This is a genomic window from Streptomyces sp. NA04227 (assembly GCF_013364195.1).
Lineage (GTDB): Bacteria > Actinomycetota > Actinomycetes > Streptomycetales > Streptomycetaceae > Streptomyces.
Window position 1 is genome coordinate 6,955,774 of sequence record NZ_CP054918.1, and the last position, 112,521, is coordinate 7,068,294.

General features: G+C 70.5%; 108 protein-coding genes, 3 pseudogenes and 1 CRISPR repeat array (2 of these 112 cut by a window edge). Of the genes and pseudogenes, 56 read left to right on the plus strand and 55 right to left on the minus strand.

Annotated features, from left to right (window positions below; translation table 11 throughout):
• From HUT18_RS29315 to HUT18_RS29325, 3 genes are all read right to left on the minus strand, one after another.
• Positions 1–271, minus strand: the 5' end (the start) of a protein-coding gene (locus HUT18_RS29315) for a TIGR04222 domain-containing membrane protein (RefSeq protein ID WP_176103547.1). The gene continues 716 nt to the left of window position 1, outside the view; only the first 271 of its 987 coding nucleotides appear in the window; it begins with the start codon at positions 269–271; its stop codon lies off the left edge, out of view.
• Positions 272–275: 4 nt separating this feature from the next.
• Positions 276–1,637, minus strand: a complete 1,362-nt coding sequence (locus HUT18_RS29320) for a DUF692 domain-containing protein (protein WP_176103548.1) — start codon at positions 1,635–1,637, stop codon at positions 276–278.
• Between the two features lie 185 nt (positions 1,638–1,822).
• Positions 1,823–2,194, minus strand: a complete 372-nt coding sequence (locus HUT18_RS29325) for a MerR family transcriptional regulator (protein WP_176103549.1) — start codon at positions 2,192–2,194, stop codon at positions 1,823–1,825.
• A gap of 145 nt (positions 2,195–2,339) precedes the next feature.
• On the opposite strand from HUT18_RS29325, the gene HUT18_RS29330 reads away from it, so the two are divergent.
• Positions 2,340–3,140 (plus strand): aminotransferase class IV family protein, encoded by an 801-nt coding sequence (locus tag HUT18_RS29330; RefSeq protein ID WP_176103550.1) that lies wholly within the window; start codon positions 2,340–2,342, stop codon positions 3,138–3,140.
• 34 nt (positions 3,141–3,174) lie between these two features.
• On the opposite strand, the gene HUT18_RS29335 is transcribed toward HUT18_RS29330, so the two are convergent.
• Positions 3,175–3,906, minus strand: coding sequence for an aminoacyl-tRNA hydrolase (locus HUT18_RS29335; protein ID WP_176103551.1), 732 nt, complete (start codon positions 3,904–3,906; stop codon positions 3,175–3,177).
• A gap of 87 nt (positions 3,907–3,993) precedes the next feature.
• Here HUT18_RS29335 and HUT18_RS29340 point away from each other — a divergent pair, with 87 nt between their 5' ends.
• Positions 3,994–5,106: an ATP-binding cassette domain-containing protein gene (locus HUT18_RS29340; RefSeq protein WP_254878864.1), complete on the plus strand. Its 1,113-nt coding sequence runs from the start codon at positions 3,994–3,996 to the stop codon at positions 5,104–5,106.
• 41 nt (positions 5,107–5,147) lie between these two features.
• Entirely contained in the window at positions 5,148–5,813 is a 666-nt protein-coding gene (locus HUT18_RS29345; RefSeq protein WP_176104875.1) for an ABC transporter, read from the plus strand.
• Between the two features lie 51 nt (positions 5,814–5,864).
• Here the strand turns inward: HUT18_RS29345 and zapE are convergent, their stop codons facing one another.
• Positions 5,865–6,962 carry a cell division protein ZapE gene (gene zapE, locus HUT18_RS29350; RefSeq protein ID WP_176103552.1) on the minus strand — a complete coding sequence of 366 codons (1,098 nt, stop codon included), beginning with the start codon at positions 6,960–6,962 and terminating at the stop codon, positions 5,865–5,867.
• Between the two features lie 37 nt (positions 6,963–6,999).
• Here zapE and HUT18_RS29355 point away from each other — a divergent pair, with 37 nt between their 5' ends.
• The 6 genes from HUT18_RS29355 to HUT18_RS29380 all read left to right on the plus strand — a co-directional run bounded on the left by HUT18_RS29355 (position 7,000) and on the right by HUT18_RS29380 (position 12,614).
• Positions 7,000–7,782, plus strand: coding sequence for a pyrimidine reductase family protein (locus HUT18_RS29355; RefSeq protein ID WP_176103553.1), 783 nt, complete (start codon positions 7,000–7,002; stop codon positions 7,780–7,782).
• 127 nt (positions 7,783–7,909) lie between these two features.
• Positions 7,910–8,383, plus strand: coding sequence for an indole-3-glycerol phosphate synthase (locus tag HUT18_RS29360; protein ID WP_176103554.1), 474 nt, complete (start codon positions 7,910–7,912; stop codon positions 8,381–8,383).
• Between the two features lie 345 nt (positions 8,384–8,728).
• On the plus strand, positions 8,729–10,120 hold the full coding sequence (murC, locus tag HUT18_RS29365) for a UDP-N-acetylmuramate--L-alanine ligase (RefSeq protein WP_176103555.1): 1,392 nt from the start codon (positions 8,729–8,731) through the stop codon (positions 10,118–10,120).
• 13 nt (positions 10,121–10,133) lie between these two features.
• Positions 10,134–10,541, plus strand: a complete 408-nt coding sequence (gene msrB / locus HUT18_RS29370) for a peptide-methionine (R)-S-oxide reductase MsrB (protein WP_176103556.1) — start codon at positions 10,134–10,136, stop codon at positions 10,539–10,541.
• A 184-nt stretch (positions 10,542–10,725) separates the two neighbouring features.
• Positions 10,726–11,679 (plus strand): DUF4232 domain-containing protein, encoded by a 954-nt coding sequence (locus tag HUT18_RS29375; RefSeq protein ID WP_176103557.1) that lies wholly within the window; start codon positions 10,726–10,728, stop codon positions 11,677–11,679.
• A 119-nt stretch (positions 11,680–11,798) separates the two neighbouring features.
• A complete protein-coding gene (locus HUT18_RS29380) occupies positions 11,799–12,614 on the plus strand; it encodes a MerR family transcriptional regulator (RefSeq protein WP_176103558.1) in 816 nt (271 codons plus the stop codon).
• Between the two features lie 81 nt (positions 12,615–12,695).
• On the opposite strand, the gene HUT18_RS29385 is transcribed toward HUT18_RS29380, so the two are convergent.
• The 3 genes from HUT18_RS29385 to HUT18_RS29395 form a co-directional block, all read right to left on the minus strand.
• Positions 12,696–13,652, minus strand: coding sequence for an acyltransferase domain-containing protein (locus tag HUT18_RS29385; protein WP_176103559.1), 957 nt, complete (start codon positions 13,650–13,652; stop codon positions 12,696–12,698).
• Positions 13,653–13,817: 165 nt separating this feature from the next.
• On the minus strand, positions 13,818–15,113 hold the full coding sequence (locus HUT18_RS29390) for a cytochrome P450 (protein ID WP_176103560.1): 1,296 nt from the start codon (positions 15,111–15,113) through the stop codon (positions 13,818–13,820).
• Entirely contained in the window at positions 15,110–16,000 is an 891-nt protein-coding gene (locus tag HUT18_RS29395; RefSeq protein WP_176103561.1) for an alpha/beta fold hydrolase, read from the minus strand. Before HUT18_RS29395 ends, HUT18_RS29390 begins: the two co-directional genes overlap by 4 nt.
• A 421-nt stretch (positions 16,001–16,421) precedes the next feature.
• Here HUT18_RS29395 and HUT18_RS29400 point away from each other — a divergent pair, with 421 nt between their 5' ends.
• The 5 genes from HUT18_RS29400 to HUT18_RS29420 all read left to right on the plus strand — a co-directional run bounded on the left by HUT18_RS29400 (position 16,422) and on the right by HUT18_RS29420 (position 22,668).
• The gene (locus tag HUT18_RS29400; protein ID WP_254878865.1) at positions 16,422–17,105 is read left to right on the plus strand and encodes a hypothetical protein; all 684 of its coding nucleotides are present in this window, start codon (positions 16,422–16,424) and stop codon (positions 17,103–17,105) included.
• A 164-nt stretch (positions 17,106–17,269) separates the two neighbouring features.
• Positions 17,270–19,510 (plus strand): terpene synthase family protein, encoded by a 2,241-nt coding sequence (locus HUT18_RS29405; protein ID WP_254878866.1) that lies wholly within the window; start codon positions 17,270–17,272, stop codon positions 19,508–19,510.
• 270 nt (positions 19,511–19,780) lie between these two features.
• Positions 19,781–20,434 (plus strand): PDZ domain-containing protein, encoded by a 654-nt coding sequence (locus HUT18_RS29410; protein ID WP_176103562.1) that lies wholly within the window; start codon positions 19,781–19,783, stop codon positions 20,432–20,434.
• A gap of 216 nt (positions 20,435–20,650) precedes the next feature.
• On the plus strand, positions 20,651–21,271 hold the full coding sequence (locus tag HUT18_RS29415; protein ID WP_176103563.1) for a LysE family translocator: 621 nt from the start codon (positions 20,651–20,653) through the stop codon (positions 21,269–21,271).
• Between the two features lie 257 nt (positions 21,272–21,528).
• Entirely contained in the window at positions 21,529–22,668 is a 1,140-nt protein-coding gene (locus tag HUT18_RS29420) for a hypothetical protein (RefSeq protein ID WP_176103564.1), read from the plus strand.
• 72 nt (positions 22,669–22,740) lie between these two features.
• On the opposite strand, the gene treZ is transcribed toward HUT18_RS29420, so the two are convergent.
• Positions 22,741–24,486: a malto-oligosyltrehalose trehalohydrolase gene (treZ, locus tag HUT18_RS29425; RefSeq protein WP_176103565.1), complete on the minus strand. Its 1,746-nt coding sequence runs from the start codon at positions 24,484–24,486 to the stop codon at positions 22,741–22,743.
• 270 nt (positions 24,487–24,756) lie between these two features.
• Between treZ and HUT18_RS29430 the strand changes: the two genes are divergently transcribed.
• On the plus strand, positions 24,757–25,320 hold the full coding sequence (locus tag HUT18_RS29430) for a DUF1707 and FHA domain-containing protein (RefSeq protein ID WP_176103566.1): 564 nt from the start codon (positions 24,757–24,759) through the stop codon (positions 25,318–25,320).
• A gap of 171 nt (positions 25,321–25,491) precedes the next feature.
• Here HUT18_RS29430 and HUT18_RS29435 read toward each other — a convergent pair whose 3' ends face one another.
• Together HUT18_RS29435 and HUT18_RS29440 are read right to left on the minus strand one after the other, a co-directional pair.
• Positions 25,492–26,739: a M14 family zinc carboxypeptidase gene (locus HUT18_RS29435; RefSeq protein ID WP_254878867.1), complete on the minus strand. Its 1,248-nt coding sequence runs from the start codon at positions 26,737–26,739 to the stop codon at positions 25,492–25,494.
• Between the two features lie 141 nt (positions 26,740–26,880).
• Positions 26,881–27,075 (minus strand): hypothetical protein, encoded by a 195-nt coding sequence (locus HUT18_RS29440; RefSeq protein WP_176103567.1) that lies wholly within the window; start codon positions 27,073–27,075, stop codon positions 26,881–26,883.
• Positions 27,076–27,180: 105 nt separating this feature from the next.
• On the opposite strand from HUT18_RS29440, the gene HUT18_RS29445 reads away from it, so the two are divergent.
• The gene (locus tag HUT18_RS29445; RefSeq protein ID WP_176103568.1) at positions 27,181–27,630 is read left to right on the plus strand and encodes a VOC family protein; all 450 of its coding nucleotides are present in this window, start codon (positions 27,181–27,183) and stop codon (positions 27,628–27,630) included.
• A 229-nt stretch (positions 27,631–27,859) separates the two neighbouring features.
• The gene (locus tag HUT18_RS29450) at positions 27,860–29,953 is read left to right on the plus strand and encodes a phosphocholine-specific phospholipase C (RefSeq protein ID WP_176103569.1); all 2,094 of its coding nucleotides are present in this window, start codon (positions 27,860–27,862) and stop codon (positions 29,951–29,953) included.
• Positions 29,954–30,096: 143 nt separating this feature from the next.
• Here HUT18_RS29450 and HUT18_RS29455 read toward each other — a convergent pair whose 3' ends face one another.
• The 3 genes from HUT18_RS29455 to glgX all read right to left on the minus strand — a co-directional run bounded on the left by HUT18_RS29455 (position 30,097) and on the right by glgX (position 35,885).
• Positions 30,097–31,044 carry a chitosanase gene (locus HUT18_RS29455; protein WP_303246562.1) on the minus strand — a complete coding sequence of 316 codons (948 nt, stop codon included), beginning with the start codon at positions 31,042–31,044 and terminating at the stop codon, positions 30,097–30,099.
• 184 nt (positions 31,045–31,228) lie between these two features.
• The gene (gene treY, locus HUT18_RS29460) at positions 31,229–33,673 is read right to left on the minus strand and encodes a malto-oligosyltrehalose synthase (protein ID WP_176103570.1); all 2,445 of its coding nucleotides are present in this window, start codon (positions 33,671–33,673) and stop codon (positions 31,229–31,231) included.
• Positions 33,674–33,773: 100 nt separating this feature from the next.
• Positions 33,774–35,885 (minus strand): glycogen debranching protein GlgX, encoded by a 2,112-nt coding sequence (glgX, locus tag HUT18_RS29465; RefSeq protein WP_176103571.1) that lies wholly within the window; start codon positions 35,883–35,885, stop codon positions 33,774–33,776.
• A gap of 378 nt (positions 35,886–36,263) precedes the next feature.
• Here glgX and HUT18_RS29470 point away from each other — a divergent pair, with 378 nt between their 5' ends.
• Positions 36,264–37,502, plus strand: a complete 1,239-nt coding sequence (locus tag HUT18_RS29470; protein ID WP_176103572.1) for an SAV2148 family HEPN domain-containing protein — start codon at positions 36,264–36,266, stop codon at positions 37,500–37,502.
• A 227-nt stretch (positions 37,503–37,729) separates the two neighbouring features.
• Positions 37,730–38,452 (plus strand): exonuclease domain-containing protein, encoded by a 723-nt coding sequence (locus HUT18_RS29475; RefSeq protein WP_176103573.1) that lies wholly within the window; start codon positions 37,730–37,732, stop codon positions 38,450–38,452.
• A 113-nt stretch (positions 38,453–38,565) separates the two neighbouring features.
• Here the strand turns inward: HUT18_RS29475 and HUT18_RS29480 are convergent, their stop codons facing one another.
• Together HUT18_RS29480 and HUT18_RS29485 are read right to left on the minus strand one after the other, a co-directional pair.
• Entirely contained in the window at positions 38,566–38,958 is a 393-nt protein-coding gene (locus HUT18_RS29480) for a signal peptidase I (RefSeq protein ID WP_176103574.1), read from the minus strand.
• A gap of 37 nt (positions 38,959–38,995) precedes the next feature.
• Positions 38,996–39,466: a GNAT family N-acetyltransferase gene (locus tag HUT18_RS29485; protein ID WP_176103575.1), complete on the minus strand. Its 471-nt coding sequence runs from the start codon at positions 39,464–39,466 to the stop codon at positions 38,996–38,998.
• 169 nt (positions 39,467–39,635) lie between these two features.
• Between HUT18_RS29485 and HUT18_RS29490 the strand changes: the two genes are divergently transcribed.
• Entirely contained in the window at positions 39,636–40,199 is a 564-nt protein-coding gene (locus HUT18_RS29490; protein ID WP_176103576.1) for a hypothetical protein, read from the plus strand.
• A 168-nt stretch (positions 40,200–40,367) separates the two neighbouring features.
• Here the strand turns inward: HUT18_RS29490 and HUT18_RS29495 are convergent, their stop codons facing one another.
• From HUT18_RS29495 to HUT18_RS29505, 3 genes are all read right to left on the minus strand, one after another.
• A complete protein-coding gene (locus tag HUT18_RS29495; protein ID WP_176103577.1) occupies positions 40,368–40,928 on the minus strand; it encodes a hypothetical protein in 561 nt (186 codons plus the stop codon).
• A 138-nt stretch (positions 40,929–41,066) separates the two neighbouring features.
• Positions 41,067–41,603 (minus strand): GNAT family N-acetyltransferase, encoded by a 537-nt coding sequence (locus HUT18_RS29500; protein WP_176103578.1) that lies wholly within the window; start codon positions 41,601–41,603, stop codon positions 41,067–41,069.
• Between the two features lie 124 nt (positions 41,604–41,727).
• Entirely contained in the window at positions 41,728–42,543 is an 816-nt protein-coding gene (locus HUT18_RS29505; RefSeq protein WP_176104879.1) for a phosphotransferase enzyme family protein, read from the minus strand.
• 441 nt (positions 42,544–42,984) lie between these two features.
• Here HUT18_RS29505 and HUT18_RS29510 point away from each other — a divergent pair, with 441 nt between their 5' ends.
• The 3 genes from HUT18_RS29510 to HUT18_RS29520 are packed head-to-tail and all read left to right on the plus strand — an operon-like array spanning position 42,985 to position 46,177.
• Positions 42,985–43,959, plus strand: coding sequence for a carbohydrate ABC transporter permease (locus HUT18_RS29510; RefSeq protein ID WP_254878868.1), 975 nt, complete (start codon positions 42,985–42,987; stop codon positions 43,957–43,959).
• Positions 43,956–44,870 carry a carbohydrate ABC transporter permease gene (locus HUT18_RS29515; protein ID WP_176103579.1) on the plus strand — a complete coding sequence of 305 codons (915 nt, stop codon included), beginning with the start codon at positions 43,956–43,958 and terminating at the stop codon, positions 44,868–44,870. Before HUT18_RS29510 ends, HUT18_RS29515 begins: the two co-directional genes overlap by 4 nt.
• Positions 44,870–46,177 (plus strand): ABC transporter substrate-binding protein, encoded by a 1,308-nt coding sequence (locus HUT18_RS29520; RefSeq protein WP_176103580.1) that lies wholly within the window; start codon positions 44,870–44,872, stop codon positions 46,175–46,177. The genes HUT18_RS29515 and HUT18_RS29520 overlap by 1 nt, the downstream gene beginning before the upstream one ends.
• 91 nt (positions 46,178–46,268) lie before the next feature.
• On the opposite strand, the gene HUT18_RS29525 is transcribed toward HUT18_RS29520, so the two are convergent.
• Positions 46,269–48,545: a choice-of-anchor P family protein gene (locus tag HUT18_RS29525; protein WP_176103581.1), complete on the minus strand. Its 2,277-nt coding sequence runs from the start codon at positions 48,543–48,545 to the stop codon at positions 46,269–46,271.
• Positions 48,546–48,911: 366 nt separating this feature from the next.
• Between HUT18_RS29525 and HUT18_RS29530 the strand changes: the two genes are divergently transcribed.
• The gene (locus tag HUT18_RS29530; RefSeq protein WP_176103582.1) at positions 48,912–50,627 is read left to right on the plus strand and encodes a hypothetical protein; all 1,716 of its coding nucleotides are present in this window, start codon (positions 48,912–48,914) and stop codon (positions 50,625–50,627) included.
• Between the two features lie 141 nt (positions 50,628–50,768).
• On the opposite strand, the gene HUT18_RS29535 is transcribed toward HUT18_RS29530, so the two are convergent.
• Positions 50,769–51,620: a YwqG family protein gene (locus tag HUT18_RS29535; RefSeq protein ID WP_176103583.1), complete on the minus strand. Its 852-nt coding sequence runs from the start codon at positions 51,618–51,620 to the stop codon at positions 50,769–50,771.
• 392 nt (positions 51,621–52,012) lie between these two features.
• Here HUT18_RS29535 and HUT18_RS29540 point away from each other — a divergent pair, with 392 nt between their 5' ends.
• Together HUT18_RS29540 and HUT18_RS29545 are read left to right on the plus strand one after the other, a co-directional pair.
• Positions 52,013–52,474 carry a VOC family protein gene (locus tag HUT18_RS29540; protein ID WP_176103584.1) on the plus strand — a complete coding sequence of 154 codons (462 nt, stop codon included), beginning with the start codon at positions 52,013–52,015 and terminating at the stop codon, positions 52,472–52,474.
• Between the two features lie 180 nt (positions 52,475–52,654).
• Positions 52,655–53,197, plus strand: a complete 543-nt coding sequence (locus tag HUT18_RS29545; RefSeq protein ID WP_176103585.1) for a hypothetical protein — start codon at positions 52,655–52,657, stop codon at positions 53,195–53,197.
• A gap of 16 nt (positions 53,198–53,213) precedes the next feature.
• Here HUT18_RS29545 and HUT18_RS29550 read toward each other — a convergent pair whose 3' ends face one another.
• From HUT18_RS29550 to HUT18_RS29570, 5 genes are all read right to left on the minus strand, one after another.
• Entirely contained in the window at positions 53,214–54,059 is an 846-nt protein-coding gene (locus HUT18_RS29550; RefSeq protein WP_176103586.1) for a GntR family transcriptional regulator, read from the minus strand.
• Between the two features lie 122 nt (positions 54,060–54,181).
• Positions 54,182–55,003: a carbohydrate ABC transporter permease gene (locus HUT18_RS29555; protein WP_176103587.1), complete on the minus strand. Its 822-nt coding sequence runs from the start codon at positions 55,001–55,003 to the stop codon at positions 54,182–54,184.
• A complete protein-coding gene (locus tag HUT18_RS29560; RefSeq protein ID WP_176103588.1) occupies positions 55,000–55,950 on the minus strand; it encodes a carbohydrate ABC transporter permease in 951 nt (316 codons plus the stop codon). Before HUT18_RS29560 ends, HUT18_RS29555 begins: the two co-directional genes overlap by 4 nt.
• 7 nt (positions 55,951–55,957) lie before the next feature.
• Positions 55,958–57,271 (minus strand): sugar ABC transporter substrate-binding protein, encoded by a 1,314-nt coding sequence (locus HUT18_RS29565; RefSeq protein WP_176103589.1) that lies wholly within the window; start codon positions 57,269–57,271, stop codon positions 55,958–55,960.
• 124 nt (positions 57,272–57,395) lie between these two features.
• Positions 57,396–58,868 carry a twin-arginine translocation signal domain-containing protein gene (locus HUT18_RS29570; RefSeq protein WP_176103590.1) on the minus strand — a complete coding sequence of 491 codons (1,473 nt, stop codon included), beginning with the start codon at positions 58,866–58,868 and terminating at the stop codon, positions 57,396–57,398.
• Positions 58,869–59,444: 576 nt separating this feature from the next.
• Between HUT18_RS29570 and HUT18_RS29575 the strand changes: the two genes are divergently transcribed.
• Both HUT18_RS29575 and HUT18_RS29580 read left to right on the plus strand, forming a co-directional pair.
• Positions 59,445–60,428, plus strand: coding sequence for a LuxR family transcriptional regulator (locus HUT18_RS29575; protein WP_176103591.1), 984 nt, complete (start codon positions 59,445–59,447; stop codon positions 60,426–60,428).
• Positions 60,429–60,527: 99 nt separating this feature from the next.
• Positions 60,528–60,830, plus strand: a complete 303-nt coding sequence (locus tag HUT18_RS29580; protein WP_176103592.1) for a zinc-ribbon domain-containing protein — start codon at positions 60,528–60,530, stop codon at positions 60,828–60,830.
• 45 nt (positions 60,831–60,875) lie between these two features.
• Here the strand turns inward: HUT18_RS29580 and HUT18_RS29585 are convergent, their stop codons facing one another.
• Positions 60,876–61,778: an aldo/keto reductase gene (locus HUT18_RS29585; RefSeq protein WP_176103593.1), complete on the minus strand. Its 903-nt coding sequence runs from the start codon at positions 61,776–61,778 to the stop codon at positions 60,876–60,878.
• 14 nt (positions 61,779–61,792) lie between these two features.
• Entirely contained in the window at positions 61,793–62,731 is a 939-nt protein-coding gene (locus HUT18_RS29590; RefSeq protein ID WP_176103594.1) for an NAD-dependent epimerase/dehydratase family protein, read from the minus strand.
• A 71-nt stretch (positions 62,732–62,802) separates the two neighbouring features.
• Here HUT18_RS29590 and HUT18_RS29595 point away from each other — a divergent pair, with 71 nt between their 5' ends.
• The 3 genes from HUT18_RS29595 to mgt all read left to right on the plus strand — a co-directional run bounded on the left by HUT18_RS29595 (position 62,803) and on the right by mgt (position 66,188).
• The gene (locus HUT18_RS29595; protein WP_176103595.1) at positions 62,803–63,723 is read left to right on the plus strand and encodes a LysR family transcriptional regulator; all 921 of its coding nucleotides are present in this window, start codon (positions 62,803–62,805) and stop codon (positions 63,721–63,723) included.
• Between the two features lie 134 nt (positions 63,724–63,857).
• Positions 63,858–64,859, plus strand: coding sequence for an L-glyceraldehyde 3-phosphate reductase (mgrA, locus tag HUT18_RS29600; protein WP_303246563.1), 1,002 nt, complete (start codon positions 63,858–63,860; stop codon positions 64,857–64,859).
• 51 nt (positions 64,860–64,910) lie between these two features.
• Entirely contained in the window at positions 64,911–66,188 is a 1,278-nt protein-coding gene (gene mgt / locus HUT18_RS29605) for a macrolide-inactivating glycosyltransferase (RefSeq protein WP_368661558.1), read from the plus strand.
• On the opposite strand, the pseudogene HUT18_RS29610 reads toward mgt, so the two are convergent.
• The 4 genes and pseudogenes from HUT18_RS29610 to HUT18_RS29625 all read right to left on the minus strand — a co-directional run.
• Positions 66,181–66,309: pseudogene (locus tag HUT18_RS29610) on the minus strand (RNA polymerase subunit sigma-24); the annotation flags it as partial. The gene mgt and the pseudogene HUT18_RS29610 overlap by 8 nt on opposite strands.
• 129 nt (positions 66,310–66,438) lie before the next feature.
• Positions 66,439–67,740: a hypothetical protein gene (locus HUT18_RS29615; RefSeq protein WP_176103598.1), complete on the minus strand. Its 1,302-nt coding sequence runs from the start codon at positions 67,738–67,740 to the stop codon at positions 66,439–66,441.
• Between the two features lie 399 nt (positions 67,741–68,139).
• The gene (locus HUT18_RS29620) at positions 68,140–68,955 is read right to left on the minus strand and encodes an alpha/beta fold hydrolase (protein ID WP_176103599.1); all 816 of its coding nucleotides are present in this window, start codon (positions 68,953–68,955) and stop codon (positions 68,140–68,142) included.
• Positions 68,956–69,415: 460 nt separating this feature from the next.
• Positions 69,416–69,838 (minus strand): ATP-binding protein, encoded by a 423-nt coding sequence (locus tag HUT18_RS29625; RefSeq protein WP_176103600.1) that lies wholly within the window; start codon positions 69,836–69,838, stop codon positions 69,416–69,418.
• Between the two features lie 229 nt (positions 69,839–70,067).
• On the opposite strand from HUT18_RS29625, the gene HUT18_RS29630 reads away from it, so the two are divergent.
• The 3 genes from HUT18_RS29630 (at position 70,068) to HUT18_RS29640 (ending at position 72,538) form a co-directional block, all read left to right on the plus strand.
• A complete protein-coding gene (locus HUT18_RS29630; RefSeq protein ID WP_176103601.1) occupies positions 70,068–70,904 on the plus strand; it encodes a helix-turn-helix transcriptional regulator in 837 nt (278 codons plus the stop codon).
• 11 nt (positions 70,905–70,915) lie between these two features.
• Positions 70,916–71,236, plus strand: coding sequence for a DUF397 domain-containing protein (locus HUT18_RS29635; protein ID WP_368661559.1), 321 nt, complete (start codon positions 70,916–70,918; stop codon positions 71,234–71,236).
• Positions 71,237–71,512: 276 nt separating this feature from the next.
• Positions 71,513–72,538, plus strand: coding sequence for a CDP-alcohol phosphatidyltransferase family protein (locus HUT18_RS29640; protein ID WP_176103603.1), 1,026 nt, complete (start codon positions 71,513–71,515; stop codon positions 72,536–72,538).
• A gap of 90 nt (positions 72,539–72,628) precedes the next feature.
• Here HUT18_RS29640 and HUT18_RS29645 read toward each other — a convergent pair whose 3' ends face one another.
• Positions 72,629–73,573, minus strand: coding sequence for an AraC family transcriptional regulator (locus HUT18_RS29645; protein WP_176104881.1), 945 nt, complete (start codon positions 73,571–73,573; stop codon positions 72,629–72,631).
• A gap of 104 nt (positions 73,574–73,677) precedes the next feature.
• On the opposite strand from HUT18_RS29645, the gene HUT18_RS29650 reads away from it, so the two are divergent.
• The gene (locus HUT18_RS29650) at positions 73,678–74,358 is read left to right on the plus strand and encodes an NAD(P)H oxidoreductase (RefSeq protein WP_176103604.1); all 681 of its coding nucleotides are present in this window, start codon (positions 73,678–73,680) and stop codon (positions 74,356–74,358) included.
• A 121-nt stretch (positions 74,359–74,479) separates the two neighbouring features.
• Here the strand turns inward: HUT18_RS29650 and HUT18_RS29655 are convergent, their stop codons facing one another.
• Positions 74,480–76,747 (minus strand): MMPL family transporter, encoded by a 2,268-nt coding sequence (locus HUT18_RS29655; protein WP_176103605.1) that lies wholly within the window; start codon positions 76,745–76,747, stop codon positions 74,480–74,482.
• Positions 76,748–77,177: 430 nt separating this feature from the next.
• Between HUT18_RS29655 and HUT18_RS29660 the strand changes: the two genes are divergently transcribed.
• From HUT18_RS29660 to HUT18_RS29670, 3 genes are all read left to right on the plus strand, one after another.
• Complete coding sequence (locus HUT18_RS29660; RefSeq protein ID WP_176103606.1) at positions 77,178–78,386, plus strand: S8 family peptidase; 1,209 nt, start codon at positions 77,178–77,180, stop codon at positions 78,384–78,386.
• Between the two features lie 226 nt (positions 78,387–78,612).
• Positions 78,613–79,158 (plus strand): DUF1697 domain-containing protein, encoded by a 546-nt coding sequence (locus tag HUT18_RS29665; protein ID WP_176103607.1) that lies wholly within the window; start codon positions 78,613–78,615, stop codon positions 79,156–79,158.
• Complete coding sequence (locus HUT18_RS29670) at positions 79,151–79,534, plus strand: DUF4440 domain-containing protein (protein WP_176103608.1); 384 nt, start codon at positions 79,151–79,153, stop codon at positions 79,532–79,534. The genes HUT18_RS29665 and HUT18_RS29670 overlap by 8 nt, the downstream gene beginning before the upstream one ends.
• 66 nt (positions 79,535–79,600) lie before the next feature.
• Here HUT18_RS29670 and HUT18_RS29675 read toward each other — a convergent pair whose 3' ends face one another.
• The 12 genes from HUT18_RS29675 to HUT18_RS29730 all read right to left on the minus strand — a co-directional run bounded on the left by HUT18_RS29675 (position 79,601) and on the right by HUT18_RS29730 (position 89,836).
• On the minus strand, positions 79,601–80,341 hold the full coding sequence (locus HUT18_RS29675) for a sirohydrochlorin chelatase (RefSeq protein ID WP_176103609.1): 741 nt from the start codon (positions 80,339–80,341) through the stop codon (positions 79,601–79,603).
• A 49-nt stretch (positions 80,342–80,390) separates the two neighbouring features.
• Positions 80,391–81,293 carry an ABC transporter permease gene (locus HUT18_RS29680; protein ID WP_176103610.1) on the minus strand — a complete coding sequence of 301 codons (903 nt, stop codon included), beginning with the start codon at positions 81,291–81,293 and terminating at the stop codon, positions 80,391–80,393.
• Positions 81,280–82,068, minus strand: a complete 789-nt coding sequence (locus HUT18_RS29685; RefSeq protein ID WP_176103611.1) for an ABC transporter ATP-binding protein — start codon at positions 82,066–82,068, stop codon at positions 81,280–81,282. Before HUT18_RS29685 ends, HUT18_RS29680 begins: the two co-directional genes overlap by 14 nt.
• A 75-nt stretch (positions 82,069–82,143) precedes the next feature.
• The gene (locus tag HUT18_RS29690) at positions 82,144–83,253 is read right to left on the minus strand and encodes an ABC transporter substrate-binding protein (RefSeq protein ID WP_176103612.1); all 1,110 of its coding nucleotides are present in this window, start codon (positions 83,251–83,253) and stop codon (positions 82,144–82,146) included.
• Positions 83,254–83,473: 220 nt separating this feature from the next.
• The gene (locus HUT18_RS29700) at positions 83,474–84,814 is read right to left on the minus strand and encodes a sulfate adenylyltransferase subunit 1 (RefSeq protein WP_176103614.1); all 1,341 of its coding nucleotides are present in this window, start codon (positions 84,812–84,814) and stop codon (positions 83,474–83,476) included.
• A gap of 2 nt (positions 84,815–84,816) precedes the next feature.
• On the minus strand, positions 84,817–85,758 hold the full coding sequence (gene cysD, locus HUT18_RS29705) for a sulfate adenylyltransferase subunit CysD (RefSeq protein ID WP_176103615.1): 942 nt from the start codon (positions 85,756–85,758) through the stop codon (positions 84,817–84,819).
• Positions 85,755–86,345 (minus strand): adenylyl-sulfate kinase, encoded by a 591-nt coding sequence (gene cysC, locus HUT18_RS29710; protein ID WP_176103616.1) that lies wholly within the window; start codon positions 86,343–86,345, stop codon positions 85,755–85,757. Before cysC ends, cysD begins: the two co-directional genes overlap by 4 nt.
• A complete protein-coding gene (locus HUT18_RS29715) occupies positions 86,327–87,028 on the minus strand; it encodes a phosphoadenylyl-sulfate reductase (RefSeq protein ID WP_176103617.1) in 702 nt (233 codons plus the stop codon). Before HUT18_RS29715 ends, cysC begins: the two co-directional genes overlap by 19 nt.
• Positions 87,025–87,228 carry a hypothetical protein gene (locus tag HUT18_RS29720; protein ID WP_176103618.1) on the minus strand — a complete coding sequence of 68 codons (204 nt, stop codon included), beginning with the start codon at positions 87,226–87,228 and terminating at the stop codon, positions 87,025–87,027. Before HUT18_RS29720 ends, HUT18_RS29715 begins: the two co-directional genes overlap by 4 nt.
• The gene (locus HUT18_RS29725) at positions 87,225–88,919 is read right to left on the minus strand and encodes a nitrite/sulfite reductase (RefSeq protein WP_176103619.1); all 1,695 of its coding nucleotides are present in this window, start codon (positions 88,917–88,919) and stop codon (positions 87,225–87,227) included. Before HUT18_RS29725 ends, HUT18_RS29720 begins: the two co-directional genes overlap by 4 nt.
• Before the next feature lie 126 nt (positions 88,920–89,045).
• The gene (locus tag HUT18_RS34380; RefSeq protein ID WP_315877410.1) at positions 89,046–89,129 is read right to left on the minus strand and encodes a putative leader peptide; all 84 of its coding nucleotides are present in this window, start codon (positions 89,127–89,129) and stop codon (positions 89,046–89,048) included.
• A gap of 128 nt (positions 89,130–89,257) precedes the next feature.
• Positions 89,258–89,836 carry a GNAT family N-acetyltransferase gene (locus HUT18_RS29730; RefSeq protein WP_176103620.1) on the minus strand — a complete coding sequence of 193 codons (579 nt, stop codon included), beginning with the start codon at positions 89,834–89,836 and terminating at the stop codon, positions 89,258–89,260.
• A gap of 310 nt (positions 89,837–90,146) precedes the next feature.
• On the opposite strand from HUT18_RS29730, the gene HUT18_RS29735 reads away from it, so the two are divergent.
• Positions 90,147–91,199: a M4 family metallopeptidase gene (locus HUT18_RS29735; RefSeq protein ID WP_176103621.1), complete on the plus strand. Its 1,053-nt coding sequence runs from the start codon at positions 90,147–90,149 to the stop codon at positions 91,197–91,199.
• A gap of 109 nt (positions 91,200–91,308) precedes the next feature.
• On the opposite strand, the gene HUT18_RS29740 is transcribed toward HUT18_RS29735, so the two are convergent.
• Complete coding sequence (locus HUT18_RS29740) at positions 91,309–92,943, minus strand: acyl-CoA dehydrogenase family protein (protein WP_176103622.1); 1,635 nt, start codon at positions 92,941–92,943, stop codon at positions 91,309–91,311.
• A 237-nt stretch (positions 92,944–93,180) separates the two neighbouring features.
• Between HUT18_RS29740 and HUT18_RS29745 the strand changes: the two genes are divergently transcribed.
• Positions 93,181–94,365, plus strand: a complete 1,185-nt coding sequence (locus HUT18_RS29745) for a YihY/virulence factor BrkB family protein (RefSeq protein WP_176103623.1) — start codon at positions 93,181–93,183, stop codon at positions 94,363–94,365.
• A gap of 63 nt (positions 94,366–94,428) precedes the next feature.
• On the opposite strand, the gene HUT18_RS29750 is transcribed toward HUT18_RS29745, so the two are convergent.
• Positions 94,429–95,349 (minus strand): SDR family oxidoreductase, encoded by a 921-nt coding sequence (locus tag HUT18_RS29750; RefSeq protein ID WP_176103624.1) that lies wholly within the window; start codon positions 95,347–95,349, stop codon positions 94,429–94,431.
• Between the two features lie 81 nt (positions 95,350–95,430).
• Between HUT18_RS29750 and HUT18_RS29755 the strand changes: the two are divergent.
• A pseudogene (locus tag HUT18_RS29755) lies at positions 95,431–96,354 on the plus strand (AraC family transcriptional regulator); the annotation flags it as partial.
• Between the two features lie 43 nt (positions 96,355–96,397).
• A CRISPR array of direct repeats spans positions 96,398–96,731; the repeat unit is 29 nt; unit sequence GGGACCAACCCCGCCTGCGCGGGGACCAC.
• A gap of 202 nt (positions 96,732–96,933) precedes the next feature.
• A complete protein-coding gene (locus tag HUT18_RS29760) occupies positions 96,934–97,641 on the plus strand; it encodes a helix-turn-helix domain-containing protein (RefSeq protein WP_176103625.1) in 708 nt (235 codons plus the stop codon).
• 57 nt (positions 97,642–97,698) lie between these two features.
• Here HUT18_RS29760 and HUT18_RS29765 read toward each other — a convergent pair whose 3' ends face one another.
• The 5 genes from HUT18_RS29765 to HUT18_RS29785 all read right to left on the minus strand — a co-directional run bounded on the left by HUT18_RS29765 (position 97,699) and on the right by HUT18_RS29785 (position 100,409).
• Positions 97,699–98,043 carry a VOC family protein gene (locus tag HUT18_RS29765; RefSeq protein ID WP_176103626.1) on the minus strand — a complete coding sequence of 115 codons (345 nt, stop codon included), beginning with the start codon at positions 98,041–98,043 and terminating at the stop codon, positions 97,699–97,701.
• 127 nt (positions 98,044–98,170) lie between these two features.
• Positions 98,171–98,581 carry a VOC family protein gene (locus HUT18_RS29770; RefSeq protein WP_176103627.1) on the minus strand — a complete coding sequence of 137 codons (411 nt, stop codon included), beginning with the start codon at positions 98,579–98,581 and terminating at the stop codon, positions 98,171–98,173.
• 159 nt (positions 98,582–98,740) lie between these two features.
• Positions 98,741–99,100, minus strand: coding sequence for a hypothetical protein (locus HUT18_RS29775; RefSeq protein ID WP_176103628.1), 360 nt, complete (start codon positions 99,098–99,100; stop codon positions 98,741–98,743).
• Positions 99,097–99,777, minus strand: coding sequence for a hypothetical protein (locus tag HUT18_RS29780; protein WP_176103629.1), 681 nt, complete (start codon positions 99,775–99,777; stop codon positions 99,097–99,099). The genes HUT18_RS29775 and HUT18_RS29780 overlap by 4 nt, the downstream gene beginning before the upstream one ends.
• Positions 99,768–100,409: an RNA polymerase sigma factor gene (locus HUT18_RS29785; RefSeq protein WP_176103630.1), complete on the minus strand. Its 642-nt coding sequence runs from the start codon at positions 100,407–100,409 to the stop codon at positions 99,768–99,770. Before HUT18_RS29785 ends, HUT18_RS29780 begins: the two co-directional genes overlap by 10 nt.
• A gap of 165 nt (positions 100,410–100,574) precedes the next feature.
• On the opposite strand from HUT18_RS29785, the gene HUT18_RS29790 reads away from it, so the two are divergent.
• The 11 genes from HUT18_RS29790 to HUT18_RS29840 all read left to right on the plus strand — a co-directional run bounded on the left by HUT18_RS29790 (position 100,575) and on the right by HUT18_RS29840 (position 106,854).
• Positions 100,575–101,057 carry an Asp23/Gls24 family envelope stress response protein gene (locus HUT18_RS29790; RefSeq protein ID WP_176103631.1) on the plus strand — a complete coding sequence of 161 codons (483 nt, stop codon included), beginning with the start codon at positions 100,575–100,577 and terminating at the stop codon, positions 101,055–101,057.
• 422 nt (positions 101,058–101,479) lie between these two features.
• A complete protein-coding gene (locus HUT18_RS29795) occupies positions 101,480–101,800 on the plus strand; it encodes a gas vesicle protein (protein ID WP_176103632.1) in 321 nt (106 codons plus the stop codon).
• Positions 101,801–101,871: 71 nt separating this feature from the next.
• A complete protein-coding gene (gene gvpJ, locus HUT18_RS29800) occupies positions 101,872–102,330 on the plus strand; it encodes a gas vesicle protein GvpJ (RefSeq protein ID WP_176104882.1) in 459 nt (152 codons plus the stop codon).
• A gap of 3 nt (positions 102,331–102,333) precedes the next feature.
• Positions 102,334–103,074 carry a GvpL/GvpF family gas vesicle protein gene (locus HUT18_RS29805; protein WP_176103633.1) on the plus strand — a complete coding sequence of 247 codons (741 nt, stop codon included), beginning with the start codon at positions 102,334–102,336 and terminating at the stop codon, positions 103,072–103,074.
• Position 103,075: 1 nt separating this feature from the next.
• Positions 103,076–103,384 (plus strand): gas vesicle protein GvpG, encoded by a 309-nt coding sequence (locus HUT18_RS29810; RefSeq protein WP_176103634.1) that lies wholly within the window; start codon positions 103,076–103,078, stop codon positions 103,382–103,384.
• Positions 103,377–104,204 (plus strand): histone protein, encoded by an 828-nt coding sequence (locus HUT18_RS29815; RefSeq protein ID WP_176103635.1) that lies wholly within the window; start codon positions 103,377–103,379, stop codon positions 104,202–104,204. The genes HUT18_RS29810 and HUT18_RS29815 overlap by 8 nt, the downstream gene beginning before the upstream one ends.
• 6 nt (positions 104,205–104,210) lie before the next feature.
• Positions 104,211–105,185, plus strand: coding sequence for an SRPBCC family protein (locus tag HUT18_RS29820; protein WP_176103636.1), 975 nt, complete (start codon positions 104,211–104,213; stop codon positions 105,183–105,185).
• A gap of 6 nt (positions 105,186–105,191) precedes the next feature.
• Complete coding sequence (gene gvpJ, locus HUT18_RS29825) at positions 105,192–105,527, plus strand: gas vesicle protein GvpJ (RefSeq protein ID WP_176103637.1); 336 nt, start codon at positions 105,192–105,194, stop codon at positions 105,525–105,527.
• A 13-nt stretch (positions 105,528–105,540) separates the two neighbouring features.
• Positions 105,541–106,365, plus strand: a complete 825-nt coding sequence (locus HUT18_RS29830) for a GvpL/GvpF family gas vesicle protein (protein WP_254878870.1) — start codon at positions 105,541–105,543, stop codon at positions 106,363–106,365.
• Positions 106,352–106,579: a gas vesicle protein gene (locus HUT18_RS29835; protein WP_176103638.1), complete on the plus strand. Its 228-nt coding sequence runs from the start codon at positions 106,352–106,354 to the stop codon at positions 106,577–106,579. Before HUT18_RS29830 ends, HUT18_RS29835 begins: the two co-directional genes overlap by 14 nt.
• A complete protein-coding gene (locus tag HUT18_RS29840; protein WP_176103639.1) occupies positions 106,576–106,854 on the plus strand; it encodes a gas vesicle protein K in 279 nt (92 codons plus the stop codon). Before HUT18_RS29835 ends, HUT18_RS29840 begins: the two co-directional genes overlap by 4 nt.
• 24 nt (positions 106,855–106,878) lie before the next feature.
• Here the strand turns inward: HUT18_RS29840 and HUT18_RS34025 are convergent.
• Positions 106,879–107,025 (minus strand): annotated as a pseudogene (locus HUT18_RS34025) (IS630 family transposase); the annotation flags it as partial.
• A 208-nt stretch (positions 107,026–107,233) separates the two neighbouring features.
• Between HUT18_RS34025 and HUT18_RS29845 the strand changes: the two are divergent.
• Both HUT18_RS29845 and HUT18_RS29850 read left to right on the plus strand, forming a co-directional pair.
• On the plus strand, positions 107,234–107,998 hold the full coding sequence (locus HUT18_RS29845; RefSeq protein WP_176103640.1) for an RNA polymerase sigma factor: 765 nt from the start codon (positions 107,234–107,236) through the stop codon (positions 107,996–107,998).
• Entirely contained in the window at positions 107,995–108,915 is a 921-nt protein-coding gene (locus HUT18_RS29850) for a CU044_5270 family protein (RefSeq protein WP_176103641.1), read from the plus strand. Before HUT18_RS29845 ends, HUT18_RS29850 begins: the two co-directional genes overlap by 4 nt.
• A 175-nt stretch (positions 108,916–109,090) precedes the next feature.
• On the opposite strand, the gene HUT18_RS29855 is transcribed toward HUT18_RS29850, so the two are convergent.
• Positions 109,091–112,039, minus strand: coding sequence for a glycoside hydrolase family 2 TIM barrel-domain containing protein (locus HUT18_RS29855; protein ID WP_176103642.1), 2,949 nt, complete (start codon positions 112,037–112,039; stop codon positions 109,091–109,093).
• Positions 112,040–112,343: 304 nt separating this feature from the next.
• Between HUT18_RS29855 and HUT18_RS29860 the strand changes: the two genes are divergently transcribed.
• On the plus strand, positions 112,344–112,521 hold the 5' end (the start) of the coding sequence (locus HUT18_RS29860) for a radical SAM protein (protein WP_254879114.1). It continues 1,193 nt past the right edge of the window; 178 of the gene's 1,371 nt are visible here — the first part of the coding sequence; its start codon is at positions 112,344–112,346; its stop codon lies beyond the right edge, outside the window.

Below are 112,521 nucleotides of genomic sequence, written 5' to 3' on the forward strand. Positions count from 1 at the left end.
GCACCGCCTGCTCCACCGGGTGCCAGGCCTGCGCCCGGTGCACCGCGACGATGCCCGGCTCGGCCACGGCCAGCCGTCCGTCGAGGCACATCGCCGTGAGCGCGGTGTCGGTGACCCTGCCGGGGCCACCGGCGAGAAAGGCGGCCTCCAGGACGTCCTGCGGCCGCGCGCCGGGTACGAAGGCCGTGGCGCGGGCCCGGTTCAGACTGACGGTGAGGCCGATCGCCGAGCCGAGGACGATCAGCCAGACGAGGAGTACGAGAACACCCATGGCTTCACCTCCGTGCCAGTACGCGGCGGGCGGTGTGACCGAGGTGCCGCAGCCGGGCCAGCGGACGGGCCGACCGGGGTGCGGGCCCAGAGCGCTCCAGCCACCAGGCACGCAGCCGGGCCCGGGCCGCCTCGTCCACGGGCCGCCCGGCGAGCAGCAGCCGCTCGGCGAAGTCGAGGGCGTCCCGCCGGTAGCCGCCGGTCATGGGCCGGCGCTGCGCATGGGCGAGGAACTCCTCCCGGTAGGCCCGCCCGCCCAGGATCTCCGGCAGTTCGGGCGCCACCTTGGCCACCACATCGGCCCGCTTGGCCGCGAGCGCCCGGCTCTGCACCGCGAGCCTGGCCCGGTCGAAGCCCTCGGGCACCGGCGTCCCGGCCACCAGGGCGGAGAGCAGCGCGGTCTGTGCGAGAGCCAGCCGCTGCCGGACCTCTTCGGGGACGGCGGTCGGCTCCTCGGGTGCCTCGCCCTCCGCGATGCCCTCTGCCTCGACGGCATTCAAGACCTGTACGGACTCCCGCTCCCGTACGACGTCCCCCGCCCCGGATGCCTTGTCCACCGTCTCCCGGATCGCCTCCAACTCCCCTTCCAGCTCGGCGGGTTCGGGGAAGTTCTCGTCGCGTTCGAGCAGCACGCCGGGCGGGGCAGTGCGCGCGGCGAGTTCGGCCAGGATGTCGAGTACGGGACGGGGGACCGGGTGGGCGTGCGAGTCGTGCCAGACGCCGTCGCGCTCGAAGCCGCCGGCCACGTGGACGTAGGCGAGCGCCTCCAGGGGGAGGGCGTCCAGGGCCTGTACGGGGTCCTCGCCCCGGTTCACGTGGTTGGTGTGCAGGTTCGCCACGTCGATGAGGAGCCGTACGCCGGTCCGCTCGACCAGTTCGTACAGGAACTGCCCCTCGGTCAGCTCCTCGCCGGGCCAGGAGATGAGCGCCGCGATGTTCTCGACGGCCAGCGGCACGGGGAGGTTCGCCTGGGCGATGCGGATGTTCTCGCAGAGCACGGCCAGCGATTCCCGGGTACGCGGAACCGGCAGCAGATGTCCGGCTTCCAGCGGAGTGGAGGCGGTGCGTGCGCCCCCGGCGCGTACGAAGGCGATGTGCTCCGTGACGAGGGGCGCGCCGAGGCACTGCGCGCGCTCGGCGAGTGCTTCGAGGCGCTCCTCGTCGGGGCGTTCGGCGCCGCCGAGCCCGAGCCCCACCCCGTGCGGGACGACGGTGACACCACGCGCGAGGAGCCGCTCCAACGAGTCGGGCAGATGGCCGGGGCAGAGATTCTCCGCCACCGTCTCCACCCAGTCGATCCCGGGCATGGCCTCCACGGCTTCGGCGATTTCCGGCCGCCAGCCGATGCCGGTCCCCAGTCGCTCCATGTCTTCTCCGTCCCCCTCGCATCCCGCGGCACCCCGGACAACAGGCGCCGTGAGCATGGACATCCGCACGGCGCCGTGCGGTCACGACCCTTTACTCGCCCCGGGGGCAGTGGCCGAATCCCTGGCTGGGGACGTTCAGAGCTACATTTGAGGTTCCCGTGGGCCGCCGCCGGGCGGCGCGCACCTCAACGGGCCGGTCCGGCGGGCGACTGCGCCAAGTAGTCGGCGAGCGTGCCGCGGGTGCGTCGGAGGTTGTCGATGTGCTCGTCCATGGCCGTCATCTCCCCCTGGAGGATGGCCCGCAGATCGGCGCACCAGTCGAACTCGGGCGCCTCCTGCGCCTCACCACGGACGCAGGGCAGCACCGAACGGATCACCTTCGTGGACAGGCCCGCGTCCAGCAGGGCGCGCACCCGCCGCACGGTGACGACCGCGTCCTCGTCGTAGTGCCGGTAGCCGTTGTGCTCGCGCCTGGACTCAAGGAGACCCTGCGCCTCGTAGTACCGCAGCAACCGTGCCGCGACCCCGGTACGCCGGGACAACTCTCCGATCAGCATCTGCCCCGCCCATCGTGTCTGACCTGCGCGTCTTGACGTTCGCACCGATGTTAAGCCTTAGCGTCGTGCCACCGGTCGGGCATTTCGCCCGGGGCTCTGGCGGGCCTACGGATCACTGACCGACGCCGAAGTGGAGTGACACAGGATGTCTTTCGTTGTGCAACGTAACGGCCGGGCGGCGACCGCCGAGGAGCTGACGCCGCTCGCCTTCGCGGGCTACGCCCACTTCACCGCCCTCCAGGTCCGGGACGGCCGGGTCCGGGGCCTCGACCTCCACCTGGAGCGGCTGCGCTCCGCCTCCCTGGAGATGTTCGGGCGGGCGCTGCCCGACGACCGGGTCCTTTCGTACCTGCGGACGGCTTCGCGGTCCGGTCCCGCCGACCTCTCGCTGCTCGCCACGGTGTACTCCCCGGCGGGTGAGTTCACCGTGGCCGGACCCGAGGTGGAGCCCGAACTCCTGGTCCGTACGGGACCGGCCGCGAACGGCCCCGAGGGCCCGCTGTCCCTGGCGGCCATCGAGCACGAACGGGACCTCCCGGCCGTGAAGCACGTCGGCGAGGTGGCCAAGACCCATCGCCTCCGCCAGGCCGTCGAGCGTGGATTCGACGACGCCGCCTTCGTCGACCGGCGGGGCCGGCTGAGCGAGGCCACCATCTGGAACCTGGCCTTCTGGGACGGCGACAGCGTGGTGTGGCCCGCCGCCGAGATGCTGACGGGTACCACCATGGGCATCGTCCGCCGCCAGTTGGAACGCCTCGGTGTGCCCCAGCGCACCCGGGAGATGACCCTCGACGACCTGCCCACCCTGGCCGGAGCGGTCGTCATGAACTCCTGGACCCCGGGCATCCCGGTACACCGCATCGGCCCGGTCCCGCTGCCGGACGCCCCGCTCTTCGTGAAGCAGCTGCACCAGGCGTACGAGGAGGAACCTGCCGTGGCGTTGTGAGGGGGCTGGGGCAGGCGCGACCTTGCGGACTTGCCTACGGCCGCCGTTCGCGTCGCAGAGGGCAGACGCGAAGTCCCCCTTCGGCTACGACGGTCGGCCCGGGCGCGATCTCGGTGAACCCCGCGTCGCGCACCAACGGCAGCCCGGAAGCGATGAGTTCGTGCCACTGCTCCGTCTCGGCCCGGCGTACCGACAGGGCGAATCCGCTGTCTCGCCAGGCGGCCCGTTCGTCCTCGTCCAGTTCCCACCAGGCGAGCTGTGCCGCGTGACCGGCCTGTGCCATCGTCTTGCCTGCGGACATGGTGAGCTCCGGGTTCAGCCACAGTACGGGCGCCTGGGGCGAGGGCGCGGCGGGCGGCTTGTCGTCGTCGAGTTCGGTGCCGGAGACCTGGAGTACGGAGAGCTCCTTCGGCCAGCCGTCCAGCGGTACCGGCGGAAAGACCCGCACCTCGGCGGATTCGCCGCGCACCGTGATGCCGGGCAGCGCTTCCGCCTTGCGCCACGGTCCGCCGCGCGCCCGGCGGACCACCTTGCGGATCCGGGCGTCCTGCCAGTCGTGCACCGCCCGGGCCCACTCGCCGTCTCCCCGCGAGCGTGCGTCATCCAGCAGCACGAGCACGGCGCGGGCCGCCGTTTCGAGGGCGTCGGTACGACCGGGCGGTTCCGCGCGTTCGATACGGACGACCAGGGGGAGCACGGACTCGGGGACGGCGAAGTTGTGGCTGTCCTGGCTGTCCTGGCTGTACTCGCTGTTCTCGCTGTTCACCGGTCCATTGTTCACCGGCCCGTTCCGGGGCCGCCAACCCTCCGGCCGGGCTTGGCCGTCGAGGCCCGGCGGGTGAGGATGAGGCGTATGAGGCAGCACAGGTACGGAACCGGCGAGGCGCTGCGCACTCTCACCGGGGTGGGGCGCCGTTACGGCCGACGCGGTGCGTGGGTGCTGCGCGAAGTGGACCTGACCGTGCGCCCGGGCGCTCTGATACGGATCGAAGGCGCCAACGGCACCGGAAAGTCCACTCTGTTGCGCCTGGTCGCGGGGCTGGACGCGCCTTCGGCGGGACGGATCACCGGCCGCCCGCGCACCGCGTACGTACCCGAACGCTTCCCCGCCCAGCTGCCGTTCACCGCCCGTGGCTACCTCCTCCACCTCGGCCGTGTGCACGGCCTGGGTTCCGAGGCGGCGGCACGGCGCTCGCAGCAGTGGATGGAACGCCTCGGCGCGGCACCGTACCTGGACACCCCGATGCCCGAACTGTCCAAGGGCAGCAGCCAGAAGGTGGCCCTCGCCCAGGCACTTCTCGGCGACCCCGAACTCCTGGTCCTGGACGAGGCGTGGACCGGCCTGGACACCGCGGCCCGCGCGGAACTCGATCTCGCCGTTCACGAACGGACGGCGAGCGGCGGGGCTGTCGTGTACGTCGACCACGATCCCCTTCGCCTCGCCGACCGTGTTGACCTGCGGTGCGCGGTGACGGTGACCGGAGGTCTCGACTGCCGTACGGGGCCGGGGAGTTCGGCCTCCTCCGGCGCCGCTTCCCCGCCCCCTGCCACGTCGGCCCTCGCCACGACTTCCGCTCCCGCCACGGTCACCGTCGAGGTCGCGGGCCCACCCGGCGCGGTCCCACCCACGCCGCAAGCCGTCGCCTCGGGCCCCGACCCCCGCACGCCGGACCACACGGCCCGTACCCCCGAAGGCACTTGGCTGCTCACCCTCACCGCCGACCGCTCCGACGCCCTGCTGCGCACACTCCTGACGGCCGAGCCGCCCTGGCACGTGGTCCGGGTCTCGCGCGTCGGTGAGGACGCATCGGTCGGTGAGGAGACCCCGGTCGATGAGGAAACCCCCGCCGGTGACGGCACACCGTCCGGCGAGGACGCATCCGCCGAACCCGCCGAACCCGCCGAACCCGCCGAACCCGCCGTCCCCGCCGAACCGACCGTCCCCGTCGGACGGACCGCCCGATGACACAGTCACCCGCCCGAACCCGGCCGACCACCATCACCGTCCTGCCGGCCCTGCTCCGCTACCACGGTGCCCTGCTCATCCGCTCCCAGCGGCTGATCGCGCCCGTCCTCTGCTACGCCGCCGTACTCGCCATCGGGGTGCGCTCCGGGGGACCGATACTCGACTCGCTGGGCTGGACGGCGGCGGCATTGCTGCCCGTCGCCGCCTGGACCGTACGGATCTGTGTCACCAACGAGCCCGCCGCGGCCCGCAGTTGTCTCGCCGCACCGGCCGGGCCCTGGCGGGCGCACCTCGGCGCGGTGCTCACCGCGGCCCTCGCCTCCTCGGCGCTCGGCACCGTGGCAGCCGTAGTGGTCTCGCTGCTCAGCAAGAGTGCGAGTACGAACGGGAAGATCCCGGTGGACCGGTGGCCCGCCACGGCGGCCGGGCTGCTCGCCGTGCTGCTGTGCGCGCTGCTCGGCACGGCCGTGGGCGCGCTCGGCACCTGGCCCCTGACGCGCTCCACCGGACGCTCGGTCACGGCGCTCACCGGCGGCGCGGTGCTGGCCCTGGTCACCTCCGGCTCCCCGGCGCGCACCGCCGTCACGGGGCTGGTCACGGGCTCACGAGATGCCGAGGTGATCGTGCCCGTACTGCCTTTCCTGCTCGCCGTGTTGGCGGCCGCGACGGCCACCACCCTTGCCTGCTGGGCGAGTTCACGCCGCTGACCGGACCGGGCCCCGCAGCCCGGGAACAACACTACTGCGGGGCACGGCGGTTCAGCTCTCGACGAGCGCCTTGCCGTCCCGCGCCAACGCCGTCAGTCGCGAGATGGCACGGAAGTACTTCTTGCGGTAGCCGCCGTTCAGCATCTCCTCGCTGAACAGGCGGTCGAACGGCAGCCCCGAGGCGAGTACCGGCACCTCACGGTCGTACAGCCGGTCCGCGAGCACCACCAGGCGCAGCGCGGTGGACTGGTCGGGCACCGGCCGCACCCCGGTCAGGCAGACCGCGCGCACGCCGTCCGTCAGGGCGCCGTAGCGGCTCGGGTGGACGCGCGAGAGGTGTTCGAGCAGGTGCGGGAAGTCGTCCAGGGAGGCGCCCTCGGTGGCGTACGCGACCTTGGACACCTGTTCGTCGGAGTACGGCTCGGGCGCCTCGGGCAGACCGCGGTGCCGGTAGTCCTCGCCGTCGATGCGCAGGGTGCGGAAGTGCGCGGACAGGCCCTGGATCTCGCGCAGGAAGTCGACCGCCGCGAACCGGCCCTCGCCGAGCTTGCCCGGCAGGGTGTTGGAGGTCGCGGCCAGGGCCACGCCCGCCTCGACGAGCTTGCCGAGCAGCGAGGAGACCAGGACCGTGTCGCCCGGGTCGTCGAGCTCGAACTCGTCGATGCACAGCAGCCGGTGCTCGCCCAGCGTCTTCACGGTCTGCTGGAAGCCGAGGGCGCCCACCAGGTTCGTGAGCTCCACGAAGGTGCCGAACGCCTTCTGCTCCGGGGCGGCGGGAGTGGCGTGCCAGAGGGAGGCGAGCAGGTGGGTCTTGCCGACGCCGTATCCGCCGTCGAGGTAGACGCCGCGCGGCCCGCTCGGGGCGGCGGCCTTGTCACGCCCGCCGAACCAGCGGCGGCGCTTGCCCGCACCGCTGGCATGGGCGCCGCCGAGCCCCGACGCGAAGGTCTCCAGGACGCCGACCGCCTCGGACTGGCTCGGCTGGTTCGGGTCCGGGATGTACGTCGCGAAGCGGACGCCGTCGAACCGGGGCGGCGGCACCATCTCGGCGACCAGGCGCTCGGCGGGAACGTGCGGCTCGCGGGCGCACAGGGAGAGCGGGGCGGCGTCCGCTATGGAACGCGCGCCGGGGGCGGTGATGGCAGACACGCCTACCGACTTTAGCCGTCATGGGACACTGGCCGACATGCGACGCCTGTTCCCTGTGACCGAAGAGACAGCAGACCACAAGGGGCGCGGGCCCCTCGTGGACCGCGAATGGGATCTGCTCGAACTGGCAGAGGCCTACGCCTATCCGGCGGACCGCACCCCCTGGCTGCGGGCGAACATGGTCTCCTCGCTCGACGGCGCCGCCCAGCACGAGGGTCGCTCCCAGCCCCTGTCCAGCGCGGCCGACATGCGGATCTTCGGCACTCTGCGTGGCCTCGCCGACGCGGTGGTGGTCGGTGCCGAGACGGTACGCAGCGAGGGGTACCGGCCGCCGCGTGAGCGGGCCGTCTTCGCGCCGCTGCGCGCGGCGGCGGGCCAGCACCCCGCCCCGGTGATGGCCGTCGTCAGCGCGAGCCTCGACCTGGACTTCTCGCTGCCTCTGTTCACCGAGACCGTGACCCCGACCCTGGTGCTCACCGGAGCCGAGGCCCCCGCGGACCGGGTCGCCGCCGCGCGGGCGGCCGGGGCACAGATCGTGATCGCCGGTTCGGCCAGGGGCGTGGAGCCCGCGCGGATGGTCGCCGCCCTCGCCGAACGCGGGCTGACCCGGCTGCTCACCGAGGGCGGACCGAGCCTGCTCGGCCAGCTGGTGGCCGCGAACGTACTGGACGAGCTGTGTCTGAGCGTGGCCCCCGTACTCACAGCGGGTCACGCGCAACGGATTGCCGGTGGCCCGACTGTGGAGGTGCCGGAACGATTCATCCTCAGTTCGTTGATCGAGGAGGCCGGTTTCCTGTTCACCCGATACTGTCGCAACTGATGTTGACCGGAATTCAAACATCCATTTTCGCCGTTTTGCACGACATAACTGGCAACCCGTGAGTGCTTACGGGGCAGGATGGTTTCCGCAAGGGCCCAGCAGGACCCCGGATAGAAGGGCGCCCGACGTGTTCACGAGCGTACTGATGATCGAGAAGGCCCTGACGTCCGCGGACGTGGAGTTCGTAACGACCCTGCACGGCGACGAGCCGGTGCGCTTCCACCTCCTCCTCCAGCCCCGCGGCGATCAGGCGGACCGTCTGCTGCGCGCCATCGACGACGTCGCCCTCGGCGAGATCGACCAGGTGGCCCGCGAGGCGGACACTCCGGAGGGCGAGGAGGCACTGGCCCTGGGCGAGCGCGCGCTGGAGGTCTCCCTGGCCGCACTGCACCACGCGGGCTGCGAGGCCCAGGGCAGACTCATCGAGGACCATCCGCTGGACGCGCTCCAGGTCCTCGTCGACGAGATCTCCGCGGACGAGGTCATCGTGCTGACCGACCCGCACTACGTGGAGGAGTTCTTCCACCGCGACTGGGCCTCCCGGGCCCGGCACCGGGTGGGCGTCCCCGTGCTCAAGCTCTTCTCCCACAGCAAGGCCTGACCCTTACCGTCACCGCGTCTTGCTACGCGCGGAGACTCGTGCTGTCCTGGCCGGATCCGCGGCGGGCCGGTGGACGCTCGGCGACGCCGATGGCGATAGCCACGGCGATGGCGATGGCGGTGGCCACGGCGATGATCCCGGCGGAGGGACGTCGGTGATCCGGTTCAGGTGAGAGGGCGACTGTTCCCCGTCCACGTCGGTACGCCGCGGCCACTCCGTCGTGCGGGGCCGCCGTGTGAGCCCGATGGCCTGCGGTGGGCATAGGCTTGGGCCCGCTCGGCCCTCGTCGGCATCTCGTCACCACCGGCACAGCACGGCACCACGTCACGACTGGGAGTACTCGCAATGGCATCCGGCCTTCCCACCGCCATGGACCGACCGCACTTCATCGGGATCGGCGGAGCCGGGATGTCGGGCATCGCCAAGATCCTCGCGCAGCGCGGCGCCAAGGTGGCGGGCAGCGACGCCAAGGACTCGGCGACCACCGAAGCCCTGCGCGCCCTCGGCGTGACCGTGCACCTCGGCCACGACGCCGCGCACCTCGCCGAGGACGCCTCCTGCGTCGTCGTCTCCTCCGCGATCCGCGCGGACAACCCCGAACTGGCCCGGGCCACCGAACTCGGCATCCCCGCGGTGCACCGCTCCGACGCCCTCGCCGCGCTGATGACCGGCCTGCGCCCGCTCGCCGTGGCGGGCACCCACGGCAAGACGACCACCACCTCGATGCTCGCGGTCGCCCTGAGCACGCTCGGGCTCGACCCCTCGTACGCCATCGGCGGCGACCTGGACATCCCCGGCTCCAACGCCCGGCACGGCGAGGGCGAGATCTTCGTCGCCGAGGCGGACGAGAGCGACCGCAGCTTCCACAAGTACGCGCCCGAGGTCGCCGTCGTCCTCAACGTCGAGCTCGACCACCACGCCAACTACGCGTCCATCGACGAGATCTACGAGTCCTTCGAGACCTTCGCGGACCGCATCCTGCCCGGCGGCACCCTGGTCATCTCCGCCGACCACCCGGGCGCCCGGGAACTCGCCGGACGGCTGCGCGACGTCCGCGTGGTCACCTACGGCGAGGCGCCCGACGCCGACGTACGCGTCCTGTCCATCACCGCCCAGGGCCTCAAGAGCGAGGTCACCGCGGTCCTCGACGGACAGGAACTGACCTTCACCGTCTCGGTGCCCGGCCGCCACTACGCCCTCAACGCGGTCGCCGCCCTCACCGCGGGCGCCGCGCTCGGTGTGCCCTCGCCCGAGCTGGCCGCCGCCCTCGCCTCGTACACGGGCGTCAACCGCCGACTCCAGCTCAAGGGCGAGGCGGCCGGGGTGCAGGTCATCGACTCCTACGCGCACCACCCGACCGAGATGACCGCCGACCTCGAAGCCATGCGGGCGGCGGTCGGCGAGGGCGAGGGGCGCATCCTGGTCGTCTTCCAGCCCCACCTCTTCTCGCGTACGCAGGAGCTCGGCACCGAGATGGGCCAGTCGCTGGCGCTCGCGGACGCCTCGGTACTGCTCGACATCTACCCGGCCCGCGAGGACCCGATCCCCGGCGTGACCAGCGCGCTGATCGGCGAGGCGGCGCGGGCCGCCGGCGCCGAGGTCACCGAGGCGCACGACAAGAACTCCGTCCCGGAGGTGCTCGCGGGAATGGTGCGCCCCGGCGATCTCGTTCTCACCATGGGCGCGGGTGACGTCACCGACCTCGGGCCCCGGATTCTTGACCGACTGGCGAAGTGAGGACGTGAGACCCATGGCGTACGAGGTCGAGAAGACCGACGAGCAGTGGCGTGCCGAGCTCAGCCCGGCCGAGTACCAGGTACTGCGGCAGGCCGGCACCGAGCCCGCGTTCACCGGCGAGTACACCGACACCAAGACCGAGGGCGTCTACTCCTGCCGCGCCTGCGGCGCCGAACTCTTCACCTCCGGGACCAAGTTCGCCTCGCACTGCGGCTGGCCGAGCTTCTTCGACCCGAAGGACACCGAGGCCGTCGAGCTGATCGAGGACCGCTCACACGGCATGGTCCGCACGGAGGTGCGGTGTGCGGCGTGCGGTTCCCACTTGGGGCACGTGTTCGAGGGCGAGGGGTATCCGACGCCTACCGATCAGCGGTACTGCATCAACAGCATTTCGTTGCGGCTGGAGCCAAAGGGCGACTGAGCGAGCCGCCGCCACCTTGCTTGCGACCGGACTGTGCCCACGACGCCAAGGGGAGCCGGGGGCATGCCCAACCGCCCCCGCTCATCCCGGACTTGTGCGTTCATCCCGGACTTGTGACACACGTATGACCGGAATCATGGCCTCCGTCACATGCGCAGGGTGCACAGTCTGCTCAGATGGCCGGATGCGCAGACCCGCCTCTCCTCGTCCGGCTCGTGCCCGCGGCGTCACCTCCCTGTCGGCTCTCGCTGCGGCCGTTCTGCTGCTCACGGCCTGCGGGGCGGAGCGTGCCGGTGCCGGGAGGCCCGGCGCGGACGGGTCCGAACCGCCGTCCCGTACGCAGATCGACGACCCGGGAAAGGACGGCGTACGGATCACCTCGCTGACCCTTCCGTCGGCCTCCCCCTCGCCCGCTCGCGGCTCCGTTTCCGCCGACGGACTCCCCGGAGACTCGGGAGTCACTGCCGCCTACGAGATCACCAACGAAGCGGCCGAGGCCCTGACCTACTCGGTCGTCGTCACCTTCGTCAGCGGTGACGGTGGGGCCGTCACCAACCGAACCGTGACCGTCCGCGACGTCGGCCCCGGGAAGACCGTACGGGGCACGGTCCGGGCCGGGGAACTGCCGCCCGCCGCGCCGCGCGTGGTGCGGGCCAAGGTGCTCACCGTGGCAAAGGTCCCCGCGGACGAGGCGGTGGCCGAACCGGGTACGTGCCCCGCCTCCGGTATCCGCGTCAGCGCCGACAAGGGCGACGCGGCCATGGGACTGCGCGTCGTGGGCCTGCATCTCGACAACTGCGGCACACGCGACTACACCGTCGAGGGCTATCCGCTCCTGGAGCTTCTGGACGACAAGCTGGAGCCGGTCGAGGGCGTCGAGATCCTCGACGGCAGCCGCGAGATCACCACCGGCGCCGGGGAGGACAAGGAGCCCGGCCGCGTCACGCTCAGGCCCGGCGAGTCGGCGACATCGAGCCTGGTCTGGCGCAACACCACCGAGTTCGGCACGCCCGTGAACGTGCCCCATGTGCGGGTCCGGGCGAAGACCGGGGCCGACCCGGTGACGTTGACTGTGCACCTCGACCTCGGAACCACCGGAAAGCTGGGGGTCAAAACGTGGGAGAAGGCGGAGCGTTGAACCCTGCCCAGTCTGCTTTCATGCGAGCTGTCGACCACCTTCCCGCACTGTCCCGGGTGCGCACGACAGCTTGCTCCCTTGACCCTGACACCGTGTGAGGCCTTGAACTCGTTCTCGTCATGTTCAGCATCGGAGATTTCGCCCGCCACGGGCGCGTGTCGGTTCGCATGCTGCGTCACTACGACGCGCTCGGACTGCTGCGCCCCGCCCATGTCGACCCCGTCAGCGGCTACCGCTTCTACGAGGCCGGTCAGTTGTCCCGGCTCAACCGGATCATCGCTCTGAAGGACCTCGGCTTCACGCTCGGTCAGGTGCAGACCATCCTGCACGGCCAACTGGGCGCCGAGGAACTGGAGTCGATGCTCCGGGTGCGCCGGGAGGAACTGGCCGCCGCGGTGGCCGAGGCGACGGCACGGCTGGGGCAGGTCGAGGCGAGGCTCCGGATCATCGCGAGTGAGGGTCTTATGAGCAGTACGGATGTAGTGGTCAAGGCGGTTCCGGCGGTACGGGTCGCCGAACTGAGCGCTGTCGCGGCCGGTTTCCGGCCCGAGGAGATCGGGCCGGTTGTCGGCCCGCTCTTCGAGCGGCTGGATGAACTGTTCGCCAAGGCCGGGGTGACTCCGGCGGGGCCCGGGATCGCGTACTACGAGGACTGTGCGGACGGCGAGGGGATCCGCTGCCACGCGGCGATGGCGGTCGGCCCGGGGGTCACGCAGATCGCGGGCCTGGAACTCGTGGACCTGCCCCCGCTCGCGCGGGCCGCGACCGCGGTGCACCACGGGCCGCCGTCCCGCATCGTGACCACGGCCCAGGTCCTCGCCCACTGGATCGCCGACAACGGCCACCGTTCGGGCGGATACGCACGCGAGGTCTACCTCGAGTGCCCGCCCGACCAGGAGAAGTGGGTCACCGAGATTCAGGAGCCGTTGGTCTGAGGCGGGGGAGGGGCCGGGCCTCGGTGGTCCGGCCCCTCCGCCGGGCCGGTCCCTCGGCTCGTCCGAGGTTTCCGTCCCGGCTCAAGGCAGTCGCAGCAGCCCGTGTGGCGCGTGCCAGTGGCGTCCGGCGCGGAGGTGGGTGACGGCCGCGCGTTCCAGGCTGGTGCGCTGGGGGAGTTGGTCCAGTGGCTGGCCGTTGCGCCGGAAGACGAACTCCAGGACGGATTCGTCGCCGTCCCGCGGTTCTTCGTCCACCCGCTCCCAACGCCGCATGAAACGTACGACGTTGGAGTCCTCGGGCAGATACTCCGCGAGCTGCGGATCGAGCAACCAGGAGTGGCACAAGGCGCGTTCGGCCCCGTGCTCCGGGAAGTGCGCGGCGAAGAACGGGCGGGCCCGGCGGAAGGAGTCGTCGCAGGCCTCGGGTGTCATCGGACCGCCCGTGGCCGGAATGTGCACGTTCAGTACCGGCTCGTCGCGCCAGCGCATCAGCTCGAACTGGAGCCTGCCCAGACGGTGGATGACGCCCCGCAGATGGAGGCTCAGCCAGGTCTGCGTGTTCATACCGCCCGCGCCGAACTTGCGCCGGTGGATGGCGACCATCTCCCCGAGCTGCGTCATCGTGTGCCGGGTGATCTCCTCCGGGATGCCGTGCGCGGCGTGGAAGCGGCGGGTGGCGGGGAGGGTCACGAGGAAGAGGTGGACGTAGAAGTAGCGTGCGGCGTCGCTGTGTTCGTAGGGGAGCGCGTGCAGGGCGGTCTGACCGCCCTGGTGGCCCATGGTGGTCAGCAGGGTCTGGTGGGCGCGCTCCAGGATCCAGCGCAGTACGGGATCCTCGGCCAGGACGGGGAGCGAGTCGACGATCGCGTCCCGGTCCCGTTCGGGCACCTCCAGGTCCTCGAGGAGTGCGTACGCCTCCTCGGCGGTGGGCAGCACCACGGGCTCTGCGGGCGGGCCGGTGTCTTCGAGGGCCATGAACCAGCCGAGGTGCTCCCGCATACCGAGCCGGGCGGCGACCGCGGTCGCGTCGAGTTGCATGGCGGCATTGTTCCAGGCCCGGTGTGCGCCGGGGCGGGGCTTGCCCGCACCGGACCTGTGCGGGGCGGCTCGTACGTGTATACGGGCGGGGCGTACGGGCACACGGGTATGGCTTGCGTTCGGGCCTACGGGCGGTGCGTACGGGAACTGCCCACGGGCCCGCGGTCAGCCCCGCCCGTCCACCTCCACCTCCACCTCCACCGGCAGCGACTTGAGCCCGTTGATGAAGTTGGAGACGAGCCTGCGTGGCGGTCCCGCCGGGCGGAGTTCGGGCAGTGCTTGCTGCAACTCCTCGTGGAGGACGGTCAGTTGGAGGCGCGCGAAGTGGGCGCCGAGGCAGACGTGCGGGCCGTCGCCGAAGGAGACATGGGGGTTGGGGCCGCGGTCGAGGTCCAGGTGGTGCGGGTCGGTGAAGACGCGCTCGTCGTGGTTGGCGGAGGCGTGGAAGACGACCACCTTCTCGCCGGTACGGATTCGGCGGCCGCCGAGTTCGGTGTCCGTGCGGGCGGTGCGCCGGAAGGAGAGCACCGGCGGGTGCATGCGCAGCAACTCCTCGACGGCCGAGGCTGTTGGGGACTGGCCCCTCCTGAGCCGGGCGTAGGCGTCCGGGTGCGAGGCGAGCAGGTTGATACCGCCCGGGGCCGCGGAGCGGACGGTGTCGTTTCCGGCCACGGTCAGGAGGAAGAAGAACATCTCCAGTTCGGGTCCGGTGAGTTCGGGGTCGGTGGCGAGGATCGTGAGGACGTCGTCGGCGGGGTGGCGCCGTTTGAACTCGGCCAGCGAGCGGGCGTAGGCGAACATGTCGCTCAGGGCGGAGGGCGAGCGCGGGTTGACGGGTTTGCCGTCGGGGCCGAGGTCCGGGGGACCGGCCTCGTCCGGGTCCTGGTAGCCGATCACGCGCTGGGTCCAGTGCAGCATCAGGCCCCGGTCGCCCGGCGGGACACCCAGGAGGTCGGTGAGATTGAGCAGGGCGTAGTCGTCGGTCACCGAGGTGACCAGGTCGACCGTGCCGTCCCCCTCACGGGCCGTGCGCAGGGCGTCCGCGAGGAGCGTGCGTGCCCGCTCGCGCGCCGTCGACGCGAACCGGTCCACGCGCCGGGGCGTGAACGCCCGGCTCACGAGTCGGCGCAGCCGCCCCTGCTCCGGCGGATCCTGGTTGAGCATCATGCGCCGGATGAACGGCAGATCCGCCGGGTCGGGGTCGCGGATCTGGGTCGCGCCCAGATGGGACGAGTACGTCGCATGGTCCTTCAGCACCCGCACCACGTCGCTGTGCCGGGTGACCGCCCAGAAACCGGGACCCGCGGGCCAGCCGAGCACTTCCGGCTCCGGCTGCCAGGCGACGGGATGGTGGTCCCGCAGCACACGGTAGTCCTCGTGCGGCAGCCCGGCCGCGTACCGGCGCGGGTCGAAGACGTCCGGCACCGGTGGCGGGGCCTGCGGAATCCCGGTCGGGGTCATGCGTCCGCGCCTGCTCCGGCGCCCGTGCCCGCGCCTGCTCCGGCGCGCGCGCCCGCTTCCGCGCCGTCACCCGCCGCGACCGTCACCGAGGCGCCCGCTCCGGCGCTCGGGCCCTCCGTCTCGTCGGCGCGCAGGAAGTCCTCCACGATCCGCAGCAGTCCGAGCGGGTCCTCGTCCATCGCGTAGTGGCCCGCCGAGGGGAGTTCGGCCAGTTCGGCGTTCACGTACCACCGCATCCAGGTCTGGCGCTGGACCTCGGCCGACAGGGCCGGGTCCAGGGCGCCGACGACGGCGAGGGCGGGCACCGCGGAGCCCGCCACCTCGGTGTGGAAGTCGTCCTTGGCCCAGGAGTCCAGCCAGGCGCGGAAGGCGCGGGCGTCGCTGCGCGCCAGCGAGCGGCGGACCATACGGTCCAGCCAGGCGTCGGGGCGCGTGCCGCCGGTGGTGTTGTCCATGATCGCGCGCCGGTTCTCGGGGTTCTCGGCCGCGCCCGCGAACAACTCCCAGGCCTCGGGCGGCAGCGGGAGCCCGGAGGCCGGTACCGGGGAGACGCCGACGATCCGCCGGACCTGCTCCGGGGCGGCCGCGGCGGCGCGCTGCACGATGCTGCCGCCCATCGAGTGCCCGATCAACGAGTAGCGCTTCCAGCCGAGTTGGGAGGCGAGTGCGCGTACGTCCTCGGCCGCTCGCTCGGTGGTGAACGGGCCCTCGTCGGTCACCGCCTTGCCGTAGCCGCGCAGGTCCACGAAGGCGTACTGGAAGGACCGCCCGTCGAGGTCGGGCAGGAGCGGATCGTAGGCGCTGCGGTCGGCGAGCCAGCCGTGCACGGCGATCACCTTGTGGGGACCCGAGCCGTGCAGGGCGTGAGGAAGGACAAACGAGGACATGCGACTCCGTTCACCTCGCGGCGTCACCGTCGACGGCCGCATCCGGCGCACAGACTCGCGCCCAACTCGGGCGCGCCGCAAGGGTGGAGAAGAGCCAGAAAGGGCGCGAAAGGGTGCGGGGGGGCTCGGGCGGGTACGTGTGGGTCGGCCTCCGGCGGCTGTCCGCCGAGGGCGGAGAGGCCGCCGCGATCGCAAGGGCGTTCGGGACCGGTAGAGTTGGTCTCTTCGGTCGGCGGAAGCCGTCCGGAGTCCGTGAAGGCTGTGCCCGGCAATGACGCATCCCGACGACGCCCCCGTGCGACATGACTCTCCCGCGCGACACGACACTCCCGCGCGACATGAGACCCCCGCGCGAAAGGACACCCCCGCGCGGCTCCGGCTCGACCGCGCCCTGGAGGCCCTGTCCGTCACCTTTCGCGGTATGACCGCCCGTGGCGACGAGAAGCAGTGCGTGTGCCACTGGGGCAGCGAGGAAGAGCTCGCACTGCTGAAGGTCCCGGATGTCGAGCTCGACCCCGACCTGTTGCGCCGCACCTGGGAGGCCACGGACTGGGACGACCACGGCGCGGTGCTGCGGCGCATCCTGCCGCAGTTCGCCGGAGCACTGGTCAACGGCCTTGTGGAGCCCATGTTCGGTATGGACGAGGTGGGGCGCGTGTTCGATCGCGGCGGCTGGCGGCAGTGGCCCGCGCATCAGAGCGCGGCGGTGGGGGAGTTCCTGCACGCCTGGTGGGCGCACAGCCTTCGCACTCCCGACCCGGCTGTTCCCGTCCATGAGCTCCTCGCCCTGTGCGTCGAGGCGTCCGGCACCCTGAGCCCCTGGCTCGCGCACTGGGAGGCGCTCGACGAGAGCACGGCCGACCGGCACCTGGCCGAGGCCGCTGCCCACTGGGAGTACGACCTGCTGGGCGACGAACTCCCCTGGGACGCCTGGGACAACGCGGAAGCCCTGCGTACCGAGCTGGCCGCCTGGCTGGTCCGTTGTGCCCCTGCGCGGCTTCGCCCCTTGGGCGGTCACGAGGAACTGCTGCACCGGGTACGGCTCGTGGGACTGACCGGACCGGACCGCTGGGAAGACCCGCATTGGCCCGGCCACCGCTACTGAGCGGTCCGAGCCGCCCGCCCGGCGGGCGCCGACCGGCTTTCGAGGGGCCTCATGATCGGCTCGCCCCACCCGATCCCGCAGCAGAAACGGCCAGGGTTCACGCGAAGGGGGGATCTCGAAGCGCCGCTCGGATGAGCCCGCGCGCCCCCGGGTAGAGCCGGGCCATGACGCAGCCGTTCGTTCTGCCGGACTTCTACATGCCGTATCCCGCGCGGCTCAGCCCTCATCTGGAGGAGGCCAGAACCCACAGTGCCGAGTGGGCGCGCGAGATGGGCATGCTGGAGGGCTCCGGCGTGTGGGACACATCCGACCTCGAAGCCCACGACTACGCACTCCTGTGCGCGTACACCCACCCCGACTGTGACGGGCCCGCGCTGTCCCTGATCACCGACTGGTACGTGTGGGTCTTCTTCTTCGACGACCACTTCCTGGAGGCGTTCAAGCGCGGCCAGGACCGGGCAGCGGGCAAGGTCCATCTGGAGCGCCTGGCCCGGTTCATGCCGATGGACCTCTCCGAGCCGATGCCCGAGCCCGAGAACCCCGTCGAGGCGGGCCTGGCGGACCTGTGGGTCCGTACCGTGCCCGCGATGTCCCTCGCCTGGCGCGAGCGCTTCGCCGAGGCGACCCGCAATCTGCTCAACGAGTCCGACTGGGAACTCGCCAATATCAACGAGGGCCGGATCTCCAACCCCGTCGAGTACATCGAGATGCGCCGCAAGGTCGGCGGCGCCCCCTGGTCGGCGGGGCTCATCGAGTACGCCACCGCCGAGGTCCCCGAACGCGTCGCGCTCTCGCGGCCGTTGCGTGTTCTGTGCGACGCCTTCTCGGATGGCGTGCATCTGCGCAACGACCTGTTCTCCTACCAGCGCGAGGTGGAGGACGAGGGCGAGCTGAGCAACGGCGTCCTGGTCCTGGAGACCTTCCTCGGCTGTACGACGCAGGACGCGGCCGAGGCCGTCAACGACCTGATCACCTCGCGGTTGCAGCAGTTCGAGGCGACCGCGCTGACCGAACTGCCCGCCGAATGCGCCGAGAAGGCGCTCACCCCCGACGAGTACGCGGCCGTGGCGGCGTATGTGAAGGGGCTCCAGGACTGGCAGTCCGGCGGGCACGAGTGGCACCTGCGCTCCAGCCGCTACATGAACGAGGGCGCGGTCACCGAGGAGCCGGTGCTCGGCGGCCCGACCGGGTTCGGCACCGCGGCCGCGGCCGTGCGGTCCCTTTTCTCACCCGCCAGTGTGCGGCGGCTGCGCAACTACTCGCATGTGCCGTTCCAGCGCGTAGGACCGTCCCAAGTGCCCGATATCGAGACCGGTTTCGAGCTACGGCTCAGCTCGCTGCTGCCGAAGGCACGCGAGAACCTGGTCGACTGGTCGTACGCGATGGGGATCATCTCCGAGGGCCTGTGGGACGAGGAGGACCTGGACCGCTACGACCTCGCCCTGTGCGCGGCCGGGATCTATCCGGACGCCAACCAGGTGGACCTGGACCTCGGTTCGGCCTGGCTGGCCTGGGGCACCTACGGGGACGACTGGTACCCGGCGCTCTACACCCGCACCGGCGACCTCGCCGCGGCCCGGCTGATGCACGAACGGCTCAAGTCCCTGATGATCGTGGAGAATCCGGAGCTGGCCCGGGCCGCCGGGCACCTCAACGCCTTGGAGCGCGGACTCGCGGACCTGTGGGCGCGTACCGCCGGTCCCATGAACATCGAGTCGCGCACGATGTTCCGCAACGGCGTGGTGGAGATGCTGGACGGCTGGCTGTGGGAGGTGTCCAACGAGATCCAGCACCGTATCCCCGACCCGGTCGACTACATCGAGATGCGCCGGGCCACCTTCGGCTCGGAAATGACCACGAGCCTGTCGCGCATCTCGCACGGCAAGCGCCTGCCGGACGCGTTCTACGCCAGCGGACCGATGAAGGCCCTGGTCAACTCCGCCATGGACTACGCCTGTCTGATGAACGACCTGTTCTCGTACCAGAAGGAGATCGAGTACGAGGGCGAGGTGCACAACAGCGTCCTGGTGGTGCAGAACTTCTTCGGCTGCGACTACCCGACGGGCGTCCGTCTGGTGCACGACCTGATGCAGGGCAGGCTGCGCCAGTTCCGGCATGTGGCGGAGAACGAACTCCCGGTCCTGTGCGAGGACTTCGGCCTGGACGCGAAGGGCCGTGAGGTGGTCGACGGCTATGTGCGGGAGCTGGAGAACTGGATCAGCGCGATCCTCAACTGGCACCGGGAGTGCCGCCGTTACCGGGAGGAGTTCCTCGCGCACCGGGTGGGCCCGAGGCCCGTGCCCAAGGGCGAGTATCCGGTGCTGCCGCCTACCGGCACCGTACTGCCCTTCGTGTGGAAGGCGCAGCCGGGCCCCCAGTCGCCGGGGGTCCCCGCGGCGGGCTGAGCGCGGGAGAGCGTGCGCTGAGCGCGCGTTGAGTACGACCGGGCCCCGGTTGGCCCGGTGAGGTGAGCGTGGCCCGGACGCCCGGCGGGAGGGCGTCCGGGCCACGCTGCTGTCCGGGCCATACCGCCGCCCAGGCCCCAAATGGTTTGCGGGCGAAAGAAGTTGGGAAATGGTGGCAACTTTCCGTGATGCCGGATTTCCTCGCGTTGTCACCCGTTCGTGAATCGTGACGAGGGGTGTCGGCGGGTAGATCAGAGGCGGAGGCGAGACATGGAACAGACAGCGTTGCGTCCCAAGCCGATGCCGGGCAGCGAGAAGGCCCGTGCACGCAAGTCCGGCGGACGTCCGGGCGGGGGCGGTGGGCACCGGCCGGGACCCGCGCGCAGGCGGCGACGGCGGCTGATCACCCTGCTGGTGGGGCTGACGGTGGCGGTGGGCCTGGTGCTCTCGGGTGTCGGGCTCGGCACCGTGAGCGCGACCGTGATCGGTATGAGCAAGCTCGCGGACATGCAGAAGTCCGGCGGCGCCCCACCGGGCGGCCCGGCGCAGGGGCAGGCGCCCGCGGACGGGCGGGGCAAGGAGGCGCCCGGGCAGGGCGCCGCCCCGGCCGCCCCCGCGAAGGCGGGCGACGAACCCCGGGCGGAGCGCGGCAAGGACAAGCAGGCCACGCTCGGCATCGAGGCCGTGGACGCCCCCGGCGGCGGCGCGCTCCTGGTGGGCGTGCACGTGCCCGGACCCGGCTACACGGCGGGCCTGGTCCGCGGCGACGTACTGGAGTTGTTCGGTGAACAGCGGATCGGCTCCGCCGCCGACCTGGCGCGGGCGGTCGCCGAGGCGAAGCCCGGCAGGCGGGTCACGCTCACCGTGCGGCACGAGAACGGCGTGCGCCAGCCGCTGTCCGCGATCCCGGGCGTCATGACATGAACCACAGCGGGGCACGGCCCGCTCGGCCCGGCGGGGGTCTTGCCGCCCCCGCCGGGCCGGGGCGGGCAGGGCGCGAAGGCTTCCGGGCCCCGGCGGAAGCCACGGAACGGGGCCGGCGCCGGAGGCTCGCCGCAGGAGTGCCCCCTCTCCCGCCCGCTGCCAGGGCCGCCGAAAAAGGCTGGCACCGCACGCGGCCGGGGGACGACCATGGCCCGTATGCTGCGCACCCTTCTCGCCTTCCTCGGCGCCTGCACCCTGATAGCCGCCTCGCCCGGCCCGAGCACCGTGCTGATCATCAAGCAGTCGCTGCGCAGCAGGCGTTCGGGCTTTCTGACGGTCCTGGGCAACGAGACGGGCGTCTTCCTCTGGGGAGTGATCGCGGCCTTCGGGCTGACCGCACTCCTCGCGGCCTCCGAGCTCGCGTACGACCTGATGCGGATCGTCGGCGCGGTGGTCCTGGTCGTCTTCGGTGTGCAGACGCTGTGGCAGGCGCGACGTACCCGCGCCTCGGAGGGCTTCGACGAACTGGCGGCGCCCCGCTCGGACTGGGCCTCCTACCGCGGCGGGCTGCTGCTGAACCTGGCCAACCCCAAGGCGGCGATCTTCGCCATGTCCTTCCTGCCGCAGTTCGTCCCCGAGGGCGCGCCCCAACTGCCGGTGATGCTCGGCCTCGCCGCGATCTGGGCGCTGTACGAGGTCGGTTACTACGGCGTGTACGTGTGGTGCGTCGGCCGGATGAAGGCAGTCCTGGGGCGGGCCGGTGTGCGGCGCCGTCTGGAGCAGATCTCCGGCGGCGTACTGCTGCTGCTCGGCGCGCGCCTGGCGATGGAGAGCTGAACCGCGCGGACGGTCCGGCTCCCGGAGGGGCGGGGTGCCTTGCCGCCGCTGCGAAGGTGGGTCCGCCCCAAGGCGTGAGTCCGCCGGATTCGGTGAGCTCAATCCTGCGCTCCGGTTGATCAACTCCCAGTTCCCGCAAGTGACTTGGGCCGATCGCCCGTGCAGGGCAACTGTGTGCCCGGGTGAGCGGTCAACTGTGTGGCGGGCGTGAACGGGGGCCCGCGTCCACTTTCCATGACGCCCTGTCAGGAGTACGCATGCGCTCGAATCACCGGACCCACAAAGGAAGCGGGCGGCGCCTCGCCCGTCTCGCCGCCGTCTGCGTCGTCGCCGCGATGACCGCCACGGCGGCCCCGGTGGCGTTCGCCGCCCCGGCCACCGGCAGCGACTGGACGCTCTCCTCGGCCACCACCCTGCACAGCGGCGCCAACCTCAACGCGGTCGCCTCGACCGACCCCTTCCACGCCTGGGCGGCCGGCTCACAGACCGTGCCCGGCAGCGGCGGCCGCTCCGAGGGCGTCCTGCTGCGTTGGAACGGCTTCGGCTGGCACCGGATCACCGACCGCGGTCTGCCGAAGGTCAAGTACTGGGTCTCGGTCGACGCTTCCTCGCCCTGGAGCGTCTACGCCTACGGCTGGGGCGACGAATCCGGCGAGGTCATGGCCCACTTCGACGGACTGCGCTGGAAGGAGTTCCCGCTCGCCGAGCTGCCCGACGGGGCGATCCACGGGTTCTCCGAGGTCGCGGCGACCCACGGGCGCACCTTCATGGCGGGCGAACGGTTCCTCAGCTCCCACGCCAAGGGCCGGTGGACGACGACCGAACTGACCCCCGGGCACGGGGTGAACGACGTCGACGCCCGGTCGGCCCGCGACGCCTGGGCCGTGGGCGGCTTCGCGCATGTCGGCCAGAAGCAGCGGCCGCTGGTCAAACACTGGGACGGCAAGACCTGGAAGGACGCCGGACCCGCCCTGAACAACGTCCAGTTGACGAACGTGTACGCCGAGTCCGCGCGCAGCGTGTGGGTCAGCGGATACGCCACCGGCACCGAGGGCCCCGTACCCAAGGTGCTGCGCTGGGACGGCCGGAAGTGGACGGATGTGACCGGGCCGGTCGCCGGGCTGTGGCCGCAGGCGCTCAGTGGTGACGGGCGCGGCTCGGTGGTGCTGTCCGGCGACCCGGAGGGCTGGGAGGGTCCGCAGGAGTTCTGGCGCTACCGCGACGGCTCCTGGCGCCGCGAGGTCGGCGCCCGGCCCGAGGGGAAGACCCAGGCGTTCACCGTCGCGGACCTCGCCCCCTCGCGCACCGGCCGCTTCTGGGCGGTCGGCAGTTACACGGTCGTCACCGGCGAGCACACCGCCGAGAGCTACGACGCGATCTGGCGCTCGGGACGCTGACCCCGCGGCCGTCCGCAACGGTGAGCGGCTGCCGGGGCGCACCCCGGGCGGCCGCTCACGTGGGCGTGCGGCTCAGGCCTGTGCCAGCACCACGCAGGACTGGCCCGGCACCGTCAACCTGCCCTGGGCATCAGGCGGTTGGACCTCGCCCCAGGCGGCGAGCACGCGGGCGCGGCCCCGGCCGAAGGGGATCGCGGCGGCCTCGTCGCCGAGGTTGACCGCCACGGTGAGGTCGCCGCGCCGGTAGGCGATCCATCCGGCCTCCTCGTCGCAGGCGAGCCGCAGGGCGGCCAGGTCCGGATCGGTGAGGTCGGGGTGATCGCGGCGCAGCGCGATCAGGGTGCGGTACCAGTCGAGGAGCCGTGCGTGCGGCTGCCGGGCGGGCTCCGTCCAGTCCAGACAGGACCGTTCCCGGGTGGCGGGATCCTGCGGGTCGGGGACGTCCGCCTCGGCCCAGCCGTGCGCCGCGAACTCCCGCCGCCTGCCCTGGCGTACGGCCTCCGCGAGCTCCGGATCGGTGTGGTCGGTGAAGTACTGCCACGGCGTGCTCGCACCCCACTCCTCGCCCATGAAGAGCATCGGGGTGAACGGCGCGGTCAGGGTGAGCGTGGCGGCGCAGGCGAGCAGCCCCGGGGTGAGCGAGGCGCTGAGCCGGTCGCCCTGTGCGCGGTTGCCGACCTGGTCGTGGGTCTGGGCGTAGCCGAGCAGCCGGTGCGCCGAGACACGGGCGCGGTCGAGCGGGCGGCCGTGGCGCCGCCCACGGAAGCCGGAGTACGTACCGTCGTGGAAGAAGCCACCGGTGAGCGTCTTGGCCAGCGCGGACAGCGGGGCCTCGGCGAAGTCCGCGTAGTAGCCCTGGGATTCACCGGTCAGGGCGGTGTGCAGGGCGTGGTGGAAGTCGTCGTTCCACTGGGCGTGCAGGCCCAGGCCCCCCTCGCTGCGGGACCGGATCAGGCGCGGGTCGTTGAGGTCGGACTCGGCGATCAGGAACAACGGCCTGCCGACTTCCAGGGCCAGTGTGTCCACTGCCTTCGACAGCGACTCCAGAAACCCGAAGGCCCGGGTGTCGTGCAGGGCGTGCACCGCGTCGAGCCGCAGCCCGTCGAGCCGGTAGTCGCGCAGCCAGGCCAGCGCGCTGCCGAGCAGGAAGTCGCGCACCTCGTCGGAGCCGGCGGCGTCCAGATTGACGGCGGCGCCCCACGGCGTGTGGTGGGTGTCGGTGAAGTACGGCCCGAAGGCGGGCAGTTGGTTCCCGTGCGGACCGAGGTGGTTGTGCACCACGTCCAGGACCACACCGAGCCCCGCGGCATGCGCGCTGTCGACAAAGCGCTTCAGCGCCTCAGGCCCGCCGTAGGGCTCGTGCACCGCCCAGAGCGCGACCCCGTCGTAACCCCACCCGTGTCTGCCGGGGAACGGACACAGCGGCATCAGCTCGACATGCGTGACCCCCAGCTCCGCCAGATGCCCGAGCCGCCCGGCCGCCGCGTCCAGGGTGCCCTCCGGCGTGAAGGTGCCCACGTGCAGTTCGTAGAGCACCGCGCCGGGCAGTCCACGTCCCGCCCAGGGGGCCGTCCAGGTGTGGCGGGCGTGGTCCACGACCGCGCTGAGGCCGCCTGGTCCGTCGGGCTGGCGCGGTGAGCGCGGATCCGGCAGTACGGGGCCGTCGTCGAGCGCGTAACCGTAGCGGGCGCCGTCCGCGGCAGGGGCCTCGCGGGTCCACCAGCCCGGCCGGAGCGGATCGGGGGCCAGGGCCAGTTCGGTCCCCTCCAGATGGAGCGTGACCCTTCCTGCCCGCGGTGCCCACACCTCGAACTGCACGGACGCATCCCCTCTGCCGGACACAGTGACGTCGCCCGTCCATCCTGCGACAGGCCCGCCGGTTCCGCCCCCGGGTCCACCCGACGTCCCGACGGCCACCACGCAATGGCCATCCGGACTTCGCCCTGCTCCACACAGCCGCATTTCCCGGCCGACCTGGGACTCTTCCGGCCACGATGTACGTACTTCCTGGTCACAGCCTTGTAAGAGCCATCCCGTAAATGACGGACCGGGTGGACACTTCGGGCGGCGCTGATCGACAATCTCCGGGTGACGTCGTCTTACGAGTTCCCAGCGGTCCCCGCGCGGCTCTCCGACGCCGAGCGCGACCAGGCGCTGCAGGTGCTCAGGGAGGGCGCCGCGGCAGGCAAGCTGTCCCACGACACCTTCCTGCGGCGGATGGAGCTGGCGCTCGCCGCCCGCCGCCCGGACCAACTCGCCGTGCTCACCGCGGACTTGGCCGAGGACCGGTCCCCGGAGGGCCCGGTGCAGCGCGCCGTGTTCGGTGGCGTGCGCGCCGTCTCCGGCTTCACCCAGCGGATGCGCAGGGTCTGGCAGACCGAACGTCTGCCGGTGCTCCGACTGCCCGCGGCCGCCGACGGCAAGCCGTTGCGGATAGGGCGGGAACCGGGCAACGGCCTGCGGCTCAGCCACGAGACCGTCTCCCGGGTGCACGCCGAACTCGTACGCCAGGGCGGCATGTGGGTACTGCGGGACCTCGGCTCCAGCAACGGCACCTGCGTGAACGGCCGCCGGGTCATCGGAGCCGCCGTCGTCCAGGACGGCGACCAGGTCAGCTTCGGCCAGATGTCCTTCCGGCTCTCCGGGAACTGATCGGGCCTAACACCTGGGGATCGGGCGCAACACCTGGGGAGGGAACGGACGCGGGCAGCGCGTTCTGAATTCCGCGCGCCGGGCGTGCCAGCAGGGCCCGCCGCTACCCGCATCTGTCACGCCGTTACGTATATCCGCTCTCCGCGCGGCCCCGCCCGAACGGACCCTGCCTCAATTGGCCCACGCCGCTTGCCGGGCCGCCGCGAGCACGGTACGGGACTGGTGCTCCACCTGGTGTTCCAGCGGTATCCACCGGGCCCGGAAGCCGTCGGCGAAGCTCTCGCACCAGGTGGTGACCAGAGCCTGGAGCCGGGGCGCGGCGGGGTCCTCGGCCGCCCGGAGCAGGCGCAGCAGCATGGCACCGGCGCGCAGCGGCAGCCGCCGCCCGAAGGCGTCGAGGCTGCCGACACAGGCCACGGTCGTCCCCGGGGCCGCGCCCCTGCCCCAGTCCTCGGCGAGCCCGGGGGCCAGGTCCAGCGCCCAGCGCGCGCCGCGCAGCAGCGGCCCGTCCGCGCCGGGCAGCCGGGGCAGCGCCTCGGCCAGGATCTCCTCCACCTGCCCGGCCTGGACCCGCAGCCGCCGCGCGATGTGCCGTACGGCCAGGTCGGGCGCCGGATGCGGAGCCGGGTCGTCGACCAGGTCGCTCGCCCACATCGGGACCTCGACGACCGCGGTCAGGCCCCCGTACCGGTGGGCGTGGTGCCAGGTGCTGCACCGGGGGTCCTCCGGAAGGCTGGGGAAGGCGGCCTCGCCGTCCCCGTCCGGCATCACATGGACGCCGGGACCGGCACAGCGCCAGCCGGTCGCGTCCGAGGCGCCGGTCTCCAAGGGGATGTGCAGCGCGGCCGCCGACTTGGCGAACGGCTCGGCGAGGCCGGGCACGTCCCGGGTCAACTGCACCCAGCTGCCGCCGAGTTCGGTGGCGTGCAGGGAGATCTGGAGGTACGGCCGGACATGGTCGATGACCCCGGTCAGGGCCCGTGTCTCGGGCGGCAGGCGGTCCGGCGGGAGGATGGAGGGCGACCATTCCGGCTGTTCGGGACCCGCGGGCCGGAAGAAGTGCCGGTGGTAGTCGAGCAGTGAACGCGGCGCGGGGCTGCGGTGCAGACCGGCGCCGTCCGGATCGGCGCAGAGCAGGAGGTGCCAGGAGCAGGCGGCCCGCAGCGCACTGTCGTCCAGGGCGCGGCGGGCCAGCTCCAGCACGGTGGACCCGCCGGTCGGTTCGTTGGCGTGGGCGCCCGCGACGACCAGCACCGAGCGCGTGGCGTGACCCACCGACAGCAGGTGCACCGGCTGCCCGGCACGGGAGGTACCCACCTGCGAGAGGCTGCACAGCGCGGGCTGTGCGGCGGCCAACTCCCGTGCCGAGCCGATGAGTTCGGGCACGCTGGGATAGCGCTGTCCGGTCAGGTGACTCACCCCCGTACGATCCCTCGACGCAAGGCAGTAGCCCACGCCGCAGATGACGAGTCAAGGCGGCTTTCCGGTGCCGGGCAAGGCCCCTGCGCCCCTCCCCACGAGATCTGCAGAAGCGTTTCTACCTGTGTTTCTTCGGATGCCTCAGGAGGCGGGTGGGGTGGGCGTCGTGGCGCAGGCGGCGGGAGCGTCTGCGTCCGGCAGCGGAGCGTCTGTCGTACGCGGGTCGTACGACTCGGGTTCGTAGGCGAGAGCGACCCGCACCTCGGGGGAGAGGTCGTCCGCGAGCGGGGCCCGTTGCGCGGGTTGGGCGGCGCAGCAGCATGGCACCGCCGGCACTCCATCGCACCCGCGCCCCTCACCTGCCCGTACACAAATATCGCGAATGACCACGGTGGCCCACCCTGGAAGGTGCGCCCGACAGACATCAGGAGGTGTCACTCCATGCCCGCAGACCTTCCGGCTCCGGAGTCAGGACTGCTGCTCACCCACTTCCTCACCGTCGCGGACGTCCCGCGCTCGCGTGCGTTCTATCGGGACGTGCTCGGTGGCGAAGTCGTCCTCGACGAGAATCCGTGCATCGTGAAGCTTGCGAACGGCTGGCTCATCATGAATCCGGGCGGTGGTCCGACGCCGGACAAGCCCGACGTCACCCTCCGTCCGCCGACCGATCCGGGAACGGCGACGAGCTTTCTGAACATTCGTGTGGCGGACATCGAGCAGTGCTACCGCGACTGGCGTGGCAAGGGTGCCGAGTTCCTCACCCCGCCGATCGACCGGAAGGCCGAGATCCGCTGCTATCTGCGCGACCCGGACGGCTATCTCATCGAGGTCGGTCAGGCCACGGGCATGCTGCGGGGCGTCTTCGCCGATCGGCCCGCCGAGTCCGGCTGAACGTCGCCTCGCGAGGAGCCGGGGCTGTGACACGGCCCGCGACGGAGGTGCCTGGTCGGGTGGCCGTGTCACTCCAGCGGCGTCGTGCTACCGGTGCGTACCGGAGGACATTTCACCATTGTGTTGTCGCCGGGTCTTCCCATCGACATCCGCTCCGCATACCGTCCAGCGCTGTAACCATCAATGGTTCGCAGCCGAACCATTGTCGTCGTCGGCGAAGAGAGCGCGCATGTCACCGGATATCTCACGCAGAAGGATGCTCGCACTCGGGGGAGGAGCCGTCGGTGGTGTGGCCGCCGGCTCGTTGTTGCCGCCGTCGCTCCAGGCCGCGCTCGCCGCCGAACCGCCGACGGGCGGTCTGCGGGCCGTGAAGCACGTGGTGATCCTGATGCAGGAGAACCGGTCCTTCGACCACTACTTCGGCGCCCTGCGCGGGGTGCGCGGCTTCGGGGACCGCAATGCCGTCGAACTGCCCTCGGGCAAGCCGGTCTTCGAGCAGCCGGGTCCGATGGGCACCGTCCTGCCGTTCCCCGTCCGCGACGCGGCCGAGGCCCAGAGCAAGGACCTTCAGTACATCGGTGACCTCGACCATTCCTGGTCCGGTGGGGCGAAGGCGTGGCGCGGTGGCTGGATGGACGGGTGGATCACCGCGAAGACCGCGGCCACGATGGCGTACTACGACCGCCGGGACCTGCCGTTGCACTACGAACTCGCGGACACGTTCACCATCTGCGACGCCTACCACTCCTCCACCCACACCTCGACGAGCCCCAACCGCAACCACTTGTGGAGCGGTTGGACCGGCTACGAGGCCGACGGCAGTCGCGCCGTGACGAACGCGGCGTACGCCGAGGGGACTCACCCCGGTTACCCGTGGCCCACGTACGCGGAGCGCCTGGAGAAGGCAGGCCGTACGTGGAAGACGTACACGGAGTGGGAGAACTTCACCGACAACAACATCGAGTTCTTCACCACCTCCAAGAAGATCGCGCGCAAGGCGCTGGCGAAGGCCGGTGACTTCACGTACATGGAGGCCTTCTACGCGAAGGTGCGCGAGACCGAGGACGCCGCCGAGCGCGACCGCCTGCTCGCCGCGCTCGACGAGGGCGTGAAGACGCTGAGCGTCGCCGAGCGCTCCCTGTTCGAGCGTGGGCTGCGCCGGGTCGAGACGGGCGGGCTCGCCGACGCCTTCCGCGCCGACGTCGCCGCGGGCACGCTGCCCGAGGTCTCCTACCTCGTACCGTCGGCCGTCGACAGCGAGCACCCCGGCTCCTCCTCGCCGATCGCCTCAGCCTCGCTCGTCTACAAGGTGCTCGACGCGCTCGCCTCGTACCCCGAGGAGTGGCGCCACACCGTGCTGCTGATCAACTACGACGAGAACGACGGCTTCTTCGACCATGTCCCGCCGCCCGTGCCCCCGGCCGACAACACCGAGGAGCGCTGGCAGCAACTGCCCACAGGTCTCGGCATCCGGGTGCCGATGCTCGTGGTCTCGCCCTGGTCCGTGGGTGGTTACGTCTGCTCCGAGGTCTTCGACCACACCTCGGTGATCCGGCTGCTCGAGAAGTGGACCGGGATCGAGGAACCGAACATCACGCGGTGGCGGCGCACGGTCACCGGCGATCTCACCTCCGCGTTCGACTTCGGGCGCGGCAAACCGCAGCCCGAGGTGGCACAGCCGGGGCCGATCCCGCCGTTCACCGGCCGCTGGCGCCCGGCGCCGCCCGCGGAGCAGCACATGCCGGTCCAGGAGTCGGGCACCCGCCCGGCGCGTCCGCTTCCCTACCGCCCCGACGCGCACGCGAAGTTGGACGGCGGGACGGTCACGGTGGCGTTGCGCAACAGCGGGCGCGCCAGCGCGCACTTCGCGCTCTACCCGTACGCGGGCGAGTTCGACGTTCCGCAGCACAAGGACGTGAAGGGCCGGGCGCAGTGGAGTGTGCCTGTCCACGGTGACAGCTACCGGTTCACCGTCACCGGCCCCAACGGCTTCCGGCGCGAGTTCGCGGGGCGGGCCGAGCAGGTCGCCCAGGTCGGCTCGCGCATCGACCACGACGACCGCGAGGTGCACCTCACCCTCCGCAACTCGGGCAGCGCGCCCGTCACCTTCACCGTCCGCCCGCTCGGCTACGTCGACGAGGCCGATCGGCGCAAGCGCACCCGCCGCATCACGGTCAAGGCAGGCGGCAGCCGTACGGTGGCGCACTCCGCGGCCAAGGCACACGGCTGGTACGACATCGAGGTGACCGCCGACGGTGACGAGGGCTTCCGCCGCCGACTCATGGGCCACATCGAGAACGGCCGGGCCAGCGTCTCCGGCTGAGCCCCACACGTGAACCGCCCGGCACGGGGCGCGGGAGTCCAAGCGCATGGTCGTACGGCTTCCGCGCACCCGTGCCGGGTGGCGTCATGAAAGGGGCCAGCAGCCCAAGGGGCGTCCGCGAAAGCGGTGGTGGCGGCGGGCCGTCAGTCGATGCGGTAACTGTCCCCGTACACCTGCCAGTTCAGCGGTGTGTCGAGGCCGAGGTTGCCCTCGTTCAGAAACTTGCGCTGTGCGGTGTCGACCCGGCTGGTATCCGAGTGCGCCTCCTCCCGTTTCATCACCCGGACCCGGGCGTCCAGGAAGGCGTGCAGCCAGGCGACTTCGGCCCCGCCGTCGGCCGGCGGCGCGGCCGAGGCGCGCGCGGCGGCACGGATGCCGCCGAAGCTCTCCTCGTCCTCGCCGGGTCCGTGCATCACCATCGCGTCGTAGTAGATGAACTGGCCGAGCACACCGATCCGGTCACGCTTGCCCTGACGCACCGCGGGGTCGAAGTAGACGCGGTCGCGTTCCCGGTCCTGGGCACGCCGAAAGGGCTGCCCCTCGGACGCCGTACGCCAGTCGCGTTCGAAGGCGGGGCCGAGCCCCTCGTGCGAGTCGGTTCCGTCGACCGCGCGCAGGGCGGGCAGGTACCTCGCGAGGATGCTGCCCGGCTCGTCCCGTACGTGGTTCTCGACGAGTTGGAGCATGTCGCCGGTGCCCGAGCAGAAGCCGACGATGCCCGCGGTATAGCCGCGCCCGTCACCGATGTCCTCGATGTACGGGTACTGCGCGCGCCAGTCCAGCGAGGAGTTCTCGGCGCTGGCGACCAGTTGCATCGCGATCTCCTTCTTCGCCGGGTCGTCCAGCCCGCGCGCGGCGGCACGAGGGCCCGGGGCGCCGGGCGCGGGGCCGTCCGCGTCGTAGGGCCGCCAGCCGAGTGCGGCGAGGGTGGCCGCGGCGGGCACCGCGACCATCGCGAGCCCGAACAGGATTCCGGCCGCGGAGTGCGACCGGGGACGGCGCGGGGGACGCTGTGGGTTCACCATGACCTCCGGGTGGGGGAGTTGGGGGCGGCGGCGCCCTGCCCCGTCGTCGGCGCCGTCGATGACCACCTGATAGTTGGGTTCCCGGTCCGGTTGGTCCAGGACCGGATACGAGTGCGGGGGCGGGGGCGCGTTGGAGGCCCAACGGCGCGTTCGGCAACGGAAGGTAGGCCCTTCGGCCCCGCGTTCGGCGAAGGCGGGCGGCCCTCGGACCTCCGCGTTCGGCAAAGGCAGGTGGCCCCTCGGACCTCCGTCACCGATTCCCCACCGCCCCGTCCTCCCCACCACCCGCCAACTCCCGCTCCAGCAAAGCGAACCCCCGCACCCCGAACACCTCCGCCACCGGCACCCGCCCCTCCCATTCCGACCCGTCGAGTACGTCACGCCACCGCCCCGCCGGGAGCGGCAGTTTCGTACCGTGCCAGCCGCCCTGCCCGTCGAGCCGCAGCGGGAGCCGGGTCACCGCGGTCAGTACGGCGCCGGAGCGCGTGAACGCAAGACAGTGTGCGGCGGCCTGGCCCTCGGCGTGGAGCGGTTCGTACGTGGCGGTGGCACCGAAGACCTCGGGCCGGTCACGGCGCAGCCGTAGGGCGGCGGAGGTCAACGCCCTTTTGTGGGCGGACAGTTCGTCGTCGGGCCTGCCTTCGTGCGCCGCCGGACCGGTGCTCCCGGCCGGGGCCAACGGCCGCCGGTTGTCCGGGTCCACGAGCGCCCGGTACTCCTCCTCGGTGCCCTGGTAGAGGTCGGGCACCCCGGGCATCGTCAGGTGCAGCAGCGCGGCGCCCAGGATGTGCGCGCCGACGTACGGCCGCAGCTCGGCGTCGAACGCGGCCAGGGCCTTCCACGCGGGGCCACCCGGCCCCTCGGCCACGAACCGCGCCACCGCCTGCTCGTACTCCTCGTCCTGCTCGGTCCAGGTGGTCCGCAGACCCGCCTCGCGCACGTGCTTGAGCACCGCGTCCCGCAGCCGGTCCACGTCCGGGACACCGAGGCCGAGTGCGGACTGCCATACGGCCCAGGCCAGTTGATGATCGGGGGCGGGCGCGGCGGCGCCGCCGGTGCGGGAGGTGCGCTCGGTCAGCTCGCCGAGCAACTCCGCCCAGCGGTCGGGGCACTGGGTGAGGACGGAGACCGCCGCCCGTACGTCCGCGCTGCGTTTGGTGTCGTGAGTGGTCAGGACGGTGCCGGAGAGCGGCCAGTCGGTCTGGAGCCGGGCGCAGAACGCGTGGAAGGCGGCGGGGGTCAGGGCCGGGACGCCGGGTTCGCCGCCGACCTCGTTCGCGCTGAGCAGTGGCACGTACCGGTAGAAGGCCGCGTCCTCCAGCGACTTGGCGCGCAGGGCGGAGGCGGTCTGCGCGAAGCGTGCCGCGAAGGCCCGTTGGCGCGGGCCGGGGCAGCGTCGGCCGAGCACCAGATCGCGGACCGCGTCCACGGCCGCCGCCTCCTGGGCCACCGCGAACGCTGCCCGGGCCTCGGCCGCCGCCTCCTCGGTGAGGACCTGGGCGGCGCCCTGCCCCGGGTACGGGCGATAGACCGGCAGCCGGACGAGCAGTTCCCGCAGCGCCGTGCGCAGCGCCCAGGGCGCGTGGTCGCGCAGCGCCGGTTCCTCGGCGCACAGCCGTACGCACTCCCGGGTCAGGCGCGCGGTCTCGGCGGCCAGGTCCCGGGTGACGACCTGCCGGGCGGTACGCGCGGCGGTGGCCGCGAAGTCGCCGCCGAGATCGTCGGGCGGGGCGGCGAAGTGGCGGAAGTGCACGCGCAGTTGGGCTGCGCCCTCCGGGTCGGTGAGCACACCGTCCAGGTGCCGCAGGGCGTCGTACCCGGTGGTGCCCGCGGCCCGCCAGTCGGAGGGCAGACCTTCGCCGTCCGCGAGGATCTTCTCGACCACCGTCCAGCAGCCGCCGCTCGCCTCGTGCAGCCGGGCCAGATAGGCGGCCGGGTCGGCGAGCCCGTCCGGGTGGTCGATGCGCAGGCCGTCGGCCACGCCGTCCGCGAGCAGCCCAAGGACCGTCCCATGAGTGGCCGCGAAGACCTCCGGGTCCTCGACGCGTACCCCGATCAGCTCGGAGACGGTGAAGAAGCGCCGGTAGTTGAGCTCGGTGCGGGCCAGCCGCCACCAGCCGAGCCGGTAGAACTGCGCCGCGAGCAGCTCGGGCAGCGGCAGGTGTGCGGTGCCCGCGCGCAGCGGGAAGACGTGCTCGTGGTAGCGCAGGACCTCGCCGTCCACGCGCAGCTGCGCCAACTCCTGCCCGAGCGGCGCCCCGAGCACCGGCAGCAGCACCCGGCCGTCCTGCGCCTCCCAGTCGATGTCGAACCAGCGCGCGTACGCGGAGCCGGGCCCCTCGCGCAGCACCTGCCAGAGCTGCCGGTTGTGGCGGGGTGCGGCGGCCATGTGATTGGGCACCAGGTCGAGTACGAGGCCGAGCCCGTGCGCGCGCGCCCGCGCGGACAGCCGCCGCAACCCCTGCTCGCCGCCGAGTTCCTGGCGTACCCGCGAGTGGTCCACGACGTCGTACCCGTGCGTCGAACCCGGTACCGCCTCCAGTACCGGCGACAGATGCAGATGCGAGACACCGAGCGCGGCGATCCGCGGCAGCACCGCCTCGGCCGCGGCGAAGCCGAAGGCGGGCTGGAGCTGGAGCCGGTAGGTGGCGGTGGGCGGCCGGGGCGCCGGGCGGCGGGGGAGTGCGGAGGTCATGCGGGACTACGTACCCGTCGGGTGCCCGGGCTTGTCGCGGGGGCGGGCGAGTGCCCCCGACTGCACGTACGGCGCCGCGCGCGTCCGCCCCGGGAGCCGGTCACGCCGACGGACGCCGCAACACCGTCAGACTCCGGTCGATCAGGGGCAACCGGTCACCGGCGTGCACGGCCGGGGCCGGGCCGGGCGGCACCGGGTCGCGGCGGGCGGTGTCCACCACGATCCGCCACTCCTTGCCGTGGCCGGTCGGGACCAGGAAGTCCAGGGGCTGCGGGGAGGCGTTGAACATCAGCAGGAAGGAGTCGTCGGTGACGCTTTCGCCGCGCGGGCCCGGTTCCGAGATGGCGGCGCCGTTGAGGAAGACGGTGAGGGCGCTCGCCTTCGCCTCGCTCCAGTCCCGCTGTGTCATCTCCTCGCCCTCGGGGGTGAACCAGACGATGTCGGACAGCTCGTCGTGGGTGCCCTCGACCGGTCGGCCGTGGAAGAAGCGGCGTCGGCGGAAGACCGGGTGGTCCCGGCGCAGCCACACCATCGCCCGCAGGAACCGCAGCCGTTCCTCGCGGTCCTCGGGCCAGTCCAGCCAGGCGAGTTCGTTGTCCTGGCAGTAGGCGTTGTTGTTGCCGCGCTGGGTGCGGGCGAACTCGTCGCCGTGGGAGATCATCGGCACCCCCTGGGAGAGCAGCAGGGTGGCGATGAAGTTGCGCATCTGCCGCTCGCGCAGGGCCAGGATCTCCTTGTCCTCGGTGGCCCCCTCCGCTCCGCAGTTCCAGGACCGGTTGTGGCTCTCGCCGTCCCGGTTGTCCTCGCCGTTGGCCTCGTTGTGCTTGTCGTTGTACGCGACCAGGTCGTGCAGCGTGAAGCCGTCGTGGCAGGTGACGAAGTTGATCGAGGCCAGCGGACGGCGGCCGTCGTCCTGGTACAGGTCGGAGGAGCCGGTGAGCCGGGACGCGAACTCGGCGAGCGTGCGGGGCTCGCCGCGCCACAGGTCGCGCACCGTGTCGCGGTACTTGCCGTTCCACTCGGTCCACAGCGGCGGGAAGTTGCCGACCTGGTAGCCGCCCTCGCCGACGTCCCAGGGTTCGGCGATCAGCTTCACCTGGGAGACCACGGGGTCCTGCTGCACCAGGTCGAAGAACGACGAGAGCCGGTCCACCTCGTGGAACTGCCGCGCCAGCGTGGCCGCCAGATCGAAGCGGAAGCCGTCGACGTGCATCTCGGTGACCCAGTACCGCAGCGAGTCCATGATCATCTGAAGGACGTGCGGCGAGCGCATCAGCAGGGAGTTGCCGGTGCCGGTGGTGTCCGTGTAGTAGCGCCGGTCCTCGGCGAGGCGGTAGTACGAGGCATTGTCGAGGCCCTTGAAAGACAGGGTCGGGCCGAGGTGGTTGCCCTCGGCGGTGTGGTTGTAGACCACGTCGAGGACGACCTCGATGCCCGCCTGGTGCAGGGCGCGGACCGCGGACTTGAACTCCACCACCTGCTGGCCCCGGTCGCCCCAGGACGCGTACGCGTTGTGCGGGGCGAAGAAGCCGATGGTGTTGTAGCCCCAGTAGTTGTTCAGGCCCTGCTCCACCAGACGGTGATCGTCGACGAACTGGTGGACCGGCATCAACTCGATGGCGGTGACGCCGAGTTCGGTGAGGTGCTCCAGGATCGCCGGGTGCGCGAGGGCGGCGTAGGTGCCGCGGATCTCCTTGGGCAGCGCCGGGTGCCGCATGGTCAGGCCCTTGACGTGGGCCTCGTACAGGACGGTGCGGTGGTAGTCGGTGCGCGGCGGGCGGTCGTCGCCCCAGTCGAAGGACGGATTGATCACGACCGAGGTCATCGTGTGCCGGGCCGAGTCGAGGTCGCTGGGCCGGTCCGGGGCGGCGAACCGGTAGCCGTAGACCTCCTCACCCCAGTCGATGCCGCCGCTGACCGCCCGGGCGTAGGGGTCGAGCAGCAGCTTGGAGGAGTTGCACAGATGTCCGCGCGCGGGCTCGTAGGGGCCGTGCACCCGGAATCCGTACCGCTGGCCCGGCATCACCCCGGGCAGGTAGGCATGCCGTACGAAGGCGTCCTTCTCCCGCAACTCCACGGCCGTCTCCGAGCCGTCGTCGTGCACCAGGCACAGTTCGACGCGGCGGGCGGGCTCGGAGAAGACCGCGAAGTTGGTACCGGCGCCGTCGTAGGTGGCACCGAGGGGATAAGCCTGACCAGGCCATACCTGCATGGATACGACTCTTCCGCTTCCGGCCCCCTGGCTCGGGGGTCACCTGTGGCCCCGGATCGGGGCACCTCAGTACGATTCGCCCAAGTCTTCCTGAAAGATGTCGATCGTTCTGGGACGTCGGGCGCCTGCCGGGTGTCGGTCGCGGGCCGGGCCCGTGGATGTCCGGGACCGATCGGTACCGCTTTCTGTCCGCGGCCGATGCCCCCGGGCTATGAATCCGCTCACTGGCAACAGGCCCGACTCGCGCGGAACTACCGTGTGAGCAAGGATGGTTGAGAAATCCCCCCACGCATCAGGCTGCGTCGGCGCCCTCTTGCGGAGTACTCTCCTTGATCGTTGAACGGGGGAGTGCACGGGGGTGGGGAAGGCGGTACGTACGTGAGCTCGGGAGGGCTGGAACTTCCACCTGGTGACAGCGACCAGGAGGGAGGGACGGCGGAGGTCCCACCCGGAGCGGTGTCCTTGGCGCGGCCCATGGAGATCGGTGCTGAACTGGACTGGGGGTCGGAGGACTGGGGCGAGGTACGTACCAGAGCCCAGCGCGCGGGGCGCGCGTACATCTGGCTGAACCTCGTCGAACAGCGGCTGCGCGCCGTGGTCTCGGCGGTGCTGCGCCCGGTGTACGAACCGGTGCACGGCGACGACTGGGTGGTGGCCGCGGCGGGTCCGGCGGGCCAGGAGTGGGTCCAGCGCGCGGTCGCGGTGCGCGAGGTCTCGCGGCGCAAGGGCTATCTGCTCGATCCGGCCGACGACAATGTGGTCAGCTTCCTGACGCTTCCGCAGCTGCGGGAGCTGATGGTGCAGCACTGGCCCTGCTTCGAGCCGTACTTCGAGGACCGCCGGGTGGTGGAACTCGCGCTCGACGAGCTGGAGGTCACCCGCAACGTCGTCTCCCGCAACCGGGCCCTGTCCGCCGCCGTGCTCGCCCAGGCCGAACGCGCCGCGTCCCGGCTCCTGGAGATACTCGGCACCGGCTCCGACGTGCCCTCGGCGCGCCGTCTGCCGGTCGACGCGGTGGAGGAACTGGTCGGCGACCGCTACGGCGACGTCGTCGGGGTGCACGCGGACCGGGTGCGGCTGTTGCGCAACTTCCCCGCCGAGGACATCTTCGGCGGCGCCCGGCGGCTGGACGCGATCGGTATCGGCCTGAACCTGCTGACGCAGAACTTCTCCGGGCGGCGCCTGGTGCGCCTCGCGGAGTCCGGCTGCCGGGTCAGGCTGATCTTCCTCAACCCGGCGAGCAGCTCCGTCAAACGCCGGGAGCGCGAACTGGGCATGAAGCGCGGCGAGTTGAGCCGAGCCGTGGAGGCCAACATCCTGCACATGCGCCGGGTGCGCTCACGTCTGCGCGACCCCGGGGCCTTCGAGATACACGTCTTCGACGAGACGCCGCGCTTCACCGCCTATCTGGTGGACGGGGACGGCGCGGACGGCATCGCGGTGGTCCAGTCGTATCTGCGGCGCACGCGCGGCATGGAGGCGCCGGTGCTCGTGCTGCGCGGCGGTGGACGTCTGGTGCGCCATGCCGAACCGGGCAAGGAGGACGAGGTCGGCCTCTTCGACACCTATCGCGAGGAGTTCGAACTGGCGTGGGGGGACTCGCGGCCGGTCTCCTGAGTTCCCCTCCCGTGGCCCGTGGCCCGTGGCCCGTGGCCCGTGGCCCGTGGACCGTGGGCCGTGACCCGTGGACCGTGGGCCGTGGGCCGACAGTCGAGATCTCCGTGCCTACGGGCCGTTCGTCGACCGGTGTGCGCACGTGAAGCGGAAGGCAGCGGTCCGCATTGTCAGTGGGGCATGGGATCGTGAGGTCACTGGGGGAAACGCACCATCGAGAAGGGGGTCCCATGGCCTGGCACCGCGAGCTCGTCTACGGCTTCGATCTGGAGACCACGGGCACCGATCCGCAGCAGGCACGCATCGTCACGGGAGCCGTGGTCGAGCTGAGGGCCGGACAGACGCTGGGCAGCCGTGAGTGGCTGGCCGACCCCGGCATACCGATACCCGCCGAGGCGGCTGCCGTGCACGGCATCACCGATGAACTCGCGGCCCAGGGAAGCCCGTCCGACCAAGTCGCCGACGCCATCGCGGAGGTCCTGACCGGTGCCTGGCGCGCGGGCATCCCGGTCGTCGCCTACAACGCCACCTTCGATCTCACCCTGCTCTCCGCCGAGTTGCGGCGCCACGCCCTGCCCTCGCTGAGCGAACGGCTCGGCCACGACCCGGCGCCGGTCGTGGACCCGTACACCATCGACCGTTTCGTGGACCGCTACCGCCGCGGCAAACGCAACCTCGAAGCCGTCTGCGCGGAGTACGGCATCGCCCTGAAGTCCGCCCACACCGCCGGTGCGGACGCGCTCGCCGCCGCCCGTCTCGCCTGCGCGGTCGCGGAACGGCACCCGAAGATCGCCGGTCTCACGCCCGCCGAGCTGCACCGGCAGCAGATCATCTGGCACGCCGAACTGGCCGAGAACTTCCAGAGATTCCTGCGGAGACAGGGGGAGACGGACGCGTTCGTGGATCCGGTGTGGCCCTTGCGGGAAGTGGCGGGCGAGACCGAAACGGTCTGAGTCGGGGCGGTCGGGCGCGAGCCGGGTCGGGTTGGGCGCGCGGCAGGGGTGGGGTCTGTCCGGCCCGACTCGTGTCGCGCGCCGCGCAGGCCTACGCGCGCGGCGCTTCGTGGTCAGTCCCGCCCGCGCGTTGGGGCCTGCTCTTCCGGTACGGCGTAACCGGGTACAGACGGCCAACGGACCGTCAGCACCACCGACTTCTCCTCCGCGAACCAGGAGTGGTCGACCCCGCGACCCCACACGACATAGTCGCCCTGTTCCTTCAACAGGACACTGCGACCGGGGAGTTCCACGCGGAAACGGCCGCTGATGAGCACCAGAAGCGCTGTGCGCTTCTCGCCTTCGACCCACTGCCGCCGCTCGTCGCCCGCGGGGTGGACGCCCCACTTGATCTCCACATCCTCGCTGTGCCGAGGATCGCCCACCTCCTTGAAGTGGCCGAGGAGCCATCCTCGGTCCAGGGCGGTGTCATCGCCCGCGTTGCCTACGTACATGTCGTCATTCACGTGGCCGACGCTAGTGCCTGTCCGGCGTGCAGGGCCCTCAGCGCTCCTGCTTCCCAGCGCGCCACACGTACCGGATATCCGGTTCCCGCTCTTCGTTACGGTGACCGTCGGTGCACTCACCGGCGACGAAGCCGTGCCGTTCGTAGAAGCGACGTGCCGACTTGTTGACCCGGAACGTCCACAGCGCCAGCCCGGCCGGACGCTGCTGCTTCGCCAGGTGCACGAGGCGGCCGCCGACGCCCCGGCCCTGCCAGGCAGGATCGAGGTAGAGCTGATCCAGGTCTTCGTCGTCCAGCACCATCATCCCGACGACCGAGCCGCCGACCGTCGCCACCCACGTCTCCTGGTGAGGCACCACCACCTCCCGGAACCAGGACCGGACCTGGTCGTCGGTATGGGCTCGGTGCACGCTCGGAAGCGCCGCCGTGTAGGAACGCAGCCACACCTCGGCCACCGCGGCGGCATCGGAGTCAACCGCACGGCGGACGACGAAGTTCTTGATCTCCACAGCGACGCATGCTCGCAGACATCCGACGTGGCCGCATGCGAGTTCTCACCACCCCAACGACCAGCCTGGCCGGCAGTCAAACATCGTTCCAGCACTGGCTAGCATGAGCGGCGATCTTGGCCCCCGGCGGCCGTATCCCACCGCGGTCAGCCCGACCCGTAGGAGAGACGTGGGCGTCACGGCGACACTGAGAAGCGTCACTGAGGAAGAACTGAAGCGCGCCAGGCGGGACCCCTCGTACGCGGCGCGTCTCATCGACGAGGGCCCGGAGGGCGACGAGACGCCGCTCGACTCGCATCTCAGCGTCCAGCGCCGCACCTTCTCCATAGAGCGGTTCTCGCTCAACCTGTGGGAGGCACTGGTCTGGGACGCACCCGTGAACGTCTTCATGGGCGGGGACCACGTCGGCCTGAACTGGGACTACGAAGACAAAGACGAAGACGATGACCGGGACGAGGACGCCAAGGGCACGAATCACGACGACGAGGAGGACGACGAGGACAGCACGGCCATGGAACTCGATCCCGCGGATATGACCGAACTGGCCGACTGGCTGCGGGACATACGGTTCGCCGACGCGTGCGAGGGAAGCGGCGAGGCGTTCACCGTCCACGACGACGGCTTTGCCTACGACGACTACGGCTTCGTCGACGAGGACGAATTCAACGATTTCCGCACCTTCGTCCTCGCGGTGGCCGAACGCGGCGAGGGCGTGCTGTTCCACTTCGCCTGAGGGCCGTCCCCCCGCCGCTCAGGCAGCAGCGCCGAGAATTGATCCCAGAGCGGTTCGGTCAGTCAGAACGGCAGCGCGGGCACAGGCCTCCTCGGTGATCACGGAGTGTCGTCCGTCCATGATCATCAAGATCTGCGCCCGCACACCGTGAACGTGCCTCAACTGCGCCTATCTGTGCGAGCTCTGAGCGTCGGTCCGGTCCAACCACCCGGTGGCGCCCGTCACTTCGCGCGCTATGTCGACGACGGAGCGCCCGTCGGTCGCCACTCGCACGGCGTCCACAGGCGTCTGTTGGTCCAGGAGTCGCGCCTTTCTCGCGCTGCTCCGCAGCTCGTGCTCCAGCTCCGAGCCGAGCTCCCGGCCCGCCAGCCGTTCGCCGACGGTGGCGTCGGAGGCGGTGAGCAGCACCCGTACGACCTCGACGTCCGCGCCCATGACCCGCCGGAACATGTCCTCGGCCTCGGCCAGCACGCTCACGGTGTGCGTGTAAATGAGGCGCCGATAGCCGAGATCGGCGTAGTTCGACCAGACTGCCGCCAGATTGCGCTCGGCCAGCTTCCTGCGGCGTGGGTCTCCCTCCGGGGCCGGATGCGCCTGTGCCATGAAGTCTCCTTCGATGACGCAGTGGGGCACCCTGGCCGCGTTGAGAAGCGCCGAAACCTCCCAGCCGACCGTCGTCTTGCCGACCCCGGCCCGCCCACCGATGAGCAATACCTCTGCGTGCTTCATGATCACAGCATGCCCGGCGGATCCGTGGTGTCGTCGAGCTGGGCCGGAACGGGAGCCATGCCGCGTACGTGACTTCGCCACCGTCCGCTCGCGGAACGCGGAACAAGGACACGCGAGGCCCTTGCCGCTCGACCTACCTCAAAGGCCTGCCCCCGGCGACTCGTCCCGTACGGACTTTTCGAGGAGCGTGAACGACTTGGGCGTACCGCCCGGCTGCGGCTTGCCTTCCTTGCGTCCCACAACTCGATAGCCGGCGTCGAGGTAGTACGCACTCAGGCGCGCGTTGGTGTCCAGGCAGTCCAGACGAACCAACGAGCGGCCCGCCTCGGCCACGCGTCGCTCCGCGACTCGCAGAAGTCGGCGCCCTGTCCCGAGCGGGACGTGTGCGCGGTCCACCATCAGCCGGTGCACATAGCCCGCCGTCGGCGGCTGCGGCCCCCAGGCGTCCTCGTCCTCCCACCAGAGCTCCCAGGCCCCGACCACATGATCGGCAGCCTCCGCGAGCCACACCTCTCCGCTCTTCATGATCCGACGGAAGTGGTCCTCGCCCAGCTCACCGGGCTGCCACTGACCAGTGACGCCGTGGGCGAGCATCCAGCGGGCCGCATCGTCGCGCAGACGCACGACGGCGGCAAGATCCGCGTCGTCGGCGAGACGGAAGCGTAGATCGTTCACGCCGCGATCTTCGCACAGGCGTCCGACCCTGCATCGGTCGGCCGCAAGGGCTTCCCTGGAAAGCCACTTCCTTGGAAGGAGGAGGCCCACAGGTTGTCCTGGGTGATGCTCGGTCAGGCCCGCTCTAGAACGGATACCACCGCACCCCCGCGTCCCCCTCCCGCAACGACGCCACCCGCCGCCGGAACTCCGTGAGCGCCTTCGGATTGGTGGGCGCGTGCTGGGCCACCCACGCGCAGCTCGCCGTTTCGCGGGCGCCGCGCAACACCGCGCAGCCCTCCCACTCGCGCACCTCCCAGCCGTAGGTCTCGGTGAAGGAGTCGTACTCCTCGGCGGGCAGTCCGTACCGGTCGCGGCTCAACGCCATGACGACCAGGTCGTGTTCGCGCAGATCGCTTGCGAAGGTCTCCAGGTCGACCAGTACCGGGCCCTCGGGTCCTACGTGGACGTTGCGCGGCAGCGCGTCGCCGTGCACCGGGCCCGGTGGCAGCCTCGGTACCAACTGGGCCGCCTCCGCGGCGAAGTCGTCCCGCCGTTTGCGCAGATAGTCCGCGTCCTCGGGGTCGACAGCGGTGCCCGCGAGCCGCAGCCAGCGCTCGACTCCGGAGAGGAGATCGCGCGGCGGCAGGCCGAACTCCGGCTCGGGCAGGGCGTGTACGCGCCGCAGCAGGGCCGCGAGGTCGCGTGGTTGCGCCGGGCGTACGGACGGCGGCAGCCGGTGCCAGACCGTCACCGGGTGACCGTCGACCAGCCGCGCCGCGGGCTCGGCCGCCCGGACCGCGGGCACCTCGTGCTCCGCCAGCCAGCGGGCGACCCGTACCTCCCGCTCGGCGCGCGCGAGCAGTTCGGGATCCCGGCCGACCTTCACCACCAGATCACCCACCGCGAAGACGGCGTTCTCGCCGAGCGCGAGCAACCGTGCCTCGGCCGCGGGGCCGATCGGCGTTCCGCTCTCCGTGCCGGACCACCCGGAGCCCTCCGTGCCGGACCACCCGGAGCCCTCCGTGCCGGACCACCCGCCGTCCTTCGCGCCGGACCGCCCGCCGTCCTTCGCACCCGAGAACACCCCGGCCGCCGCCACCACCTCACGCGCCCGCTTCTCGTCCACCACCCGTCCCTTCCGTAACCGTCACTCGTCCCCCAGCTCTCTCCGCCGCCACCAAGTCTGGCACCCCCCTCCGACATTCCCCCTGGTCGTCGACCGCTCGGCCAGGTGTGCACGCCGCCTTGACGGCGGCCCGGTGGCTCAGCACGATGACCTGGGCCGTCGGAAGTGCGCGTTCCGGGGCGGCCGATCCCACCGGGCCCAGGCCCCAACTCCCGCCCGACTTACGGGAGATGGCGCCAGGACCTCAGGCCGCCGCCCGAAGGAGCCGTATCCGTGATCCCAGCGACCGCCGCCGAGCGGTCAGTACCCGAGAAACGGCCACGCGCGAGAGGCGCCCGGGGGCGAGGCCCCCGAGGGCGAGGGGGCGGCGACTTCGGGGCCTGGTTCCTGGTCCTCCCCGCGCTGCTGCCGATCCTGGTGCTGAGCGTCGGCCCGATCGTCTACGGGATCAGCCTGGCCTTCACCGACGCACAGTCCGGACGGACCGAGGCCACCGAGTGGATCGGGCTGCTGAACTTCCAGGACCTGATGCGGGACACCCTGTTCTGGGAGTCGTTCCGGATCGGGCTGGTGTGGGCGGTGGCGGTGACGGTGCCGCAGTTCCTGCTCGCGCTGGGGCTCGCGCTGCTGCTCAACGAGGAACTGCGGTTGCGCTGGCTGGCCAGGGCGTTGGCCATCGTTCCGTGGGCGATGCCGGAGATCGTGGTCGGCATCATGTGGCGCCTGATCTACCAGCCGGACGCGGGCATCCTCAACGAGACCCTGCGCGACCTGCACCTCGGCAACGGCCACGACTGGCTGACCGGACTGGGCACCGCGCTGCCCGCCGTTGTCGTGGTGGGCATCTGGGCGGGCATGCCGCAGACCACGGTCGCCCTGCTCGCCGGACTCCAGAACACCCCGCGCGAACTCCACGAGGCGGCGGCCGTGGACGGGGCCGGGGCCTGGCGCCGCTTCCGCACCGTCACCTGGCCCGCGCTCAGACCCGTGGCCCTCGCGATCACCGCGCTCAACTTCATCTGGAACTTCAACTCCTTCGCCCTGGTCTACGTACTGACCAGCGGCGGCCCGGGCGGACGGACCCGGCTGCCCATGCTCTTCGCCTACGAAGAGGCCTTCCGCTACGGCCAGTACGGCTACGCGGCGGCGATGGGCTGTGCGATGGTCGCCGTGATATCGGTGCTCCTCGCCCTGCATCTGGTCGTACGGCTGCGAGGCGGCCAGGAGCGAGGAGGCGAGGCGCGATGAGCCCGCTGCTCACCGGCCGGAAGGCAGGCACCGGGCGGAAGGCAAGGACCGGCCGGGCCACCCACACCTCCCCGGCCACCCGTACTTCCCCGGCCACTCGGGCCGCCCAGTACGCCGCCCTGCTCGGCTACCTTGTCTTTCTGGCCGTGCCCTTCCTCTGGCTCCTCTCCACCGCCTTCAAACCCGCGCGCGAACTCGGCAGCCTGCACCCGACCTGGATCCCGAAGGATCCGACGCTGGAGAACTTCCGGCAGGCCTTCGACGAACAGCCGCTGCTCGACGCCGCGTGGAACTCCTTCGTCACCGCCGCCTCGGCCTCCGTCGTCGCGGTGCTGCTCGCCACGCCGCTGGCCTATACGATCGCCCGCCGCCGCACCCTGCTCAGCCGGCTCAGCACCGCCTGGGTGGTGATCAGCCAGGCGTTCCCGTTCGTGCTCCTGATCATCCCGCTGTTCCTGATCCTCAAGGAACTGCGACTGATCGACTCCAGGCCCGGCCTGATCATGGTCTACGTGGTCTGGGCGCTCCCGTTCGCACTGTGGATGCTGGTCGGATACGTGCGCGCCGTGCCGCCCGAGCTGGAGGAGGCGGCCGCCGTGGACGGTGCCGGACGGCTGCGGACCCTGGTCTTCGTCACGGCGCCGCTGCTCGCGCCCGGCATCGCGGCGACCGCGCTGTTCGCCTTCGTCAGCGCCTGGAACGAGTTCTTCTTCGCCCTCGTCCTGCTCAAGTCACCGGAGAAACAGACCCTGCCCGTGGTGCTTACCCACTTCCTCGGCGCCGAGGGCGCCGCCGACCTCGGCCCGCTCGCGGCCGCGGCCCTGCTCGCCACCCTGCCCTCGCTCGTCCTCTTCGCCTTCCTCCAGCGCCGCATCACCTCGGGCCTGCTCGCCGGGGCGGTGAAGAGCTGATGCCCCGCGACACCCGCGTACGGGGGAGGAGCCGCGCCCTCGCGGCCGTACTGCTGGCTCTCGCCCTCCTGTTGACGGCTTGCACCGCGGAGTCGGGCGACGGAAAGGGCCCCGTACGACTGCGCTTCCAGTCGCTGGCCTGGCAGCAGGAGTCGGTCGAGGTGAACCGGAAACTCGTCGACGAGTGGAACGCGGCCCACCCGGACGTACAGGTGGAGTACGTGCAGGGCAACTGGGACGGTGTCCACGACCAGTTGCTCACCTCGTTCGAGGGCGGCGAGGCGCCGGACATCATCCACGACGCCTCCGACGACCTCGCCGACTTCGCCTACGGCGGCTACCTCGCCGATCTGCGCGGCCTGCTGCCCGACCGGCTCAAGAAGGACATTCCGCGCCGCACTTGGGGCACGACCGAGTTCGGGGACGGCGTCTACGGTGTCCCCTTCCTCCAGGAACCCCGGGTCCTGATCGCCGACGCCGACCGGCTGCGTGAGTCCGGTGTACGGATCCCGACGCCCGAACGGCCTTGGAGCTGGCGGGAGTTCGGGCAGGTCACCGAGCGGCTCAGCGGCAAGGGCCGGTACGGTGTGGCCTGGCCGCTCAAGGACCCCGTCTCCGCCACCCTCAACCTCTCGATGTCCGCGGGCGGCAAGCTGTTCCACCGCGGCGCGGACGGCAAGGTGGACATCCGCTTCGGGGCCGGGGACGCGGTCATGCCGCGCACCGTCCGCGACCAGGTCAACAAGGACCGCAGCGCGGCCCGTACGACACTCGGTATGTCCGCGTCGGAGACACTGCCCGGGCTGTTCGGCGGCAAGTACGCCATGGTGCCGCTCGGGTTCTCCTTCCGGCAGCAGGTCGTCCAGCAGGCGCCGAAGGGATTCGACTGGCAGGTGCTGCCCGCACCGGCGGGCAGTGAGGGGCTCACCCAGGGCGTCAGCCCGCAGACGCTGTCGATCGCCGAGGACAGTCCGCACAAGAAGGAGGCGATGGCCTTCATCGACTTCCTGCTCCGGCCCGCCAACATGGTCCGACTTGCCCTCGGCGACTGGATGTTGCCGACCGGCACGCAGGCGCTCGCGGACCCCGCCCTGCACACCACCGAACACGACTGGGCCACCGGCACCGCACTGGCCCGGCACCTCAGCCCCGCCCCCGCGCAGACGGTGCGCGGCTATCCGGAGTGGAAGGACAAGATCGCCACCCCGGCCCTCCAGGAGTTCTACAGCGGCGCCATCGGCCTGCGCGAGTTGCGCGGGCGGCTGGAGGAGGACGGGAATCTGGTGCTCGCCCGGTACCAGCGCTGAGCGGGCGCCGGGACCGGGCAGCACAACCGGGCCTCGTAGCAGGGCAGTTGGCCTCGGTCCGCGCGGGTGACGTCGGACCGGGCCGACGAGCTCACTCCGCGCAGTTGTGGACGTCGCTGGTGGCCGAGGCGATCACCACGTCGACGGCGCCGTTCGCGGCGGTGAGGTGGACGGCGTTGACCGTACGGCCGTGCTCCGCGCCGGGCACCGGGCGTTGCTCGTTGACCACCAGCCGCGCCACACCGGGCAGGTCCACCTCGGCGTTCGGCTCACCGGTGAGCTCGACCAACTCGCCCCCGACACGCAGTCGTACGTCGGTCGTCCCACGCGCCGAACCGCCCGCCGCACAGGTGCTCGTGGAACGCGCGGTCGCTCCCGCCACCTCGATCAACGGCAGACCGGGCAGCCCGATCCGTACGTCCTGCACCGCTGCCGTGGCCCGGGACGTGCCGGGCGCCAGGCTCGTCACGACGGTCGGGCACAGTGTTCCGGTCCGCAGCAGCAGGGTGTTGACGCCCGCCGCGCACCCGGGAACGTGACGCGACGCGTGTGCCGTGCGCACGGGCCCGGTGTCCGGGCTGGGTTTCACCCCCAGGCCGAGGCCCGCCAAGGACACCTCGGCGGTGATGCCGTGGGAACGCCCCGTGTAGTGCTCGAGGAGCACCGTCGCCCGCTTCCGCGACGGCTCGTAGTACGTGTCCCCTTCGAATGCCGCCGTCACCGGCACGGTCGCGTCGGCGTTCAGCGGCTGGTCCACCGAGGCGATCGTGCAGCGCGCACGGCCGTCATCGGCGGTGGTGCCGGTGCAGGCCTGCCGGTCGTCACCGCGTCCCAAGGCCAGGGTGACCGAACGCCCGGCCACCGGACGCCCGCCCGCGGACTCCTCGGTCAGCACGCCCGCCAGCCGGGCCGGAGTGCCGTTGGCGACGCGCTTCGGCCCCTTGTACGTCAGCGCCGTCTCCTGCCGGGTGATGGTGAACGCCGTGGTGTCGCTGCTCGGCCCGAGGCCCGAGCCGCCCCCGAACCGTACGGTCAGCGAGGTCCGCCCGGGTGCCTGCGCCGGGGTCAACTCACAGGTGCCCACGCCGGAGGAGTCCGTCGTGGCCGTGCAGTTCTGTGCCGCGCGGCCCTTCCCGAGGGTGAAGCTCAGCTTGGCTTTCGAGACGGGTCCGGAGGCGCCGCTCAGCCGCGCCGAAGCGGTGAACGTGTCGTGGTAGTCGGCCTTCGTGGGGCCCGTGTAGGTCGTGGTGCTGCTGCCCTGCCCCGGTCCGTCGCCGTCATCGCCGTCCCCGGAGCCGAGCCGGGCGACATGGATCTTCTTGACCACGTTCTCCGGCGGATTGTCCTCCTCCAGGGCGTACACGGCCGAGCCTGACTCGAAGAGCAGATAGGTCCTGTCTCCGTGCGTCACGATCCCTTCGGACATGCTCGGCGCCCGGAAGCACTCCGTGGCCTGGTTGAAGGAGGGCGGCGGGAGCTGGTTGTCGATCGCGTTCGCCTTCATGTCCTCGGGGCCGACGCGATAGAGGAAGCTGCGACGGCCGTCCACTTCCGGCTTCGGGGTCCGCGACACGGAGAAGTAGAAGTCGCCGTCCACGACCGTCACGCCCTGGGTCCGCCGGGGCGCCACATACGTGGGACCGTCGTCCCGCGACAGCATTCCCTTCTCGTCCGGCCGGTACGAATCCATTTCCGTACGAGTGGTGGCGTCGTCGTCCACGTACCGGCCCGCGTACAAGGCCTCGCCGTCGGTTCCGAGGAAGGCGACACCGTTCGCGATGTCCGTCGGGTGCCCCTTCTCCCTGATGCGCGGGAGCTCCACGTCCCCGATGGGCGGCCGGTACTCCTCGAACTTCCTGCGCAGTTCCGGCAGGTAATAGCGGTTCACCGACTTCGAGCGGTAAGCGGAGACATAGGCATGCTTTCCGAGCACGACGATTCCGCCGACATGACTCTGGTCGTCCTCCTTCGTCTCCAGTTCCACCGACCCCACGTGCTCACCCGATGCCGGATCGATCCCGTGGACCCGCGCCTCCCCGCCCTCCGGGCCGTAAGCCGTCACCAGCAGAAGGTCGTTGCCCGCGCCGTCCCAGTTCGACCAGTGGGCCAGACCCTGCGGGGTCCACGCCTCCGCCTCGGAGGTGCCCAGGTCCGGGAGGGGATCGGTGCCCAGTGCGGAGAACGTCGTGTCGTACGTCTGCGACGCCGACTGCCCGCCGTAGAAGGGGGCATGGGTGCCCAGTTCGGTATCGCACTCCACCTGCCCCTGGTTGCCGATGGGCGGGCCCTTGTCACCGCCCTCGGCCGGGAGCGCGCTCGCTGCGGAGTCCGGCCCGGCGGCCGACCCGACACCCGTGCTCGCGTCCACGCCCAACAGCAGAGCGATTCCCAGTGCCGCGGATGTCGCGCGGCGCAACCGGCGTTTCATACGTCCCCCGTACCCGTTCCCGTACCCGAAAGCGAAGGCCCGGTGGACGGTGCGGCGCCCCCCGGGCCGGACTAGTGGCCCGGAACCCTGCCCTGTTTCGCGTTGCGCATGCGAAACAGGGCAGGGTGGCATATGCGTCCGCATCCCGGTGCGGGGCGAAGGGGGAGTTGTTCGCGGCACACCGGACGCGCCCCCCGGACCGCCGCCTAAATTCGCCACTGACACGGATTGGCCGCCAGGCGGTCGTGAATCCGGTAGAAACGCGGTCCCTTCCCGGAATTCACCGGATCGAAAGGACCGCATCAGATGCGCTTTCGTCATATCCGCCTGCGTGAAGTCGGCCTGCGCGCAGCCGCGTTGGGGGCCGTGGGCGCACTGGCCTTCGCGACACCCGGTCTCGCACACTCCGAGCCCTCGGAGAGACCCGCCGCCACGTCGTCGGCCGAGTGCACCCCGTTCCGTACGGCGACGGCCGACGGAACCGAAGAGTGGGGCAGCTGTCTGAAGGTGGCCCTGCGGCTGTCCGAGGCGCCCGCCGTCGGCAGGTCCGCGCGGCTGGACATCGAGATAACGGGCACGGCGGCCCGTTCCGACGTACGGCTCGACGTCGAACTGCCCGCCGGACTGGAGTGGCAGCGGGCTCCCCGTGGACTCACGTCGACCACGGCCGCGTCCGAAGTCCCGGCCCATCGTGGACAGTTGCACCGCGCCGAGGGCCGGGGCCATGCCGGGAAGGAAGCCCCCTGGCGGCTCAGCGGCACGGTGAAGGCGGTCGCGTCCGGCACCGCCGAGATCCGCGCGGTCGCGACCTCGGCCGACGGCCTCGACACCGACAGCGGCAGCGTGTTCCTCACCGTCGGCGCACAGCGCTCCGGCTTCGGAATCGCGGCCCGCGACGTGCACGCGACGGCGCCCGCGCCCGCCGGAGCCTCCCGCGCCCACACGAGCTCCGCGCACCGCCCGGCCGGGCCGAACTCGGGTGGTACATCGGCGAAGTCGGCCGCCTCGGAGGCGTGCGCCACCGGCGGCTGGGGCTACACCGACCACCTCGGGGCCGACCGGGTCTCCGCCAACACGCAGGTGCGGGTGTACGACGCCGACACCAAGGGCCCGCACGAGCTGCTCGCCTCCGGGCTCACCGGCGCCGACGGCCGCTTCCGGCTCTGCTTCGACAACACCGACGAGACGGGCGGCGGCCAGGAGGTCTACGTCCGGTTCGGCACCGAGAACCCGAACTGGATGGTGCGCCACACCCGTACGAAGCGGGCCTTCACCTTCGACACCCCGGTGGCCGGCGAGGTCGCAGGCGGTGGCACGGTCGACGTCGGCGCCGTCCGTCCCGCCGACGCCGCCCTGATGCGCGGCGTCGAGGCCTTCGACGCAGCGAACACCGGCTGGAACTGGAAGCCCGGCAACTGCTGGGACGCCAAGGACAGCACCTGCCGTCGCGCACTGATCAACTGGGCGCCCGACTCCACCGACGGTACGTACTACTCGCTGCAGAGCAACGACGTACATCTCGCCGCGGCCGACCCCGACGCCAACATCCTGGTCCTGCACGAACTCGGCCACGGGGTCATGGACGACGTCTACGAGGACGACTTCCCGAGCGCCCCGAACTGCAGCCCGCACTACATCCAGCGGCAGAGTTCCGAGGGCTGTGCCTGGACCGAGGGGATGGCGACCTGGTTCGGCGCTGCGGCGCTGAACGACCCCACCTTCGCGTGGCCCGACGGCCGCACCCTGGACCTGGAGGACCCGACCTGGGGTTCCACCGGGTGGGAGAACGGTGACACCGTGGAGGGGCGTGTCCTCGGCGCCATGATCGACCTCGGTGACAGCACCAACGAGCCCGGCGACACCTGCTCCGAGAACCCGGCCGGACCGATGTGGTCCACCTTCCTCGGCCATGTCTCCGACACGTTCCGCCAGTACTGGGCGCACCGCGCCCAGGACGGCCACGACGTCGGCCCGGCCGCACTCGACTGCCTGTACCGCAACACGGTCGACTACCGGTCCTAGCTCTGAGCAACCTCAATTCCCCCGGGGCAGGCGGTAGTTGACCTGCTCGCGGGAACGTCGGTACTCGCCGGGGCTGGTGTGGGGCCCGGCGAGTACCGACGGACGAGCACACCCCTCAACCGCACTGCTCAACCGCACTGTTCAACCGCACTGCCAGGTGAACCGGGCCCGGTCGAAGCGACGTTCGGCGAGGTCCTCGCGGCGTATCAGCCAGTACAGGGCGCCGCCGTCGCCCCACATCATGTCGGTGTCGTCGTCCGAGTCGAACTGGGCGAGCAGCACCCAGTTCAGGGCCTCCTCCTCGATACGAGGGTCGTCCCAGGGCGGGTTGCCCAGCACACCGTGCGCGACCTCCGGCTCCACGGGGCCCTGGACGGGATCGGCATGCCCGCCGATACGGTGCTCCGCGCCTTCGGCGAGATCCCACATCGCCTCCTCGAACTCCTCGTCCCGCAAGGGGTGAGTGTCCGGCAGCGGCCCGAACTCCCGCTGGACCAAGGGGTGTTCCAGGTCGGGTGCGGTGGCCTCAGGGGACGCGGTCAGCGGTATCTCGGCGTACGGCTGGAGCACTTCGGGCGCCTCCCGCAGCGTGACCGGAACGCCCGCCGGGGTGTACAGGACCTGCGCTCCCGCCCAGGTGTCCGGATCGGCCGGGTCGACCGGGTTCAGCCCCTCGTCCAACTGCCCGTCGAAGTAGAAGAACGAGAGCGTTCCGTCCGGGGGCAGGGGTATGTCCAGGGCGCCGGACGGCAGCGCGGCGCAGTCGACGGCCGCGACGAAGGAGAGCGGACCCTCGCTCTCCCACACCGGCCACTTCACACCCTCGGGCAGTTCCGGAAGACCGCCGAGCCGCCCGACCACCCTGCCCTCGTCGCCTTCGGCCTTGGCCAAGCGCAGACTCGTCCGGAACAGCCCTGTCCAGCGCTCGGCTATCTCCTCGGGGAGACTCTCGTGTGCCAGGGTGTGCAGGGCGTCGGCGTTGTGCTGTGTCATGGGTCCGATGATGCACGGTGGCACTGACAGCGGTGGCACTGACCACGGTGGTGCGGACGACGGTCGTACGGACAACGGGGAGCGTGGTCCGGTCCCGGCAGATCCCACCTCGCGGTTCGGGCGGCGGAATCGTACGTTGCCGCTCAACTCGGCTGCCACGTAAGCTCGGTCGCGTGACTGCCGGGTCGGCCATGGGCCACGCACGAGTGAGGCGCCCGGCCTCGGCGTGAAACCGGGGCGGGCCAGGGGTCCGCCGTTTCTCCGTGCCTTACGCGTCTTCAGCGCCTTCCGCGCCTTGTACTTCCACCTTCGCGCGCTCGCGTTGCGTCGCGGCGCGCTCCCAGCGAACCCGCTGATCCGAAGAGATCGAAGTAACCGGAGAAACTCGACAGATGTCGCAAGAACAGTCGCATGAACAGTCGCAAGGACAGCAGTCCCCGCACGCCCCCGAGCCGTCGGCCGCCACGACCACCGCGGTCCAGCTCAACCACACCGTCGTCTACGCCACCGACCGGCAGCGGTCCGCGCAGTTCCTCGCCGGAATCCTGGGCCTGACGGTCGGCGCCCCCTTCGGGCCGTTCCTGCCTCTCGACCTGGGCAACGGCGTGACCCTCGACTACTACGAGAAGCGCGACGAGCCGATCCAGTCCCAGCACTACGCGTTCCTGGTGCCGGAGGACCGATTCGCCGCCATGGTCGCCGAGTTGGAGGGGGCAGGTGTCACCTACTACGCCGACCCGAGTCACACCGAGCCGGGCCGTACCAACGATCTCTTCGGTGGTCGTGGCGCGTACTTCGACGACCCGGACGGGCACAACATGGAGATCATGACTCGGCCCTACGTCCGGCCGTAATCATCCGTGGTGGTTCGGATCACATGTGCGCAAGCGAAGGGGGCGGGAACTCCCCGCCCCCTTCGGGCGTTCCGGTGGACGACCAAATTGATCGATGTGCGAACAGATGCGGGTGTGACCGCATGCGGGTGTGAGCCCATCGATGTGTGAACACGGCGGCAGTGCCGTCGTACGGGAGAAGTGAGCGAACCCATGGCCATGGTGGGCCTGTTCTGGATCGCCGAGGGCGACGTCTACATAGGTGCGAAGCCCGCCGGGCTGGCCCCCGGAGTGCGGCTGACCTCCGAGGGGGTGGCGGCCCTCGGTGACGGGCAGGCCGCGCTCCATCTGTGGGAGGACGTGCGGTCCCTGACCGTGGCGGACGTGCCCGTGAAGAACCTGAAGCGGAGGGTCGCCGTGGCCAAGGGGCTTGCCCTGGACACCGTGTTCAATCTGGCGATCGGTCCGGGCCCGCTGGAGGAGGCTCCGCCGATGATGACGGTGGGCGTGGAGTCGCAGGGCGGCACCCACGAGCTGTCGGCCTATGTGGCCGCGGCCGTCGGCTATTCCGTGACCGAGGTCGATCTCTCCCGCACCCTGTTGTCCCGCCTGACCGACGGCGCCGCGACGATGTCCACGACCCTTGCGGCCATGTCGGAGTGGGGCCGCGGATGGGAGGGCGGCTCGCCCCGTGGCGCGGAGCGGGAGCGGTTGCTGCGGGAGTGGGTGGACCAGGCAGGGTGAGGGGCGCCGCCCCGGCTCACCGGTCGCGCGGGGCCTGCTCGCCCTCGGGTTCCGCCCGCGCCCGCTGCTCCGCCTCTTGTCCCGTCCCCTGCCCTGTCTCCTGTCCCGTCTCCTGTTCCGCCTCGTGTTCCGCTTGAGATGCGGTGTGGGCGCGGACCGCGGCCGCGGTGGCCTGGGGATCACCCTGGCGCAGGGCCTCCAGAACGGCTTGGTGCTCGTCCAGTACGGCCTGCCAGTTCATGTCCGCCACGGGTGAGGTGACCCGGTAGCGCCGGACGGTGAGCAGGAGTTGCTCGGTGAGCTCGGCAAGGATGCGGTAGCCGGTGGCGCGCGCCAGTGCGGTGTGGAAGGCGGCGTTGAGTTCGGCCAGGGCGACGGCGTCTCCGGTGTCCAGAGCGGCGTGCATCGCCTGGTGTGTGTCGTCGAGATCGGCCACCAGCGAGGCGTCGGCCCGTACCGCGGCGAGGCGGCCGACCAGGCCCTCGATGGCTTCGCGAGCGAGGAAGACGCCGCGGATCTCGTGGTGGTCCACCTCCGCGACGGTGATCCCCGAGCGAACGCCGGAGACCAACAGCCCCTCGAATTCGAGTCGGGAGACCGCTTCGCGTACGGGAATCCTGCTCACCCCGAGATCGCGGGCGAGTTCGTCCATGGCGAGGTGGTCGCCGGGCCGCAGTTCGCCGCGGGCCACGGCGTTCCGCAGGGTCTCGTAGACCAGGTCGGCCTTGCTGCGTACGACGGGCAGTTCCGCGGCCCAGGCCTTGCGGAGCGGGGGTTGCGGTGTGCTCGGCGGATCGGCGGCGGCGCGCCCCTCGCCCGGCCGGGGGCGGGGCGGCCGCGGGCCGGTTTCGGTGTCGGGCATACGGGCACCTGTTCTTTCCTCCACCGTGTGCCGGGTGGTTCTGCGGCCCGGCACCCAGGGGGCCGGGCCGCGACGACGGTCTGGACGGGACGGTGGTCCCGGACCGGTCTGATCGTTCCGGTCTACTCCTTGACCGCTCCGTTGGTCAGCCCGCGGACGAAGAACCGCTGGAGCAGGACGAAGCACAGGACGACCGGGATGGCCGCCATGACGGAACCCGCCATCAGCAGGTCCCAGCGGGGGTTGAACTGGTTCTGGAAACGGGCGAGGCCGACCGGGAGCGTCCGCAGCAGCTCGTCGTTGGTGACCAGGCTCGGCCAGGCGAACTCGCCCCAGGTCCACATGAACTTCAGTACCGCCACCGTGCCGAGCGCGGCCCAGGAGTTGGGCAGCAGCACGGTGAGCAGAGTGCGGATCCGTCCCGCGCCGTCGATGGCGGCGGCCTCGTCCAGCTGGATCGGCAGCGTGACGAAGTGCTGGCGCAGCAGGAAGATGCCGGTCGGGCTGGCGAGGAAGGGGATGATCAGGGCCCAGTAGGTGTCGATCCAGCCGAGGTCGCGCATCACCAGGTAGAGCGGCACGAGGATGACCTGGGTGGGGATCATCAACGTGGCCAGGATCAGGGTGAGGACGACCTGGCGGCCCCGGAACTTGATGCGGCTGAGCCCGTACGCGGCCAGGGTGTCGAAGACGAGATTGCCCGCCACCACCGCCCCGGCGACGAGCACCGAGTTGAAGAACCACTGCCAGAACGGGAAGCGGGAGAGCACTTCTTCGTAGGCGTTCAGGGAGACCGAGCTCGGGATCAGACTCGCGTCGGTGCCGAGGAGTTCCTCCATGGGCTGCAGTGAGGTCAGCACCATCCACAGGACGGGCAGGCCCGCGAAGACGCTGATCAGGACGAGCCAGAGAACCCGGGGGAGGGACCTTGCCGAGCGCTTCATGAGTCCCTCCGGGAGGTCAGGCGCAGCCGGATCATCGTGATGGTCAGGAGGATCACGAAGAGCACGACCGAGGCCGCGGACGCCACACCGACATCGGTGAGGAGCCGGGTGTAGATGAACGTGACGACGGTGAGGGTCGCCGTGCCGGGGCCGCCCTCGGTCATCACCCAGACCTGGTCGAACACCTTGAAGGAGTTGAACAGGAGCAGCAGGAAGACGGCGGCGCTGGCGGGACGCAGCATCGGCAGGGTGACGGAGCGGAACTGCTGCCAGGGCCCGGCCCGGTCGATGGTGGCCGCCTCGTACAGCTCGGCGGGGATGCGCTGGAGTCCGCCGAGCAGGATCAGCGCGTAGATGCCGAAGTCCTTCCAGATGCTGACCAGGGCGACGGCGGGCAGGGCGAGGTCGTTGTCGAAGAGCCAGCGTGCCCCGTCGACGCCGACAAGGCCGATGAGACTGTTCACCAGTCCGTGGTCCGGCTCGTAGAGCCACTTCCAGATCAAACCGGCGACCACCATGGGGATGACGGCGGGCAGCACGGTGAGGGTGCGCACGAGACGGGCCGAGGCCATCTCTCGGTTGGCCGCCATGGCGGTGGCCAGTGCCAGGGCGTAGGTCCCGGCGAGCGTGATGAGCGTGAACACCAGGGTGTTGAACAGGCTTTCGCGGAAGGTGCCGGCCGCGAGGATCGTCTCGTAGTTCTCCGTGCCGACGAACTCCTTGGGGCCCAGCATGTTCCAGCGGTCGGTGCTGAGCAGCATCGCCTGGACCATGGGGTAGAAGGTGAACCCCAGGATCACGAGCAGTGCGGGGGCGACGGACAGCCACCCGGCGAGTGCCCCGGTGGGGCGGCGGCGCCGTGGGCGCCCGGGGCCGCGCAGGCGGCGGAGAGAGCCGCCCGCGCGGGCCGAGGAGAGCTTCGCGGGAAGCTCGGTCGTGGTCTGCATCTGCGTGCTACTTCCCGGTGCTCAGGGCCTTGCCGACCTCGTCGTCGAGCGCGCCGAGGGCTTCGTCCACGGACATCTGGCCGTTGACCCCGGCCACGATCGAGGACTTCTGGGCCTCCCAGCGGGTCGCCCAGCCGTGCCGGTCCTGGAGGACGAGGTCGGGGGTGTTGCGGCCGAGCTGCTCCTGGATCGCGGTCCAGTTCGGGTCGGACTTGATCTTCTTGTCGTAGGTGGCCCGGGCCTCGGCCCCGACCTTCGACGGCTGGTACGGGAAGATCCCCTTGAAGTCCATGTACTGGGCGCTGCGCTCGGGCGAGGCCAGCCACTTCATGAAGGTTCCGGCCGCCTTGAGTTCCTTGCCACTGGAGCTCGCGACCAGGCTGTGCCCGCCGACCATGGAGCAGCCGCTCTTCGGGCCCTTGGGCATCGGGGCGACGGCCCACTTGCCCTCGGTCTTGGCGCCGCCCATCTCGACGTTGGCGATGACGGACTGGAAGAACGGGAACATCGCGACCTTGCTGTCGATGAAGCCGTTGAGCGCGCTGGTGCCGACCGGTGAGATCTTGTCGTCGTAGAACGACTTCATGTAGTTCATCGTGGTACGGCCCGCCGCGGACTTCTGTGTCGACTTCGAGTAGTCGGCCGAGGTCAGGCTGCCGCCGGCGCCGCAGAGGAAGGACTCCCAGGTCGAGTTGATCGCGTTGACGTGGTCGTCCATGCCCTTGAACTGCCAGCCGTGCACGTCGCCGCCGGACTTGTCGGTGATCGTGGCGGCGGAGGACTTCAGCTCGTCCCAGGTCGCGGGCGGCTTGTCGATGCCGTACTTCTTCAGTACGTCGGTGCGGTAGAGCATCACGCCGACGTCGAAGTAGAGGGGGGCGCCGTAGAGCTTCTTCTCGTACTCGTTGACCTGGGCCAGGTCCAGGAACTTGTCGGTGTCGGCCTTGGTGTAGCCGAGCTGGTCCAGGGAGGCGAGGGACCCGGCCTTGAGGTAGTCCAGCTCCAGGCCGTTGTTCATCAGCCAGACGTCGGGGCCCTTGCCGGCGGCGACCGCCTGCTTGATCTTGTCGCGGCCGTCCTTCCACTCCAGCTGCGTGAGGTTGACCTTCACGTCGTCCTGGGACTTGTTGAACTCGTCGACGAGCTCCTTGACCTTGTCGTCCTGGCCGATCCAGTACGGCATGGACCAGAACTCGACCGTGCCCTTGCCGTCACCGGCCGACCCGGTGCCGCTGCCGCCGCCGGAACAGGCCGAGGCGGTGAGGGCACAGACGGAGGCGAGGGACGCGGTGAGCAGTATGCGGCGTCTGGATCGTGACATGGCGGTTCTCCTTGAGCGGGTGGTGCGAGGGTGGGCGCCGCGGACGGCGACAGGGAGGGGACGGGGGGCGGCGGGGGTGGGACGGGCGGTCCGGCGCGGGGGGATCCGCCGGACCGCCCGTGTCTCAGGGGGTGCGGACCCAGAACTCGATGGAGTTGGGCGGAACGGTGAGCGTCAGCTTCGGACCGGACTTCGCCGTGAGCCGCTGGTCGTTGACCGTGGGTGAGTAGCGGTGGCCCTCGAAGGAAGCGGCGGTCTGGGTGTCGACGGTGTAGGTGAAGGACTCCGTCGCGGAGCGGTTGGTGATCGCGAAGACGGGCTTGCCCCCGGTGGTCTTCCAGGCCATGATCCGCTGGTCGCGCAGGACGGCCGACTCCTCCACGTGGTAGCGGACGGAGTCCCACGGCATGTACTTCACGAAGCCCGCGACCGAGTTCCAGTTCGCCGGGTTCCAGTCCCAGTGGCCCGCCTTGATGTGCCCGAACTTGGAGAAGTCGGTGTCGTGCGGCGGGCGCCACAGCCCCAGCGAGTAGCCGAGGGACTCGGAGTTGGTGGTGGGCTTGAGCGCGTGCAGCCAGTACCAGGTCGGGGAGTCCTGGAAGGTCATCCAGTTCATGATCGACTGGGCGGTGTTGACCGTACGCCACGGAGTGACCGCACCGCTGAGGTACTCGAACTCGTTGTTGAAGACCGGCTTGCCCTGCGCCTGGCGTCGGAAGTCGTTGTCGATCTGGTAATTGCTGTCGTAGCCGATGCGGTGGTAGGTCCAGGCGTCGACGTGGTCGAGGGCCAGCGGGTCGGCGAGGATGGCCTGGCCGATGTCGCCGCCCCACCCGTCCATGCTGTCCGCCGTGATCATGACGTTCGGGTACTTGGCACGGATCTTCGGCGCGACCGCCTTGAAGGCTGCCAGGTATTCCGTGGCGTTGTACTGGCAGGAGGAGTACGGGGCCGAGAAGACAGGCTCGTTCTGCAGGCCCCACTGGGAGATGCGGAGACCGCCGGCGGTGAGGTAGTCGAGGTCGGCGACCAGGGCGTCACTGAACTCGTCCAGGAACGCGGGTTCCGTGGACTTGATCCTGCCCCCGATGTAGGAGTTGTTCGACTTCCACGCCGGAGCCGGGGACCAGTACTCGACGGACAGGCCTTCCACACCCGCCTGGTCGCACATGTCGGCGAGCATGGCGGTCTGGCCGGGGTAGCGGCCGCGCATGTGCTTCCGCTCGGAGTCGAGTCCCCGGTAGTACAGGCCCATCGCCAGGCGGCAGTAGCGAAAGCCCCGGTCGGAGCGGCCCGCCTTGAGCATCTGCTGGACGAAGCGGGTGCGCTCGGAGTCCGTGAGGTCGTAGGGAACGCCGCTGACGAGGTCGGGGAGCCCGTTGTTGCCGGAGCCGATGGAGTCGGACTGGATCTCGAAGCCCAGGCCCTTGATGGTCTGGCGGCGACCGTTGTCGAAGCGGATGGTGTAGCTGCCCGAGGTGGCCGCCTGGGCAGGCGAGGCACCGAGCAGCGGGGTCAGCGCGGCCGCGGCGCCCGCCACGGCCGCGCCTCGCAGTACCGTTCTGCGGCTCGGCCCGTGCGAGTCGTGAGAAGACATGGCGTTCTCCTGGATCGTGATACGGGAGAGGGAGCTGCGTGCCGATGACGGCACGACGAGGGGTGTCGGGCGGTTCAGCCCGCGGTCGGTCCTGGACCGGTTTCCGGCGCGGTTGTCGCTGTCGGCGTATCGAGGTGGCCGGAAGCGTTCCCGACGGCCGGGTGGGTGGCTGACGCCCGGTGGTGCGTGTGTGCACGAGGTGCTGCAACGAAGCGGTGCACAGCTGTACTTGCCATGGGCAGTGCGGGACTCAAGGTGCATACACCCCCAAGCCGGGAGGAGAAGGGATATCGGTGAGCCCGACGAGAGGAAGGTATGCCGTATACGAAATAACTTCTAGTCTTCGGGGGGAAGATTTTTCGGCTGCCCTGCGATCCGGGGTGCCGGGGGGCGCGGAAGCGCGTCGGGGGAGGTCCGGCGGTTGTGCCTTCGGGGGCGGGAGAAAGCGGACGTGAAGCGTCCGTTTCGGCAGATTCTGCGACCTGGGGTGCGACGGTGTCCATAGCTGCCAGGGCGGCGCCCCGGGCCCTGTCCGCACTCTGTCCAGGCCCGTGCCGACCGTCGATAATGCCGCGCATGATCAACGCGAGGCTCGAGGAGGCCCTTCGGGTTCTGGGGGTCGGGCCCCAGGCGGGGCGGGTCTATCTGGCGCTGATGGAACTGGCCCCCGCGCCGCTCGACGCCATCGGCGCGGCCACCGGTCTGGAGGGTCCCGAACTCGCAGCCGCCTACGGTGAGTTGGTCGCTCTGGGGCTGGCAGGCGCCGCGATCGACGGGCAGGAGGTGGTGGCGCCGCTCCCGCCCGCCGCGGGGCTGGAGATCCTCGGCAGGCACCGGGCCGCCGACATCGACGAGTCGCGCATCACCGTCGGCACCGCCTTCGAGTCGTTCCGGCGGCAGCGGCTGGCCGCGTACAACGACAATCTCGTCGAGGTCGTCACGGGGGACGCCATCGGGCCCCGGATGAGCCGTGCCTGGGAGAGCGCCCGGGAGCGGATCCGCCAGCTCGACTCCCCGCCGTACTTCCCGATACCCGGCGCCACCGACCACGCGCTGGCCACCCTCGCCCGTGGCGTGAGGCACCACGTCGTCTACTCACGGGAGTCGATGGAGCAGCCCGGCTATCTGGAGCAGGTCGTCGAACCCTGCGTCGCGGCCGGCGAACAGGCCCGGTTCCTGGCCTCGGTGCCGGTCAAGCTGGTGATCATCGACGACGCGCTCGCGATGGTGTCGTTGTCGATCAAGGAGGCCGAGGTGCACACCACGATGCTGATCGTGCAGCCGTGCGGGCTCTTCTCCGCCCTGGTCGCGCTGTTCGAGCAGACCTGGCAGAACGCCCTGCCCTTCCACGGCGGCACCGCCCGGCCCGGCAATCTGCTGCCCGCCGAGCGGCGGCTGCTGAGTCTCCTCGCCGGTGGAGTGCGCGACGACGTGATCGCCCGGGAACTCGGCGTGAGCCGCCGCACGCTGTTCCGGCGGGTGGAGGTCCTGATGGCCCGGCTCGGCGCCACCAGCCGCTTCCAGATGGGGCTGCAGGCCCGGCATCGCGGATGGCTGTGAGCGAACGGTGACGGACGGACCGGGCGGCCCGCGCTCGCCGGTCGGTGCCCGGGTACTGTCTGCCCGTGGGCGACGAGGGAAACGGGGAAGGGAAAGAACATGATCATTTTCGGCACCAAGGGGTACCTGCACCAGCTCGCGATACTGACGCTGGTGTGCGGGTTCTGCCACACCCCCGCCGCGCACGTACTGAGGAAGCAGGTCACGAAGTTCACGCTGTTCTTCGTGCCGCTGTTCCCGGTCTCCACCAAGTACTCGACCCAGTGCACGTTCTGCGGCGCGGCCCAGAAGGTGACCGAGCCGCAGGCGCAGCAGCTCCAGGCCGCGGGCGCCGGTCCGCACCCGGGCCAGGCTCCCGCCTACGGCGCGCCGCAGTCCCCGCAGCAAAACCCGTACCAGTAACCGGCGGCGGGCGCGGGGGCCCAACCGCCGGTCAGAGGCGGCGGGTTACGCCCCGCAGCCCGTCTCGCCCGGCAGCGCGTCCTCGAGCAGTGTCAGCTCTCGCGCGCTCAGCTCGATGTCCGCGGCCCTCGCCGAGTCGGTGATGGACGCCGGGCGGCTGGCCCCGGGTACCGGGATCATCGCCGGGGAACGGGCGAGCAGCCAGGCCAGGGCCACCTGTTGGGGGCTTACACCACGGTCGGCGGCCACGCGGTGGAAGGCGGTGCCGACCGAGCTGGGGCCGGAAGGGCCGTCGAGGGAGCTGCGCGAGATGCCGCCCAGCGGGCTCCAGGGCAGAAAGGCCAGCCCCAGTTCCGTGCTCAGCCGCAGCTCCGCCTCGCTGTCGCGTACGGCGGGCGAGTACCGGTTCTGTACGGAGACGAGCCCGTCGCCGAGGATCGCGTGTGCTTCGCGGATCTGTGCGGTGGTGACGTTGGAGATCCCGGCGGCGCGGATCGTGCCCGCGTCGAGCAACTCCCGCAGGGCGCCGACGGATTCGGCCCAGGGCACGGCGGGGTCCGGCTTGTGCAGTTGGTAGAGGCCGAGTGCCTCGGCGCCCAGCCGCTTGGCCGAGGCCTCGGCGGCTCGCTTGAGATGGTCCGGGGTGGCCGTGACGGTCCAACTCCCGTCGCCGGGACGGCCCCGGCCGCCCTTGGTGGCTACCAGGACGTGTGAGGTGTCGCCGCCGTAGCGGGCAAGGGCGCGGGCGATGAGCAGTTCGTTGTGGCCGACCTCGTCGGCGTGCCAGTGGTAGCTGTCGGCGGTGTCGACGAGCGTGACGCCCGCGTCGAGGGCGGCGTGCACGGTGGCGAGGGCCCGCGCCTCGTCCGGCCGGTGCTCGATGGACAGCGGCATGGCGCCCAGGCCGATGGCGCCGACGGTGGTGCCTGCGATGCTGCGCGACTTCACAGGGACACTTCCCCTCAAGTGGTCGGTGACGGTGGGGTGTTGAGGGCTTCGGCGACGGCGCCGGGCAGCCAGTCGGTGGTACGGGAGAAGGCGAAGCCCAGTGCTCTGGCGCGGGCGTTGCTCATCGCGTAGTGGCGGTCGAAGGAGAACGGCGAGGCCGCCTCGCCCGCCGCGACGGTCCGCAGGGCGGGCTCCCGTCCGGCCTGCGCGGCGACGATCGCGGCGAGTTCGCGCACGTCGAGCGGCCCGTCCGAGCAGGCGTTGAGCGGACCCGTGAAGTCGCTGGTGGCCGCCCACCGCAGCAGGTCGGCCAGCTCTTCGTAGTGGATGAACACCGTGGGCAGCGCCTTCGCGTGCACGGTGATCTCCTCGCCCCGGGCGACACGCTCGGTGTAGTGCGCGAGCCGTCCGGTGAACTCCCTTGTGCCGCCGCCGAGTACGTGTGCGCTGCGCACCGAGGCGTATGCGAAGCCGCCCGTGCGGGTGAGGACGGCCTCGGCCTGACGCTTGCCCTCGGCGTAGTGGGCCTCCAGGTAGGCCGCGTCGCGCCAGGGAAGGTCCATGGCCACCTGCCAGCCGGCCGGGTCCACGGTCTCCTCCGGTACCGGCACGCCCGGCGGGACGTACGGCAGTGCGGCGGTCGCCGGGTCGTAGACCTCGATCGTGGACGTCATGACGTAGCGCCGGGTGCGCCCGGCGAAGACGCGGGCGGCGACGGCGGCCTGTACGGGCGTGTAGCAGACCTGATCCACCACCACGTCGAAGGCGCGCGAGCCGAGCGCGGCCGTCAGGGCGGCCTCGTCGTCGCGGTCGGCGACGAGGTGCTCCACACCCGAAGGCGGCCTGGTGGAGCCGCGGTTGAGCACCGTGACCCGGTGGCCCGCCGCGCTCAGCCTCCGCACCAGGAGCTTTCCGAAGTACCGGCTGCCGCCGATGACGCAGATCCGTTGCATGCCCCTCATCCTGGACAGGTACGGTCATCAGCAGAAGTGCCCACTTGCTGGATACGTAGTAAGGCAGACTGTTGATCGATGTGCAGCGACTCCGTGTGCTCCGGGCGGTGGCGGAGCACGGCAGCTTCAACCGGGCGGCCACCGCCCTGCGTCTGACGCCCTCGGCCGTCTCCCAGCACATGGCCGCCCTTGAACGAAGCCTCGGCGCGCAGGTCGTGGCCCGCAGTACCCGGGGCGTCACCCTCACCGAGGCCGGGCGGATCATGGTCGGCGCCGCCGAATCGGTCGCCGCTGAACTCGCCCACGCCAGACGGCAGGTGGACCAACTCGGCACCGGCCGCGTACAGCTCACCGTCGCCACCTTCACCAGCGGCGGCCGCCTCCTGCTGCCCGGCGCCCTCACCCGGCTCACGGCAGCCCATCCGCACACCGTGCTCCACGTCCGCGAGGGCGAGCCCGAGGACACCCTGCCGCTCGTCCGCCAGGGCGCCGTAGACCTCGCGCTCGCCTACCACTTCGACGGCCCCCTGCCGGTCGGGCCGGGCTCCGGTACGGGCTCCGGCTCCGGTACCGGCTTGGAGTGGACCCCGCTTCTGGAGGACCCGCTCCATGTCGTGCTGCCGGAAGGCCATCGGCTCGCGCGCGGCAAAGTGCTCGACCTCGCCCAACTGGCCGCCGAACCCTGGGTACTCGGCTGCCTCAAGACCGAGGCGTACCTGCGCCGTTATGCCGAGCACGCGGGCTTCGCGCCGGACGTACGCGGCACCACCACCGACTACTTCTTCGCCCGCTCGCTCGTCGCCGCGGGCATGGGAATCTCCCTGATCCCCTCCATCGCGCTCACCCCGGAGATCCCCGGCCTGCGCGCCGTCCCCCTCGCACCGCCAGGCCCGGTACGGCACATCGGCATCGCCGTGCTCGGCCGCGGCGACCGGCCGCACGTGACGACGCTCGTCCAGGCTCTGAGCGAGGAGGCGCGACAGCGGCATTGATGCGCGGCGTCAGGTGGTGTCCAGTGGGTCATGATGTCCCTGCATGTCCTGCATGCCCCCGCACCCGGGATGTTGGTACCGGTTCGCGTTACCCGGTCCTTCGCCCTCACCGCCTCACGAAGCCAGGAGTCACCTTGTCCACCGCGTACACCGCACACGCCGACCGCTATACGGACATGCCCTACCGGCGCGCCGGACGCAGCGGGCTCAAGCTCCCCGCGCTGTCCCTGGGCCTGTGGCACAACTTCGGTCCCGACCGGCCGATCGCGACCCAACAGGCCATCCTGCGCCGGGCGTTCGACCTGGGCGTCACGCACTTCGACCTCGCCAACAACTACGGTCCGCCGCCCGGCGCCGCCGAGTCGGTCCTTGGCGAACTCCTCAAGGCGGACTTCGGGCCGTACCGCGACGAGTTGGTGATCTCGACCAAGGCCGGATACCTCATGTGGCCCGGCCCGTACGGCGAATGGGGTTCGCGCAAGTCCGTGCTGTCCTCGCTCGACCAGAGCCTGAAGCGGATGGGTCTGGACTACGTCGACATCTTCTACTCGCACCGTCCCGATCCGGAGACTCCGCTGGAGGAGACGATGGGTGCGCTGGACTCGGCGGTGCGGCAGGGCAAGGCGCTGTACGTCGGCATCTCCAACTACTCGGCGGAGCAGTCCCGGGAGGCCGCGCGCATCCTCGGTGACCTCGGCACCCCGCTGCTGATCCACCAGCCGCGCTACTCGATGCTCGACCGTCGGCCCGAGCACGAGGGACTGCTCGACACCCTGGACGCACTCCAGGTCGGCTCGATCGCCTACTCCCCGCTGGAGCAGGGGCTGTTGACCGGCCGCTATCTCGACGGCATCCCCGAGGACTCCCGCGCGGCGAGCGACAGCCCGTTCCTGAACTCGGACACCGTGACCGAGGAACTGGTGGCCCGGCTGCGCACGCTGAACGAGATCGCCGGTTCACGGGGGCAGTCGCTGGCACAGATGGCCCTGGCCTGGGTGCTGCGCGGGGGCCGGGTGACCTCCGCGCTGGTCGGCGCGAGCAGCCCGGAGCAGCTGGAGAACAGTGTCGCGGCCGTGGGCCACCTGGACTTCGCTGCCGACGAGCTGGCCGGGATCGATGCCGTGCTCAAGGGATGAGGGGCAGGGGATAGGAGACAGGGCTGGTGGGGCGGGCGCATGGGCGCGTAAATGCGGTTGGACGAGACGTTGCGTCTCGCTTATGGTGAGCGCATGACCGCCTCACCTGCCAAGCCTGCCCACATCGCCATGTTCTCCATCGCCGCGCACGGGCACGTGAACCCGAGCCTGGAGGTGATCCGGGAACTGGTGGCCCGCGGCCACCGCGTCACCTACGCGATCCCGCCGTCCTTCGCGGACAAGGTCGCCGAGACCGGCGCCGAGCCCGTCCTGTGGAACTCGACCTTGCCGACCGACGACGACCCCGACGCCTGGGGCACCGAACTGATCGACAACATCGAGCCGTTCCTGTCCGACGCCCTCCAGGCGCTGCCGCAGATCGAGGCCGCGTACGGCGACGACCGGCCCGATCTCGTCCTCTACGACATCACCGCCTACCCGGCACGCGTCCTCGCCCACCGCTGGGGCGTCCCGATCGTGCAGCTCTCGCCGAACCTCGTCGCCTGGGACGGGTACGAGGAGGAGGTCGGCAGGCCCACCTTCGACCCGCTGAAGGAGACCGAGCGCGGCCGCGCCTTCTACTCCACCTTCCAGCAGTGGATCGACGACAACGGCATGAGCATCGACGTCGAGCGCTTCATGGGCCGCCCCGACCGCTGCCTCGCCCTGATTCCCAAGGCCCTCCAGCCCAACGCCGACCGGGTGGACGAGTCCGTCTACACCTTCGTCGGCTCCTGCCAGGGGCCGCGAGCCGAGGAGGAGTGGCAGCGCCCGGCCGGGGTCGAGAAGGTGCTGCTCGTCTCGCTCGGGTCCAGCTTCACCAAGCAGCCCGGCTTCTACCGCACCTGCATCGAGGCCTTCGGCTCACTGCCCGGCTGGCATGTGGTGCTCCAGATCGGCAAGTTCGTCGACCCGGACGAACTCGGCGAGATCCCCGACAGCGTCGAGGTCCACTCCTGGGTGCCTCAGCTCGCCGTACTGCGTGAGGCGGACGCCTTCATCACGCACGCGGGCGCGGGCGGCAGCCAGGAAGGACTCGCCACGGCGACGCCGATGGTCGCCGTCCCGCAGGCCGTCGACCAGTTCGGCAACGCCGACATGCTCCAGGCGCTCGGCGTCGCCCGGCACCTGCCGATGGAGGAGGTGACCGTCGAGTCCCTGCGCGAGGCGGTGCTCACCATGGAGAGCGACCCGGAGGTCGCCCGACGCCTCGTGGAGATCGGTGCGCAGACGGCGGCCGAGGGCGGCACGCCGCGCGCGGCGGATCTCATCGAGGCGGAGCTGGCGGCCTCGCGGGCGGAGGGTGAGCCGGAGGCTCCCGTCAGCTGATCCGCCGGGCCGGGCTCCGGACCTCCCGGTCGATCGCCCAGGCGTCGGCGACCGGGCCCAGGTGCCCGAGCTTGTCGGGGTTGATCACCATACGGATTGCCTGAATCCGGCCGTCGGGTACGGGACTCCTGGGGGAGTGGCCGCTCAACTCCGTTCCCCTTCATCGCTGTTGTCGCGGCGCCGGGAGGCCAGGTACCTGGCCTCAGTCATCCGGAGGACAGCCGCGCCGAGGGCGCCGGGCCGGTGTGGGTCACGCGGCGATCGCATCGCGAACCCCGTCGATGAAGTCGATGCGAGCGGACACCACCTTCTCCAGCGCCACCGAGACGGCTCCGTTCTCCGCGTCAACGACCGCGTCCAGAACCGGCATGAGCAGGTCGTAGAGCCGGGGGCCAACGGCGTTGAGGCCATCCATGGAGCCGACGCCGTTCACAGCGATCCGGGCCAAGTGGCCATCCCAGATACGGACCGCGTAGAACCACAGGAAGGGGTCCTCGGGCGGGTTGGCGACCAGTTCGGCGACGAGCTCGTCGCCTACGGCCAGATGCTGCTGGATGGCCGACATGAGCTGGATCGGCGCGGCGAACGCCTCGCCGATTCCTGCCAGGGATTCCAGCAGGCCCGTGAGCCCGAAGGGCAGGTCGCTCAGGTCCACATCCTCCGGCAACGGGGGGTTCTGATACACCTGCGAGACGCTGGCGAGCGTTCCCAGCAGGCTGGGCACGGCGCCGGAGACAGCCTCCATCACGTCGTCCGCACGCAGTTGCTCTCCCTCGGACCCTGCTCGGCCCATCGCCAGCAGGCGAGCGACTGGCAGCAGACCCAGCAGAGGTTCGACGTGCGGCCCCATGGACTCGTCTTCGGCTGCGATCCGGCGCAGTTCCTCCCCGGCCTCTGCCGCTGCCGCCGGGTCGTCGAGGCTCGCGCCGAACCGCGCCACGGTGGCAGCGACGGCACTGCTCAGGAGGCTCTCGCCTGCTCTGGAGCTGAACTCCGGCAGACCGAGAGGCGCGGCGAGGCGCGCGTAGGCGGTATCCAGGTCATCTGTCGCCGCCTGGATCCGTTGCGGCAAGTCGGTGCCGAGCCGGAAGCTCTGGCCGCACACCGAGCGGAAAACGCAGGACTCGTCGAGGCTGAGTATCGCGCCGGTCATCGCGACCGCCGCATCGTGCAGGTCCGTACCCGCCTGGCTCACCGACTCCGGGCCGTGCAGAGCAACAGCCGGGAGGGCGTTGTGCATCTCCCGCAAGGCCTGCTTCAGCGGCTCGTACAGGGCCGGGTCAAGGCGTGTGCGTGATTCGAGATCGCGGCGGCGGGTGTGCGCGTACTCGGGGCGGGCCACCGCTTCCCAGGCGGGTACGGCGGCTTCGATGAACTGGGTTGCCGCGTCGGTCAGCCGGGTGGATGCCGCCTGACGTTGGGTGCGCAGCCACTGGGCGTGCTGGTCATCGGCCTGTCTGCGTGCGACTGCCCGGCCGACCGGGTAGGCGATGGCGGCGGCCGTGACGGTGGCCGGGACACCGATGACCGCGGCGAGGATAGTGGGGTCCATGCTGCGTGATCATCGCTGAGGGACAGCGCCCTGTCACAGAGTTGAACAAGCCTGCGTTCGCGGCGGGCGGTGTGGCGGCCGGCGGCGGCATCGTGAGGTTCATCTCCGGCGCGCTGTCAGACTTGGAGATCGATTCCCGTCCCGTTGTTGATCATTTCCCGTGGTGTGCAGGACTCCCACCGGCTTGCGGCTCTCTCGGTGTCGGGTGGCGCCGTTTTGTCTTTCTTCAGACTTTGGCGTGTGCCTGTTCGGGGCACCGACGAAAGCCTCTGGTCAGGGCTCTCATGCCCACAGCGGAAGGTCATTTCCCACGCTGTAATCCCTGTCTTCCCGCAGACCTGGTCGGCGCACCACGGGCCCATGGTCTGTACGACGGACCGTGGGGGCGCTCGCGTCCGATCAGCGCGCGGTCTGCAGGGCGTCTGTGAAGTCGACGAGGAGGGTGTTGACGGCCTCGGGCTGGTCGTGATGGGCCCAGTGGCCTGCGCCGGGTACGACGGCAGAGCTCGCGAAAGGGCTGAGTGCGGCTGTGGCGGCGGCGTGCTCGCTGGGCCAGAGCTGGCTGTCCGCTCCGGCGATGATCAGGGCGGGTACGTGAAGCCGGGCAACGACGTCGCGCCAGTCCTGATGGGCCTGGTCGAGCCTCAGCGGGATGGTCTCCGGGGCGATGTCGGAGCTCAGCCCCCTGCCGCCCGCCTGCTTGATGAGTGCGTCGATGGCCGCCGGATCGGACCACGCACGGCCGTGCCCGGTCATCACCCTGCCGGGCTCGTTCAGAAGCGTGCCGACGTTGTCGTCGGTCATCCCGTACATGCCGAACTCCCAGTCGGGGCTGTTGGCCATTCGAGGCGTCTGGTCCACCGAGACGACGCCTGCCAGGCGCTCGGCACCGAACAGGCTCATGTACGCCCAGATGGTGCCGGCCCCCATCGACTGCCCGATCAATGTGGTGTCGGTGAGGTCCAGCGCTTGCAGCAGGTCGTGCAGGTCCATGCCGTGCCGGGACATCCGCTGACCGTAGGCCGGCCGCTCCGACTGGCCGTGCCAGCGCCGGTCCAGCGAGATCACCCGGTAGCCCGCTGCCCGCAGGGTGGCCCACTGCAATGCCCAGTCGTCGGCCGCGGCGCCGTAGCCGGGGACCAGGACGACGGGACGGCCCTGGCCCTCGTCGTAGTAGTGCAAGGCGACGTCATCATTGGTTCGAAAGCTGGGCATAACACCTCCAAGCGGTCGACAGCCTCAGCGGGTGGTGTACCGCACAGGGCGACCAGCCGGGCACTGCGCTGACCTGATCGATCACCAACGTAGCCCGGCCGGTCCCGGGCGGCCACCGCGTAGGCCTCAACGGAGACTTGCCACCGCTCCTGAACAACCCAAGATCCACAACCAATCGCGGACCGCCGGTGCCCCGCAGTTGTCGGCGTCGCGTTCTCATGTCTGCGAGCAAGCAGAAAGGCCGGTCCCGTGAGTACGAGACCGGCCGTTCCGTCGGTGCAATCGGACACCTTTCATCGGTGTGCCTGTTCCGGCTCGTGGGTTCGTGGAAGCTCGCGTTCGCGGCGTTTCGGGCTCATGGCGAGGATGAGCCAACTGGGCGCGACGATGCATCATGCCGGTAGCCCTTCAACTGGCTGTACTGATTAACCAGTTGTGCTGGCGCAGGCAGAAGCCCCCTTTAGGACGAGACAGCCACCTCCGCCGGTGACATCGCGTCGCACTCCGCCCATACGGTCTTGCCCGGCCCCGCCGGACGCGGACTCACGCCCCAGCGCGCGGCCAGCGCCGTCACCAGGAACAGGCCTCGTCCCGACTCCGCCAGCGCGTCCGGCGGTCCGGACTCCTCGGCCTCGTCCGGCATCCGCTCGCCACGGGTGTCGGCCACCTCGATACGTACGGCACCTCGCGCCTCCGTCAGCCGCAACTGAAAGTCACGGCCCGGCACATGACCGTGGCAGACGGCGTTGGCGACCAGCTCGGCGGCGATCGCGGTCACGGACTCGTTGAGCGCTGAGTCGTAGCCGTGGCCCCACTCGTCCATCCGCTGCGTGACCAGGCGCCGGGCCAGCCGCGCCCCGCGTGGGGTGGAGGTGAAACGCATCGTGAATTCCCTGTCCGGCGCGGGCGGTTGGGGCGCGGGACGGTTCGGGGGAGTTGTTCCGTTCATGGGTACAGCGTTGCGCTGAGTGCGTAGTGTTCACCAGGAGTGACGCCTCGACAGGTGACGGCTGTATGCGTCCAGGACGTGACTGTATGCGCGTAGGCCATTACCGGTACCCGGAACGGGAGTTGGGGCGGGGAGTGGGCGAGGTCGCGGAGGTGCGGTGGGCATGGATGAAGAGGCGGGCGAGCAGTCGCCGCTGGACGGTGTGGCCACGGGTGTGCTGCAGCGGTTCGGGAAGCAGTTGAAGGCCTGCCGGACTCTGCGTGGGATGAGCAGGGAAGAGCTGGGCCGGTTGACCGGCTATTCAGGGTCCACCATCGCCGCCTTCGAGCAAGGGAAGCGCATTCCGCCGCCGAAGTTCATCGACCGGGCCGATGAAGTCCTCGGCGTGTGTGGAGTGTTGAAGGCTTCGAAAGAGGACTTGGAACGGGCGCAGTATCCGGCGTTCTTTCAGGATGCGGCCGGGCTGGAGGCCAAGGCGATCGAGCTGCACGTGTATGCGACGCAGGGCATGCCTGGTCTCTTGCAGACTCCTGAGCACGCTAGGGAGGTATTCGCGAACTGGCGCCCCCTGCTGGATGAGGACACGGTGGCTCAGCGTGTCGCTGCTCGACTTGCTCGGCAGGAGATTTTCTTGCGTAAGCCCATGCCGACCATCAGCTTCGTCATCGAGGAAGCGGCAGTGCGTCGGCCGCTTGGCGGTTCGGAGGTCTGGCACGGGCAGTTGGAACAACTACTCCTGCGAGGGCAGCATCGGAACGTCGAGATTCAGATCATGCCCACCTCGCGCATGGTGCACGCTGGTCTGGCGGGACCATTCACCTTGATGGAGATGACGGATGGGCGCAGGATCGCCTACACGGAAGTGCAGGGCGACAGCCGTGTCCACACTGCACGTCAGAAGGTCAGAGGGCTGGAAGCTGCGTATGGGACTCTTCGCGCTCAAGCCTGCACACCGGCAGAATCGATGGCCTTGGTGGAACAAATCTTGGGAGAGAAATGAGCGGGGCAGCGGTGGCACAGCGCAGCGCGAGTCTGACCTGGTTCAAGAGCAGCTACAGCGCGGGCGACGGTGGTGAATGCCTCGAAGTGGCCTTGGATTGGCGCAAGTCCACGCACAGTGCTGGCGACGGCGGCCAGTGCCTAGAAGTAGCCGCCCCTTGGCGCAAGTCCAGCCACTCCAGCGGAGAGGGCGGGGCGTGCCTCGAAATATCCCCTTGCCCTGCCGCCATCCACATCCGCGACTCCAAAAACAAGTCCGGCCCCATGCTCTCGCTGCCCGCAGCCGCCTGGTCCGCCTTCGTCGGCTACGCGAGCCGGAGCGAGATCGCGTAGCAGCGGCCCGCGCGTTCGCCGCTGCTCAAGTCGACCCGCACGTACGCGAGTTGGCGGCGAACGCGCTGATGCGTAGCTTCTGTGCGGCTCCCGTCACGAATGGATCAAGAGGTAACGCTCGGGTAACGGCGACGGGTCGCCAATAACCCACCGATCACGTCACCCGGTCCGACTCGTTGCACAGGGAAAGGGTTGTACCGGGCGGGTCTTGTTCCTTGCCTGAACGGCTTCCTAGCTTGAGGTGAACAGCAGTCGAACACCGGGAAGCTGACCTTCATGCATCGAGACATACCGCCCCTCGCCGAGGTGCGCCGCATCACCCAGAAGAAGCGCGACGCCTGGTGGACGGTCATGCTCGTCGATCCGCTCGCCACGCCCCTCGTGCGGCAGGTCGCCATGCGGACCCGGATCACGCCGAACCAGATCACCTGGGGAGCCTTTGTGCTCGGTCTGGTCTCGGCGGGGTTCTTCGTACTCGGGGACTGGCAGTGGCTGGTGGCCGGGGCGGTCGTGTACCACCTGAGCTTCGTGCTCGACTGCATGGACGGGAAGGTCGCCCGGCTGACCGGCCAGGGTTCGGTGTTCGGTGCCTGGCTGGACTTCGTCTTCGACCGGATCCGGGTGATGGCCTGTGCGGTCGCGCTCGCGTACGGCCAGTACGAGCGTACGGGGGAGACGCGCTACATCTGGCTGGCCGCCGGTGTGGTCTTCCTGGACGGGCTGCGCTACATCAACTCGCTGGAGATCTTCAAGACCCGGCACACCATGCGCAAGCAGATCAAGGCCCGGATCAAGGCCGCCCGGCGGGCCGAGGACCAGGCCTCCCTCGCCTTCATGGAAGACCTGCTGCGCGACAACCCGGCCGCCGACATCGAGCAGGACCTCGACGCGGCGCGCGCGGCGAACCCCGTACCCGACGAGGCTGCGACTCCCGTGCCTGAGGCGGCCGGGCAGCAGGAGCCGGGGGCCGTCGAAGCGAGCGCTCCGGCCAAGCAGGCCCAAGTGGTCGATCTCCAGCAGGAGTTCAGGCGCAAGTTCCCGGTCTATCTGCGGCTGCGGTCGTTCCTGCTGCGGCACCGGATCCGGCCGCATCTGATCAGCGGTATCGAGTTCCAGATGGGCGTCTTCATCGTGGGCCCGCTCTTCGACGCCGTACTCCCGGTGGCGCTCGTCTCCGGGGCGCTGCTCCTCGTGTTCGAACTCGCCATCATCTACAAGCTGTTGCTCTCCACCCGCGACTTCGCCCGTACCCTCGACTCCTTCGACCGCCCCGAGCCGGCAGAGGTCACCGTCGCGGCCTGAGCGTCCTCGGCACGGCCGCGCCACCCCTCGTAGGGGCTCAGGCGAGCCGTGCCGAACCGGCGACCGCCGCACCGGGGGCCCAACGGCGGCTCAGGACACGGCTGTTGCGGCGCGGAAGGCGCTGGGGCTCAGGCCCCGATGGCGTTTGAAGGCGGCGCTGAAACCGAAGGCATCGGCGTAGCCGACGGACTTGGCGATCTGGGCGAGGGAGGAGTCGGTGTCGGACAGGAGCGCCTCGGCCTCGTTCATACGGCACTCGGTGAGGTACGTCAGCGGCGGACGGCCCATCACCTCGGTGAAGCGTTTGGCGAACAGCGCCCGGGAGACACCGGATTCGGCGGCGAGCGCCGCCACCGTCCACCTCCCGAACGGCCGGGCGTGGAAGGCTTGGAGGGCGGGGGCGAGAATCGGGTCGGCCAGGCCGCGGTACCAGTCCGGGGCCTCCGAGCCCGCCCGCTCGAACCAGGTGCGCAGCGTGCACACCAGGGCCCAGTCGAGGAGCCGGTCCATCAGGGCCTGGGACCCTGCCGTGCGCAGCGCGGCGTCGGCGGCGGCCGTCTCCAGCCAGGTGCAGACCTCGGTGTCCTCGTTGATCACGAGTACCGGCGGCAGGGCGCGGAGCAGTCGTTCGTGGCGGCGGCCCGAGGCGCGGTAGGCGCCCACGATCAGTGCGGTCGCTCCGTCCGGTTCGTTGCCCCAGCGGATGCCGCCGAGGTCCTGAGCAGTGCATTCGGCATCCGCCGCGAAGCACGCGATCTCGTACTCGACGTGCGGGCGGTCGAGGGTGGCCGACCGGTCCACCAGGTGAAAGGTGCCGGAGCTGCGCACGATGGCCGTGTCGCCGACGCCGACCTTGCGTTCGGAGCCGTCGGGCAGCAGCAGGATGCCGCCGCCCCGCAGCACGCTGACCATCGTGAGCGGGGCGCCGTCGGCGAAGCGGATGGTCCAGGGCGCTTCAAGGACGGCGTGGCTGACGACCGAGCCCTCGGCCCGGATGCCGCTGAGTAGCGAACTCAAAGGATCCATGGCCGCCAGCGTAGACGAACTCCTATGCGGCGGAGCGTTTCTCCCATGGATCATCCAAATGATCACGGGTGTACTGGACGTGTCGCACCGACCGAGACCAGCCAGGAGAAACCGTGTCGCACCCCAGCACCGCTGCCAGGACCGCACTTGTGGTCGTCGCACACCACCGGACCGACTCCCTCACCGCGCACACCGCCCGCCGTACCGCCGCGCGACTGGAGAGCGCCGGATACCGCGTCGACCTGCTCGACCTGCAGGCCGAGGGCTTCGACCCGCGGATGAACGCGGCGGACCAGCCGGACTGGGGCAACCGGGAGAAGCCGTACTCGGACGAGGTCCAGGCCCATATGCGGCGTGTTCTCGATGCCGACCTCGTCGTCGCCGTGTTCCCCGTGTACTGGCAGAGCGTGCCCGCCCTCCTCAAGGGCTGGATCGATCGCGTGTGGAACTACGGATTCGCCTACGGCCGCAGCAAGCCCCGCCTCGCGGGCAAGCGCATGCTGTGGCTGGGCCTGGCCGGTGCCACCTCCGACGATGCCATCATCGAGGGAATGCAGTCCGTTCTGGAGACCAACCTGAACGAGGGCATCGCCTACTACTGCGGATTCGCCCACTCCTCCGTCGCCCTGCTCCCCGACGCGGAGGAGCGCCCCCAGCGCATCGACGCCGAGGGCAATCTGCTGGTCGGCGACGCGGTCGCGGGAGCCGAACGGGACGTGCAGTACGCCGAGTTCGACCGCCGCGCGCACCAGGCCGTGGAAGAGTTCCTCGCGGCGGAACCGGTGGCGGTCTGAGAACGGACACGGACACGGGCGCACGCGCCGGACGCAAACGCAGTGGTGCGTGGCGGTCAACTCCCGCCACGCACCACTGCGTTGTCCGTTACGCGTTACCTGAATCCGCGCGTTCGGTTTCTCAGACCCCGACCCTGTCGTCGTACGCCGCCGGGTTGACCGGAGGCGCTACCGCCACCGGGGTCTCCGGCTCGTCGTGCGTCAGGTCCGGCAGGCGCTCCATCCACTTGGGGAAGTACCAGTTGCGCTCGCCGAGCATGGCCATCACGGCCGGGAGCAGGACACCCCGGATGACGGTGGCGTCGATGAGGACCGCCGCGGCCAGGCCCACACCCATCTGCTTCATGGACTGCATGGACAGCGTGCCGAAGATCGCGAACACCGCCACCATGATGACCGCCGCGCTGGTCACGACGCCCGCGGTGGTGACCACACCGTGGGTGATCGCGTCCTTGGTGTTGCGGCCGCGCATCTTCGCCTCGCGGATCCGGGAGACCACGAACACGTGGTAGTCCATCGAGAGTCCGAAGAGGATGACGAAGAGGAACAGCGGCAGCCAGGCCACGATCGCGCCGACGCCCTCGGCCCCGACCAGTCCGGCGCCCCAGCCGTGCTGGAAGACCGCCACCAGGATTCCGTACGCCGCGCCCACCGAGAGCAGGTTCAGCGCGATCGAGGTGAGGGCGATCGTCAGCGAGCGGAAGCAGAGCAGCATCAGGATGAAGGCGAAGACCACCACGAAGACGAAGACCGGGGCGACCGACTCACCGAGCTGGTCGTTGAAGTCCTTCGATCCCGCGACCTGTCCGGTGACCGGGGCTTCCAGGCCCTCCACCTTTTCGAGGGTCGCCGGGCGTACCTCGTCGCGGATGACCGTCAGGCTGTCCTCGGCCTTGTCCATGTCCGAGCCGCCGATCAGCGGCACGTAGAGGAAGGCGATGTTCTCCTTCTCGTGGACCTTGACGTCGACCGGGCCGTGCGAGGCGCCGGACTTGACGGCTTCCTTCTTGAAGTCGTCGATCGCGGCCTTGACGGCCGGTGCCTTGATGTCGTCGGCCTTGACGACCACCTCGGCGGGGTCCGAGCCGCCCGGGAAGGCGTCGTTGAGCCGGTTGTACGTGGCCACGATCGGCAGGTCGTCGCCGAACTCCTGGTCCAGGGTGAGCTGTTGGGTCTTCATCCCGAGGGCGGGCGCGGCGATCGCGAGCAGCGCGCCGGTGGCGACGACCAGCGAGATGGCGGGCTTGGCCAGAACGACCCGGAGCACCGCGCTCCACACCCGGCTCCCGTTGTTGCCGCTCTCGGCCTTCTTCTTGGCGCGGCGGCCGAGGAAGGGCAGGCGGCCCTTCTCGACGCGGTCGCCGAGCAGGGAGAGCATCGCCGGGAGCACCGTCACCGAACCGACCATGGCCACCGCGACCACCATCAGGGAGGCCAGGCCCATCGCCTCGAACTCGGCGATACCGGTGAAGAGCATGCCCGCCATGGCGACGCAGACCGTGACACCGGAGACGATCACGGCCCGGCCACTGGTGGCGGCGGCGATGCGCAGCGCCGTCTCGGGGTCGCGGCCGGCGGCGCGCTCCTCGCGCTCACGGCGCACGTAGAAGAGGCAGTAGTCGACGCCCACTGCCATACCGACGAGCAGCATCACGGAGTTGGCGGACTCGCTCATCGGCGAAACATGGCTGACCAGGCCCATCAGACCCATCGTCGCCATGATCGCGGTGACGGCGAGCGCGACGGGCAGCAGCGCCGCGACGAGCGCGCCGAAGGCGATGAGCAGGATGCCGAGCGCGACCGGCACGGCCGAGTACTCGGCCTGCTTGAAGTCGTCACCGAACGCGTCGTCGAAGGTCTTGGTCATGCTCGCGCCGCCGATCTCCTCGATCCGCAGCGTCTTGTGGTCGTCCTGGACCTTCGCGACCGCGTCGAGCACCGGCTCGACCCGGTCACCGGCGGTGTCGGGATCCCCGCGCATGTCGAACTGGACGAGCGCGCTGCGCTTGTCCTTGGAGACGGTGCCCGTCTCGTACGGGGAGGCGACGTCGGCGACCTTGCCGGTGGCGTCGACGGCCTTCATCACCGAGTCGACCGCCTTGCGGAACTCGGGGTCGTCGGCCTTCGGGCCGCCGTCCTTGGCCTGGATCAGAACCTTCTCGCTGGTCGGTTCGTCGATCCCCGCGTCCTCGGCGATCTGAGCGGCGCGACTCGTCTCACCGCTGATCTGGTCGCTGTCCTTGACCATTTCGGTGCCCGCGGCCCCGCCGAGTCCCATCGACAGCACGACGAAGAGGACCCAGATCCCCACCGCGGCCCAGCGGTGCCGCGCACTCCAGCCACCGGCGCGTGCCGCGACGCCGCGGACCCGCCCATCCTTGTTGCCCATTTCGGGCTCGCCCCCTAGTTCTGCGTGTACGGCACCGCGCCGCCACCTTCACGAAAAACTTATGGCCAGGAGGCTGCCCACTCGTCGTACCGGCAGGTGAACCCTGGTGGTCGTTCCTACTCCTGAGGGAGTGGCCAATTCCGTACGGGGTGGGATCACGGCCCCTTACACGTAAAGGGCGCGGGGGCGAGTGCGGCCCCGAACATCACAGTGACCCGACGACAGGCCGTCGATATGCGTGGTTCGCACCTTTTGTTATTACAGCTACTTGTTGAAGGTGTCACAGCTGCATGTAGGTCTTGATCTGTTCCCGACATTCGGTCAGGGTTTCGTCCCAACACCCGGAGTTACTCCGGGAGTACGAGGAATGCGGCAGCGCAGCTTCCGTACTCCTCGATCCCCCCACATCACCACGAGGAGACACCTCTTCATGGCTATTCAGAAGCGCTCCCTCAAGCTGACCGCCGCCATCGCCACCGCCGGCATGGCCGTCGGCGTCTCCGTCTTCGCCGGTTCGGTCGCCGGTGCGGCCACCCCGGCCGAGGGCAAGGTCTACGGCACGCAGGCCAAGGGCGCGATCAAGGGCAACTACATCGTCATGCTCAAGGGCGGCCAGAGCGTCAAGGCCGCCTCCGAGGGCAAGGACCTCGCCAAGGAGTACGGCGGCACCTTCAAGCGCGGCTTCGACTCCGCGGTCAACGGCTTCTCGGCCACCGGCCTGAGCCAGACCGAGGCCAAGCGTCTCGCGGCCGACCCGGCCGTCGAGAAGGTCGTCCAGAGCCACAAGTTCACCATCAGTGCCACGCAGGACAACCCGCCGTCCTGGGGCATCGACCGCATCGACCAGGCCGACGGCCCGGCCGACAGCAAGTACAACTACCCCGACGCCGCCGGTGAGGGCGTCACCGCGTACGTCATCGACACCGGTGTGCGGGTGACGCACAAGGACTTCGAGGACCGCGCCAAGTCCGGCTTCGACGCCATCGACAACGACGACGACGCCAACGACGAGCACGGTCACGGCACGCACGTGGCGGGCACCATCGCCGGTGCCGCGCACGGCGTTGCCAAGAAGGCCAACATCGTCGCGGTCCGCGTCCTCGACGCCAACGGCTCGGGCACCACCGAGCAGGTCGTCGCGGGCATCGACTGGGTCACCGAGAACCACGAGGGCCCCTCGGTCGCCAACATGAGCCTCGGCGGCGGCGCCGACGAGGCCCTGGACGCGGCCGTGAAGAAGTCGATCGAGTCCGGCGTGACCTACGCGGTCGCCGCCGGCAACGAGTCCTCCCCGACCGAGGGTTCGCCCGCCCGCGTCCAGGAGGCCCTGACCGTCGCCTCCAGCACCAAGGACGACGAGCAGTCGGACTTCTCCAACTACGGCGAGGTCGTGGACATCTACGCCCCGGGCACCGACATCACGTCCGCCTGGGCCGAGAGCGACGACGCCACCAACACCATCTCGGGTACCTCGATGGCCACCCCGCACGTCGCGGGTGCGGCCGCCCTGTACCTCGGTGCCAACGGTGAGGCCGCCCCGGCGGACGTCGCCAAGGCGCTCGTCGACGGTGCCACCCCGGACAAGATCACCAACCCGGGCGAGGGCACCCCGAACAAGCTCCTGAAGATCGTCGAGTAGTCATCCGGCTCACTCGGCAGGAGCGGATCGAGCACCAACCGATCCACTGCCAGAAGATCCGGCATCAACGGATCGAGCACAGCTGAAACCGGGCGGCCCGGGGAGTTGATCTCCGGGCCGCACCGGCCAGGACGGCGGCCGTCGCGCCCGCCCCCACGGGGCGCGACGGCCGCTTCTCGCGTTTCCGGCACGTTCCCGGCCGCCGGGCGGTCGCTATCGTGTGCGCATGACGCTCTACGCGGCGCTGTTGCGCGGTATCAACGTGGGCGGCAGCAAGAAGCTGCCGATGGCCGAACTCCGGGACCTGCTCGGCGAGTTGGGGCACGGCGACGTACGGACGCATCTGCAGAGCGGCAATGCCGTCTTCAGCAGCGACGACAGCGATCCGGACGCACTCGCCGCCGCACTGGAGAAGGCCATCGCCGCCCGGTTCGGCTTCGACGTCGGCTGTCTGGTCCGTGACCACGGCTACTTGCAGGGCATCGTGGACGCCTGCCCGTTCCCCGCCGACTCGCTGGAGGGCAAGCAACTGCACGTCACGTACTTCTCCGCGGACCCGGACCCGGAGCGCTTCGCCGGGATCGACACGGCCCGCTACCTGCCCGAGGAATTCCGTCTCGGCGACCGTGCCCTGTACCTCTACGCCCCCGAGGGCCTCGGCAAGTCCACGCTGGCGCCGGTGCTTTCACGCCCCGCCGTCACCAAGGGGCTGATCGCGACCAGCCGCAACTGGAACACGGTCAGCAAGCTCGCGGAACTCACGCATGGCTGAGGGGAGTTCGGCGGTCGACGCCGCGATCGAGAGGGAGATCCGCCTGCTCGATCCCGAGGTGCGCAGCTCGCCGCGGCTCGTCGGTGACCTGCTGCACGCGGAGTTCACCGAGTTCGGCGCCTCCGGGCGGGTCTGGGACCGGGAGGGGATCATCGCCCTGCTGGCCGCCGAGGCCGAGGCCGAGCCCGACGCCCGGCCGGTCACGATCACGTTCACCGCGATGAAGGGCGAACAGCTCGCCCCCGACCTGGTCCACCTCACCTTCGACACAGACGCCAACGGCCGCCGCGCGCACCGCAGTTCACTGTGGCGGCATACGTCCGAGGGATGGCTGCTGTACTTCCATCAGGCCACGTTGTTCGTACCGGGGGAGTAGCCGATACCGTCCCCTACCCCTACGGGAAGAGGCGCACTCGCTCAGGGGAGTCCGCGCGGCAGGCGCTCACGCCCCCAGCGCCACGACCTGAGGCCGCCGCGCCTCGTCGAAGCGGCGAAGGAGCAGACCCGCCACCTCCGGCGCGGGCCCGAGCACATCGGCCAGTACGTCGGCCTCGGCCGCTCCGGCGGCGATGCGGTCCGGCAGAAAACCGGGGGCGAGGACGTACGGGGCCACCGCGACCCGACGGGCGCCGCGCTCGCGCAGCAGCCGTACCGCGTCCTCGGTGCGCGGGAGTGCGGCCGAGGCGTGGGCCGGAACAACCGAGTGCCAGCCGCCGGTGCGCTGCCAGTCCCGGGCGATACGGGCGACGACCGCCTGGGCGCCCGGGTCCGAGGAGCCCGCCGTGGCGAGGACCACCCCGGTGGCGGAGCGCTCGGCGAGGGTCACGCCCGCCTCACAAAGTCGCCGTTCGAGCGCGTCGATCAGCAGGGGTGAGGGGCCCAGCACCTCGGCCTGGCGTACCCGTAGCGACGCGGGCGCGGACCGCAGCACCGCCGGGATGTCCGACTTGGCATGGAAGGCGCGGTTCAGGAGCAGCGGTTGGGCGACCACGTCCCGTACCCCGTCGGCCGCGAGACGGTTCAGGACCGCGGGCACCGACGGGAGGTTGAAGTCCAGGAACGCGGTCTCCACCCGCAGACCGGGACGCAGCGCGCGTACGGACTCCACCAGGGCGTGCACCGTCGCGGCATGTCGCGGATCGCGACTGCCGTGGGCGATGACGAGGAGGGCGGAGCCGTACACGCGAGGACCTCTCGGTTCTTGACGGTTCTTTCTTGCCAGTTCTGGCCTGTCAGTTCTTGACGAGGAGACCGCGGCTGCGCAGCACCCAGCGCTCCAGCGGGCTGAAGATGAGCAGATCGATGGCGACACCGACGAGCAGGATCAGGATGATCGCGAGGAACACCATCGACATGGAGCTCGCGGTACGGCCGAACTCCAGGAGCTGGCCCAGACCGAGGCCGAGTTCCGGCGAGGAGGCGATGATCTCCGCGGCCATCAGCGAACGCCAGGAGAAGGCCCAGCCCTGCTTGAGTCCGGCCACGTAACCGGGCATCGCCGCCGGGAGCACGATGTGCCAGGTGCCCTTCAGGCCCGTGGCACCGAGAGTGCGGCCCGCGCGCAGGAACAGCGGCGGCACCTGGTCCACGCCGGAGACCAGACCGTTGGCGATGGACGGGACCGCGCCGAGCAGGATCACCGCGTACATCATCGAGTCGTTGAGGCCCAGCCACAGCACCGCGGGCGGCACCCAGGCCACCGACGGCAGCGACTGCAGACCCGACAGGATCGGGCCGATGGCCGCGCGGACGAACTTCACCCGGGCCACGATCAGACCCAGCGGGGTGCCGATGACCAGCGCGAACAGGAAGCCCGTCATACCGCGCGAGACGCTGGTCCAGATGTAGTCGAGCAGGGTGCCCTGGAGCCAGGCGTCCTTGGCCTCCTGCCAGACGTCGGCCGGGGCGGGCAGCTTGGACGGGTCGGAGACCTCGGCCCAGACCAGGATCTGCCAGATGACCAGTACCAGGGCGACCGCGGTCAGCGGCGGCAGCACCTTCTGCGTGAGGGTCTGGCGCAGCGGCGTACGGGTCGACTGCCGGGTCTCCAGGGCGTCGAGACCGGCCTCCAGACCCGCGAGGTCCCCGGCGTCCTGCCCGGTCCCGGTCTTGGCGGTCGTCTCAGTCCTTGCCATGTCGGCGGATCTCCCCACGCAGTTCTTCGGTGATCTCGACGGACAGTTCGGCCACCGCGCTGTCCTCGATACGGCGCGGCTGCTCGATCTCCACCGTCCACTCGCGCGCCACCCGGCCGGGCCGCGAGGACAGCAGCACGACGCGCTCGGCGAGGCGTACCGCCTCGCGCACGTTGTGCGTCACGAACAGCACGGAGACGTTCGTCTCGCGCCAGATACGGGTCAGTTCGTCGTGCAGCACGTCACGGGTGATGGCGTCCAGCGCCGCGAACGGCTCGTCCATCAGGAGCAGCCTGCTGTCCTGGGCGAGGGCGCGGGCCAGGGCCACGCGCTGGCGCATACCGCCGGACAGCTCGTGCACGCGCTTGCCGTGCGAGCCCTTCAGCCGGACGAGTTCGAGCAGTTCCTCGGCGCGGGTGCGGCGCTCGGCCTTGGCGATCCCGCGCAGTTTGAGGGCGAGTTCGATGTTCCTGCCCGCGGTCAGCCACGGGAACAGCGCGTGCTCCTGGAACATCAGCGCCGGACGCCCGTCCGTGCTGATCTCGCCCGCGCTCGGCCGGTCCAGGCCCGCCACCAGGTTCAGCAGCGTGGACTTGCCGCAGCCCGAGGCGCCGAGCAGCGTGACGAACTCGCCGGGCGCCACGTCGAGGTTGATGTCGTCGAGGACGAGCTGCTGCCCGCCCGGGGTGGCGAAGGACTTGGAGACGTGCGCGATCCGGGCGGCGGGCGCCGCCGTCGTGGTGCCGTCGGCGGCCTTGGCAAGGGTCGTGGCCATGGTCGTCACCTCCTGGGTCGGTGTCTCCCGCCCCGGTCCCCGCGAGCGCGGGGACCGGGGCGGGCTTGCGGGCTGCTACTTGACGCCGAGACCGGCGTCGTCGACGGCGGGCTTGCCCTCGGCCTTGAGTACGGCGTTGAGCGGCTTCAGGTCGTAGATGCCGTTGAGGTCGGGCTCTTCGAGCAGACCGGCCTTGACCGCGTGCTCGGCTTCCAGGTCGAGCGTCGAGGCCAGCGGGTCGTCGATGAACTGGATCGACTTCCAGGCCGGGTCGACCACCTCGGGCGGCAGCGCCTTGCCGGTCAGCGTCTTGAGCTTGGCGTTGGCCGCCGCCTTGGCCTTGTCCGGGTTGGCGTTGATCCACGCGTTGGTCTTCACCGCGCCGCGCAGCACGGCCTCGACGACCTTCGGGTGCTCCTTCAAGAACTCCTGGCGGACGACGATGTTGGTGATCACGAACTTCTTGTCCGGCCAGAGCGTCGCCTCGTCGAGGAGCACCTTGGCGCCCTCGGCGACCAGCTTGGAGGCGGTGGGCTCGGGCACCCAGGCGCCGTCCAGGGAACCGGACTTGTAGGCGTCCGGGGTGATCTTGTTGTCGGTGCGGACCACCGACACATCGCCCTTGCCGCTCTTCGGGTCGACCTTCCAGCCGCGTTCCTTGATCCAGTTGAGGAAGGCGACGTCCTGGGTGTTGCCGTGCTGCGGGGTGGCGATCTTCTTGCCCTTGAGATCGTCGAGCGTCTTGATCTTCTCCGGGTTGACCACGAGCTTCACACCGCCGGAGGCCGAGCCGCCGATGATGCGCAGGCCCTTGCCGTCGGTCGCGGTGTAGCCGTTGATCGCGGGGGAGGGGCCGATCCAGGTGATGTCGAGCGAGTCCGAGTTGAGCGCCTCGATCGCCGACGGTCCGGCGTTGAACTGGGAGTACGAGGCCTGGGTGCCCGCGAGCTCCTTCTGCAGGATGCCCTGCTGGTCACCCACGAGCGCGGTGCCGTGGGTGAGGTTGGGGAAGTAGCCGATACGGACCTTGTCCAGTCCTTCGATCGGCTTGCCCTTCGCGGCCGGGGCGGCGTCCTTGCCCTCGTCGGACTCGGAACCGTAGCCGCAGGCGGTGGCCGCGAGCGCGAGCAGAGGCAGGGCGGCCAGCGCGGCTATGCCGCGGCGCAGGGACTTGTCGGCAGACACGGGAGGTGTTCCTCTCGGTGGCCCGGCCCGCGCGCTAGGCGTGGCCGGGAGTTCGGCAGGGTCTTCGGAGACGGAGGGTGCGGGGGGTGAGGGCGCGCGAGCGGTGCGCGTACGTCATCCCGCACATCGCGCCACTCCGCCCTGTCCGCTGCCGAGGGCGCCGCTGCCGACGCGGCCGCCCTCCTTGGCGAACGTCGCGAAGAATCCCGGTAGTCGCATGTCAGAAGTCCCACCCGGCGTCGTCGGCCTGCGCGGCGGGCGCGGCCTCGGCGGCGAAGGAGTCACCGGCCATACCGGCGGCCAGGGTGGTGCCGTCGGCCGGGTCGATCAGCAGGAAGGAGCCGGTGCGCCGGGAGTCGGCGTACGAGTCGAGCGCCAGCGGCTCGGCGGTGCGCACCTTGACGCGGCCGATGTCGTTGGCGACGAGCTGCCCGGGCTCCGGGTGCTGCGAGAGGTCGTCCAGGGTCAGCCGCGAGGGGATCTCCTTGACGATGGCCTTGACGGTACGGGTGGTGTGCTTGAGCAGGACCCGGTGGCCGACGGTCAGCGGGGTGTCGGCGACATGGCAGACGGTCGCCTCGACGTCCTGCGAGGTGGCCGGGGCGTCGTGGCTCGGCACGATCAGGTCGCCGCGCGAGATGTCGATGTCGTCCTCCAGGAGGAGGGTCACCGACTGCGGGGTCCAGGCCACGTCGACCTTCTCGCCGAGCAGATCGATCCCGGCGACCTTCGACGTACGGCCCGAGGGCAGCACCGTGACCTCTTCGCCGACCCGGAAGGCGCCCGCCGCGATCTGTCCCGCGTAACCCCGGTAGTCCGGGTGCTCGGCGGTCTGCGGCCGGATCACCACCTGCACGGGCAGCCGTGCGTGGCAGGTGGAGAGGTCGTGGCTGACCGGGACCGTCTCCAGGTGTTCCAGGACGGTCGGGCCGCCGTACCAGTCCATGTTCGCGGAGGGCTCCACGACGTTGTCACCGGCCAGCGCCGAGATCGGGACGGCGGTGATCTCCGGTACGCCAAGATCGCTCGCGTAGGCCGTGAACTCCTCGGCGATGGCGGCGAAGACGGACTCGCGGTAGTCGACCAAGTCCATCTTGTTGACCGCCAGCATCACGTGCGGCACCCGCAGCAGCGCGGCGATCGCGGCGTGCCGACGGGTCTGCTCGACCACGCCGTTGCGCGCGTCGACCAGGATCACGGTCAGCTCGGCGGTGGAGGCGCCGGTGACCATGTTCCGGGTGTACTGCACATGGCCCGGGGTGTCGGCCAGGATGAACCGGCGCCGCGGGGTGGCGAAGTAGCGGTAGGCCACGTCGATGGTGATGCCCTGCTCGCGCTCGGCACGCAGCCCGTCGGTGAGCAGCGCCAGGTCGGGGGCCTCCTGGCCGCGGCTGCGCGAGGCGTGCGCGACGGCCTCCAGCTGGTCGGTGAGGACCGACTTGGAGTCGTGCAGGAGCCGTCCGACCAGGGTCGACTTGCCGTCGTCGACGCTTCCGGCGGTCGCGAAGCGCAGCAGGGTGGTCGCCGAAAGCCCGGCGAGCTGCTCGGTGGTGCTCGTCATTGCTAGAAGTACCCTTCGCGCTTGCGGTCTTCCATCGCGGCCTCGGACATCTTGTCGTCGGCGCGGGTGGCGCCCCGCTCGGTCAGACGGGAGGCGGCGATCTCGGCGATGACCGCCTCCAGCGAGTCGGCGTCCGAGTCGACCGCGCCGGTGCAGGACATGTCGCCGACGGTGCGGTAGCGCACCTGCCGGGTCTCGACCTGCTCCTCCTCGCGCGGGCCGCCCCAGTCACCGGCGGTCAGCCACATGCCCTGGCGCTTGAACACCTCGCGCTGGTGCGCGAAGTAGATCTGCGGCAGCGCGATGTTCTCGCGGGCGATGTACTGCCAGACGTCCAGCTCGGTCCAGTTGGACAGCGGGAAGACGCGGACGTGCTCGCCCGGGGCGTGCCGCCCGTTGTAGAGCTGCCACAGCTCGGGCCGCTGACGGCGCGGGTCCCACTGGGAGAACTCGTCGCGCAGCGAGAACACCCGCTCCTTGGCGCGGGCCTTCTCCTCGTCGCGCCGCCCGCCGCCGAACACCGCGTCGAAACGCAGCTCGCGGATGGCGTCGGTGAGCGGCACCGTCTGCAGCGGGTTGCGGGTCCCGTCGGGGCGCTCGCGCAGCTTGCCCGCGTCGATGTACTCCTGCACCGAGGCGACGTGCAGCCGCAGCCCGTGCTCGGCGACCGTACGGTCCCGGTACTCCAGGACCTCGGGGAAGTTGTGCCCGGTGTCCACGTGCAGCAGCGAGAACGGCACCGCCGCCGGGGCGAACGCCTTCAGCGCCAGGTGCAGCATGACGATGGAGTCCTTGCCGCCGGAGAACAGGATCACCGGCCGCTCGAACTCGCCCGCCACCTCGCGGAAGATGTGCACCGCCTCGGACTCCAGCGCGTCCAGGTGGGACAGCGCGTACGGAGCGTCGGTGTCGGCGGCGTCGATTCCGGTCACCGTGGTCGTCATGCCAGGCCCCTCTCGGTCAGCAGCGCGTGCAGCGCGGACGCGGACTCCCGCACGGTCTGGGTGTGCGACTCGATCCGCAGGTCCGGCGAGACGGGCGCCTCGTAGGGGTCGTCGACCCCCGTGAGCCCCGATATCTCACCGGCGGCCTGCTTGGCGTAGAGCCCCTTCACATCGCGCTCGGAGCAGACCTCCACCGGGGTGGCCACGTGCACCTCCAGGTAGCCGGTGCCCTGCGCGGCGTGCCGCTTGCGGACGGCCTCACGGCTGTCCGCGTACGGCGCGATCACCGGTACGAGCACCAACACGCCGTTACGGGCGAGGAGTTCGGCCACGAAGCCGATGCGCTGCACATTGATGTGCCGGTCCTCGCGGCTGAAGCCGAGGCCCGCCGAGAGGAACTCGCGGATCTCGTCGCCGTCGAGCACCTCCACCCGGTGGCCCCCGGTGCGCAGCCTGCCCGCCAGTTCGTTCGCGATGGTCGTCTTGCCCGCGCTCGGAAGCCCGGTCAGCCAGACGGTGGCGCCAGTCACCTGCTTGCTCTCGTTCGTCGTCGTTCCGTGGGTTCGCGTCATCCGTGCAGCCCGCATTCCGTCTTGCCGGTCCCGGCCCAGCGGCCGGCGCGGGCGTCCTCGCCCTCCAGCACCCGCCGGGTGCAGGGCGCGCAGCCCACGGAGGCGTAGCCGTCCATGAGCAACGGGTTGGTCAGTACGCCGTGTTCGGCGACGTAGGCTTCCACGTCGTCCTGGGTCCAGCGGGCGATCGGGGAGACCTTGACCTTCTGCCGCTTCTCGTCCCAGCCGACCACCGGGGTGTTCGCCCGGGTCGGGGACTCGTCGCGGCGCAGGCCCGTCGCCCACGCCCGGTAGCCGGTCAGGCCCTCCTGGAGCGGCGCGACCTTGCGCAGTGCGCAGCACAGGTCCGGGTCGCGGTCGTGCAGCTTCGGCCCGTACTCGGCGTCCTGTTCGGCGACCGACTGACGCGGGGTGAGCGTGAGGACGTTGACGTCCATCACGGCCTCCACCGCGTCGCGGGTGCCGATGGTCTCGGGGAAGTGGTAGCCGGTGTCGAGGAAGACCACGTCGACGCCGGGCGCCACGCGCGAGGCCAGGTGCGCGACCACCGCGTCCTCCATGGACGAGGTGACGCAGAACTGCTTGCCGAAGGTCTCGACCGCCCAGCGCAGGATGTCCAGGGCCGGGGCCTGTTCGAGGTCCCGGCCGGCCTGCTCCGCAAGGGACTTGAGGTCGGTGTCCGCCTGAATCGTCGTCATGCCGCATTCCCTCCGTGCTCCTGGGGCGTGTGCTCCTGAGACGCACCGCCCCGAAGACCCCGGGCGAGCAGCCCGAGGAACTTCAACTGGAAGGCCCGGTTGCAGGCGCCGCATTCCCACGCGCCGGGGCCGCTCTCGCCCGGACGCAGGTCCTCGTCGCCGCAGTAGGGGCAGTGGAACGGTGCCGCCCGCTCGCTCATGACAGCTCCGCCTCACTGGCCCGCGCCGCCCAGGTGGCGAAGCGCTCGCCCTCCTCGCGGGCGGCCAGGTAGCGGCGCAGTACGCGCTCGATGTAGTCGGCCAGTTCGTCGGAGGTCACCTTCAGGCCGCGGACCTTGCGGCCGAACCCGGCCTCCAGGCCGAGCGCGCCGCCCAGGTGCACCTGGTATCCCTCGACCTGGTTGCCGTCCTGGTCCAGGACCAACTGCCCCTTGAGACCGATGTCCGCCACCTGGATACGGGCGCAGGCGTTCGGGCAGCCGTTGAGGTTGATGGTGATCGGCTCGTCGAACTCCGGGATGCGGCGCTCCAGTTCGTCGATCAGCGAGGCGCCGCGCGCCTTGGTCTCGACGATGGCCAGCTTGCAGAACTCGATGCCGGTGCAGGCCATGGTGCCGCGCCGGAAGGGAGAGGGAGTGACGTCGAGGTCGAGCGCGCGCAGTTCGTCGACGAGCGAGTCCACCCGGGACTCCTCCACGTCCAGGACGATCATCTTCTGCTCGGCGGTGGTGCGCACCCGGCCCGAGCCGTGCGCCTCGGCCAGTTCGGCGATCTTGGTGAGCACCGAGCCGTCGACCCGTCCGACGCGCGGCGCGAAGCCCACGTAGAAACGGCCGTCCTTCTGCCGGTGCACACCGACGTGGTCGCGCCAGCGCTCCACGGGCTGGGCGGGGGCGGGTCCGTCGGCGAGCTTGCGCTTGAGGTACTCGTCCTCCAGGACCTGGCGGAACTTCTCGGTGCCCCAGTCGGCGAGCAGGAACTTCAGGCGGGCGCGGGTGCGCAGCCTGCGGTAGCCGTAGTCGCGGAAGATCGAGATGACGCCCTCGAAGACGTCGGCCACGTCGTCCAGCGGGACCCAGGCGCCCAGGCGCTGGCCGATCTTGGGGTTGGTGGACAGACCGCCGCCGACCCATACGTCGAAGCCGGGGCCGTGCTCGGGGTGGACGACACCCACGAACGCCACGTCGTTGATCTCGTGCGCCACGTCGAGCAGCGGCGATCCGGAGATGGCCGACTTGAACTTGCGGGGCAGGTTGGAGAAGGCCGGGTTGCCGACGATGCGGCGGTTGGCCTCGTCGACGGCCGGGGTGCCGTCGATGATCTCGTCCTCGGCGATCCCGGCGACCGGTGAGCCGAGGATCACACGCGGGGTGTCGCCGCACGCCTCGGTGGTGGACAGGCCGACGGCCTCCAGGCGCTGCCAGATCTCCGGCATGTCCTCGATACGGATCCAGTGGTACTGGATGTTCTGCCGGTCGGTGATGTCCGCGGTGCCGCGGGCGAACTCCTCGGAGATCTCACCGATGACGCGCAGCTGCCGCGTGGTGAGACGGCCGCCGTCGATACGGACGCGGAGCATGAAGTACTCGTCGTCCAGCTCCTCCGGCTCCAGGACCGCGGTCTTGCCGCCGTCGATCCCGGGCTTGCGCTGGGTGTAGAGGCCCCACCAGCGCATCCGGCCGCGCAGGTCGTTGGGGTCGATGGAGTCGAAGCCGCGGCGGGAGTAGATCGTCTCAATGCGTGTCCGCACATTGAGACCGTCGTCGTCCTTCTTGAACTGTTCGTTCCCGTTCAGCGGCGTGCGGTGTCCGAGGGCCCACTGTCCCTCGCCACGGTGACGGCTCGCCTTGCGGCGGGGCGTGGCGGAGTCGGACTGCTGCGGGGTAGCCATGACGGTACGTCCTTCGGGACAGGCTGAGGGCGGCTCTGAAGTGCGCGTTTGGGCACGCGCGGATCTGCACGCGCGGCTCTGCGCGGTAACGGAAAGGGGGGGGTGTTTCTCGGGTGGTGCTGGAGCTCAGCGCGCCGGACACATGGCGCTGGACATGCGGCCGAGGTCGACGTGCCGCCGACTCACCAAGGCAATTCCAGCTCGAGACATGACGGAAGCGTGTCATGGCGCTGAGGGCTCAGTCCATCGACATCCATTATGTGGACGCGTTTGTCTCGCTTCGTGGGATGAGCGTGGCGGCCGTCACACCTGCCGCGCACGGGCTTGACTCGCCCGCGTCAGAGAGCTCCGTCCGGGAAGGCGCCCGGCCACGGACCGGGGGTCGCCACGTCCGGCTCCTGCTCCATGACGGTGTCGAAGAGCGTGAAGCCGCGCCGCAGGTAGTTGCGCATGGCGTGCTCGCCGTCCTTGCTGCACGTGTGCAGCCAGACCCGCTCGGTCGGGGCGAGCGAGGGCCAGCGCTCGGCCAGGTCCCAGGCCCGCTCCGCCCCCACGGACAGCAGATGACCGCCGATGCCGTGCCCCCGGAAGGCGGGAATCAGGCCGAAGTAGACGATCTCCACCACGCCCTCCTCGCGCGGCGCCAGCTCGACGTACCCCGCGGGCGTCCCGCGCTCGTAGGCGACCCAGGTCTCCACCCCGGGTACCTCCAGCTGCCGCTGCCACTCCTCGTAACCGAGCACGAGCCGGTCGGTCCAGCGGATGTCACCGCCGACCGCCGTGTAGAGGAACCGGCTGAACTCCGCCGAGGGCACCTCGGCCCGCTCGATCCGTACGTGCTCACCGGGCTCGCTCGCGCGCAGCAGCTCGCCGGGCGCGTTCTGCTCCAGGGACCAGGTGGTGACGGTGAGACTCATAGGAAAAGAGAACCATGGGCCCGGCCTCTCGCCCAAAAAGTTGGGCATTCCGACGGGCCCGGGCGACTGCCCCGCCCTTTGTCCAGCACGTGAACTCCCGTACGGACTCTGGTCAAACGGGCACCCGATGCGATTGGATCCCGCTTCGTCCGGCCCCGTCGCCTCAGCGCCCCCGTCCCCACCTGTTCCTCCTTCTCCTCCCCGTTCCTCTCCCCGTTCATCTCCCTCTTCGTGTTCCTGCTCCTGTTCGCGTCCCGTTCCCGAGCCCGCCGTCCGTACCGGCGCGGGCCCCAGTCGCCCGGAGACCCTCATGGCCCGTCCGCACCGCGCCCTGCTCGCCGCCGCGATACCGCTCGCGCTCACCGCGCTCGCCGCACCCGCGCTCGCCGCACCCGCGCTCGCGGCGCCCGCCCCGGCGGCCTCCGCCGACCCGGCCGCACGCGTCTTCAAGGTCAACCCGGTCCAGGCCACCGGGGACCAGGGCCTCACCGATGCCAAGGACGCCGCCGACGCCGTACCCGAGAGCGCCTACGCCACGGTGGCCCTGCGCAACCTGACCGGCAGCGGCGCCCTCACCGGCAAGTGGGCCCAGGTCGTCTCCGAGACCGGCGCACCCGCCCGGGTCTCCGAAGTCGCCGGACTCGACCGCACGGACGACCGCTTCGAGCAGGTCATGGCGTACTTCTGGGTCAACGAGGCCCAGGAGTACCTCCAGGGCCTCGGCTTCGGCACCGAACTGCCCGGCGCAAACGCCCGTTCGCAGCCGGTCCGTCTCAACCAGTGGGGCGCCGACAACTCCTATTTCACCGACAAGAAGGCCGAGATCCGCTTCGGCAAGGGCGGCGTCGACGACGCCGAGGACGCCGAGGTGATCCTGCACGAGTACGGCCACGCCGTGCACCACGCCCAGGTCCCCGGCTTCGGCACCTCCGTGGAGGCGGGCTCGATCGGCGAGGCGTTCGGCGACTACCTCGCGCTGTCCGTCGCCGACCACGCCGAGGCCCGCTACGGCTGGACCCGTCGCACCGACCTCGCCTGTGTCGCCGACTGGGACTCGGCGCCGTACTCCGAGGCCCCGCACTGCCTGCGCCGCACGGACGGCGACAAGACGTACGCGGACCGCACCGGCGAGGTGCACGCCGACGGCGAGATCTGGTCCCGGGCCCTCTTCGACATCCGCGGCGCGCTCGGCGCCCGCACCGCGGACCGGATCATCGTCAACGCCCAGTTCGGCTTCGACCCGGCCACCGACTTCAGCGCCGCCGCCCGTACGACGATCGCCACGGCGGAGCGTATGTACGGCAAGGGCGCCGCCGAGTCGGTACGCGAGGCCTTCCGGGCGCGGGAGATCCCCGGCGTCTGAGCGGGAGATTCCCGGCGTCTGAGCGGGAGATCCTCGGCGTCTGAGCACGAGCGGGTGAGCGCGGCTCGTGTCCCGGTACGGCTCTTCGGCCGGGGCGCGGGCCGCCGTCTCAGACCTCCGGCCGCGCCCGCTCCACCACCGAGCCAAGATCCAGCGTGTGCGGGAGGGTGCCGAAGGCGGAGCCCCAGTCGCCGCCGAGCCGTGAGGCGCAGAAGGCGTCCGCGACCTCGGACGGCGCGTACCGCACGAGCAGCGAGCCCTGAAGGACCAGCGCCATCCGCTCGGTCAGGCGCCGGGCCCGTGCCTCGATGCCCTCCAGGTCGGCGAGTTCGGTCAGCATCTCCTTGATCGCGGCGTCCAGGCGGTGATCGGCGCCGCGGGCCGCGCCCACCTCCTCCAGGAAGGCGTTCAGTGCCTGCGGCTCACGCTGGAGCGCGCGCAGCACGTCCAGGGACTGGACATTGCCCGAGCCCTCCCAGAGGGAGTTCACCGGCGACTCGCGCAGCAGGCGCGGCATGCCGGACTCCTCCGCGTAGCCGTTGCCGCCCAGGCACTCCAGCGCCTCCGCGGTCACCGGCGTGCACCGCTTGGTCACCCAGTACTTCGCCGCCGGGACCGCGATCCGCAGGAACGCCCGCTCGCGCTCCGAGCCGTCGTCCCAGGCGGCGGCCAGCCGCAGTCCGAGCGTGGTCGCGGCCTCCGATTCGAGAGCCAGGTCGGCGAGCACATTGCGCATCAGCGGCTTGTCGATCAGCCGCCCGCCGAAGGCCTCCCGGTACGCGCAGTGGTGCGTGGCCTGGGCCACCGCCTGCCGCATCAGCGCCGCCGAACCGAGCACACAGTCGAGCCGGGTCGCCGCGACCATCTCGATGATGGTCCGCACCCCGCGCCCCTCCTCGCCCACCCGCCGCGCCCAGGTCCCGTCGAACTCGATCTCACTGGAGGCGTTCGACCGGTTGCCGAGCTTGTCCTTCAGCCGCTGGATCGCGAAGACGTTGCGTGTGCCGTCCTCCAGAACGCGTGGCACCAGGAAACAGGTGAGCCCGCCCGGCGCCTGCGCGAGGACCAGGAACCCGTCCGACATCGGCGCCGAACAGAACCACTTGTGACCGGTGAGCAGATACTCGCCCTCGGCCGAGAGCGGCGCCGCGGACGTGGTGTTGGCGCGTACGTCGCTGCCGCCCTGCTTCTCGGTCATGCCCATCCCGAACAGGACACCGGCCTTCTGCGGTGCGGGCCGCAGCCCGGACTCGTAGATGCGGGAGGTCAGCAGGGGCTCCCACGAGGCGGCGAGCGCCGGGTCCGTGCGCAGGGCCGGAACGGCGGCGTGCGTCATGGACACCGGGCAGCCGTGCCCGGCCTCGACCTGCGACCAGACCAGGAACCCGGCGGCCCGGCGCAGATGCCCGCCCGGCCGCACCCAGGCGGCGGTGAGCCCCGCGCCCACGGCCTTGCCGAGCAGCCGGTGCCAGGACGGATGGAAGTCGACCTCGTCGACACGGTTGCCGTACCGGTCGTGCGTCCGCAGCTTCGGTACGTACTCGTTGGCGAGCGCGCCCCACTCCTGGACCTGCGCCGAACCGGCCGCCCGCCCGAGTTCCGCGAGCTCGTCGTGGATCTCCGCGACCAACTCCGGCGCCGCGTGCCGGTCCACGGCCTCCACCAGCGCCCGGTCCGCGGTGAAGACGTCGTACCCGACGAGAGGCGGTGCCTGATTGGTCACTGTGTGCGTGCTGGAGGCCATGCGGTCACCGTAATCCGCTCGCCGGGGTCAGGGCACCCGCAGCTCCGGGGAACAGGGCGCCCGATTCCAGGTGCGTCGACCGTCCGTCCAAGCACCCACCCCCGTAAGGGACTTGAAATCCCCACCGCCATCCGTGACCGGCAGGGCACGGCGTGTGCGCGTTCGGTCCCGTGGCCCGCGACGCCCTGCTCCGCCCCAGGTCAGACATCCGGGGCATCGTGCCGCTACGGTTAGGAGGTGCACCAGGCGAATGAATCCCCGGCCGTTCCCTCCGGCCGACTCCACCGGGCCCGCGCCCTCTACCGGAACGTTTCCAAGCGCCGGATCGCCTGGCTGTTGCTCAAGGACACCGTCAACTCCTGCATCGAGTACCGCGTTCTCGGCCTCGCCGCCGAGGCGGCGTTCTTCACCCTGCTGTCCGTACCGCCGCTGCTCCTGAGCATCGTCGGTCTCCTCGGCTACGTGGACGCCTGGACCGGCACCGACACCATCGCGAGCCTGCAGACGACCATCCTTGAGGCGTCCCGCACGGTCCTGTCCGACCGGGGCGTCAAGGAGATCGCCGAACCGATACTCCAGGACGTCATGAAGGGCGGGCGCCCCGACGTCATCTCCATCGGCTTCGTCCTCGCCCTGTGGTCCGGCTCCCGGGCGGTGAACGTCTTCATCGACACCATCACCGTGATGTACGGACTCGACGGTGAACGCGGCATCGTCAAGACTCGCATCCTGGCCTTCCTGCTCTTCCTGGTGGCCCTGGTGATCGGCTCGGTCGCGCTGCCGCTGATGGTGGCGGGCCCGGACGCGGTGGTGCAGATCGTGCCGTGGTCCGAGACGGCCGTACAGATCCTGTACTGGCCCGTCGTGCTCATCCTGTCGGTGGTCTTCCTCACCACCCTCTACCACGTGTCGGTGCCCGTGAAGTCGCCCTGGGTGGAGGACATTCCGGGCGCCCTGGTCGCGCTCGGTATGTGGGTGCTGTGCAGCGTGATCCTGCGCGTCTACCTGATCAACACGGTCGAGGGCCCGTCGATCTACGGATCCCTCGCCGCCCCCGTCGCCGTCATGCTCTGGATCGGCGTCTCCGCCTTCGCCGTCCTGGTGGGCGCCGCGGTCAACGCCGCCCTGGACCGCGTCTGGCCGTCCCTCGCCACCGCCGCCGCCCGCGAGGCCCACGCCGCCCGTGGGGCCCAGGGCGAGCAGGGCGCCGCCCGCCGGATGCCCCGCCGCCCGGGCGGCGCGTACGCGAGCACGACCTCCGCCGAGGGCGAGAGCGAGGCCGAGACCGAGGGCGATGGCGGCCCCGACATGCCGTCCGAATTCCCCGAGCGGTGGTCGAAGTTCCTGCCCCCGGACGACGTGACGGGACGTATTCGCACGCATGCGAAGCCGGGGAGTGAGGGGCCGGGGCAGCGGGAGTGAGGCGCGGCGTGGGGGGTTGGGCTGCCCTCCCTCCCTGGCTCTGTGGCACGCGCGCCGCAGCACTCAGTGGCGCCAGACCCCCTCCGCCGCGTGTTCCTTGGCGAAGGCGGCGAAGTCGCGGCCCTCGTGGCCGAGGACCTGCCGCAGTCCGTCCGACAGATGCGCGTTGCGCCCGTCGAGCAGATCCCCGAACAGCTCGATCAGGAAGCCCACTTCCTCCTCGGGCACCCCGAACCCCCGCAACTGCTCCCCGTACTCATGGGGCGGCACCGGCACGTAACTCACCGGGTTCCCGCTCGCCGCCGCGATCTCGGCGACCGCGTCCCGGAAGCTGAGCAGCCGTGGCCCGCCGATCTCGACGACGCGGCCCACGAGCCCCGGATCCCGGAAGGCCGCGACGACCACCTCGGCCAGATCACGGGTGTCGAGGAACGGCTCACGCACCTCACCCGCCGGAAAGACCAGTTCGCCCGCGCGCACCGCGTCGAGCAACGGCCCTTCGCTGAAGTTCTGCGCGAACCAACTGGCCCGTACCACCGTCCAGTCGGCGCCCGAGGAGGTCAGCGCCTCCTCGGCGGGCAGGGCTTGCTGCTCGCCGCGCGCGGAGAGCAGGACCAGGCGCCGGACGCCGAGGGTCACGGCCTGCCGGGCGAGGGCGCCGATCGCCCCTGCGGCGGCGGGGTGGCCGATGTCCGGGGGGAAGCAGAGGTAGGCGGCCTCGGCGCCTTCGAGGGCCCCGGGCCAGGTCGCGGGGTCGTGCCAGTCGAAGACGACCGGACCCTTGCGTGAGGCGGCCCGGACGGTGAACCCGGCCGTGGTCGCGGCCTCGACGACCCGTCGGCCGGTCTTGCCAGTGGCGCTTGTGACGAGCACTGTGGCGCCCGGTGCGAGGGCTGCCGCCGGAACCCCGTCCGCCTGCCGGGCTGCGTCTTTCGTGCCCTCGTTGCGCTGTACCGCGGCTGTGTTGTCGCTGTGCTGTGTCATACCGAGCAGTCAACTCGGCGTCCGGGGCCCGGAACATCGCTGAGGCGCTCAGGCGCCTACGCGCGCGTCTACGCTTCGGCCATGGACGCACTGGGGGGTTTGCTCGAAGGACCGCGCGCACGTGGCGCGTTCATGATCCGGGCGTGCTTCGATCCGCCCTGGTCGGTACGGATCGAGGACGAGGCCCCGCTCTCGGTGATGCTGATAGTGCGCGGCGACGCGTGGATCACGCCGCAGCACGGTGACCCGGTGCGCATCCGCCCCGGCGAACTCGCCGTCGCCCGTGGCCCCGAGCCGTACACCTGCGCCGACGACCCCGCGACCGAGCCCCGCGCGGTGATCCTGCCCGGCGAGGTGTGCCGCACCCCCGAGGGCCGCGCGCTCGACGGGGCGATGGATCTGGGGGTACGCACCTGGGGCGACCGCCCGGACGGCGCCACCATCATGCTGATCGGCACCTACCGGATGTACGGCGAACTGAGCAAGCGCCTCCTGGACGCGCTGCCACCCCTGCTCACCCTCGATCGCGAGGACTGGGACTGCCCGCTGACTCCCTTGATCGAAGCCGAAGTCGTACGGGACGAACCGGGCCAGGAAGTCGTCCTCGACCGCCTGCTCGACCTGCTCCTGATCGCGGCTCTGCGTGCGTGGTTCGCCCGCCCCGAGGCGCGTGCGCCTGCTTGGTACCGGGCGCTTGGCGACCCGGCGGTCGGTCCCGCGCTGCGGTTGCTTCAGGGGGAGCCCGCACATCCATGGACCGTGGAGTCCCTTGCCGCGCGCACCGGTGTGTCCCGGGCGGGTCTGGCGCGCCGCTTCCGCGAATTGGTCGGTGAGCCGCCCATGGCTTACCTCACGGGTTGGCGGCTCGCCCTTGCTGCGGATCTGCTGCGGGACACCGACCGGACGGTGGCGTCCATCGCTCGGCAGGTGGGGTATGGCAGCCCCTTTGCGCTGTCGACTGCTTTCAAGCGGGCGTATGGGGTGGGGCCGCAGGAGTATCGGGTGGGTGGGGAGAGGGTGGAGCGTGGGAGTGGGGTGGGGCTGAGAGTGGGGTAGCCCCGCTTGCGCGGGGACTACGTCCAGTGATGCTCAGGGCACCCGTCGCCCCAGGGGGCAACCCCGCGTGTGCGGGGACTACGGCGGACGGCCCGGGGTTCGCAGCTCTGGGCCGGGGCCAACCCCGCTTGCGCGGGGACCACAACACCTCGGGCGGGACCACGGTCATCGCCGTGGGACCAACCCCGCCTGCGCGGGGACCACGACACCGACGTCGGATGGATCGTGCGCGGCCTGGGACCAACCCCGCCTGCGCGGGGACCACCCGGCATACCCCACCGGCGAGGAGACACAGTGGGGACCAACCCCGCCTGCGCGGGGACCACCCTCCCTGACCTTCGTTTTTCTCCGCCAGAGGCAGTTCTGGAGCACTTTCACTGAATCCGGCAACTCTCCCAAATGCTGTAGAGGGCGTGTGCCTTTGTGTCACGGGTTGAGCTCCGCACGGCCCGTCTCTGGCCCCATTCTGTACTGAGGCGCAAGCAACCGACCCTGCGCCCCTCCCACCCCCGGGCGTAGCCTGGTCCTGTGTACGAGGAGCGTCCGTCCCGCCTCGGCGGTGCCGTGCTGTGGACGCGTAGGGTCGGCCCCGCCGAGAACGCGCCAGTGCTGCCCGACGGCTGTATGGATCTGCTCTGGCTCGGTGATCGGCTGGTCGTGGCAGGCCCCGACACCCGTGCGTACCGTCCCGTGATCAGCTCGGACCGGGACGCCCCTCAAGACCAACTCCTCGTCGCAGGCGTACGGTTCGCCCCCGGTGCCGCGCCCGCCCTGCTCGGCGTACCCGCGCACGCACTGCGTGACCAGCGGGTGGACCTCGCCGAACTGTGGTCCGCTTCGCGGGTGCGCGAGCTGGAGGACCGTGTCCGGCAGGCGCGCGACCGGGCCGCCGCCCTGGAATCGCTCGCCGTGGAATGCGCAGCGGCCACCGAGAGCGCCGACCCGGCACTTCGCGGGATCGTCGCATCGCTGGACGCGGGCGGCAGTGTGGCGGCCACGGCGGACGCGGTCGGTCTTGGCACCCGGGCCCTGCACCGCCGCTCCCTCGCCGCCTTCGGCTACGGACCCAAGAAACTCGCCCGAATCCTCCGGCTCCAGCGGGCCCTCGCCCGCGCCCGCGCGGGTCACGGTTTCGCCGTCGCAGCGGCCGAGAGCGGCTACGCAGATCAGGCTCATCTCGCCCGGGACGTAAGGGAGTTGACGGGGATGCCGCTGGGGGAACTGCTCAAGTCCTGACCTGACCGACCAAGAACCGACGAACTCAAGGCTGAGGCGCCTCAAGGACCGACGGACTCAAGGACTGACGAAGCAGAACTCGTTGCCCTCGATGTCCCGCACCACCTGGAACGAACCGTTCTCGTCGGTGACCACTCCACCCACCTTCTCGGCCCCCAGGTGGAGGGCCTCCTCGGTGGCGGCGGGGATGTCGTCCACCTCGAAGTCGAGATGGAGGCGGTTCTTGATGGTCTTGCTCTCCGGCACCTTCTGGAAGGCGAGCCGGACCAGCTCCGGTGCGTCCAGGTAGGACCAGTGCGACGAGCGGTGCACCGCGGTTCCGCCGAGGAGGCTCGCCCAGAACTGGGCCAGGCTGCGGGGCTCTTCGCAGTCGAAGACGATTTCGTCGAGTCGGACACGCATGGCACCCGAGGGTACGTCGTCGCCGCCCGTCGTGCGGGCAACCGCCGGGCCGCGTACGGCGCGTGGGCAGGTAGCGCACGCGACCGTACGTCAGTGGCGGCCCGAAGTGGTTCAGGAACCGGGTGGCTCAGGAATCGGAACCGGAACCGGGCAGCGGCGCGTACAGGTCCACCCCGTTGCCGTCCGGGTCGAGCACCGAGGCGTAGCGCTGGCCCCAGAAGGCGTCCCAGGGGTCCTTCTCGCCGGTGGCTCCGGTGGCCACCAGGTCCGCGTAGACCTTGTCGACCTCCTCGGGGCTGTCACAGCGGAAGGCGAGCCCCACCCGGCCGTTGCCGGAGGGTGCGGTCCAGCCGGGGTTGAAGGAGCGGACCGTCTCCTCGGTGTCGAAGAGCAGGCGCATGCCGCCGGGAAGGGCGACCTCGACGTGCGGCTCGGACTCTGCGCCCTCGGGAATGTCCAGTCCGAGCTGCCGGTAGAAGGCGAGGGTGGCGGCCAGATCGGAGGCGACCAGGCCGACCACATCGAATCGTGGAGTCATGTGCAGCAGCGTAGGTTCGAGCGCTGCCACGGGTCTTGAACGAATCGGACAGTGGAGCGCCCTCCCCTCGCCGACAGCCGCGTGCGCCGCGAGTCAAGATCATCCCGCGATTGAGATCCACTGCCGATACACGCCCTGGCAGGGCCCATCAGCCTCGTGCTACCCGGTGTGGGTGACCGTGACAAGGACCGTGACGGGTGCGGGTGGGCCGTGCTGGGCCAGGTGGGCAATGACGGTGGCCCGGACCCGTGCGCGCACCTGCTGGGCGACATCCAGGACGCGGTGCTCTTCGTCGACCACGCAGCGGACTTCTACGCGCCAGCCGCCGTCGGGTGTGTGCTCGGCTCGGATGCCGGGTTCGACGGAAGGCAGGGTGGTGGCTCCCGCGGCCCGCTGTGCGCGGGCGGCCGCGGTGGCCAGCCGGTCGGCGAGGCCGGGCTGGAGTGCGGCGACGCCGGGGACGGCCAGGGCCGCCCGGGCGGCGGAGGCCTCGACGTCCCGGTGCCGGGCGGAGGTCATCGCCGGCCGCCTTGTTCGGACGGCTCGCCACCGGACGCGTCGAGAGGGTCCAGCACGTCGTCGATCCTCAGATCGACGACGGTGACGGTCAGGCCCAGCCTGTGGTTCGCCGCGTGGAGGACGGCTCGGCGTACCCGGGCCGCACGCTCGGGAAGTGGTTGGTCGAGGGCGACTGCCAGGGTCATGGTGATGTGCACGGCGGTGCCCTCGCCGGTGGCGGTGAGACGGCAGCTCGCGGCGCGGGCGCCGGGCACGGTGTCGGCGGCCTTGCGCAGAACTCTCGCGGCGGCACTCTCGGCGATCCGCAGGTCGTGAGAGGGGTCGTCCAGCGGCAGCATCGCGCCGAGGCGTACCTCGGCCCGGACCGCTTGGACCACCCGGTCGGTGAGGGCGTGCGCGCTGAGGCGTTTTGTGGCGCCCAGGGCTCGGGTGGCGTTGTCCAGCGCGGTCAGCCCGTCGACGGCCTCCTGGCAGTAGGAGCAGTGCGCGGCGTGCGGGTCTGTGAGGGTGCCCAGGTCGCGGGCCTGCTCCCAGGCGTGGCTCAGCGGGCGTCCGCAGGGCAGCAGTTCGTCACCGACGAGCGGTTCAGGTTCCGGGAACCGTGAAGTGGCGGCCGTCTGGGCGCCTTGCTCCGGCATCTCGCCATCGGCAAGGTGTCGCGGGTCGTCTAGCGCCATGGACGCATCGCCTCCTGCAAAGCGTGTCGTGCGCGAAAGAGCCTGCCGCGCACCGTCTGCTCGCTGGTCCCGGTCGCGTGTGCGATCTCCTCGTAGTGCAGTCCGTGCAGTTCCCGCAGGACCCAGCAGGCCCGCTGATCGGGGTTGAGCTCTCGAAGTGCCGCCACCAGGGCGGCCATGGCCGCGTGCGTCTCGGCGGCACGCGGTGGTGAGCTGCCGGGATCACCGGCCGTGGGTTCGGCGACCGCGTCCAGCGGGAGAGCGCGAGGGCCACGGCGCAAGGTGTTGAGGCAGCGGTTGGTGACGATGCGGTACATCCAGGTGCCGAACGAGGCACTGTGGTGGAACTCCGGCAGTCGTCGCCAGGCGCTGAGGAACGCGTCCTGGACTGCGTCCTCGGCGTCCGCCCGGTTGCCGAGGAGATGGAGAGCGAGCCCGAGCAGCACGCTGCTGTGCCGGCGGACCAGAACGGCGAACGCCTCGTCATCCCCTTCGGCGGCCCGTACGGTCAGGAATCTGTCCGCCGGACCGCCGAGGTTCCGGCCTTCGGGAGAGGCGGCGATGACAGGCGGCGCAGGCTCGTGCGGGCGGTCCACGTCGAGTGAGGGAGAAGGCTCGGCCTGGTTGCCCATCAACCGCTCACCTCCTGCCCGGACCGTCGTCCCGGCGTCGGCATGCTCCTCACATTTTATGTGAGCCCCGTCACGTGTGGCCGTGTGAGGGATACGGCTGAGGCGTGTCTAAACCTTTGACGGGCACCGCACCGGCGCCCGCACGGACACCCTCGGGAGGTCCTCATGTCGGACACCATCAGTCGCCCCGCCACAACCGAGAGCAAGCCGAGCGATGCGAGCAAGAAGCTGCAGGGCCGCGGCGGCTCCGGTGACGGGCCCGACGCGCACGGACGAACCACCATCGCCGACAGCGTGGTGGAGAAGATCACGGGAATGGCCGCCCGTGAGGTGCCGGGGATCCACAGCCTCGGCTCCGGAATGGCCCGGACCTTCGGTGCCGCTCGCGACAGGATGCCGGGCGGGCGCCCCAGCGTGACCCGGGGAGTATCGGTCGAGGTGGGCGAACGCCAGGCGGCCGTGGACCTCGATGTGGTCGTCGAGTACGGCGTGACCATCGCGGACGTCGCCCTCGATGTCCGCACCAACGTGATCTCCGCCGTGGAACGTATGACAGGCCTGGAGGTCGTCGAGGTCAACATCGCCGTCGACGATGTCCACCTGCCCGACGAGGAGGAAGAGCAGGAGACCGAGAGCCGCGTGAAGTGACCCACCGGCATCTCGTGCCCGGCTCGGCGGCGAGTTCGGGAGGCGCCGCGCTCGACCGCCAGTAGTCGCGGCCGGATGCTGGGCGCCGGTCCACCGGGCGGGGCGGCCGGTGGACCGGCGCCCATCTGCGGTGCCGGGGCCGGAACCGTTGCCGGACATGCGCGTCACCGAGTCATGCCGCCCACCAAGCCATCCACGTCGGCGGCACTGTCAGACAATCGCCGCTCAACGCCGGGGCGTGGAGCGCGCGTTCCGCCCGCTTGCGCTTGTTGCGCCGGGTGCGGATTCACTGATGTGCCCGCAACGCCCGTCCCTGGGACCAACCCGTCCCTGGGACCAAACGGATGTCCTTGGACGCGGGGTGATCCCGATCGGCCGATCACGGCGCGCAGTCGCGCAAAGGCTGTGAGCAACTGAGGAACATGGCAGAGCAACGTGCAAGGCGGACGCGGCCGACCGCCAAACCGTCGAAGTCCCGCAGCAGGTCGGTGTCGGGTCCACAGGCAGCGGCCGAGCGTGCTTGTCAGAGCCTTGGCGAATTGCTCGCCCATCCCGCCGAAGGCGTCTCGGCCATCTGCCGGGCCGAGGAGGGCTGGCGGGTCAGTGTGGACGTGCTGGAGGTGCCACGTATCCCTGACACGACCAGCCTGCTCGCCACGTACGAGGTGGACATCGACGGGGCGGGCGAACTTCTCCAGTACCGCAGAGTCCGCCGCTACCGACGCGGTTCCGCCGACGAATGACATCCGGCGGCGCGTCCGGCGTGGTCACGCGTCGTCCGTCCGCCGCTCGAGAGGACGACTCTTCCATGGCCATGGCTTACAACGACGAGGTCGTGTGTGTCCCGCGTGCGGGCACCCTCTACGACGTACTCGAGCTGATCCTCGATCGCGGAATGGTGATCGATGTCTTCGTCCGGGTGTCACTCGTAGGCATCGAGATTCTCAAGATCGACGCGCGCATCGTCGTGGCCAGCGTCGACACCTACCTGCGTTTCGCCGAGGCATGCAACCGGCTCGACCTGGAGACGGACACCCGCAGCAAGACCGTGCCCGAACTGTTCGGTGGGGGCATGGCCAAGCGCGTGGGCAAGAAGGGCGCCAAGAAGGCGGCCCGTTCGGTCGGGGACAAGGTCAAGCACGCCATCGGGCCCGGCGACGACGAGGACGACGAAGAGGAAGAGGAGTCGCGGCCCAGCCGGCGCAGCTCCGCACGCGGGCACAGCACGAGCGGGAGCCGTAGCCGCAGCACCACCCGGACCAAGGAGCGGTGAGCGATGACTGCCCACGATGTGTACGTGTACGGCGTTGTGCGCAGCGGCCACACGTTGCTGCCCGGCCACCGAGGGGTCGGACTCCCTCCGTCCCGGCTGCGTCTGCTGCGCGGTGACGGCACGTCAGCAGTGGTGAGCGAGGCCCCCGAAGGGTTGCGGGCCCGCCGTCGGGATCTGCTCGCGCACCAGGACCTTCTGCTGACCATGTCGGAGAGCGGTCCGGTCCTGCCCATGCGCTTCGGCATGGTGGCACCCGACGAGGACACGGTCCTGGCCCAGCTCGCCTCCTCCCGCGCGGCGTACCTCGCGGCGCTCGACCGCCTCGAAGGCCGACTGGAACTGAATGTCAAGGCGTTGCCGGTGCAGGAGGCCGTCGCCTCCCTGCTGCGCGAGGACGCGCGATTGCGGCGGCTGCGACAGGAGGTGCGCCTCCGCCCCGGTTACGAGGCGAACATCCGGCTCGGAGAGGCGGTGGCGACCGGTCTCGCGCGCCGAGCGGCCGCCGCGGCCGAGACGGCACTCCAAGAGTTCACGGCCCTCGCCGAGGAGTGCGTCCGCGGGCCTGAGGTGCCCGGGTGCGTGCTCAATGCCTCGTTCTTGGTCGCCCGTGCGGATGTCGACCGATTCCGTAATGCGGTCGGGCGGTACGCGGCGGAACACCGCGACCGGGTGGAACTCCGGCTGACCGGGCCGCTGCCCTGCTACAGCTTCGTCGCCGCCAACGCCGTGCGGGCGGGGGTTTGAGATGGGCCTGCTGAGTGGAGTGCTGCTGCTGCCGCTCGCACCCGTGCGCGGTGTGACGTGGGTGGCCGAACGGCTTGTCGACGCCGCGGAAAAGGAACTGCACGACCCCGCCGTACTGCGGGCCCGGCTCGGCGCTCTTCATGAGGCGTACGAGAGCGGAGAGATCGGGAGCGAGCAGTTCGAGCGAGAGGAAGAGCGCCTGCTCGACCTTCTGGAAAGGCGGACGCCCACACCTCACCCGGTTCCGCTCCCTCCGGCCGAAACTGCATTCGTAGACCGTCACGTATCAAAAGGAACTGCTCATGGATGACACAACGAAGGTCGCGCTCGCGGCGACCGTTGCGGGGGGTTATCTGCTGGGGCGGACGAAGAAGGCCAAACTGGCCTTTGCCGTGGCCACCTTCATCGCTGGCCGGAGATTTCGCCTGAGCCCGCAGGATCTCCTCGCGGAAGGTCTGAAACAGCTCAACGAGTCGCCTCAGCTCGCGCCTCTGAAAGAGCAGGTGCAAGAGGAACTGATGACGGCGGGACGGTCCGCGCTCTCTGCCCTTGCCGACGCGCGCCTCAACGGCCTCGCCGACGCCCTGCGCGAGCGCAGTGAGGCATTCGGCATCCCGCTGGAGGAGGACGAGGAGGACGAGGAGGGCGAGGAGTACGAGGAGGACGAGGGCGAGGAAGAAGCCGGAGAGTACGAGGAGGAAGAGGAACCGGAGGAGGGCGAAGAGGAAGAAGAAGAGGAAGAAGAAGAGGAAGAAGAGGAGCCGCCTGTAAGGCGCCCGGCAGCACACCGGCGTTCACCGCGCGAAGACCGCGGGCGGGCGGGTGCCAGGAAGAGGCCGAGGAAAACTGCCAAGAAGGCTGCCAAGAAGCCGGCGAAAAAGTCGGCGAAGAAGCTGAACGCGCCCGCCCGCAGGGCTGCGGAACTCAAGGATACGAAGAAATCGGCTCCAGCCAAGAAGACCGCCGCCAAGAAGGCAGCGGCCAAAAAGACGGCGGCCAAGAAGAAACCGGCAAAGAGGACGGCCGCGAAGAAGGCCACGGCGAAGAAGGCCGCGCCCCCGAAGAAGGCGGCCGGCAGGAAGAAATCTGCCGCGAAGAAGTCGACCGCCCGTTCGGGCCGGGGGAGGTAGAGAACCATGGCGCAGCGTGATCAGAAGGAATCCGGGGGCAACGCGACACTCGACCGCGTGCGGGACGAGTTCATGAACTACCTCGGCGCGGGTGCCGAGCACTTGGCCAACAAAGCCGGAGAGAAGGTGTCCGGCCTCACGGAACGCCTGACCGATGTCGCGGATAACGGGGGGGTACTGGGCAAGACCGGATCCCGGATCCTCGGCGGCGAGAATCCCTTCACGTCCTTTGCCAAGGAAAAGGCTGCGGACGTGAAGGACAAGGTCGGTGACAAAGTGAAAAAGGCGTTCGGAGGGGGAGGCGGCGGGGGTGGGGACACCAAGGTGACCAACATCGTCGAGACCATCGACGTCGGTGTGCCGCTGCGCACCGTGTACAACCACTGGACCCAGTTCGAGAAGTTCAGTGCTTTCACCAAGGGCGTCAGGAGCGTTTCACAGAGCGACGAGGTCGAGTCCGACTGGAAGGTCAAGGTCGGTCCCTCGACACGCGGGTGGAAGGCGACCGTCGAGGAACAGGTGCCCGACGAGCGGATCGTCTGGACATCCGAGGGCTCCAAGGGCAGCACCCGGGGCTCGATCACCTTCCACGAGCTTGCTCCGAACCTCACTCGCATCGTCGCCGTCGTGGAGTACTACCCGTCGGGCTTCTTCGAGAAGACCGGCAATCTGTGGCGCGCCCAGGGGCGTCGGCTGCGGCTCGACCTCAAGCACTTCGTGCGGTACGTGACCCTCGGCGTGGAGGAGGAGATCGACGGCTGGCGCGGTGAGATCCGCGATGGCGAGGTGGTCCGAAGCCACGAGGAGGGGATGGAGGACGACGAGAACGCGGAAAGCAACGAAGAACTCGAGGACGAGGAATACGACGAAGACGAGGACGAAGAAAACGGAGACGAGGCGGACGAGGGCGCGGACGGCGAATACGGTGAGGACGAGGAAGAAGAGGAAGAAGAGGAAGAGGATGACGAAGAGGAGGAGTGAAGCAGCATGACCGACCTGGACTACCGCTCTGCTTCCCCCGTGGCCTCCGGTCCAACGACGTCAAACCTCGCTGACATCCTCGAACGGGTCCTGGACAAAGGAATTGTGATTGCGGGTGACATCAAGGTCGACCTGCTGGACATTGAACTCCTGACGATTCGGCTGCGGCTGTTCGTCGCCTCCGTGGACACGGCCAAGAAGGCGGGCATCGACTGGTGGGAGACCGACCCCGCCCTCTCCTCACGTGCTGCCCACAATGCCCTCGCGGAGGAGAACAGCCGCCTGCGCCAACGGCTCGAGGCGCTGGAGTCGGACACCCCCGTGCTGGATTCGGAGCGTTGAAGGAGTCGCACCCATGCCGGTGACCATGTCCACGAACCAGTCCACCGCGACGTACGTCTTCGCCGTCTGCCGGGGCTGCGAACCTGCGGCGCTCACCGGCCTGGCCGGGCACGAGGCCGCGGTGTCCGTCCGTCTGCTGCCGGTCGGTTCCCTGCAAGCCGTGGTCCAGGACGTGCCGGAGGCAGCGTTCGGTGAGCAGGCCCTGCACGCGCGGCTCTCCGACCGGGAAGGGCTCGAACTGTTCGCCCGGACGCACCATGCCGTGGTCTGTGCCGTCGCGCGCTGTGCCGCGACACTCCCACTGCCCCTGGCCACGGTCTACCACGGTGACGATCGTGCCGTCGCGGCGCTGACCTCTGACCAGGCACGGTTCCATGCTGCCCTGGACCGGGTGGAGGGGCGGGAGGAGTGGGGGGTCAAAGTGCACACCGTGCCGGGGGCTGCACTTGCCACGGCGTCGGCTGCCGATCAGGGCAGTGTGGCACCCGCAGCCGGTTCGGGCCGCGCCTATCTGGACCTGGTGCGGGGTCGGCAGAGGGCTCGGCAACAGCGACGGGAAGCTTCACTGCAAGCGGCACGAGCCGTGGATCTGACCCTGCGCGACCTTTCGGTGGCCACCCGCCGGCTCCGAACTCATGGCAGTGAGGCCACCGGACCCGACCGTACTCAACTCCTCAACGCTGCCTACCTCGTCACGCGCGGTCGCGGCGACCAACTGGCCGCCGCAGTCGACCGGCTGCGCCGTGAGCCGCACCTCGAGGGCGTGGAGATCGACGTCTCGGGACCGTGGCCCGCGTACTCGTTCGTGGACAGCGAGGACACCGATGACCACACCTGAGGTGGTGGCCTGGGAGGGACCCGACGCGGGCGCACCGATCGGGGTACCGCTGGTCGATCTCCTCGACCGCGTGCTCGCGACGGGCGTTGTCGTCAGCGGCGACATCGTGATCGCCATCGCCGAGGTACCCCTTGTCCGGCTGTCCCTGCATGCACTGCTTTCGTCGGTGAGCGAGCGAGTTCCCGCCCCCTGGGCGGACGGAGGGCCGTTGTGAGCGCAGGCAGAGTCGACCTGGACACCGACAACGCCGGCCGCGACCTCGTCTCCCTCGTCCTGACCGTCGTTGAGTTGCTGCGGCAGTTGATGGAGCGGCAGGCCGTGCGCCGTTTCGACGAGGGCGACCTCACGGACGACCAGGTGGAGAAGGTGGGCACCACGCTGCTGTTGCTGGAGGACCGCATGAACGCACTCTGCGAGCAGCACGACCTGCGCCGGGAGGACCTCAACCTCGACCTCGGACCACTGGGCACCCTGCTGCCGCACGAGTGAGGCCCCGCCAGTTCGACCACCCGCAGGCACCTCCTTGTCGAGCTTGGCGTGGAACTTCTTGAACTCGATGGCCCGGTGGCGTCGGTGCAGTGAGCCGATCACCTTGCCGGTGGCCACCTCCAGGGCCGCGAACAAGGTGGTCGTTCCTGCCCGGATGTAGTCGTGGCTACGGCGTCCAGCACGGCCCGTTGGGCATCAGTCACCAACAACGGCGGAATCTTCGGACCCGGACTCTTACCCAACCAATGACAAATCTCCGACTCAGGTCACCAGGTGCATTGACCCGCAGCGTTGTTCACTCGGTGATCGGTGGGTGGCCGCCGAGCCCGCCGTGACACACGTCACCGGGACGGCCCGCGGCGAGCGGACAGGAGGTGACGTGGACCTTTCCCTACGCGCTCGCATACGAGCCGGTGACGCTCAGGCGTTCGCCCACCTCTTCCGGCAGCACGCGCAGGCCGTGCACGCGCACGCCGCACGGTGGCTCGGTGACCCGGGCCCGGCCGAGGACGTGGTCTCGCTGACCTTCCTGGAGGCCTGGCGGCTACGGGAGAAACTCCTGGACGACGGCGGCTTCGCCGCACGCGCCCGGCACGACGACAACGACGACAGCGACGACAACGACAGCGACAGCGACAGCGACAACGACGACGGTCTGAGGGCCTGGCTGTTCGGCATCTCCACCAACGTGCTGCGCAACACCCGTCGCGCGGCCCGGCGGCACAGGGCCGCCCTCGATCGCCTCCCCGACCGACGGTCCGGCACCGGGACGGTGCCCGACTTCGCCGACACCCTGATCGGCCGTCTCGAGGACGCCGAACGGCTCGCCGCCGCCACGGCCGCCCTGCGACAACTGCGTCCCCGCGAACGCGAGGTCTTCGCGCTGTGCGTCTGGTCCGAGCTGAGCTACGCCGACGCCGCCGCGGCCCTGCGGGTGCCGGTCAGCACGGTGCGCTCCCGGCTCGCCCGCGCCCGGCAGCGCCTGCGGCGGCTGGCCGAGAGCGAGTTGGCGCGCCGTGCCGGAGCACCGGCCGGAAGGGACATGACCGTGATCGACGGAAGAACGAGACGCCTCCCCGCCCGCGGACAGGAACCGGATGACCGAGCCGCGACGGCCCGGTCGGCACAGGAGAGAGACCGATGAATCCCACAGAACGCCAGGAGCTGGCCGGGCTGTTGCCCAGCCCGGGTGCCCCGGTCCTGTCGAGCGACCGGATGACGCTGATGGAGGCCCATCTCATGCAGGAGATCACCAAGGAAGCCCCCACTCCCACCCCCACCCCGGCGCCGGCCGGCGCCAGCCGGGTCCGGCCCCGGCGGCTGCGGCGGGCGGTGGTCCTGCTGGCCGTCCCCGTCACCGCCGCCGCGGTCCTCACCACTGTCCTCACCGTCGGCGGCGACGACCCGGCCGGGCCCGCCACCGACTCGGAAGCCGTCGCGCTGCTGGACCGCATCGCCACGGTCACCGCCGCCAAGGACGCTCCCGCCATACGGGACGACCAGTACGTCTACACCCTCATCCAGGGCACCGAGGATCTGACGGACAAGGGACTGGACACCTTCCGCCGCGCGGACTGGCACGCCGTCGACGGCCGACGTGACGGGCTGGCCCGTACGACCGTCCTGTCCGGCCCCTCCGGCAAGGGCACTACGGACATGCGGCTCCAGGCCGACCCGAACGCCACCACCTACCGGGAGTTGCAGGCCCTGCCCACCGACCCCGGCGCGCTGTACGACAAGGTGTGGTCAGCGACCGAGGGCCAGGGTCCCACCCATGAGGAAGCCGCTCTGGAGATGATCGGCAGTATGCTCGAGGGGGCCACCCTGCTGCCCGATGTGGGCGCCACCCTCTACCGCGCTGCCGCCAGGATCCCGGGCATCACCGTGGTCGACGGCGCCGAGGACGCGTCCGGCCGTTCCGGTGTGGGGCTCGCCTTCGGCGACGGCGAGGACCGGCAGGTCTGGGTCTTCGACAAGCACCTCGCCTACCTCGGCTCGGACGACGTAGCGCTCCTCGACGTCAGCGTGGTCGACCGGCTGGGGCAGAATCCGGCCGGCTGATCGCCCGTACGGCGCCGTGGCTGCGCCACCGGCCCGGGGCGCCGCACTGCGCGGTGCCCCGGGCCGACGCGCGGCGGCACACGTCCCCGAACAACACACTTAGGACCAAGGCCAGGACCGGCCCAGCGCCCCCTCCGCGCGGACCGGCCCCTCATGCACGACCTACCGCACCACCTCAGCCCCTCCCACCCCGCGCCCCCAACACCCCGAACGTGAACGAGAATTCCGTCGGCCCCACCACAAGGCTGTGCTCCGGCAGCACCCCGGGCCCGCACGACGCCGAGCCGATGCCGTGCTGGCCGTGGTCGAGGTTCACGTAGACCCGGTCGGAGGGCGTGAGGTCGGTGAGGTGGCGGGCCGCGTCCAGGTGGGCGGTGTCCCAGCGGCGGGCGGTGAACCAGAAACCGGGCTCGCCCTCGATGCGTACCGTCCTTGTGCCGTTGGACAGTTCGGCCCAGCGGACGTCCGGGCGGGCCCCGTTCTCCTGGGGGCGCACGTACGGGGTCTGCATCGCGTCGACGGTGCTGTCCCAGCGGCCGAGCCGGACGCCGCCGCGGGTGTCCGGGTACGCCTCGCCGGGGCCGCCGCCGAACCAGCGTGCCGCCCCGAAGCCGCCAGGTAGCGCCAGCGAAAGGCCGAGCCGGGGGAGGGGCAGCTTCCAGTCGCCCTGTGGGGTGACGGTGACGGCGACCGTGATCCAGTCGCCGTCGGCGGTCCAGCGCAGTTGGGTGGCCAGGCCCAGATCGGTGGCCGCCGGCGCGGACCGGCCGTCGACGATGACGGCGTGGTCGGACACCGTCACCGAGTCGACGCGGTGCTGCATCCGGTGCAGGCCCAACGCCCGCCAGCGCTTGGCGAGTTCGGTGTCCGGCAGCCACGGCGCGCCGTTGTCGTTGTCGGTCGGCGCCCGCCACACGGCGAGCTGGAGCCCCTCCACGGGCACCGCGCCGAGCGAGCGCAGCGAGCCCGTACGGGCGTCGAACACCGCTGGCCCCAGGGTGAGTTGCCCCCCTTGCCTCCCTTGGCCCTCGTTACTGTCGTGACCCTCCGCGGGGTCCGAGCGCCGCGGGCGGGCCCCCGAGACGGGCCTGGCCGCCGGGCGCGCGGTGCCGGTGAACTGCCCCCAGGCGACCTCGTGTCCGCGCCGCGCCCAGGAGGTGTCCTCGGTCAGGGTGGCGCGCAGGGTCCAGTGCGTCTCCTCGCCCACCTCGCGGCCGACCGGCGCGGGCGGCAGTTTGAGTTCGGCGCTCTCGCCGGGTTCGAGGGGCGGTACGTCCAGGGTGCCCTCGGCCAGGACCTCGCCGTCGGCCGCGTAGGACCAGGAGAAGGTGAGGTGCGACAGGTCGCCGAAGTCGTAACGGTTGGTGATGCGGGCCGAGTTGGCGGCGTCACCACCCTCGATCCGCACCGGTTCGACGACCTTCTTGAAGTCGGTGAGACCGGGGGAGGGGGTGCGGTCGGGGAGTACCAGGCCGTCGCAGCAGAAGTTGCCGTCGTGCACGGTCTCCCCGAAGTCGCCGCCGTAGGCGAAGCCGTGGCGTTCGTGGGCGAAGCCGTGGTCGATCCACTCCCAGACGAAGCCGCCCTGGCAGCGCTCGTACTTCTCGAACAGCCGCTGGTACTCGGCGAGTCCGCCCGGGCCGTTGCCCATGGCGTGCCCGTACTCGCAGAGGATGAACGGAAGTTGGGCGCGGCGCGGCGGGCCGTCGTCCTCGCCGCGGCCGATCTGCTCGACCTCGGCGTGCGGCGCGTACATCCGCGAGTACATGTCGGTGTCCGCACAGGACGGGTCGCCCTCGTAGTGCAGCGGGCGGGAGGGGTCGCGCTCGCGGATCCAGGAGGCCATCGCGGTGAGGCCCGCGCCCGTGCCGCACTCGTTGCCCAGCGACCAGACGATCACCGAGGGGTGGTTCTTGTCACGTTCCACCATGCGCGCGGCCCGGTCGAGCAGGGCCGGGGTCCAGCGCTCCTCGGTGACCGGGTTGCCGCGCCAGCCGACCGCGTGGAAGCCGTGGGTCTCCAGGTCGCACTCGTCGATCACCCACAGGCCGAGCTCGTCGCAGAGTTCGAGGAAGGCCGGGTGCGGCGGATAGTGGCTGGTGCGCACGGCGTTGACGTTGTGCCGCTTCATCAGGAGCAGATCGGCCCGCATCGTCTCGGCGTCGACCGCGCGGCCGGTACGGGGATGGAACTCGTGGCGGTTGACGCCGCGGAACAGGATGCGGCGGCCGTTGGCCTTCAGGAGTCCGTCCTGGACCGTGACCGTGCGGAAGCCCACGCGCAGCGCGATGCGCTCGCCGGGCAGGGCGAGTTCGGCCTCGTACAGGCGCGGGGACTCGGCGCTCCACGGCGCGACCGGGAGGGTCACCGGCTCGTCGGTGGCCACGTCCACACCCAGTTCGGGCACCCGGACCCGGCCCGGCACGGTCGACTCGACCCGTAGCGTGCCCTCGCCGGTGAGGTGGTCGTAGGAGGCGTGCACGAAGTGGTCCGCGCCGGTGCCGTCCGGCCGGTGCCACAGGGCGACCTCGCGGAAGATGCCGGGCAGCCACCACTGGTCCTGGTCCTCCAGATAGGTGCCCGCGGACCACTGGTGCACCCGTACCGCGAGGACGTTGCGCCCGGGTCGCAGCAGGGCGCCGACGGCGAACTCGTGCGGCAGCCGCGAGCCCTTGAACTCCCCGAGCTCCGTTCCGTTCAGCCACACCCGGGCACAGGACTCCACGCCCTCGAAGCGCAGCACGCTCTCGCCCTGCGCGGGCCAGTCGGCGGGCAGTTCGAAGGCGTGCAGATGGTCGCCGGTCGGGTTCTCGTCCGGGACCCGCGGCGGGTCGAGCGGGATCAGATACGGGGTGTTGGTGTACGCGGGGGCGCCGTGGCCCTGGAGCACCCAGTGGCCCGGCACCGTGACGGTGTCCCAGCCGTCGCTGTCGTAGTCCGGCGCCGCGAAGGCCGCGTCGTGCGCGTCGGCACAAGCGGCCAGGCGGAACCGCCAACCGCCGGACAGCGCGAGCCGAACGGCGTCGGTCCGCGCGTACCAGGAACGGGGCGGCAGACAGCCGGTCTCCGGCCTGACCTGCTCGTAGTAGGGGAGGGGGTCGGCTGCCTGGGGCGAGCTGCTCATCGTTCTCCTCGCTGTGCGCGCACCAATCCGGAACCGGCCGCGGCCCCCGCTCGGGAACGCACGGGCCGACAACCGGTAGCGCGCCACGCTAGGACGTAGGACGTCCTCTGTTCAAGGGATATGCCACCACGCGCGGACGCGCCGCGGCCTTCGCGCCACGTGGCGCGGCCCACTGTGCCGAGGGCGGTCCCCGGAGCGCCGCACCGAAGGCATACCGTGAGACCGGAACGTGTGTGCGGTGACCCCGCGGCGCGCGACCTGAACTCGATGAGACTCGATGGATTCGAGAGGCAAGGGAGACGACATGGGCGCCGGGCGCACCGCGTTGGTCGAAGATCTGATGGAGCGGTTCCCGCACGTGCCGCGCGAGGCGGTCTTCAAGGAGGACCTGCTGCGCGGCGGTATCGCCTTCGACGAATCGGCCCTCAGCGATTCCGCCAACGAGGCCGCGGGCGACGTCAAGCCGAAGTCCTACTTCATCT

Coding starts and splice junctions, on each gene's coding strand:
- HUT18_RS34380 (WP_315877410.1), bottom strand. CDS start 89,129: ATGTCTCGAGCTGGAATTGCCTTGGTGAGTCGGCGGCACGTCGACCTC.
- HUT18_RS29375 (WP_176103557.1), top strand. CDS start 10,726: ATGCGCAGACCCGCCTCTCCTCGTCCGGCTCGTGCCCGCGGCGTCACC.
- HUT18_RS29835 (WP_176103638.1), top strand. CDS start 106,352: ATGACCACACCTGAGGTGGTGGCCTGGGAGGGACCCGACGCGGGCGCA.
- HUT18_RS29730 (WP_176103620.1), bottom strand. CDS start 89,836: ATGAGTCTCACCGTCACCACCTGGTCCCTGGAGCAGAACGCGCCCGGC.
- HUT18_RS29785 (WP_176103630.1), bottom strand. CDS start 100,409: ATGGGCAACCAGGCCGAGCCTTCTCCCTCACTCGACGTGGACCGCCCG.
- HUT18_RS29575 (WP_176103591.1), top strand. CDS start 59,445: ATGATCAACGCGAGGCTCGAGGAGGCCCTTCGGGTTCTGGGGGTCGGG.
- HUT18_RS29555 (WP_176103587.1), bottom strand. CDS start 55,003: ATGAAGCGCTCGGCAAGGTCCCTCCCCCGGGTTCTCTGGCTCGTCCTG.
- HUT18_RS29655 (WP_176103605.1), bottom strand. CDS start 76,747: ATGGGCAACAAGGATGGGCGGGTCCGCGGCGTCGCGGCACGCGCCGGT.
- HUT18_RS29670 (WP_176103608.1), top strand. CDS start 79,151: ATGGCTGAGGGGAGTTCGGCGGTCGACGCCGCGATCGAGAGGGAGATC.
- mgt (WP_368661558.1), top strand. CDS start 64,911: ATGCGGTTGGACGAGACGTTGCGTCTCGCTTATGGTGAGCGCATGACC.
- gvpJ (WP_176103637.1), top strand. CDS start 105,192: ATGACCGACCTGGACTACCGCTCTGCTTCCCCCGTGGCCTCCGGTCCA.
- HUT18_RS29390 (WP_176103560.1), bottom strand. CDS start 15,113: ATGACCCCGACCGGGATTCCGCAGGCCCCGCCACCGGTGCCGGACGTC.
- glgX (WP_176103571.1), bottom strand. CDS start 35,885: ATGCAGGTATGGCCTGGTCAGGCTTATCCCCTCGGTGCCACCTACGAC.
- HUT18_RS29620 (WP_176103599.1), bottom strand. CDS start 68,955: ATGCCCAGCTTTCGAACCAATGATGACGTCGCCTTGCACTACTACGAC.
- HUT18_RS29805 (WP_176103633.1), top strand. CDS start 102,334: ATGACTGCCCACGATGTGTACGTGTACGGCGTTGTGCGCAGCGGCCAC.
- HUT18_RS29625 (WP_176103600.1), bottom strand. CDS start 69,838: ATGCGTTTCACCTCCACCCCACGCGGGGCGCGGCTGGCCCGGCGCCTG.
- HUT18_RS29415 (WP_176103563.1), top strand. CDS start 20,651: ATGCTGCGCACCCTTCTCGCCTTCCTCGGCGCCTGCACCCTGATAGCC.
- HUT18_RS29445 (WP_176103568.1), top strand. CDS start 27,181: ATGCCCGCAGACCTTCCGGCTCCGGAGTCAGGACTGCTGCTCACCCAC.
- HUT18_RS29320 (WP_176103548.1), bottom strand. CDS start 1,637: ATGGAGCGACTGGGGACCGGCATCGGCTGGCGGCCGGAAATCGCCGAA.
- HUT18_RS29495 (WP_176103577.1), bottom strand. CDS start 40,928: ATGAAGCACGCAGAGGTATTGCTCATCGGTGGGCGGGCCGGGGTCGGC.
- HUT18_RS29815 (WP_176103635.1), top strand. CDS start 103,377: ATGGATGACACAACGAAGGTCGCGCTCGCGGCGACCGTTGCGGGGGGT.
- HUT18_RS29630 (WP_176103601.1), top strand. CDS start 70,068: ATGGATGAAGAGGCGGGCGAGCAGTCGCCGCTGGACGGTGTGGCCACG.
- HUT18_RS29580 (WP_176103592.1), top strand. CDS start 60,528: ATGATCATTTTCGGCACCAAGGGGTACCTGCACCAGCTCGCGATACTG.
- HUT18_RS29515 (WP_176103579.1), top strand. CDS start 43,956: ATGAGCCCGCTGCTCACCGGCCGGAAGGCAGGCACCGGGCGGAAGGCA.
- HUT18_RS29775 (WP_176103628.1), bottom strand. CDS start 99,100: ATGACCTCCGCCCGGCACCGGGACGTCGAGGCCTCCGCCGCCCGGGCG.
- HUT18_RS29720 (WP_176103618.1), bottom strand. CDS start 87,228: ATGAGCGAGCGGGCGGCACCGTTCCACTGCCCCTACTGCGGCGACGAG.
- HUT18_RS29450 (WP_176103569.1), top strand. CDS start 27,860: ATGTCACCGGATATCTCACGCAGAAGGATGCTCGCACTCGGGGGAGGA.
- cysD (WP_176103615.1), bottom strand. CDS start 85,758: ATGACGACCACGGTGACCGGAATCGACGCCGCCGACACCGACGCTCCG.
- HUT18_RS29850 (WP_176103641.1), top strand. CDS start 107,995: ATGAATCCCACAGAACGCCAGGAGCTGGCCGGGCTGTTGCCCAGCCCG.
- HUT18_RS29475 (WP_176103573.1), top strand. CDS start 37,730: ATGGCCTGGCACCGCGAGCTCGTCTACGGCTTCGATCTGGAGACCACG.
- HUT18_RS29820 (WP_176103636.1), top strand. CDS start 104,211: ATGGCGCAGCGTGATCAGAAGGAATCCGGGGGCAACGCGACACTCGAC.
- HUT18_RS29385 (WP_176103559.1), bottom strand. CDS start 13,652: ATGCAACTCGACGCGACCGCGGTCGCCGCCCGGCTCGGTATGCGGGAG.
- HUT18_RS29520 (WP_176103580.1), top strand. CDS start 44,870: ATGCCCCGCGACACCCGCGTACGGGGGAGGAGCCGCGCCCTCGCGGCC.
- HUT18_RS29570 (WP_176103590.1), bottom strand. CDS start 58,868: ATGTCTTCTCACGACTCGCACGGGCCGAGCCGCAGAACGGTACTGCGA.
- HUT18_RS29535 (WP_176103583.1), bottom strand. CDS start 51,620: ATGACACAGCACAACGCCGACGCCCTGCACACCCTGGCACACGAGAGT.
- HUT18_RS29325 (WP_176103549.1), bottom strand. CDS start 2,194: ATGCTGATCGGAGAGTTGTCCCGGCGTACCGGGGTCGCGGCACGGTTG.
- treY (WP_176103570.1), bottom strand. CDS start 33,673: ATGACCTCCGCACTCCCCCGCCGCCCGGCGCCCCGGCCGCCCACCGCC.
- HUT18_RS29660 (WP_176103606.1), top strand. CDS start 77,178: ATGGCTATTCAGAAGCGCTCCCTCAAGCTGACCGCCGCCATCGCCACC.
- HUT18_RS29640 (WP_176103603.1), top strand. CDS start 71,513: ATGCATCGAGACATACCGCCCCTCGCCGAGGTGCGCCGCATCACCCAG.
- msrB (WP_176103556.1), top strand. CDS start 10,134: ATGGCGTACGAGGTCGAGAAGACCGACGAGCAGTGGCGTGCCGAGCTC.
- HUT18_RS29765 (WP_176103626.1), bottom strand. CDS start 98,043: ATGCGTGTCCGACTCGACGAAATCGTCTTCGACTGCGAAGAGCCCCGC.
- HUT18_RS29395 (WP_176103561.1), bottom strand. CDS start 16,000: ATGTCCTCGTTTGTCCTTCCTCACGCCCTGCACGGCTCGGGTCCCCAC.
- HUT18_RS29685 (WP_176103611.1), bottom strand. CDS start 82,068: ATGGCCACGACCCTTGCCAAGGCCGCCGACGGCACCACGACGGCGGCG.
- HUT18_RS29530 (WP_176103582.1), top strand. CDS start 48,912: ATGCGCTTTCGTCATATCCGCCTGCGTGAAGTCGGCCTGCGCGCAGCC.
- HUT18_RS29380 (WP_176103558.1), top strand. CDS start 11,799: ATGTTCAGCATCGGAGATTTCGCCCGCCACGGGCGCGTGTCGGTTCGC.
- HUT18_RS29540 (WP_176103584.1), top strand. CDS start 52,013: ATGTCGCAAGAACAGTCGCATGAACAGTCGCAAGGACAGCAGTCCCCG.
- HUT18_RS29770 (WP_176103627.1), bottom strand. CDS start 98,581: ATGACTCCACGATTCGATGTGGTCGGCCTGGTCGCCTCCGATCTGGCC.
- HUT18_RS29780 (WP_176103629.1), bottom strand. CDS start 99,777: ATGGCGCTAGACGACCCGCGACACCTTGCCGATGGCGAGATGCCGGAG.
- HUT18_RS29795 (WP_176103632.1), top strand. CDS start 101,480: ATGGCAGAGCAACGTGCAAGGCGGACGCGGCCGACCGCCAAACCGTCG.
- HUT18_RS29735 (WP_176103621.1), top strand. CDS start 90,147: ATGGCCCGTCCGCACCGCGCCCTGCTCGCCGCCGCGATACCGCTCGCG.
- HUT18_RS29680 (WP_176103610.1), bottom strand. CDS start 81,293: ATGGCAAGGACTGAGACGACCGCCAAGACCGGGACCGGGCAGGACGCC.
- murC (WP_176103555.1), top strand. CDS start 8,729: ATGGCATCCGGCCTTCCCACCGCCATGGACCGACCGCACTTCATCGGG.
- HUT18_RS29830 (WP_254878870.1), top strand. CDS start 105,541: ATGCCGGTGACCATGTCCACGAACCAGTCCACCGCGACGTACGTCTTC.
- HUT18_RS29855 (WP_176103642.1), bottom strand. CDS start 112,039: ATGAGCAGCTCGCCCCAGGCAGCCGACCCCCTCCCCTACTACGAGCAG.
- HUT18_RS29700 (WP_176103614.1), bottom strand. CDS start 84,814: ATGACGAGCACCACCGAGCAGCTCGCCGGGCTTTCGGCGACCACCCTG.
- HUT18_RS29725 (WP_176103619.1), bottom strand. CDS start 88,919: ATGGCTACCCCGCAGCAGTCCGACTCCGCCACGCCCCGCCGCAAGGCG.
- HUT18_RS29665 (WP_176103607.1), top strand. CDS start 78,613: ATGACGCTCTACGCGGCGCTGTTGCGCGGTATCAACGTGGGCGGCAGC.
- HUT18_RS29340 (WP_254878864.1), top strand. CDS start 3,994: ATGAGGCAGCACAGGTACGGAACCGGCGAGGCGCTGCGCACTCTCACC.
- HUT18_RS29810 (WP_176103634.1), top strand. CDS start 103,076: ATGGGCCTGCTGAGTGGAGTGCTGCTGCTGCCGCTCGCACCCGTGCGC.
- HUT18_RS29590 (WP_176103594.1), bottom strand. CDS start 62,731: ATGCAACGGATCTGCGTCATCGGCGGCAGCCGGTACTTCGGAAAGCTC.
- HUT18_RS29790 (WP_176103631.1), top strand. CDS start 100,575: ATGTCGGACACCATCAGTCGCCCCGCCACAACCGAGAGCAAGCCGAGC.
- HUT18_RS29750 (WP_176103624.1), bottom strand. CDS start 95,349: ATGACACAGCACAGCGACAACACAGCCGCGGTACAGCGCAACGAGGGC.
- HUT18_RS29330 (WP_176103550.1), top strand. CDS start 2,340: ATGTCTTTCGTTGTGCAACGTAACGGCCGGGCGGCGACCGCCGAGGAG.
- HUT18_RS29400 (WP_254878865.1), top strand. CDS start 16,422: ATGACCGCCCGTGGCGACGAGAAGCAGTGCGTGTGCCACTGGGGCAGC.
- HUT18_RS29715 (WP_176103617.1), bottom strand. CDS start 87,028: ATGACGACGATTCAGGCGGACACCGACCTCAAGTCCCTTGCGGAGCAG.
- HUT18_RS29565 (WP_176103589.1), bottom strand. CDS start 57,271: ATGTCACGATCCAGACGCCGCATACTGCTCACCGCGTCCCTCGCCTCC.
- HUT18_RS29410 (WP_176103562.1), top strand. CDS start 19,781: ATGGAACAGACAGCGTTGCGTCCCAAGCCGATGCCGGGCAGCGAGAAG.
- HUT18_RS29420 (WP_176103564.1), top strand. CDS start 21,529: ATGCGCTCGAATCACCGGACCCACAAAGGAAGCGGGCGGCGCCTCGCC.
- gvpJ (WP_176104882.1), top strand. CDS start 101,872: ATGGCTTACAACGACGAGGTCGTGTGTGTCCCGCGTGCGGGCACCCTC.
- HUT18_RS29405 (WP_254878866.1), top strand. CDS start 17,270: ATGACGCAGCCGTTCGTTCTGCCGGACTTCTACATGCCGTATCCCGCG.
- cysC (WP_176103616.1), bottom strand. CDS start 86,345: ATGCGGGCTGCACGGATGACGCGAACCCACGGAACGACGACGAACGAG.
- HUT18_RS29615 (WP_176103598.1), bottom strand. CDS start 67,740: ATGGACCCCACTATCCTCGCCGCGGTCATCGGTGTCCCGGCCACCGTC.
- HUT18_RS29550 (WP_176103586.1), bottom strand. CDS start 54,059: ATGCCCGACACCGAAACCGGCCCGCGGCCGCCCCGCCCCCGGCCGGGC.
- HUT18_RS29355 (WP_176103553.1), top strand. CDS start 7,000: ATGCGACGCCTGTTCCCTGTGACCGAAGAGACAGCAGACCACAAGGGG.
- HUT18_RS29740 (WP_176103622.1), bottom strand. CDS start 92,943: ATGGCCTCCAGCACGCACACAGTGACCAATCAGGCACCGCCTCTCGTC.
- HUT18_RS29560 (WP_176103588.1), bottom strand. CDS start 55,950: ATGCAGACCACGACCGAGCTTCCCGCGAAGCTCTCCTCGGCCCGCGCG.